The sequence below is a fragment of the Mycobacterium sp. DL440 genome (genome assembly GCF_011745145.1).
GTDB lineage: Bacteria > Actinomycetota > Actinomycetes > Mycobacteriales > Mycobacteriaceae > Mycobacterium.
The window spans coordinates 3,446,804-3,558,493 of record NZ_CP050191.1; the positions used below are offsets into that span (position 1 = coordinate 3,446,804).

Annotated in this window: 111 protein-coding genes and 1 tRNA gene (1 of these 112 running past the window's edge); 36 read left to right on the top strand and 76 right to left on the bottom strand. The window is 66.7% G+C overall.

Features of this window, described 5'->3' with window-relative positions; all coding sequences use genetic code 11:
• Window positions 1-321: 321 nt before the first annotated feature.
• Window positions 322-1,578, bottom strand: coding sequence for a UDP-N-acetylglucosamine 1-carboxyvinyltransferase (gene murA / locus HBE63_RS16580; RefSeq protein WP_166905711.1), 1,257 nt, complete (start codon window positions 1,576-1,578; stop codon window positions 322-324).
• A 97-nt stretch (window positions 1,579-1,675) separates the two neighbouring features.
• Between murA and HBE63_RS16585 the strand changes: the two genes are divergently transcribed.
• Window positions 1,676-2,248 carry a cob(I)yrinic acid a,c-diamide adenosyltransferase gene (locus tag HBE63_RS16585; protein ID WP_166905712.1) on the top strand — a complete coding sequence of 191 codons (573 nt, stop codon included), beginning with the start codon at window positions 1,676-1,678 and terminating at the stop codon, window positions 2,246-2,248.
• Here HBE63_RS16585 and HBE63_RS16590 read toward each other — a convergent pair.
• From HBE63_RS16590 to fadD1, 16 genes are all read right to left on the bottom strand, one after another.
• A complete protein-coding gene (locus tag HBE63_RS16590) occupies window positions 2,242-2,688 on the bottom strand; it encodes a DUF2550 domain-containing protein (protein ID WP_166905713.1) in 447 nt (148 codons plus the stop codon). The two genes, HBE63_RS16585 and HBE63_RS16590, sit on opposite strands and share 7 nt — an antisense overlap.
• 15 nt (window positions 2,689-2,703) lie before the next feature.
• Window positions 2,704-3,069 carry a F0F1 ATP synthase subunit epsilon gene (locus HBE63_RS16595; protein WP_166905714.1) on the bottom strand — a complete coding sequence of 122 codons (366 nt, stop codon included), beginning with the start codon at window positions 3,067-3,069 and terminating at the stop codon, window positions 2,704-2,706.
• 63 nt (window positions 3,070-3,132) lie between these two features.
• Window positions 3,133-4,560, bottom strand: a complete 1,428-nt coding sequence (gene atpD / locus HBE63_RS16600) for a F0F1 ATP synthase subunit beta (RefSeq protein ID WP_090428634.1) — start codon at window positions 4,558-4,560, stop codon at window positions 3,133-3,135.
• 41 nt (window positions 4,561-4,601) lie between these two features.
• Window positions 4,602-5,525: a F0F1 ATP synthase subunit gamma gene (locus HBE63_RS16605; RefSeq protein WP_166905715.1), complete on the bottom strand. Its 924-nt coding sequence runs from the start codon at window positions 5,523-5,525 to the stop codon at window positions 4,602-4,604.
• A gap of 7 nt (window positions 5,526-5,532) precedes the next feature.
• Entirely contained in the window at window positions 5,533-7,182 is a 1,650-nt protein-coding gene (gene atpA / locus HBE63_RS16610) for a F0F1 ATP synthase subunit alpha (protein ID WP_166905716.1), read from the bottom strand.
• A 46-nt stretch (window positions 7,183-7,228) separates the two neighbouring features.
• Window positions 7,229-8,566 carry a F0F1 ATP synthase subunit B/delta gene (locus HBE63_RS16615; protein WP_166905717.1) on the bottom strand — a complete coding sequence of 446 codons (1,338 nt, stop codon included), beginning with the start codon at window positions 8,564-8,566 and terminating at the stop codon, window positions 7,229-7,231.
• Complete coding sequence (locus HBE63_RS16620) at window positions 8,567-9,082, bottom strand: F0F1 ATP synthase subunit B (protein ID WP_166905718.1); 516 nt, start codon at window positions 9,080-9,082, stop codon at window positions 8,567-8,569.
• Window positions 9,083-9,091: 9 nt separating this feature from the next.
• Window positions 9,092-9,352, bottom strand: a complete 261-nt coding sequence (locus HBE63_RS16625; RefSeq protein WP_003888102.1) for a F0F1 ATP synthase subunit C — start codon at window positions 9,350-9,352, stop codon at window positions 9,092-9,094.
• A gap of 80 nt (window positions 9,353-9,432) precedes the next feature.
• Complete coding sequence (atpB, locus tag HBE63_RS16630) at window positions 9,433-10,218, bottom strand: F0F1 ATP synthase subunit A (protein ID WP_166905719.1); 786 nt, start codon at window positions 10,216-10,218, stop codon at window positions 9,433-9,435.
• A gap of 10 nt (window positions 10,219-10,228) precedes the next feature.
• Window positions 10,229-10,672 carry an ATP synthase subunit I gene (locus HBE63_RS16635; RefSeq protein WP_166905720.1) on the bottom strand — a complete coding sequence of 148 codons (444 nt, stop codon included), beginning with the start codon at window positions 10,670-10,672 and terminating at the stop codon, window positions 10,229-10,231.
• A 266-nt stretch (window positions 10,673-10,938) separates the two neighbouring features.
• On the bottom strand, window positions 10,939-12,183 hold the full coding sequence (locus HBE63_RS16640) for a glycosyltransferase family 4 protein (protein ID WP_371815036.1): 1,245 nt from the start codon (window positions 12,181-12,183) through the stop codon (window positions 10,939-10,941).
• Between the two features lie 10 nt (window positions 12,184-12,193).
• Window positions 12,194-12,856: an L-threonylcarbamoyladenylate synthase gene (locus HBE63_RS16645; RefSeq protein WP_166905721.1), complete on the bottom strand. Its 663-nt coding sequence runs from the start codon at window positions 12,854-12,856 to the stop codon at window positions 12,194-12,196.
• 30 nt (window positions 12,857-12,886) lie between these two features.
• Window positions 12,887-13,744 carry a peptide chain release factor N(5)-glutamine methyltransferase gene (gene prmC / locus HBE63_RS16650; protein WP_166905722.1) on the bottom strand — a complete coding sequence of 286 codons (858 nt, stop codon included), beginning with the start codon at window positions 13,742-13,744 and terminating at the stop codon, window positions 12,887-12,889.
• A complete protein-coding gene (gene prfA, locus HBE63_RS16655) occupies window positions 13,741-14,841 on the bottom strand; it encodes a peptide chain release factor 1 (protein ID WP_166905723.1) in 1,101 nt (366 codons plus the stop codon). Before prfA ends, prmC begins: the two co-directional genes overlap by 4 nt.
• A gap of 84 nt (window positions 14,842-14,925) precedes the next feature.
• Window positions 14,926-15,168, bottom strand: coding sequence for a 50S ribosomal protein L31 (gene rpmE / locus HBE63_RS16660; protein ID WP_029108203.1), 243 nt, complete (start codon window positions 15,166-15,168; stop codon window positions 14,926-14,928).
• 143 nt (window positions 15,169-15,311) lie between these two features.
• Entirely contained in the window at window positions 15,312-16,865 is a 1,554-nt protein-coding gene (gene fadD1 / locus HBE63_RS16665) for a fatty-acid--CoA ligase FadD1 (RefSeq protein ID WP_166905724.1), read from the bottom strand.
• A gap of 92 nt (window positions 16,866-16,957) precedes the next feature.
• On the opposite strand from fadD1, the gene HBE63_RS16670 reads away from it, so the two are divergent.
• Complete coding sequence (locus HBE63_RS16670) at window positions 16,958-17,611, top strand: TetR/AcrR family transcriptional regulator (protein ID WP_166905725.1); 654 nt, start codon at window positions 16,958-16,960, stop codon at window positions 17,609-17,611.
• 61 nt (window positions 17,612-17,672) lie between these two features.
• Here HBE63_RS16670 and rho read toward each other — a convergent pair whose 3' ends face one another.
• The 6 genes from rho to argS all read right to left on the bottom strand — a co-directional run bounded on the left by rho (window position 17,673) and on the right by argS (window position 26,512).
• A complete protein-coding gene (gene rho / locus HBE63_RS16675) occupies window positions 17,673-19,763 on the bottom strand; it encodes a transcription termination factor Rho (RefSeq protein ID WP_166905726.1) in 2,091 nt (696 codons plus the stop codon).
• A gap of 312 nt (window positions 19,764-20,075) precedes the next feature.
• The gene (gene thrB, locus HBE63_RS16680) at window positions 20,076-21,023 is read right to left on the bottom strand and encodes a homoserine kinase (protein WP_166905727.1); all 948 of its coding nucleotides are present in this window, start codon (window positions 21,021-21,023) and stop codon (window positions 20,076-20,078) included.
• Window positions 21,024-21,028: 5 nt separating this feature from the next.
• On the bottom strand, window positions 21,029-22,129 hold the full coding sequence (gene thrC, locus HBE63_RS16685) for a threonine synthase (RefSeq protein WP_166905728.1): 1,101 nt from the start codon (window positions 22,127-22,129) through the stop codon (window positions 21,029-21,031).
• The gene (locus HBE63_RS16690; RefSeq protein WP_166905729.1) at window positions 22,126-23,445 is read right to left on the bottom strand and encodes a homoserine dehydrogenase; all 1,320 of its coding nucleotides are present in this window, start codon (window positions 23,443-23,445) and stop codon (window positions 22,126-22,128) included. The genes thrC and HBE63_RS16690 overlap by 4 nt, the downstream gene beginning before the upstream one ends.
• Window positions 23,442-24,782, bottom strand: coding sequence for a diaminopimelate decarboxylase (lysA, locus tag HBE63_RS16695; protein ID WP_208301466.1), 1,341 nt, complete (start codon window positions 24,780-24,782; stop codon window positions 23,442-23,444). The genes HBE63_RS16690 and lysA overlap by 4 nt, the downstream gene beginning before the upstream one ends.
• An 80-nt stretch (window positions 24,783-24,862) precedes the next feature.
• Window positions 24,863-26,512 carry an arginine--tRNA ligase gene (gene argS / locus HBE63_RS16700; protein WP_166905731.1) on the bottom strand — a complete coding sequence of 550 codons (1,650 nt, stop codon included), beginning with the start codon at window positions 26,510-26,512 and terminating at the stop codon, window positions 24,863-24,865.
• Between the two features lie 105 nt (window positions 26,513-26,617).
• On the opposite strand from argS, the gene HBE63_RS16705 reads away from it, so the two are divergent.
• Window positions 26,618-26,690, top strand: a tRNA-Arg gene (locus HBE63_RS16705).
• 40 nt (window positions 26,691-26,730) lie between these two features.
• Here HBE63_RS16705 and HBE63_RS16710 read toward each other — a convergent pair.
• A complete protein-coding gene (locus HBE63_RS16710) occupies window positions 26,731-26,904 on the bottom strand; it encodes a hypothetical protein (RefSeq protein WP_166905732.1) in 174 nt (57 codons plus the stop codon).
• A 173-nt stretch (window positions 26,905-27,077) separates the two neighbouring features.
• Here HBE63_RS16710 and HBE63_RS16715 point away from each other — a divergent pair, with 173 nt between their 5' ends.
• Both HBE63_RS16715 and HBE63_RS16720 read left to right on the top strand, forming a co-directional pair.
• The gene (locus HBE63_RS16715; protein ID WP_208301144.1) at window positions 27,078-28,235 is read left to right on the top strand and encodes an acyl-CoA dehydrogenase family protein; all 1,158 of its coding nucleotides are present in this window, start codon (window positions 27,078-27,080) and stop codon (window positions 28,233-28,235) included.
• A gap of 41 nt (window positions 28,236-28,276) precedes the next feature.
• On the top strand, window positions 28,277-28,954 hold the full coding sequence (locus HBE63_RS16720) for a GntR family transcriptional regulator (protein ID WP_371814767.1): 678 nt from the start codon (window positions 28,277-28,279) through the stop codon (window positions 28,952-28,954).
• Between the two features lie 164 nt (window positions 28,955-29,118).
• Here HBE63_RS16720 and HBE63_RS16725 read toward each other — a convergent pair whose 3' ends face one another.
• The 6 genes from HBE63_RS16725 to HBE63_RS16750 form a co-directional block, all read right to left on the bottom strand.
• Complete coding sequence (locus tag HBE63_RS16725) at window positions 29,119-29,856, bottom strand: ABC transporter ATP-binding protein (protein ID WP_166905733.1); 738 nt, start codon at window positions 29,854-29,856, stop codon at window positions 29,119-29,121.
• Window positions 29,832-30,710, bottom strand: a complete 879-nt coding sequence (locus HBE63_RS16730) for an ABC transporter permease (protein ID WP_166905734.1) — start codon at window positions 30,708-30,710, stop codon at window positions 29,832-29,834. The genes HBE63_RS16725 and HBE63_RS16730 overlap by 25 nt, the downstream gene beginning before the upstream one ends.
• A complete protein-coding gene (locus HBE63_RS16735; RefSeq protein WP_243858094.1) occupies window positions 30,707-31,765 on the bottom strand; it encodes an ABC transporter substrate-binding protein in 1,059 nt (352 codons plus the stop codon). Before HBE63_RS16735 ends, HBE63_RS16730 begins: the two co-directional genes overlap by 4 nt.
• Window positions 31,766-31,778: 13 nt before the next feature.
• On the bottom strand, window positions 31,779-33,134 hold the full coding sequence (locus HBE63_RS16740) for an LLM class flavin-dependent oxidoreductase (RefSeq protein ID WP_166905735.1): 1,356 nt from the start codon (window positions 33,132-33,134) through the stop codon (window positions 31,779-31,781).
• Between the two features lie 155 nt (window positions 33,135-33,289).
• On the bottom strand, window positions 33,290-33,661 hold the full coding sequence (locus tag HBE63_RS16745; RefSeq protein WP_166905736.1) for a hypothetical protein: 372 nt from the start codon (window positions 33,659-33,661) through the stop codon (window positions 33,290-33,292).
• 393 nt (window positions 33,662-34,054) lie between these two features.
• Window positions 34,055-34,936, bottom strand: coding sequence for an LLM class flavin-dependent oxidoreductase (locus HBE63_RS16750; protein WP_166909888.1), 882 nt, complete (start codon window positions 34,934-34,936; stop codon window positions 34,055-34,057).
• A 42-nt stretch (window positions 34,937-34,978) separates the two neighbouring features.
• Between HBE63_RS16750 and HBE63_RS16755 the strand changes: the two genes are divergently transcribed.
• Window positions 34,979-35,401, top strand: a complete 423-nt coding sequence (locus HBE63_RS16755; RefSeq protein ID WP_371814768.1) for a VOC family protein — start codon at window positions 34,979-34,981, stop codon at window positions 35,399-35,401.
• Between the two features lie 3 nt (window positions 35,402-35,404).
• On the opposite strand, the gene HBE63_RS16760 is transcribed toward HBE63_RS16755, so the two are convergent.
• Complete coding sequence (locus HBE63_RS16760) at window positions 35,405-35,830, bottom strand: DoxX family protein (protein WP_166905738.1); 426 nt, start codon at window positions 35,828-35,830, stop codon at window positions 35,405-35,407.
• Window positions 35,831-35,993: 163 nt separating this feature from the next.
• Here HBE63_RS16760 and HBE63_RS16765 point away from each other — a divergent pair, with 163 nt between their 5' ends.
• Genes HBE63_RS16765 through HBE63_RS16775 form a run of 3 tightly spaced genes read left to right on the top strand, consistent with a single transcriptional unit; the run spans window position 35,994 to window position 38,862 of the window.
• Entirely contained in the window at window positions 35,994-37,313 is a 1,320-nt protein-coding gene (locus HBE63_RS16765) for a sensor histidine kinase (protein WP_166905739.1), read from the top strand.
• Window positions 37,301-37,945 (top strand): response regulator transcription factor, encoded by a 645-nt coding sequence (locus HBE63_RS16770; protein WP_166905740.1) that lies wholly within the window; start codon window positions 37,301-37,303, stop codon window positions 37,943-37,945. Before HBE63_RS16765 ends, HBE63_RS16770 begins: the two co-directional genes overlap by 13 nt.
• Window positions 37,946-37,977: 32 nt before the next feature.
• Window positions 37,978-38,862 (top strand): DUF4097 family beta strand repeat-containing protein, encoded by an 885-nt coding sequence (locus tag HBE63_RS16775; RefSeq protein ID WP_166905741.1) that lies wholly within the window; start codon window positions 37,978-37,980, stop codon window positions 38,860-38,862.
• On the opposite strand, the gene HBE63_RS16780 is transcribed toward HBE63_RS16775, so the two are convergent.
• Both HBE63_RS16780 and HBE63_RS16785 read right to left on the bottom strand, forming a co-directional pair.
• Window positions 38,859-39,884 (bottom strand): nitronate monooxygenase, encoded by a 1,026-nt coding sequence (locus tag HBE63_RS16780; RefSeq protein ID WP_166905742.1) that lies wholly within the window; start codon window positions 39,882-39,884, stop codon window positions 38,859-38,861. The genes HBE63_RS16775 and HBE63_RS16780 overlap by 4 nt on opposite strands.
• Window positions 39,884-40,408, bottom strand: coding sequence for a GNAT family N-acetyltransferase (locus tag HBE63_RS16785; protein ID WP_166905743.1), 525 nt, complete (start codon window positions 40,406-40,408; stop codon window positions 39,884-39,886). The genes HBE63_RS16780 and HBE63_RS16785 overlap by 1 nt, the downstream gene beginning before the upstream one ends.
• Before the next feature lie 56 nt (window positions 40,409-40,464).
• On the opposite strand from HBE63_RS16785, the gene HBE63_RS16790 reads away from it, so the two are divergent.
• On the top strand, window positions 40,465-40,848 hold the full coding sequence (locus tag HBE63_RS16790) for a VOC family protein (RefSeq protein WP_166905744.1): 384 nt from the start codon (window positions 40,465-40,467) through the stop codon (window positions 40,846-40,848).
• On the opposite strand, the gene HBE63_RS16795 is transcribed toward HBE63_RS16790, so the two are convergent.
• Both HBE63_RS16795 and HBE63_RS16800 read right to left on the bottom strand, forming a co-directional pair.
• On the bottom strand, window positions 40,826-41,476 hold the full coding sequence (locus HBE63_RS16795) for a maleylpyruvate isomerase family mycothiol-dependent enzyme (protein ID WP_243858096.1): 651 nt from the start codon (window positions 41,474-41,476) through the stop codon (window positions 40,826-40,828). The genes HBE63_RS16790 and HBE63_RS16795 overlap by 23 nt on opposite strands.
• Complete coding sequence (locus HBE63_RS16800) at window positions 41,463-42,362, bottom strand: alpha/beta hydrolase (protein ID WP_243858098.1); 900 nt, start codon at window positions 42,360-42,362, stop codon at window positions 41,463-41,465. The genes HBE63_RS16795 and HBE63_RS16800 overlap by 14 nt, the downstream gene beginning before the upstream one ends.
• Before the next feature lie 82 nt (window positions 42,363-42,444).
• Between HBE63_RS16800 and HBE63_RS16805 the strand changes: the two genes are divergently transcribed.
• The gene (locus tag HBE63_RS16805; protein WP_166905746.1) at window positions 42,445-43,071 is read left to right on the top strand and encodes a TetR/AcrR family transcriptional regulator; all 627 of its coding nucleotides are present in this window, start codon (window positions 42,445-42,447) and stop codon (window positions 43,069-43,071) included.
• Here the strand turns inward: HBE63_RS16805 and HBE63_RS16810 are convergent.
• Entirely contained in the window at window positions 43,068-43,538 is a 471-nt protein-coding gene (locus tag HBE63_RS16810) for an RrF2 family transcriptional regulator (RefSeq protein ID WP_166905747.1), read from the bottom strand. The two genes, HBE63_RS16805 and HBE63_RS16810, sit on opposite strands and share 4 nt — an antisense overlap.
• A 74-nt stretch (window positions 43,539-43,612) precedes the next feature.
• Window positions 43,613-44,209, bottom strand: a complete 597-nt coding sequence (locus HBE63_RS16815) for a cysteine hydrolase family protein (RefSeq protein WP_166905748.1) — start codon at window positions 44,207-44,209, stop codon at window positions 43,613-43,615.
• Between the two features lie 109 nt (window positions 44,210-44,318).
• On the opposite strand from HBE63_RS16815, the gene HBE63_RS16820 reads away from it, so the two are divergent.
• Window positions 44,319-44,747 carry a hypothetical protein gene (locus tag HBE63_RS16820; protein ID WP_166905749.1) on the top strand — a complete coding sequence of 143 codons (429 nt, stop codon included), beginning with the start codon at window positions 44,319-44,321 and terminating at the stop codon, window positions 44,745-44,747.
• An 81-nt stretch (window positions 44,748-44,828) separates the two neighbouring features.
• Here the strand turns inward: HBE63_RS16820 and HBE63_RS16825 are convergent, their stop codons facing one another.
• From HBE63_RS16825 to HBE63_RS16845, 5 genes are all read right to left on the bottom strand, one after another.
• Window positions 44,829-45,566 carry a hypothetical protein gene (locus HBE63_RS16825; protein WP_166905750.1) on the bottom strand — a complete coding sequence of 246 codons (738 nt, stop codon included), beginning with the start codon at window positions 45,564-45,566 and terminating at the stop codon, window positions 44,829-44,831.
• Window positions 45,567-45,657: 91 nt separating this feature from the next.
• Window positions 45,658-46,401 carry a 3'(2'),5'-bisphosphate nucleotidase CysQ gene (locus HBE63_RS16830; RefSeq protein ID WP_166905751.1) on the bottom strand — a complete coding sequence of 248 codons (744 nt, stop codon included), beginning with the start codon at window positions 46,399-46,401 and terminating at the stop codon, window positions 45,658-45,660.
• The gene (gene cysC, locus HBE63_RS16835; protein WP_166905752.1) at window positions 46,398-48,242 is read right to left on the bottom strand and encodes an adenylyl-sulfate kinase; all 1,845 of its coding nucleotides are present in this window, start codon (window positions 48,240-48,242) and stop codon (window positions 46,398-46,400) included. The genes HBE63_RS16830 and cysC overlap by 4 nt, the downstream gene beginning before the upstream one ends.
• The gene (cysD, locus tag HBE63_RS16840) at window positions 48,242-49,174 is read right to left on the bottom strand and encodes a sulfate adenylyltransferase subunit CysD (RefSeq protein WP_166905753.1); all 933 of its coding nucleotides are present in this window, start codon (window positions 49,172-49,174) and stop codon (window positions 48,242-48,244) included. The genes cysC and cysD overlap by 1 nt, the downstream gene beginning before the upstream one ends.
• 93 nt (window positions 49,175-49,267) lie before the next feature.
• Window positions 49,268-50,602, bottom strand: a complete 1,335-nt coding sequence (locus HBE63_RS16845) for an MFS transporter (protein ID WP_166909892.1) — start codon at window positions 50,600-50,602, stop codon at window positions 49,268-49,270.
• Window positions 50,603-50,685: 83 nt separating this feature from the next.
• Here HBE63_RS16845 and HBE63_RS16850 point away from each other — a divergent pair, with 83 nt between their 5' ends.
• Window positions 50,686-51,099: a PaaI family thioesterase gene (locus HBE63_RS16850; protein WP_166905754.1), complete on the top strand. Its 414-nt coding sequence runs from the start codon at window positions 50,686-50,688 to the stop codon at window positions 51,097-51,099.
• Between the two features lie 51 nt (window positions 51,100-51,150).
• Here the strand turns inward: HBE63_RS16850 and HBE63_RS16855 are convergent, their stop codons facing one another.
• From HBE63_RS16855 to HBE63_RS16880, 6 genes are all read right to left on the bottom strand, one after another.
• Entirely contained in the window at window positions 51,151-51,642 is a 492-nt protein-coding gene (locus tag HBE63_RS16855) for a carbonic anhydrase (RefSeq protein ID WP_166905755.1), read from the bottom strand.
• Between the two features lie 120 nt (window positions 51,643-51,762).
• On the bottom strand, window positions 51,763-53,703 hold the full coding sequence (locus HBE63_RS16860) for a glycosyltransferase family 39 protein (RefSeq protein WP_166905756.1): 1,941 nt from the start codon (window positions 53,701-53,703) through the stop codon (window positions 51,763-51,765).
• Window positions 53,700-54,986: a bifunctional glycosyltransferase family 2/GtrA family protein gene (locus tag HBE63_RS16865; RefSeq protein ID WP_166905757.1), complete on the bottom strand. Its 1,287-nt coding sequence runs from the start codon at window positions 54,984-54,986 to the stop codon at window positions 53,700-53,702. The genes HBE63_RS16860 and HBE63_RS16865 overlap by 4 nt, the downstream gene beginning before the upstream one ends.
• A gap of 55 nt (window positions 54,987-55,041) precedes the next feature.
• Window positions 55,042-56,910 (bottom strand): glycosyltransferase family 39 protein, encoded by a 1,869-nt coding sequence (locus HBE63_RS16870; protein WP_166905758.1) that lies wholly within the window; start codon window positions 56,908-56,910, stop codon window positions 55,042-55,044.
• A 22-nt stretch (window positions 56,911-56,932) separates the two neighbouring features.
• Window positions 56,933-58,531, bottom strand: a complete 1,599-nt coding sequence (locus HBE63_RS16875; protein WP_166905759.1) for a cell wall metabolism sensor histidine kinase WalK — start codon at window positions 58,529-58,531, stop codon at window positions 56,933-56,935.
• Complete coding sequence (locus tag HBE63_RS16880; protein ID WP_166909894.1) at window positions 58,509-59,213, bottom strand: response regulator transcription factor; 705 nt, start codon at window positions 59,211-59,213, stop codon at window positions 58,509-58,511. Before HBE63_RS16880 ends, HBE63_RS16875 begins: the two co-directional genes overlap by 23 nt.
• Window positions 59,214-59,391: 178 nt before the next feature.
• Between HBE63_RS16880 and HBE63_RS16885 the strand changes: the two genes are divergently transcribed.
• Window positions 59,392-59,802 (top strand): hypothetical protein, encoded by a 411-nt coding sequence (locus HBE63_RS16885; RefSeq protein ID WP_166905760.1) that lies wholly within the window; start codon window positions 59,392-59,394, stop codon window positions 59,800-59,802.
• Here HBE63_RS16885 and HBE63_RS16890 read toward each other — a convergent pair.
• The 3 genes from HBE63_RS16890 to HBE63_RS16900 all read right to left on the bottom strand — a co-directional run bounded on the left by HBE63_RS16890 (window position 59,799) and on the right by HBE63_RS16900 (window position 60,671).
• Window positions 59,799-60,038 (bottom strand): hypothetical protein, encoded by a 240-nt coding sequence (locus HBE63_RS16890; RefSeq protein WP_243858100.1) that lies wholly within the window; start codon window positions 60,036-60,038, stop codon window positions 59,799-59,801. The two genes, HBE63_RS16885 and HBE63_RS16890, sit on opposite strands and share 4 nt — an antisense overlap.
• 75 nt (window positions 60,039-60,113) lie before the next feature.
• Entirely contained in the window at window positions 60,114-60,383 is a 270-nt protein-coding gene (locus HBE63_RS16895) for a hypothetical protein (protein WP_166905761.1), read from the bottom strand.
• 60 nt (window positions 60,384-60,443) lie between these two features.
• Window positions 60,444-60,671 (bottom strand): hypothetical protein, encoded by a 228-nt coding sequence (locus tag HBE63_RS16900; protein WP_243858101.1) that lies wholly within the window; start codon window positions 60,669-60,671, stop codon window positions 60,444-60,446.
• A gap of 192 nt (window positions 60,672-60,863) precedes the next feature.
• On the opposite strand from HBE63_RS16900, the gene HBE63_RS16905 reads away from it, so the two are divergent.
• The 4 genes from HBE63_RS16905 to HBE63_RS16920 are packed head-to-tail and all read left to right on the top strand — an operon-like array spanning window position 60,864 to window position 66,351.
• Window positions 60,864-61,841 carry an ABC transporter permease gene (locus HBE63_RS16905; protein ID WP_166905763.1) on the top strand — a complete coding sequence of 326 codons (978 nt, stop codon included), beginning with the start codon at window positions 60,864-60,866 and terminating at the stop codon, window positions 61,839-61,841.
• Window positions 61,838-62,776: an ABC transporter permease gene (locus tag HBE63_RS16910; RefSeq protein WP_243858103.1), complete on the top strand. Its 939-nt coding sequence runs from the start codon at window positions 61,838-61,840 to the stop codon at window positions 62,774-62,776. The genes HBE63_RS16905 and HBE63_RS16910 overlap by 4 nt, the downstream gene beginning before the upstream one ends.
• Window positions 62,773-64,617 (top strand): ABC transporter ATP-binding protein, encoded by a 1,845-nt coding sequence (locus HBE63_RS16915; RefSeq protein WP_166905764.1) that lies wholly within the window; start codon window positions 62,773-62,775, stop codon window positions 64,615-64,617. The genes HBE63_RS16910 and HBE63_RS16915 overlap by 4 nt, the downstream gene beginning before the upstream one ends.
• 42 nt (window positions 64,618-64,659) lie before the next feature.
• Window positions 64,660-66,351 carry an ABC transporter family substrate-binding protein gene (locus HBE63_RS16920; RefSeq protein WP_166905765.1) on the top strand — a complete coding sequence of 564 codons (1,692 nt, stop codon included), beginning with the start codon at window positions 64,660-64,662 and terminating at the stop codon, window positions 66,349-66,351.
• On the opposite strand, the gene HBE63_RS16925 is transcribed toward HBE63_RS16920, so the two are convergent.
• Genes HBE63_RS16925 through HBE63_RS16945 form a run of 5 tightly spaced genes read right to left on the bottom strand, consistent with a single transcriptional unit; the run spans window position 66,344 to window position 69,928 of the window.
• A complete protein-coding gene (locus HBE63_RS16925; RefSeq protein WP_166905766.1) occupies window positions 66,344-67,594 on the bottom strand; it encodes an alpha/beta fold hydrolase in 1,251 nt (416 codons plus the stop codon). The genes HBE63_RS16920 and HBE63_RS16925 overlap by 8 nt on opposite strands.
• A gap of 25 nt (window positions 67,595-67,619) precedes the next feature.
• Window positions 67,620-67,886: a cytochrome C oxidase subunit IV family protein gene (locus tag HBE63_RS16930; RefSeq protein WP_166905767.1), complete on the bottom strand. Its 267-nt coding sequence runs from the start codon at window positions 67,884-67,886 to the stop codon at window positions 67,620-67,622.
• Window positions 67,887-67,888: 2 nt separating this feature from the next.
• Window positions 67,889-68,407 (bottom strand): cytochrome c oxidase subunit 3, encoded by a 519-nt coding sequence (locus tag HBE63_RS16935; RefSeq protein WP_243858748.1) that lies wholly within the window; start codon window positions 68,405-68,407, stop codon window positions 67,889-67,891.
• Between the two features lie 46 nt (window positions 68,408-68,453).
• Entirely contained in the window at window positions 68,454-69,125 is a 672-nt protein-coding gene (locus tag HBE63_RS16940; protein ID WP_243858749.1) for a hypothetical protein, read from the bottom strand.
• Window positions 69,126-69,169: 44 nt separating this feature from the next.
• Window positions 69,170-69,928: a hypothetical protein gene (locus tag HBE63_RS16945; RefSeq protein ID WP_166905770.1), complete on the bottom strand. Its 759-nt coding sequence runs from the start codon at window positions 69,926-69,928 to the stop codon at window positions 69,170-69,172.
• 121 nt (window positions 69,929-70,049) lie between these two features.
• On the opposite strand from HBE63_RS16945, the gene HBE63_RS16950 reads away from it, so the two are divergent.
• Window positions 70,050-70,661, top strand: a complete 612-nt coding sequence (locus HBE63_RS16950) for a TetR/AcrR family transcriptional regulator (RefSeq protein ID WP_166905771.1) — start codon at window positions 70,050-70,052, stop codon at window positions 70,659-70,661.
• 56 nt (window positions 70,662-70,717) lie between these two features.
• Window positions 70,718-71,938 carry an acyl-CoA dehydrogenase family protein gene (locus HBE63_RS16955; protein WP_166905772.1) on the top strand — a complete coding sequence of 407 codons (1,221 nt, stop codon included), beginning with the start codon at window positions 70,718-70,720 and terminating at the stop codon, window positions 71,936-71,938.
• Here the strand turns inward: HBE63_RS16955 and HBE63_RS16960 are convergent.
• On the bottom strand, window positions 71,929-72,855 hold the full coding sequence (locus tag HBE63_RS16960) for a LysR family transcriptional regulator (RefSeq protein WP_243858105.1): 927 nt from the start codon (window positions 72,853-72,855) through the stop codon (window positions 71,929-71,931). The genes HBE63_RS16955 and HBE63_RS16960 overlap by 10 nt on opposite strands.
• Before the next feature lie 67 nt (window positions 72,856-72,922).
• Between HBE63_RS16960 and HBE63_RS16965 the strand changes: the two genes are divergently transcribed.
• Window positions 72,923-73,582, top strand: coding sequence for an O-methyltransferase (locus HBE63_RS16965; protein WP_166905773.1), 660 nt, complete (start codon window positions 72,923-72,925; stop codon window positions 73,580-73,582).
• A 3-nt stretch (window positions 73,583-73,585) separates the two neighbouring features.
• Here HBE63_RS16965 and HBE63_RS16970 read toward each other — a convergent pair whose 3' ends face one another.
• From HBE63_RS16970 to HBE63_RS16980, 3 genes are read right to left on the bottom strand one after another with little or no spacing between them, the layout of a single operon-like run.
• Complete coding sequence (locus HBE63_RS16970) at window positions 73,586-75,082, bottom strand: GMC family oxidoreductase (RefSeq protein WP_166905774.1); 1,497 nt, start codon at window positions 75,080-75,082, stop codon at window positions 73,586-73,588.
• A 37-nt stretch (window positions 75,083-75,119) separates the two neighbouring features.
• Window positions 75,120-77,762, bottom strand: a complete 2,643-nt coding sequence (locus HBE63_RS16975) for an AAA family ATPase (RefSeq protein WP_166905775.1) — start codon at window positions 77,760-77,762, stop codon at window positions 75,120-75,122.
• The gene (locus tag HBE63_RS16980) at window positions 77,759-78,916 is read right to left on the bottom strand and encodes an exonuclease SbcCD subunit D (RefSeq protein ID WP_166905776.1); all 1,158 of its coding nucleotides are present in this window, start codon (window positions 78,914-78,916) and stop codon (window positions 77,759-77,761) included. Before HBE63_RS16980 ends, HBE63_RS16975 begins: the two co-directional genes overlap by 4 nt.
• A gap of 96 nt (window positions 78,917-79,012) precedes the next feature.
• Here HBE63_RS16980 and HBE63_RS16985 point away from each other — a divergent pair, with 96 nt between their 5' ends.
• Window positions 79,013-79,525 (top strand): histidine phosphatase family protein, encoded by a 513-nt coding sequence (locus HBE63_RS16985; protein WP_208301145.1) that lies wholly within the window; start codon window positions 79,013-79,015, stop codon window positions 79,523-79,525.
• Here HBE63_RS16985 and HBE63_RS16990 read toward each other — a convergent pair.
• Together HBE63_RS16990 and HBE63_RS16995 are read right to left on the bottom strand one after the other, a co-directional pair.
• Window positions 79,522-80,049: a DUF3558 domain-containing protein gene (locus tag HBE63_RS16990; RefSeq protein ID WP_371815037.1), complete on the bottom strand. Its 528-nt coding sequence runs from the start codon at window positions 80,047-80,049 to the stop codon at window positions 79,522-79,524. The genes HBE63_RS16985 and HBE63_RS16990 overlap by 4 nt on opposite strands.
• A 26-nt stretch (window positions 80,050-80,075) precedes the next feature.
• On the bottom strand, window positions 80,076-80,669 hold the full coding sequence (locus HBE63_RS16995; RefSeq protein ID WP_371814769.1) for a DUF3558 domain-containing protein: 594 nt from the start codon (window positions 80,667-80,669) through the stop codon (window positions 80,076-80,078).
• A gap of 116 nt (window positions 80,670-80,785) precedes the next feature.
• On the opposite strand from HBE63_RS16995, the gene HBE63_RS17000 reads away from it, so the two are divergent.
• Complete coding sequence (locus tag HBE63_RS17000; RefSeq protein WP_166905779.1) at window positions 80,786-82,531, top strand: ABC transporter ATP-binding protein; 1,746 nt, start codon at window positions 80,786-80,788, stop codon at window positions 82,529-82,531.
• Window positions 82,528-84,420, top strand: coding sequence for an ABC transporter ATP-binding protein (locus HBE63_RS17005; protein ID WP_166905780.1), 1,893 nt, complete (start codon window positions 82,528-82,530; stop codon window positions 84,418-84,420). Before HBE63_RS17000 ends, HBE63_RS17005 begins: the two co-directional genes overlap by 4 nt.
• 14 nt (window positions 84,421-84,434) lie before the next feature.
• Here the strand turns inward: HBE63_RS17005 and HBE63_RS17010 are convergent, their stop codons facing one another.
• Together HBE63_RS17010 and HBE63_RS17015 are read right to left on the bottom strand one after the other, a co-directional pair.
• Window positions 84,435-84,974: a hypothetical protein gene (locus HBE63_RS17010; protein WP_166905781.1), complete on the bottom strand. Its 540-nt coding sequence runs from the start codon at window positions 84,972-84,974 to the stop codon at window positions 84,435-84,437.
• Between the two features lie 77 nt (window positions 84,975-85,051).
• The gene (locus tag HBE63_RS17015; RefSeq protein WP_166905782.1) at window positions 85,052-85,255 is read right to left on the bottom strand and encodes a hypothetical protein; all 204 of its coding nucleotides are present in this window, start codon (window positions 85,253-85,255) and stop codon (window positions 85,052-85,054) included.
• 134 nt (window positions 85,256-85,389) lie between these two features.
• On the opposite strand from HBE63_RS17015, the gene HBE63_RS17020 reads away from it, so the two are divergent.
• Window positions 85,390-86,265: an AIM24 family protein gene (locus HBE63_RS17020; protein ID WP_166905783.1), complete on the top strand. Its 876-nt coding sequence runs from the start codon at window positions 85,390-85,392 to the stop codon at window positions 86,263-86,265.
• Here HBE63_RS17020 and HBE63_RS17025 read toward each other — a convergent pair.
• From HBE63_RS17025 to HBE63_RS17050, 6 genes are all read right to left on the bottom strand, one after another.
• The gene (locus HBE63_RS17025) at window positions 86,246-87,505 is read right to left on the bottom strand and encodes an MFS transporter (protein ID WP_166905784.1); all 1,260 of its coding nucleotides are present in this window, start codon (window positions 87,503-87,505) and stop codon (window positions 86,246-86,248) included. The genes HBE63_RS17020 and HBE63_RS17025 overlap by 20 nt on opposite strands.
• Window positions 87,502-88,590 carry a PLP-dependent cysteine synthase family protein gene (locus HBE63_RS17030; protein WP_166905785.1) on the bottom strand — a complete coding sequence of 363 codons (1,089 nt, stop codon included), beginning with the start codon at window positions 88,588-88,590 and terminating at the stop codon, window positions 87,502-87,504. Before HBE63_RS17030 ends, HBE63_RS17025 begins: the two co-directional genes overlap by 4 nt.
• Window positions 88,591-88,661: 71 nt before the next feature.
• Complete coding sequence (locus HBE63_RS17035; RefSeq protein ID WP_166905786.1) at window positions 88,662-89,045, bottom strand: hypothetical protein; 384 nt, start codon at window positions 89,043-89,045, stop codon at window positions 88,662-88,664.
• Window positions 89,042-91,216 (bottom strand): cation-translocating P-type ATPase, encoded by a 2,175-nt coding sequence (locus HBE63_RS17040; RefSeq protein ID WP_208301469.1) that lies wholly within the window; start codon window positions 91,214-91,216, stop codon window positions 89,042-89,044. The genes HBE63_RS17035 and HBE63_RS17040 overlap by 4 nt, the downstream gene beginning before the upstream one ends.
• Before the next feature lie 38 nt (window positions 91,217-91,254).
• Window positions 91,255-92,070, bottom strand: a complete 816-nt coding sequence (locus HBE63_RS17045) for a hypothetical protein (RefSeq protein ID WP_166905788.1) — start codon at window positions 92,068-92,070, stop codon at window positions 91,255-91,257.
• 14 nt (window positions 92,071-92,084) lie between these two features.
• On the bottom strand, window positions 92,085-92,291 hold the full coding sequence (locus HBE63_RS17050; RefSeq protein WP_166905789.1) for a heavy-metal-associated domain-containing protein: 207 nt from the start codon (window positions 92,289-92,291) through the stop codon (window positions 92,085-92,087).
• Window positions 92,292-92,391: 100 nt separating this feature from the next.
• Here HBE63_RS17050 and HBE63_RS17055 point away from each other — a divergent pair, with 100 nt between their 5' ends.
• The gene (locus HBE63_RS17055; protein WP_166905790.1) at window positions 92,392-93,108 is read left to right on the top strand and encodes a response regulator transcription factor; all 717 of its coding nucleotides are present in this window, start codon (window positions 92,392-92,394) and stop codon (window positions 93,106-93,108) included.
• The gene (locus HBE63_RS17060; protein WP_166905791.1) at window positions 93,105-94,208 is read left to right on the top strand and encodes an ATP-binding protein; all 1,104 of its coding nucleotides are present in this window, start codon (window positions 93,105-93,107) and stop codon (window positions 94,206-94,208) included. The genes HBE63_RS17055 and HBE63_RS17060 overlap by 4 nt, the downstream gene beginning before the upstream one ends.
• Here the strand turns inward: HBE63_RS17060 and HBE63_RS17065 are convergent.
• The 3 genes from HBE63_RS17065 to HBE63_RS17075 form a co-directional block, all read right to left on the bottom strand.
• Complete coding sequence (locus HBE63_RS17065; protein WP_208301146.1) at window positions 94,205-94,846, bottom strand: DUF305 domain-containing protein; 642 nt, start codon at window positions 94,844-94,846, stop codon at window positions 94,205-94,207. The two genes, HBE63_RS17060 and HBE63_RS17065, sit on opposite strands and share 4 nt — an antisense overlap.
• 63 nt (window positions 94,847-94,909) lie before the next feature.
• Window positions 94,910-96,007, bottom strand: a complete 1,098-nt coding sequence (locus tag HBE63_RS17070) for an adenylate/guanylate cyclase domain-containing protein (RefSeq protein WP_166905792.1) — start codon at window positions 96,005-96,007, stop codon at window positions 94,910-94,912.
• The gene (locus tag HBE63_RS17075) at window positions 96,007-97,290 is read right to left on the bottom strand and encodes a GAF domain-containing protein (RefSeq protein WP_208301147.1); all 1,284 of its coding nucleotides are present in this window, start codon (window positions 97,288-97,290) and stop codon (window positions 96,007-96,009) included. The genes HBE63_RS17070 and HBE63_RS17075 overlap by 1 nt, the downstream gene beginning before the upstream one ends.
• Before the next feature lie 144 nt (window positions 97,291-97,434).
• Here HBE63_RS17075 and HBE63_RS17080 point away from each other — a divergent pair, with 144 nt between their 5' ends.
• The 4 genes from HBE63_RS17080 to HBE63_RS17095 all read left to right on the top strand — a co-directional run bounded on the left by HBE63_RS17080 (window position 97,435) and on the right by HBE63_RS17095 (window position 105,201).
• Window positions 97,435-99,264 carry an NAD(P)/FAD-dependent oxidoreductase gene (locus HBE63_RS17080; RefSeq protein ID WP_166905794.1) on the top strand — a complete coding sequence of 610 codons (1,830 nt, stop codon included), beginning with the start codon at window positions 97,435-97,437 and terminating at the stop codon, window positions 99,262-99,264.
• An 80-nt stretch (window positions 99,265-99,344) separates the two neighbouring features.
• Window positions 99,345-99,833 (top strand): DNA-deoxyinosine glycosylase, encoded by a 489-nt coding sequence (locus HBE63_RS17085; protein ID WP_166905795.1) that lies wholly within the window; start codon window positions 99,345-99,347, stop codon window positions 99,831-99,833.
• A 167-nt stretch (window positions 99,834-100,000) separates the two neighbouring features.
• Window positions 100,001-103,168 (top strand): AAA family ATPase, encoded by a 3,168-nt coding sequence (locus HBE63_RS17090; RefSeq protein WP_166905796.1) that lies wholly within the window; start codon window positions 100,001-100,003, stop codon window positions 103,166-103,168.
• Between the two features lie 431 nt (window positions 103,169-103,599).
• Window positions 103,600-105,201, top strand: a complete 1,602-nt coding sequence (locus HBE63_RS17095) for an HNH endonuclease signature motif containing protein (RefSeq protein WP_166905797.1) — start codon at window positions 103,600-103,602, stop codon at window positions 105,199-105,201.
• 98 nt (window positions 105,202-105,299) lie between these two features.
• Here the strand turns inward: HBE63_RS17095 and HBE63_RS17100 are convergent, their stop codons facing one another.
• Complete coding sequence (locus HBE63_RS17100; RefSeq protein WP_208301470.1) at window positions 105,300-106,049, bottom strand: helix-turn-helix domain-containing protein; 750 nt, start codon at window positions 106,047-106,049, stop codon at window positions 105,300-105,302.
• A gap of 51 nt (window positions 106,050-106,100) precedes the next feature.
• Here HBE63_RS17100 and HBE63_RS17105 point away from each other — a divergent pair, with 51 nt between their 5' ends.
• The 3 genes from HBE63_RS17105 to HBE63_RS17115 are packed head-to-tail and all read left to right on the top strand — an operon-like array spanning window position 106,101 to window position 107,478.
• Window positions 106,101-106,571, top strand: coding sequence for a glyoxalase/bleomycin resistance/extradiol dioxygenase family protein (locus tag HBE63_RS17105; RefSeq protein ID WP_166905799.1), 471 nt, complete (start codon window positions 106,101-106,103; stop codon window positions 106,569-106,571).
• A 9-nt stretch (window positions 106,572-106,580) separates the two neighbouring features.
• On the top strand, window positions 106,581-107,018 hold the full coding sequence (locus tag HBE63_RS17110) for an HIT family protein (RefSeq protein WP_166905800.1): 438 nt from the start codon (window positions 106,581-106,583) through the stop codon (window positions 107,016-107,018).
• A gap of 10 nt (window positions 107,019-107,028) precedes the next feature.
• Window positions 107,029-107,478 carry a nitroreductase family deazaflavin-dependent oxidoreductase gene (locus tag HBE63_RS17115; RefSeq protein WP_166909906.1) on the top strand — a complete coding sequence of 150 codons (450 nt, stop codon included), beginning with the start codon at window positions 107,029-107,031 and terminating at the stop codon, window positions 107,476-107,478.
• A gap of 4 nt (window positions 107,479-107,482) precedes the next feature.
• Here HBE63_RS17115 and HBE63_RS17120 read toward each other — a convergent pair whose 3' ends face one another.
• Together HBE63_RS17120 and HBE63_RS17125 are read right to left on the bottom strand one after the other, a co-directional pair.
• Window positions 107,483-108,532 carry an LLM class flavin-dependent oxidoreductase gene (locus HBE63_RS17120; RefSeq protein WP_166905801.1) on the bottom strand — a complete coding sequence of 350 codons (1,050 nt, stop codon included), beginning with the start codon at window positions 108,530-108,532 and terminating at the stop codon, window positions 107,483-107,485.
• Window positions 108,533-108,545: 13 nt separating this feature from the next.
• Window positions 108,546-109,400 (bottom strand): uracil-DNA glycosylase, encoded by an 855-nt coding sequence (locus HBE63_RS17125; RefSeq protein WP_371815038.1) that lies wholly within the window; start codon window positions 109,398-109,400, stop codon window positions 108,546-108,548.
• Between the two features lie 71 nt (window positions 109,401-109,471).
• Between HBE63_RS17125 and HBE63_RS17130 the strand changes: the two genes are divergently transcribed.
• Window positions 109,472-110,701: an MFS transporter gene (locus tag HBE63_RS17130; RefSeq protein WP_166905803.1), complete on the top strand. Its 1,230-nt coding sequence runs from the start codon at window positions 109,472-109,474 to the stop codon at window positions 110,699-110,701.
• 17 nt (window positions 110,702-110,718) lie between these two features.
• A protein-coding gene (locus HBE63_RS17135) for an FAD-binding oxidoreductase (RefSeq protein ID WP_166909908.1) crosses the window boundary here: on the top strand, window positions 110,719-111,690 show its 5' portion. Its footprint extends 375 nt past the window's final position; only the first 972 of its 1,347 coding nucleotides appear in the window; it begins with the start codon at window positions 110,719-110,721; the stop codon falls past the right edge of the window.

Here is a 111,690-nt window from a genome sequence, read left to right on the forward strand (position 1 = left end):
CAACAAACAAAAACCACCAAACACACTATTGAGTTCTCAAACAACAGACTTTTTATTCTTTGTCACCCTGTTTTGGGGCAACCCCACCAGCTTAATCGGAATCTTGCCAGCGAGTCAAGTTGCTCATTTTGGCTTATTTCATCCGGTCTGAGGCAACCTTGCCAGCTTAGTAAGATCTCCGCTGGCTTGTCAAGTCGCTCCGGTCCGGGGTGTTTCACCCGCTCCGCGGCGACTTCAAAAGATTAGCCCGAGCCAGGGTCCAAGGTCAAATCGGCTGGTCAGCGCGATTTCGAGGTGGACGGACCAGCTCGAACGTGCTGGCTACGACCCTACTCTTTCGATCTCCGCTCCGAGGCTCAACAGGTTTTCCACGAACAACGGGTAACCGCGATCGATGTGGAACACGTCGTGCACCTCGGTCTCGCCATCCGCGACCAAGCCGGCGAGGACCAGGCCGGCACCGGCGCGGATATCCGACGACCACACCGGCGCGCTCGAAAGCTGCGGAATCCCCCGCACCACCGCGTGGTGTCCGTCGGTCCGAGCGTCCGCTCCCAGCCGGATCATCTCCTCGACAAACCGGAACCTGGCTTCGAACACGTTCTCGGTGATCATTGACGTCCCGTCGGCTACCGCCGCCAGCCCGATCGCCATCGGTTGCAGGTCGGTCGGGAAACCGGGGAACGGCAGCGTCGCCACGTTCACCGCCTTGGGACGCTCGTACTGAACCACCCGAAATCCGTCATCGTTCTGGGTCACGGTCGCGCCGGCGTCGTGCAACTTGTGCAGTACCAGCTGCAGGTGTTGCGGGTCCACGCCCGTCACCGAGATGTCTCCGCGCGTCATCGCCGCGGCTATCCCCCACGTGGCTGCCACGATCCGGTCACCGATCACCCGGTGTTGTGTGGGATAGAGCCGGTCGACACCGGTGATCGTCAGCGTCGACGTCCCCGCACCGCTGACCTTGGCGCCCATCTGGTTGAGCATCGCGCAGATGTCGACGATGTCGGGTTCGCGCGCAGCGTTGTGGATCGTGGTGACACCTTCGGCGAGCACCGCCGCCATCAGGATGTTCTCCGTCGCCCCCACTGACGGGAACTCCAGCTGGATCTCGGCACCCCGCAGACGATCGGCCTCGGCCACCACACAGCCGTGCTCGATATTGCAGGTCGCCCCCAACTGCCGTAGCCCGGCCTGGTGCATGTCGAGCGGCCGCGACCCGATCGCGTCACCGCCGGGAAGCGCAACCTTGGCCTTCTTGCAGCGTCCGACGAGAGGTCCCAGCACGCATACCGAGGCGCGGAACTGGCGGACCGCCGCGAAATCGGCGTCGTACTTGGGTTCGTCGGGCGACGTGATCCGCACAGTGTCACCGTCCAACTCGACAGTGGCGCCCAACCCCCGCAGCACCTCGGCCATCAGCGGCACGTCGAGGATGTCGGGGCAATTGGTGATCGTGCTCGTGCCCTCGGCCAGCAACGAGGCGGCCATCAGTTTCAGCACACTGTTCTTCGCGCCACCGACAGCAACTTCGCCTGATAACCGGTTTCCGCCGGTCACCAAGAATCGCTCGCTCACGCCGGTTAGTGTAGACAGCCTGCCGTCGAGTTTCCGCCTGCTCGGACAGATCCGTCGAGCCCGGCGGGCTTGTCCTCAAGCCCGGTACGGTTCAGCTATGGCGGTTCATCTCACCCGTATCTATACCCGCACCGGCGACGACGGCACGACCGGGCTGAGTGACTTCAGCAGGGTTTCCAAGAATGATTCGAGGTTGGCGGCCTACGCCGACTGTGACGAAGCCAACGCGGCCATCGGCGTCGCCGTAGCCCTGGGCGGACCCGATCAGCAAATCCTGGCGACACTACGCCAGATTCAGAACGACCTGTTCGACGCGGGAGCGGATCTGTCCACTCCTCTGGTCGAGAACCCCGAGCACCCGCCATTGCGGATCTCCCAGGCCTATATCGACCGCCTGGAGAAGTGGTGCGACGAGTTCAATGAGTCGCTGCCCGCACTGAACTCGTTCATCCTTCCCGGGGGAACTCCGCTGTCGGCACTCCTGCATGTCGCCCGGACTGTGGCTCGCCGCGCCGAGCGGTCGGCCTGGATTGCCGTGGACGAGCACGGGGACTCGGTCAGCGTTCTGCCGGCGAAGTACCTCAACCGGCTGTCGGATCTGTTGTTCATCCTGTCGCGGGTCGCGAACCCGGAGGGAGATGTCCTCTGGAAGCCTGGCCAGGCTCAGTAATTCCGGCGCCGAGCTCGCGGCGAGGGCCGCGACTCGTGCCATGACGTGAACGCCGTCAGCGCTCCCCGGTCCAAGGCGATCTCATAGCCTTGCCGGCGTTCGGGGCTGATGTCGCGCAGTTCGAGAATCACGATCTGATCGGTCATGATGTCGAACTCGTCGCCACGCGGAGGGCGGCGCGACACCACTTCCAGCCCCCGCCGGCTCAATCGCCGATCAGGCCACCACCGCATGCTGGACAGCCGGTAGAACCCGGCCTCCCCACCGCGGTAGCGCATCACTCCATGGCGCCAGCCGTGGCCGCCGTCGGCGGGATAATCGCGCAGGATGGCCGCTGTTCCGCCGACCTGTCGCAACTTCCACAATCGGTAGCTCAGGGCACCGACCGCCAGCAGCAGAACGCAGACGAGCGCGACCATGCCGATCATGGGCGCGCTCATCCGTCGTCTCTGTCGTCAGTCGATCTGGCCGACGGCGCGCAGCCGCGCCCGACCCCATGCCGCTGTCCGCTCGTCGTCGGACTCAGCATCCCGCTTGGCGGAGTCAGCGTCGATCTCGGATTCGAACTGAGCGTTCTCCACCAGGATCCGGACCGTCTCCTCGGTCACCGACAGGAAGCCGCCGTCGACGGCGATCCGTAGATCGTCCTCGCCTTCACGCTCGACCCGCACCATGGCGTCATCGACGAGCTCCGCGACCAACGGAATGTGCCGCGGCAGGATGCCGATCTCACCAGCGGTGGTCCGGGTGAAGACGAACGTAGCGGTGCCGGACCAGAGCTCACGCTCGACGGCAACGATCTCGACGTTCAAATCAGCCATGTCACACCACCTCTCGAATAGGAACGCTCAGCTCAACCCATTGGTTCTTCGCGCAAGCGCTCATCACAGCTTGGCGCCGAGGCTTTCGGCCTTCTTCGCCAGATCGTCCAGACCGCCGATGAGGAAGAACGCCTGCTCGGGCAGGTGATCGAACTCGCCCTTGGCCAGCTTGTCGAAGGCCTCGATGGTCTCCTTGAGCGGCACGGTCGAACCCGGCTGGCCGGTGAACTGCTCGGCCGCCATCATGTTCTGGCTCAGGAAGCGCTCGATCTTACGGGCGCGGTACACCAGCACCTTGTCCTCTTCCGACAGCTCGTCGATACCGAGGATGGCGATGATGTCCTGAAGGTCCTTGTAGCGCTGCAGGATGCGGATGACTTCCTGGGCGACGCGGTAGTGCTCGTCGCCGACGACGCTGGGGTGCAGGATCGTCGAGGACGAAGCCAGCGGGTCCACAGCGGGGAAGATGCCCTTGGAGAACACCGCACGCGAGAGCTCGGTGGTGGCGTCCAGGTGGGCGAAGGTGGTGGCCGGTGCCGGGTCGGTGTAGTCGTCGGCGGGCACGTATACGGCCTGCATCGAGGTGATCGAGCGACCACGCGTCGAGGTGATGCGCTCCTGCAGCTCACCCATCTCGTCGGCCAGCGTCGGCTGGTAACCCACGGCCGAAGGCATACGACCCAACAGGGTCGAAACCTCGGAACCGGCCTGGGTGAACCGGAAGATGTTGTCGATGAAGAGCAGCACGTCCTGGTTCTGCTCGTCGCGGAAGTACTCGGCCATGGTCAGGGCCGACAGGGCGACGCGCATACGGGTGCCTGGCGGCTCGTCCATCTGGCCGAACACCAAGGCGGTGTCCTTGAGGACGTTGGCGTCGGCGAGCTCGACCCACAGGTCGTTGCCCTCACGGGTGCGCTCACCCACGCCGGCGAACACCGAGGTGCCACCGAAGTTGCGGGCGATGCGGTTGATCATCTCCTGGATCAGAACGGTCTTGCCGACACCGGCACCACCGAACAGGGCGATCTTGCCACCACGCACGTACGGCGTGAGCAGGTCGACGACCTTCAGTCCGGTCTCCAGCATCTCGGTGCGGGGCTCCAGGTCGGCGAATGCCGGCGGCTTGCGGTGGATCGACCAGTGATCGAAGTCCTTGCCGTAGCCGGGCTCGTCGAGGCAATCGCCGAGGGCGTTGAACACGTGGCCCTTGACGCCATCGCCGACCGGCACCGAGATCGAGGCGCCGGTGTCGCGGACGTCGGTGCCACGCACCAGGCCATCGGTGGGCTGCATGGAGATGCAGCGCACCAAGCTGTCGCCGAGGTGCTGGGCAACCTCGAGCGTCAGGGTCTTGGCGAGCGCACCGTAGGTGATGTCGGCGTGCAGCGCGTTGAACAGTTCAGGCACGGCACCGCGCGGGAACTCAATATCCACCACCGGGCCGGTGATACGGACTACGCGGCCCGCGGTCTTTTCTGCAGTAGCAGTCATTCTCTCTTCGCTTTCCTACGAGGCTTTCGTCTTTGGTCCGGCTAGCGCGCGTCGGCCAGCGCGTTCGCGCCGCCCACGATCTCGCTGATTTCCTGGGTGATCTGCGCCTGACGTTCGCGGTTGGCCGCCAGCGTGAGTGCCTTGATCAGATCGTCGGCGTTGTCGGTGGCCGACTTCATGGCGCGCCGGCGCGAAGCCGACTCCGAGGCCGCCGCCTCCAGCAGCGCCGCGTACACGCGGGTGGCTATATAACGAGGGAGTAGCGCATCAAAAAGATCCTCGGCATTCGGCTCGAACGAGTAGAGCGTGTGCGGACCGGTTTCCACCTCACCGACGTACTCGACGACCAGCGGCGCAATCCGATGCGCCACGGCGGTCTGCGAGAGCATCGACCGGAACTCGGTAGAGACGATGTGCAGTTCGTCGACGCCCAGAATGCCGTCGGCCCCCGCATCATCGCCGTCATCGTCAGCGCCGGACATGAACGCCGTCACCAGGGTGTCGGCGATCTCCTTGGCGTTGGTGTACTCCGGACGCTCCGAGAAGCCGGTCCAGGACTCGACGACGGTGCGCTGACGGAAGCTGTAGTAGCCCAAGGCCTTTCGGCCGACGACGTAGAGCACCGGGGTCTTGCCCTCGTCCCGCAGCAGCGAGAACAGTTCTTCGGCCCGGCGCAGCACGTTGGCGTTGTAACCGCCGCAGAGACCGCGGTCCGAGGACACCACGAGCACACCGGCCCGTTTGGGGTTCTCCCGCTGAACGAGCAACGGGTGATCCAGGGCGCTGGCACCCGCAAGCTCGGTGAGCATGTTGGTGATCTCGGTGGAGTAGGGCCGGGCCGCATCAACCCGGGCCTGTGCCTTGGCGATCCGCGATGTGGCGATCAGCTCCTGTGCCTTCGTGATCTTCTTGATCGACGAGGCGGAGCGGATGCGCCCGCGAAGCTCGCGAAGTGTGGCTGCCATTGGTTACCTAGGCCTTCTTCGGTGCCGGCTTGCGAACCTTGACCGATTCCTTCTCCAGGTCCGCGGGGTCGAGTGCGTCGGCATCGGCCTCCTTCACGACCACGGAGCTGCCGTCGGTGGCGGCGAAGCCCTTCTTGAACTCGTTGATGACCGAGACCAACTTCTCCTCGTTCTCCTCGGAGAGCTTCTTGGTCTCCTTGATGCCCTTGAGGATGTCGGAGTGGCTGGCCTTGACATGCTCCAGCAGCTCGTCGACGAAGCGCGTGACGTCCTCGGCCGGAACCGAATCCAGGTGACCCTGGGTACCGAGGAAGATCGAGACGACCTGATCCTCGACCGCCAGCGGGCTGTACTGCGCCTGCTTGAGCAGCTCGACCAGGCGGACACCACGGTCCAGCTGAGCCTTGGAGGCCGCGTCCAGATCCGAGGCGAAGGCCGCGAAGGCCTCCAGCTCGCGGTACTGCGACAGATCCAAGCGGAGACTTCCTGCTACTTCCTTCATCGCCTTGATCTGAGCGGCGCCACCGACGCGGGACACCGACACACCGACGTTGACGGCCGGTCGCACACCCTGGTTGAACAGGTCGGACTCCAGGAAGCACTGACCGTCGGTGATCGAGATGACGTTGGTCGGGATGAACGCCGAGATGTCGTTGGCCTTGGTCTCGATGATCGGCAGACCCGTCATCGAACCACCACCGAGTTCATCGGACAGCTTGGCGCAACGCTCCAGCAGCCGGGAGTGAAGGTAGAAGACGTCGCCGGGGAATGCCTCGCGGCCCGGCGGGCGGCGCAGCAACAGCGAGATGGCGCGGTAGGCGTCGGCCTGCTTGGAGAGGTCGTCGAAGACGATCAGCACATGCTTGCCGTCGTACATCCAGTGCTGGCCGATGGCCGAGCCGGTGTACGGCGCCAGCCACTTGAAGCCGGCCGGATCGGAGGCGGGGGCCGCGACGATGGTGGTGTACTCCATCGCGCCGCCCTCTTCCAGCGCCCGCTTCACGCTGGCGATGGTGGTGCCCTTCTGGCCGATGGCGACGTACACGCAGCGCACCTGCTGCTTGGGGTCGCCGGTCTCCCAGGCCTCACGCTGGTTGAGGATGGTGTCGACGCAGACCGCGGTCTTGCCGGTCTTGCGGTCACCGATGATCAGCTGGCGCTGGCCACGGCCGATCGGGGTCATGGCGTCGATGGCCTTGATACCGGTCTGCAGCGGCTCGGACACGCCCTGGCGCTGCACCACCGACGGGGCCTGCAGCTCGAGTGCGCGCCGGGTCTCGGACTCGATGTCGCCCTGGCCGTCGATCGGCTGACCGAGCGGGTTGACGACGCGACCGAGGAACGCGTCGCCGACCGGCACCGAGAGCACCTCGCCGGTGCGCTTGACCTGCTGGCCCTCTTCGATCTTCTCGAACTCACCCAGGATGACGGCGCCGACGCTGTGCTCGTCGAGGTTGAGCGCCACACCCAACACACCGCCCGGGAACTCGAGGAGCTCCTGGGTCATGACCGAGGGCAGGCCCTCGACGTGAGCGATGCCGTCGCCGGCGTCGACGACGGTGCCGATCTCTTCACGCTCGGTGTCGGCGGAAAACGAGGATACGTAGTCCTCGATGGCACCTTCGATATCAGCAGCCGAGATTGTCAACTCTGCCATGGTTTTTCGTCTTCCTACCTTGTTCTTGGGTGGTTCGTGGTTCGGGTTAGTCCGGCAGCTGGCTGGCCGCTGCGGCCAATCGGGACGAGATCGAGCCGTCGATCACTTCGTCACCGACGGTGATCGACAGGCCACCGAGCAGTTCCGGGTCGACATGCAACTGCACTGACACCGGGTGTCCGTAGATGCGGGTGAGCACCTCCGACAGCCGGGTCCGCTGGGCATCGGTCAGGTCAGCCGCGGCGGTCACGTGAGCGACCACTTCACCGCGACGGGCGACTGCGAGCTCGGCCAGGTCAATGACGGCCTCGTCGGCACGCTCACCGCGCAGCAGTCCCACAGTCTGGGCCAGCAGCGCCGCTGCCGTCCCGTTTCCACTCGCGTTACCGCCGAGAACCTTGTCCAGCAAGGCGACTCGACCGTCAACCGGGGTGGTGTAGTCACTCAGCAAGGCCGAGAGTTTGGGCTCGGCGTCGAGCAGGCGACCGAACCGGAACAGTTGGTCCTCCACTTCGTCCACCTCACCGGCGGTCTCGGCGCGCTTGAGCAGGGCCAGACGTGCGGTGTGTTCAATGGCGTCGACCAGGTTCGATTCGGTCGACCAGCGCTGCGAGACGGCAGTCCGCAGCACGTCCAGTGTGGTGTTGCCGACCTTGCCAGACAGCAGACGGTCGACCAGTTCGGCCTTGGCGGCAGTCTCGTCGGCCGGCTGGGCCAGGTGCCGGTTCAGCGTCGACTCCGACAGCAGCAGCTTGGCGACCGAGGTCAGCTCCTCAGCCAGCGTGGTCAGCCCATCGGCGTCCAGACCGCCCGCGACAGAGTCGAACTTTCCAACCACGGCAGCCAGCGACTCGCGACTCGCCGCACGCAGCTTCGCCGTGGCGGCGGTGTCGATCACCACTGCCGACGGCGCCATCTGGTCGAGCTCGGCGAGAAACCGGTCGACCGTGGCGGCCTGCGCGGCCGGGTCGGCGACATGTGCCCGCACCAGAGCGTCGGCCTTGGCCACCGACTCTGATCCGAGACCAGTCCGCAGCTGACGGATGAGCTGCTGGCGCATCAGCTGTACCTGCTGAACACCCTGCGCCTTGATCCGCTCGGCATCCGTGCCGGCCTGCTCGGCCAGCTGAGCGGCGATCCGCTCGGAGTCATGCGAGGCCTCGTCGGTCACCTTGGTCGATTCAGCCTTGGCGTCCGCGAGTGCCTTGGCGTGCATCTCATCGGCATCGGCGAGCTTCTTCGCCGCATCCGCACTCTCGGCGAGCGCGACCCGCACGGCATCCTGCTGCTTCTGCATCAGGCTCCGCACCGGCGGCACCACCCACTTGATGATGATGTAGGCGATGACGGCAAAGCCGATCAGCTGCCCGATAAATATCGACATCTACTGCGTCCCACCTGATTTCACGTCGATGCCCAAAATTCGGTCGGCCAGGATCTGCGAGAGCCCGTCCACCGACGACTCCAGACCCGACCGCACTCCGGCACCCTGGGCAGCAAGCTGCTCATCGGCCTGGCTCACGGCTTCGGCCACTTCGGTGTTGGCTTCGGCACGCTTGGCATCGACCACTTCGCGGCCCGCTGCGCGGGCCTCGTCACGGATTGCAGATGCCTGGGTACGCGCCCCGGCCATCGCCTCGTCATAGTCGGCCTGTGCCGCGGCCACCTGTTCGGCTGACTTCCGATTGTCGGCGGTGGTCTTGGCCAGCATCGCTTCGCGCTCTGCCAGCACCTTGCCGACCGGTGGCACAACCCATTTCGCGATCACACCGAGCGTGATCAGGAAAATGATCAGCACGGCGAAGAAGGTGCCGTTGGGAACCAGGAAGTTGCTCTGGCCCCCACCGCCTTCTTCCGCTGCCTGGCTTGCAGCCAGGATCGTTGCGCTCAGTTCACCCATGCTGATGGACTACTGCAGGCCCGGAGTGGCGAAGACGAACAGCGCCATGAAGGCCAGGTTGATGAAGTACGCGGCCTCCACCAGACCGACGGTGATGAAGAACGGGGTGAAGAGCCGGCCCTGGGCCTCGGGCTGCCGGGCGATGCCGGAGATCAGCGCGTTACCCGCGATACCGTCACCGATACCAGCGCCGATGGCGCCGCCACCCATGATCAAACCGCCACCGATCAGCGCGCCGGCCGTGATGAGGGCGTTGGGGTCGAGTTCCATTCCTTTTATCCTCCTTGATAACTGGTGGCTGTGCCGCCAGAGGTTCGTGTTGTGCAGTTGTAGAGATTTAGTGGATCAGCTCAGTGCGCATGGCCGTCTTCGTGGTCCAGCTCCATCGACTGGCTGAAGTACAGGATCGTCAACAGCGAGAAGATGAATGCCTGGATCAGGCCGACGAACAGGTCGAAGGTCTTCCAGATCGCGTTCGGCGCCCACTGGATGTACCAGGGGAACATCGCGATCAGCGCAACCAGGATGCCGCCGGCGAAGATGTTGCCGAAAAGTCGGAGGGCCAGCGAGATCGGCTTGGCGATCTCTTCGACGATGTTGATCGGCGCCAGGAACGCGACGTGGCCCTTGATCACCTTGACCGGGTGCCCGATGATGCCACGACGCCAGATACCGGCGGCGTGGTAGGCGAGGAACACGAACAGGGCCAGGGCCAGCACGAAGTTGATGTCGGAGGCCGGCGGCTTGTACCACTCGGCGGCGGCGCCGTCCGCTCCTCCGTACTGCAGCGGCAGCACCGCCAGCCAGTTGGAGATCAGGATGAAGACGAAGATCGTCACCGACAGCGGCAGCACGAAGGGGGCGACCTTCATACCGATCGAGCCCTCGATCTGCTGACGCATCTGGATGGTCAACGCCTCCCAGAACAGCTGCACACCGCCCGGCACGCCGGTCGAGGTGACCTTGGCCCGCAGGACGAACGCCAGGGCGATCACGATCACCGCGGTGACCGCGGTGGCCAGGATGGTGTCACCGTTGAACGTCATCCCGAACAGCTCGAACACCATCGTGTGGTGGCCGACGTGGATGGCGGCGCCACCCTCTTCGGCAGCGAGCACGGTCGTCGTCTGAGTCATATAGGTCAGCTCAACCCTTCGATTCCGTATCCAAGACATCCAGGCCGTTAGAGCGGATCTTCCGCAGCACGGGGATGCTGGTGCTCATCACCAGCAGGGCCTGGAAAATCGCCAACCCGAACAGCACCGCGATGCCGCTGGGCTTGAAGACAAACGCGATGGCGAGTGCGATCGCGGTGATGATCAGCAGCCGCGTCGCGGAGTTCACGGCCATTTTCTTCTTGAGCGGGTGGTCCTCGGCCGTGATCGATTCGACGGCGCGACGCACCAGCAAGGCGTTGACCAAACCGAGGACCAGGCCGACACCGAAGAAGACTCCGAAGAAGATGTGCCCGGTGAATCCGGCGGCCAATACGGCCAGCGCGGTCAGTACTACGCAAACAATCAGGAGACGCAGCGGCCGGAAGGCCACCGATGGGAACACCAACGGCGCGTTCTGCGCTGGTGTCGTCACCGCTTCACCCCAATCCCGCCGTTACGGAAAGCTGTCCCCTCGGATGCGCCGGCGACGTATACCGCCTGGCAAAACCCTGTGCGTGCCCGACGAGAATATCGGAGGGCAACGGGCGGGCTGAAATCACCCACGGGGTAGCTCCCTTTGTCGGTCGTTGATCGGCACCTGACGGTTCGTCGAACCGATGGGCCGGGCCGGCAACCCGCGAGGTTTTTCGGGTTCTGGCAGCACGGTACCACATGGTAGGCACCCTAAAACGGGGCCTACTACTTTTTGTCGTACTCCCCTTCGTGCTCGTCGGCGGACCCTTCATTTCCGCGTTGCAACAGCGGTATCAGCGTCACCACGATCGCCACCAGAATGGCCGCCGCGACCACCGCTCCGGTGTAGCGCGGATCGAAGAAAATGGTCGCCGCAGCACCGAAGGCGATAATGCCAACCCATAGGTAGATCAGCAGGACCGCTCGGCGATGTGAGTGCCCGATCTGCAGCAGCCGATGGTGCAGATGCATCTTGTCGGGGCTGAGCGGACTCCGGCCGGCCCGGGTCCGCCGCACGATGGCCAGCAACGTATCCAGGGCAGGCACCAGCATCACGGCGATCACCAGTAGGAACGGCGACATCAGCGCGAAAACGTCGCGGGCACCGTAGGCGTTCTGCGAGATCGGCCCGGCGGCCGTGGTCGACGCCGCACCCAACATCAGGCCGATCAGCATCGAACCGGAGTCGCCCATGAAGATCTTGGCCCGGTGAAAATTGTGCGGCAGGAAGCCCAGACAGGCGCCGGCCAGAACCACCGAGATCACCGCGGGCGGGTAGAACAGCACGTCGCCACCGTGATCGCGCAACAGCCCGACCGAGAAGATGCAGATCGCCAGCGCCGTGATCAGCCCCAGGCCGGCGGCCAGACCGTCCAGCCCATCGACGAAGTTCATCGCGTTGACGATCGACACCGTCAGCGCGAGCGTCAACAGGATCGACGACACCTGGTCGAGCACGATGGTGCCCACTCCCCCGATCGGGATGTAGAGCACGCTCCAGGCCACACCCATGGTGACCAGCACGCTGGCCGCGGTGATCTGCCCGGCGAACTTGGTCAGGGCGTCCAGGCCCCAACGGTCGTCGATCAACCCGATGGCCATGATCAGCCCGCCCGCCACCACCACTGCCGGCATACCGGTGGAGTAGACGAAACCCCGGGTGAGTGCGGGCAGTTGGGAGGCCAGCAGCACCGCAGCGGCCACCCCGATGTACATCGCCAACCCGCCCATCCGCGGTATCGGTTGTACGTGGACATCACGTTCGCGCGGATAGGCGACGGCTCCGATCCGGATGGCGAGCACGCGCACCCAGCCGGTGGCGAAATACGTGATGATGGCGGCGGTCAGCCCGACAAGCGCGAGTTCACGCAGCGGAACACCGGCGCCCCGGTCCGACAGAGCGAGAAGCCCGGAATTGACCGCGGGAAGCACTGCGTCACCGGCCGACATCACCGATGAACCGTACTGCAGCAAGCTGAGATCACTCCGTAGGTGTTGTTGTGAGCGTGGACGTTTCCACGCCCACGACCCTGGCGATGTCCGCCGCGCTGATCGGGCCGGTCCGCAGGATGCGGGGGTGGACGCCGGTGAGGTCGACGATCGTGGACGCGGCCTGTTGTTCGGCCGGCCCACCGTCGAGATAGACCTCGACCTTGTCGCCGAGTTGCTCGTGGGCCGCAGCTGCGGTCGTCGCGGCCGGCTGGCCCGAGACGTTCGCACTGGACTGGGCCATCGGGCCGACTTCCCGCAGCAGCTCGATGGCCACCGGGTGCATCGGCATCCGGAGCATGACGCTGCCGTTGGCGTCCCCTAGGTCCCACTGCAGTGACGGCGCTTGTGTGACCACCAAGCTCAGCGCACCCGGCCAGAATGCGCGGATCAATTCGCGAGCAGCCGGCGGCACCGAATAGACCAGACCGTCGATGGTGTTCCACGAACCGACGAACACACCGACCGGCATGTTGCGGCCACGCCCCTTGGCGGCGAGCAGACTGCCGACGGCCTCCCGATCGAAGGCATCCGCCCCGATCCCGTAGACGGTGTCGGTCGGCATCACCACCAGCCGGCCGCCCTTGACCGCGCTGATCGCCGAGGCGATACCGGTCGCACGCTGCTCGGCATCGGTGCAATCGAAGATGGTCATGTCGGCTCCCCGGTCGGTGCGCGCATCAATTCAGCTTCTCCCAATCCGGGTCGCCGTCACAAAGCGGGGTCGTCCGGCCAGGTCACGGCGTGCGGTGACCTCGGTGAAGTGCCCGTCACGGACGAAGGCCCCGGCCGACAGCTCGGAGGTGGTGTCGTCGTGCTCGACGGCGCAGGACGCACCGGCGCGCAACCACCGGGCGGCGAGGGTGACGATCGGCCGGATCACCGACATGCCGTCGGGTCCGCCGAACAACGCAGGCGCGGGATCATGTTCGGCCACTTCGGGTTCCAGGACCGCGGCCTCGGGGATGTACGGCGGATTGGACACCAGCAGGTCCACCTGGTCATCGAGTTCGGGCAGCAGACCGGGCGTGGTGACATCGGCGGCCAGGACCTCGACGCGCGTCCCCGCGGCGTTGCGGCGCGCGAACTCCAGGGCCGCGGGTGAGTTCTCGACGGCCAGCACGCGCGCATCGGGCCACTGCGCAGCCAGCGCCAGCGCCAGCGCACCCGAGCCCGTGCAGAGATCGACGATCAGTGGTTGATGCGAAGGACGTTGGCCTGGACCTGTTTTCAAGGCCCACTCGAGCAGCGCCTCGGTCTCCGGCCGCGGTATGAACACACCGGGACCGACCGTGAGCGTCAGCGGACCGAACGGTGCGGTGCCGGTCAGATGTTGCAGGGGAATCCGGCGGGACCGGGCGGCGACGAGTTCGTCGTAGGTCTGTTCGAACTGCTCACCGGCGTCGTCGAGAAACGCCAGTCGCCCACGATCGACACCCGCCACGTGCGCGGCCAGCAGCTCGGCGTCGATGCGCGGGGAGGCGACGCCGGCGGCGGCCAGCCGTGCCGTTGCGGCCTCGATCGCCTGCCGCACGGGGGTCATGACCTCGCCGGTGTGGCGGCTGAGGTCTCCTGCTGTAGCCGGGCCTGCTTGTCAGCGGCGCCCAGCGCGTCGAGCAGCGCGTCCATGTCTCCGTCGAGCACCTGGTCGAGGTTGTGCGCCTTGAAGTTGATGCGGTGATCCGCGATCCGGTTCTCGGGGAAGTTGTAGGTGCGGATCCGTTCGCTGCGGTCGACGGTGCGGATCTGGCTGGCTCGGTCGGCCGATGCGTCGGCCGACGCCTGCTCCTCGGCCAGGGCCTGCAGCCGAGCGGCGAGCACCACCATGGCCCTGGCCTTGTTCTGCAGCTGAGAACGCTCGTTCTGGCAGGTCACGACGATGCCGGTGGGCAAGTGCGTGATGCGAACCGCCGAGTCGGTGGTGTTGACTCCCTGGCCGCCCTTGCCTGAACTGCGGTAGACGTCGATGCGCAGGTCGGATTCGTCGATCTGCACCTGCTCGACGTCGTCTGGTTCGGGGTATACGAGCACCCCAGCCGCCGACGTATGCACGCGACCCTGCGATTCGGTGACCGGCACGCGCTGCACGCGGTGGACACCACCCTCGAACTTCATCCGCGACCACACGCCGTCGGCAGAATCGCCCTTGCCGGCGATGGTGATGGTGGCGTCCTTGTATCCGCCAAGGTCTGACCAGGTCTCGTCGAGCACGGTGACGGTCCAGCCGTGGCGCTCGGCGTACCGGATGTACATGCGGGCCAGATCGGCAGCGAACAGCGCCGATTCCTCCCCACCTTCCCCGGACTTGACCTCGAGCACGATGTCATCGGCATCGTGGGGATCCCGCGGGGCCAGCTGATCGGTGAGTTGCGCATCAAGTTCGGCGACCTTGGCGGTCAGCTCGTCCACCTCGTCAGCGAAGCTGGCGTCGTCGGCGGCGAGCTCACGAGCCGCCTCCAGGTCGCCGCGCGCGGCTTCGAGCTTTCGGTAGGTGCCGACGACGGGTGAGATCTGGGCGAAGCGCCGGCCCACCTTGCGGGCGGCTGACGCATCGGCATGCAGGTTGGGGTCGGCGAGTTGGCGCTCCAGGTCCGCGTGTTCGGCCAACAGCGCCTCGATCGCGGGAGCAATGTCTGTCACGTCAGCCTCCTCGACATGGGTCCGGAAACGAGAACAGCGCCCGGATCTGACGCATATGCGACAGATCGGGCGCCGTTGACGTAGCTACTTGTCGGCTGCGGCAGCCTGATCACCGGCAGGCTTGCGCTTGCCGTACCGCTTCTCGAAGCGGGCCACGCGGCCGCCGCTGTCGAGGATCTTCTGCTTGCCGGTGTAGAACGGGTGGCACTGCGAGCAGACCTCGACCACGATCTGGCCGCTCTGCTTGGTGCTGCGGGTGCTGAAGGTATTGCCGCAACCACAGTGCACCGTGGTCTCGACATACTCAGGATGAATGCCTGTTTTCATGGGTTCCTCTTCAATCGTTGGCCCGGGTCGCCCGCAATTCGGATGGACGTGAACCGGGACCGAGGGTCGGCGGTCCATTATGCCAGGTCAACCGCCAACCTCCTAAACGCGGCATGACCGGGGACTATTCCCCAGGCTAATCGTCAGAGAGCCGCGTAGACCGTGCCGTCGCGCTTCCACAGCACCCGGCCGGCCGGATCGGTACCGAGGACGACCAGTTCACGCTTGAGAATCTTGTTCGTCGCTGTGCTGGGCAGGTCGTCGGCGATCCAGACGTAGCGTGGCCAGGATTTCGGTGACAGATCCTGCTGCTGCGCCAGGAATACGCTGAACTCGTCGGGCGTCAATTCCTGACCGTCGCGCAGCACGACGGCGGCCATCACCTGGTCACCGACGAACTCGTCGGGCACCGGATAGACCGCAACCCGGCTGATCACCGGCTGCCGCAACAGGATTCGTTCGATCGGCGCCGCGGTGATGTTCTCGCCATCCACCCTCATCCAGTCCGCGGTACGCCCGGCGAGGTAGATCCAGCCATCGGCATCGCGGTAGGCCAGATCGCCCGACCAGTACATGCCGTGGCGCAGCCGTTCATCGGTCGCACCCTGGTCGTTGTGATAGCCGCGGAACATCCCGCTGCCGTTGGTGTTGACCAGCTCGCCTGTGGCGGCCTCGGCGTTGATCAGGGCCCCGGTGTCATCGAATTGTGCAGCCGGGCATTCCTCGAGGGTCTCCGGGGCGTAGATCGCCACGCCCGGGAAGCCCTGGCCGACACTGCCGGCGGGGGTGCCCTCGGAACGGGTGATGATGATCGCCAGTTCCGTCGAGCCGAATCCGTCCCACACGCTGCACCCGAACCGGCGGCTGAATTCGTCGATGTCGCGGTCGGCGGCCTCGTTGCCGAACGCCACACGCAGGGTGTTGTCGTGGTCGTCGGGTTGCTCGGCGGTGGCCAGGATGTAGGCCAGTGGCTTGCCGACGTAGTTCATGTACGTCGCGCCGTAACGGCGGATGTCCGGGAGGAACCCGGATGCGGAGAACTGTGCCGGCGCCATGGCCGCGCCCGAGCTGAGCGCCACGCCCCATCCGGCGTACACCCCGTTCGAGTGGAAGAGCGGCATGGCCAGGTAGCAGGTGTCCGCCTCGGTCAGGTCGTAGCGCTGCACCAGCGCGGCCGCCGAGAACAACACGATGGAATGCGCCACCTGAACGGCCTTGGGCTCGCCACTGGTGCCCGAGGTGAAGATCATCATGAAGGTGTCGTCGGGCCCGACCTCGCGGTGCGGGGTGAGTTCCTGCGGTGACCAGGTGGTGTCCGATACGTCGATGACGGTGACGCCCGGCAGGTCGAGACCGTCGAGCAGTCGCCGATGGTGTTCATCGACCAGGACGACCTGGCATTCGACCCGGGCGATGTCGCGGGCCAGCGCATCGCCCCGACGGGTGTTGTTGATGCCGCATAGCACGTAGCCGCCGAGCCCCGCTGCCGCCAGCGCGGTCAGCATGTCGGGCGTGTTGCCCAAAAGGGTGCCGACATGCAGCGGACGCAGCGCGTCGGCCGCCCCGATCAGGGTCGCAGCCTGGGCCTTCGCCTCGGCGATATGCTCACGCCAGGTCCAGCTCCGGTCGCCGTACTTGATGGCGACCGCCTCGCTCCCTTCGCGTTCCCGGAGCAACTGCTGCAGCGTTTCGGCCATCGGAATGATCCCCAAGCTCGGTGAAGAGTGAACAGATTAGAAAAACTGTCTACCATGGATGTGGCGCGACACGAAGCACCCTTGGCAGAATCATGTACCTAACGCCCCGCAACCGCCCCGAAGTTCAGGAGACGCCACAGTTGACCAGCACCACGGCACCCCGCAGCGTGCGAGATCGACTGATCGACGCTGCCGAGGAATGCCTGCGAACCAAGGGCATTCGTGCGACCACCGTCTCGGAGGTCGCCGAGGCCGCCGGAGTGTCCCGCGGGTGGCTCTACCGCCATTTCCCGGACAAGGTGACGCTGCTGGGCGCAGTGATCGTGCGACTCAATGACACGTTCTGGTCGGAAGCCCAGGCCATGCTCGAGCAGATCGAGGGCCTGGATCGCCAGATCGCCTGGGGTGTCGGCAACGGGCTGCGAGCCTATGACGATCCGGGCGCGGTGTTGATGAAACTCCGGACCGACGAGCCCGAGGAATTCGCGGCCTGTGCGGGCGCCGGCGTGCAGGGCATGATCCCGGACCTCGCCGAGTTCTGGTCGCCCTATCTGGCGGCCGCCCGCGACCGTGGCGAGGTCCGCGCCGACATCGACGTCCCCGAAGCATCGGAATGGGTTGCCCGCGTGTTGATCTCATTGGCGACAGTCCCGGGGAACACCCTGAATCCCAGTGACGGGGACGCGGTCCTCGCCCAGGTTCGGCGCTATTTGATGCCCGGGTTGCGCCCGGAGACAACTTCCTGACAGCACGCAAAAGGCCCCCGCGGACGGGGGCCTTGCGCGTCGCGATCCGGTCAGGCCGGGGTTAGTCGACGTCCATCGAGCCCGGAGTGGTCTTGGAGACCTGCACCAGGAACTCGTAGTTGGTCTTGGTCTTGCGCAGCTGGCTCATCAGCAGGTCGATGGCCTGATGCGAATCCAGTCCGGACAGCACGCGGCGCAGCTTGTGCACGATCGCGAACTCGTCCGGGCTGAGCAGCAGCTCGTCCTTGCGGGTACCCGACGGGTTGACGTCGACCGCGGGGAACACCCGGCGCTCGGCGATCTTGCGGTCGAGCTTGAGCTCGGCGTTGCCGGTGCCCTTGAACTCTTCGAAGATCACGGTGTCACCGGTGGAGCCGGTCTCGACCATTGCCGTGGCGATGATGGTCAACGAGCCACCGTGTTCGATGTTGCGCGCTGCACCGAGGAAACGCTTCGGCGGGTACAGCGCGGTGGAGTCCACACCACCGGACAGGATGCGGCCCGACGCCGGGGACGCGTTGTTGTACGCACGTCCCAGACGGGTGATCGAGTCCAGCAACACCACGACGTCCTTGCCCTGCTCGACCAGGCGCTTGGCCCGCTCGATCGCGAGCTCGGCCGCCTGGGTGTGGTCTGACGGCGGGCGGTCGAAGGTCGAGGCGATGACCTCGCCCTTCACCGAACGCTGCATGTCGGTGACCTCTTCCGGGCGCTCGTCGACGAGCACCACCATGAGGTGGCATTCCGGGTTGTTGCGGGTGATCGCGTTGGCGATGTCCTGCATGATCGTGGTCTTACCGGCCTTGGGCGGCGACACGATCAGGGCACGCTGTCCCTTGCCGATCGGCATGATCAGGTCGATCACGCGGGTGGTCAGCCGCTCGGGAGTGGTCTCCAGACGCAGCCGCTGGTTCGGGTACAGCGGGGTCAGCTTGGTGAAATCGGGCCGGTTCTTGGCCGCTTCCACCGGACCGCCGTTGACACTGTCCAGGCGCACCAGCGGGTTGAACTTCTGCCGCGGGTTCTGGCCTCCACCGCCCTCGCCCTCGCGGGCCACCCGGACCGCACCGGTGACGGCGTCACCACGGCGCAGACCGTTCTTGCGGACCATGTTCATCGACACGTACACGTCGTTCGGCCCGGCCAGGTAGCCCGAGGTGCGGACGAATGCGTAGTTGTCCAGGACATCGAGGATGCCGGCCACCGGTTGGACGACGTCGTCCTCGCGCAGTTCGGTGTCGTTGCCGCCCTCGGTGCCGCGCTCGCCACGACGGCGACGGTCGCGGTCGCGGAACCGGCGGCCGCGGCGGCCCTGACGGCCGTCCCCGTCCCCATCGTCATCGGCGTTGGAAGAGGCGTTGCCGCCCCGGTTCTGCTGGTTGTCCTGCTGATCGGACTGCTCGCGACCCTGACCCTTGTCCTGCTTCTGGTCGCGGTCCTGCTTCTGGTCGCGGTCCTGCTTGTTGTCGCGGTCCTGCTTGTTGTCGCGCTTGTCCTCGGCCTTGTTGGCAGAGTCGGACTGCTCGCGCTTGTCGCGCCGATCCTGCCGGTCGCGCTTGTCCTGCCTGGCAGGCTTTTCCTGCTGCTCGGCAGCGGGCGCGGCGTCCTTGGTGCTGGCATCAGGTGCGGCGCTGGCATCAGCTGCGGAATCAGCCTTCACCTCAGCCTCGGCGGATGTGTTGCCGGTGTCACCACCAGCGTCTTTACCAGCGTCGTCCTTGACGGCGTCGGCGGCCGGAGAACCGGCCTGACGCGTCGATCCGCGGCGCTCACGGCGACGGGTCGCCGGTTGCTCGGCAGTCTCGGCACCAGCGTCCGACTGGACGTCGACGGGGGCCTGCTTGGCCTCGGTGGTGGCACTGCTGGATTCACTACGGTGCGCGCGAATAGCTGCGATCAGCTCACTCTTGCGCAAACCGGACGCGCCTTCAACGCCGATTTCCTTGGCCAGCGCTCGCAGCTCAGGCAGCACCATGGTCGACAGCGCCGCGGGCCGGGCGCTCGAAGCGCGCCGCGCGGTGTCGGATCCGGGCGCAGAGGCAGCAGCCGGCGCCGCATTGTCAGCGGTCGCAGCGCTTTCAGATGTCACGGCGTTCGGCGAATCTCCGGTGCCATTGGCATTGTCAGCCGTGAAGAGGTCCGTATCTGTCACGGATTTCCTTTCTTTCCCTCGCTCATCAGGTCGTGCGAGGGTTCCCCAAAGGTCGATGCGCGTTCAGCTGAACCGCTGAGCGCGTAGCTCACACCGTCGCCTGCGCAACGGCGATCGCCAGGATCCGCCGATATTCGGCGAATCGTCAGTCCACGAGTAGAACACAAGAAGATTGGGTGGTCGTCCTGGTGTCGACGCAGGCAGAGACGCTGCGAGTGCTGGACGAAAGCGAGAATAACTCGCTTTGGTGAAGTAATCAAGCAACGTCAACACCGGGCGTGTAGCGCTCGGCTCTCCTTGTGTCGCACATCGTCAGTTCCTGGCGGCCACACCCGACGTCCAGCGGACGCCCGCTCCGACCGACATTTCCTTGACGCTGAACCCTTTGGCGGTGCCGTAATCCACGGCCTCACCAGGTAGTCCTACCTGCGAACTCAGTCCCAGAACCGTAGGTCCGGCCCCGGACAGCACTGCTGCAATACCACAACGCCGGAGCAGCTGGAGGTATTCCGCCGAGGCCGGCATCGCCGCCTCGCGTTGTGGTTGATGCAACACATCCTGCGTGGCGGTCATCAACAGATCGGGCCGCTCGGTCAGTGCCACCACCAGTAGGGCGGCCCGGCTGAGGTTGAAGCGGGCATCGACGTGGCTGACCTGCTCGGGCAGCACGGCCCGGGTCTCGGCGGTAGACGACCGCTGCTGCGGGACCGCGGGGAACAGGCGGATATCCGGATGCACCCGCACCGGCACCGCGCGGTACCTCGGTCGACCGTCGTCATCGGTTTCGGTCCAGGACACCACCGCCCCGCCCAGCACGGCCGCTGCCGCGTTGTCCGGGTGGCCTTCGAACTCACTGGACAGCTGGATCAGCTGATCCTCAGTCACGGTATCCGAACCCGCTTGCGCCACAAGGCCATTGACTACCGCCAAACCACCGACCACGGCAGCGGCCGATGATCCGAGCCCACGCGAATGTGGAATCTCGTTGCGGCAGCGCACGATCAGACCGGCGGCACGGTGGCCCGTGGCCTGCAACCCGGCCTCGATGGCGCGAACCACAAGATGCGTCGCGTCCAGCGGAACTTGACCCGCACCCTCGCCTTCAACCTCCAGCTGAAGGCCGGATTCGGTTGTCTCGACGATGATTTCGTCGTACAGGCTGAGCGCCAACCCCAGACTGTCGAAGCCTGGTCCGAGGTTGGCACTCGAGGCTGCGACGACAGCAGTGGCCGTGAGCCCGGCGGGCAGGGTCTGATTCACCAGGCTCAGACCAGTCCGAGTTTGGCGACGACGGCGACCGGATCGACGGGCACCGGGGTGACGGTGGGCATGTCCTTGAGCGCAGTGTCGGGATCCTTGAGGCCGTTGCCGGTGACGGTGCAGACCACTGTCGAGCCACGCTTGACCCAGCCGTCCTCGATCGACTTGAGCAGACCTGCCACGCTGGCCGCCGACGCCGGCTCGACGAACACGCCTTCGTTACGGGCGATCAGGTGATACGCCGCGAGGATCTCCTCATCCGTGGCGGCCAGGAAGCGGCCCTTGGACTGCTGCTGAGCCTCGACCGCACCGGACCACGACGCCGGCGAACCGATCCGGATGGCGGTGGCGATGGTCTCGGGCTCCTTGACCGGCTCACCCAACACCAGCGGGGCAGCTCCGGCGGCTTGGGTGCCGAGCATCCGCGGAAGCCGGTCCGACAGGCCGTCGCGGTGATACTCGGTGTAACCCTTCCAGTACGCGGTGATGTTGCCCGCGTTGCCCACCGGCAACGCATGGACGTCGGGGGCGGTGCCCAGTGCGTCGACAATCTCGAACGCGGCGGTCTTCTGCCCCTCGATGCGGTACGGGTTGACCGAGTTCACCAGCGCGATGGTCGGGAAATCCGCGGTGATCTTGCGGGCCAATTCGAGGCAGTCGTCGAAGTTGCCGTCGACCTGGATGATCTTGGCGCCGTACATGACGGCCTGCGCGAGCTTGCCCATGGCGATCTTGCCCTGCGGGATCAGCACGGCACAGGTGATACCGGCCTGAGCGGCGTAGGCCGCTGCCGAGGCCGAGGTGTTACCGGTGGAGGCGCACAGCACGGCCTCCTGTCCACGGGCCAGCGCCTCGGTGACCGCCACCGTCATGCCGCGGTCCTTGAAAGACCCGGTCGGGTTGAGTCCCTCGACCTTGAGATGCACTGTGCAGCCGGTGAGTTCGCTCAGCCGCTTGGCATGGATGAGCGGCGTGCCGCCCTCGAGCAAGGTGATCGGCGTCCAGTTCTCGCCGACCGGGAGGCGATCTCGGTAGGCCTCGATCAATCCCGGCCAGGGTCGGTGCACCGGCCCTGCACTGGTCTTTCCTTGCGTCCCGGGGTTCATGCGTTCGTTCCTTCCATACGCAGCACGCTGTTGATGGTCTGCACCACATCGAGATCGGCCAGTGCCTCGACGGTCTCCGAGAGCGCGGCATCGGTGGCCTGGTGGGTGACCACCACGATGCGGGCACCACTCGGCTGCCCGCCCTCGTCGAGCATGCCCTCCTGGCGCACCTCGGCGATGCCGACCTCGCGCTTGGCGAATTCGGCTGCCACCGCGGACAACACACCGGGACGATCGGAGACGTTCATGTTCACGTAGTAGCGGGTGGGGATGAAGCCGATCGGAGCGATCGGCAGCTTGGCGTACTTGGATTCCCGCGGACCACGGCCGCCCTGGACCCGGTTGCGCGCGGCCATCACAACGTCACCCATCACGGCCGACGCGGTCGGCACTCCCCCGGCGCCCTGGCCGTAGAACATCAGCCGGCCGGCCGCCTCGGCCTCGACCACCACCGCGTTGAAGGCGCCGTTGACCGCGGCCAGCGGGTGCGTCAACGGCACCAGCGCCGGATAGACGCGGGCCGAAACCCGTTGCTTGCCTTCATCGCTGGTGATCCGCTCGCAGATCGCCAGCAGTTTGATGGTGCAGCCCAGCGCTCGGGCCGACTCGAAGTCGGCGGCGCTCACCTTGGTGATGCCTTCGCGATAGACGTCGTCGGCAGTGACCCGGGTATGAAAAGCAATCGAGGCGAGAATCGCGGCCTTGGCCGCGGCGTCGTAGCCCTCGACGTCGGCGGTGGGATCAGCCTCGGCATAGCCCAACGCGCTGGCATCGGCCAGCGCCGAGGTGTAATCGGCTCCGGTGCTGTCCATCTCGGACAGGATGTAATTGGTGGTGCCGTTGACGATGCCGGCCACCCGCAGCACCGAATCACCGGCCAGTGACTGGGTCAGCGGACGGATGACGGGGATCGCACCAGCGACCGCGGCCTCGAAATACAGGTCGACGCGCGCCTTTTCGGCGGCCTGCGCCAGTTCGCCGGTGGACTGTGCCATCAGCGCCTTGTTGGCGGTGACCACTGACTTGCCCTGCTCGAGGGCGGCCAGGATGGCCTTGCGGGCCGGCTTCACCGGGCCCATCAACTCCACCACGATGTCCACGTCGTCGCGCGACACCAGCTCGACGATGTCGTCGGTGAGCAGATCCTCCGGCACGCCACGGTCACCGGAGACCTTGCGCACTCCGATGCCGCGCACCTCGAGCGGGGCGCCGATGCGGGCGGCGAGATCGGTGGCGCTCTCGTTGATGATGCGCACCACTTCGCTGCCGACGTTGCCCAGCCCCAGTACCGCTACGCCGATGGGCTTCTCACTCATTGACCACTCACCTCCAGGCTCAAAAGATCGTCGACGGTCTCCCGACGGAGCACCAACCGTGCCTTGCCGTCCTTCACGGCCACCACAGCAGGTCGGCACAACAGGTTGTACCGGCTCGACATCGAGTAGCAGTAGGCACCGGTGGCGGCAACGGCCAGCAAGTCACCGGGCCCGATGTCGTCGGAGACCCAGGTGTCGCGGACCACGATGTCGCCGGTCTCGCAGTGCTTTCCGACGATGCGCGCCAGCGTCGCGGGCGCGTCGCTGGTGCGGGACACCAGGCGGGCGTCGTACTCGGCGTCATACAGCGCCGGGCGGATGTTGTCGCTCATCCCGCCGTCGACGCTCACGTAGCGTCGCTGCGCAGTGGAGCTGATCGCCACGTCCTTGACGGTGCCGACCTCGTACAGCGTGATGGTCCCCGGCCCGGCAATGGCGCGGCCCGGTTCCACCACGAGCTTCGGTGTCGGCAGTCCCACCGCCTCGGACTCGCTGTGCACGATGGCCTTGAGCTTGTCGGCCAGTTCCTTCATCGGCGGCGGGTCGTCGGACGGGACGTACGAGATCCCCAGTCCCCCACCGAGGTCGATGACCGACATCTGCGATGTCTTCTCGACACCGAATTCGGACACGACGTCACGCAGCAGGCCGATCACACGGTGGGCGGCCACCTCGAAGCCGGCCACGTCGAAGATCTGACTACCGACATGGCAATGCAGGCCGACCAGCCGCAGGTTGTCGGTGACGAACACCTTGCGCACCGCATCCATCGCCGCGCCGCTTGCCAGCGACAGCCCGAACTTCTGGTCCTCGTGGGCGGTGGAGATGAACTCGTGGGTGTGCGCCTCGACACCGGGCGTCACCCGCACCAGCACATCCTGGACCACGCCGGCCGCCCCGGCGATGGCGTCCAGACGCTCGATCTCGATCTCGGAGTCCAGCACGATATGCCCGACCCCGGCCTTGACCGCAGCAGTGAGCTCGACGACGGATTTGTTGTTCCCGTGCACCGTGATTCGTTCCGGCGGGAAATCCGCGCGCAGTGCCACCGCCAGCTCACCGCCAGTCGCCACGTCGAGCGAGAGACCTTCGGCATTGACCCAGCGGGCGATCTCGGTGCAGAGGAACGCCTTGGACGCATAGTGGACGTGCTCACCGCCGCCGAAGGCTGCGGCGATGTCGCGGCAACGGGACCGGAAGTCGTCCTCGTCGATCACGAACAACGGGGTGTCGTAGTCGGCCGCCAACTCGGTGACCGGCACTCCGGCTATCGACACCACACCGTCGTCGCCGCGAACCAGGTTGCGCGGCCACACGTTCGGGGCCAGCAGCAGGATCTCTTCTGGAGACTGAGGTTTGGCGGGGGCGCCCGGGTGGTGGACCTCTTCGGCGTGCCGGGGGCCGGCGGGGTGCGCGTTCACATGCGCTCCGGGGCACTGACGCCGAGGATGGCCAGACCGTTGGCGATCACCTGGCGGGTGGCCTCACACAGCGCGAGCCGCGCCGAATTCAGGTCGCCCGGTTCTTCATCGCCCTGCGGCAGCACGCGGCAGGCGTCGTAGAACCGGTGATAGTCGCCGGCCAGGTCTTCCAGGTACCGGCACACGCGGTGCGGTTCACGTAGTGCCGCAGCGGCTTTGAGCACACGCGGGAACTCACCCAGGTTGCGGATCAGGATGCCCTCTTTGTCGTGGGTCAGCAGATCCAGGTGTGCGGCATCGGCGGCGACCCCGAGATCGGCGGCGTTGCGGGCCAGCGCCGACAGCCGGGCGTGCGCGTATTGCACGTAGTAGACCGGGTTTTCGCTGGACGCGCTGGACCAGAGCGCCAGATCGATGTCGATCGGCGTGTCCACCGAGGACCGGATGAGCGAATACCGCGCGGCGTCGACGCCGATGGCCTCGACCAGATCGTCGAGGGTGATGACAGTGCCGGCACGCTTGCTCATCCGGACCGGCTGGCCGTCGCGGACCAGGTTGACCATCTGGCCGATCAGCACCTCGACGGTGGCCGGGTCCTCCCCCAGTGCGGCCGCAACGGCCTTGAGCCGGGCGATGTAGCCGTGGTGGTCCGCGCCGAGCATGTAGATGCACAGGTCGAACCCGCGTTCGCGCTTGTCCAGGTAATAGGCGATGTCCCCGGCGATATAAGCCGGGTTGCCGTCGCTCTTGATGACGACGCGGTCCTTGTCGTCACCGAATTCGGTGGTGCGCAACCAGGTTGCGCCGTCCTTCTCGTAGATACTGCCGGTCTCACGCAGCTTGGCGATGGCCTGCTCGACGCGGCCGGAGGTGTGCATCGAGTCTTCGTGGGTGTAGACGTCGAACTCGGTGCCGAACTCGTGCAGCGACTCCTTGATGTGGGTGAACATCAGGTCCACACCGATCTCGCGGAAGGCTTCCTGCTGTTCGTCGGCGGGCAGGCTCATCGCATCGGGCCGCTTGGCCAGCACGGACGCGGCGATGTCGTTGATGTAGGTACCCGCGTACCCGTCCTCCGGGGCCGGCTCCCCCTTGGCCGCGGCGACCAACGAGCGGGCGAAGCGGTCGATCTGGCCGCCGTGGTCGTTGAAGTAGTACTCGCGGGTGACGTCGGCGCCTTGAGTCGACAGCAGCCGTCCCAGCGCATCGCCCACGGCGGCCCAGCGGGTGCCGCCGATGTGGATGGGCCCGGTCGGGTTGGCCGAGACGAATTCGAGGTTGACCTTCTCGGCGAGTTCGGTCGAGTTGCCGTAGCCCGCGCCCGCGGTAAGCACGTTGGTGACGATGACGCCCTGCGCAGAGGCCTCGATACGCAGGTTGACGAAGCCGGGTCCGGCGACCTCAGCGGAGGCGATGCCGTCGGCCGCGGCCAGGGCGGTGGCCAGCCAGCCCGCCAGCTCGCGCGGATTGATCCCGACCTTCTTACCGAGCTGCAGCGCGAGGTTGGTCGCATAGTCGCCGTGCTCAAGGTTGCGCGGGCGCTCGACCGTGACGGTGTCGGGCAACGCGGCGGTGTCCAGGTCATGTTCGGTCAGCACTGCGGCGGCAGTAGCCTTGAGCAGCTCTGCAAGGTCAGCGGGGGTCACGAGGGTCCATCCTATGGTCTGGGGTCCCCGCGCCCCGAATCCGTATTCGCTCTTCCATGCGCTACGCTATGCAAGCCCAATCGGCGCAGCTGAACTCCAGCCCGCGCCCCCGTAGCTCAGGGGATAGAGCGTCTGCCTCCGGAGCAGAAGGCCGCAGGTTCGAATCCTGCCGGGGGCACCCACACAAAATACCAGTTTACCTGCGTTAACAGCCCGAATCACGGCTGTTGATTCCTCTTCGCCCAGGCCCATGCGGTCAGCCGCCAATCGCCTTCGATTTCGCGCAGCGCGATCGTGAAGACGGCACCCGTCTGCGTGACCTTCTGACCTTTCAGATCGAACGTCATCATCGCCGGAACGACGACGTATGCGGACTCGTCGGTGACGTTCACATGCCGTGGCTCGTCGAGCGTGATCCGATAACCCGACGCGCCCAGCTGCTCGCCCTCGGCCAGGACGTCGCGCCACCAGTCCTGAGTGGCGGTCCGCCGCCATTAGACCGTTCGGCTCAGACACGCGCAATCTCTATAGAATATTTTCTATAGAGCGCTACGGAAGGAAGCCAGTGATCACCTTGTCCGCCGAAGAGCAGGCCATCGTCGAAACCGTCCGCGACTTCGTCGACAAGCAGGTGCGTCCCGTCGTCCGCGAACTCGAACATGCCAACACCTACCCCGAAGAACTCATCGAGGCAATGAAGGAGATGGGTATCTTCGGGCTGGCGATCCCGGAACCGTATGGCTTCGCCGCGGTTTCGATGCCGTGCTATGCCCAGGTCACCGAAGAGCTCGCCCGCGGGTGGATGAGCCTGGCCGGCGCAATGGGCGGGCACACCGTGGTGTCAAAGCTGTTGTTGCAGTTCGGCACTGAGGAGCAAAAAGGCAAGTACCTGCCCCGGATGGCCACCGGCGAGCTTCGGGCCACGATGGCACTCACCGAACCCGGCGGCGGCTCCGATCTGCAGGCCATGCGCACCGTCGCAACGAAAGACGAGTCGGGCTACGTGATCAACGGGTCGAAGACCTGGATCAGCAATGCCCGCAAGGCCGGCCTCGTCGCGCTGTTGTGTAAGACCGACCCGGCCGCCTCCCCCGCCCACAAGGGTGTGTCGATCCTGTTGGTGGAGAAGGTCCCCGGTTTCACGGTGTCCAAGGACCTCCCGAAGCTGGGATACAAGGGCGTCGAGAGCTGTGAGATCAATTTTGTTGACTGCCACGTGGATTCGGACGCGCTGCTGGGCGGCGTGGAGGGACGTGGCTTCGCGCAGATGATGAAGGGACTCGAGGTCGGCCGGATCCAGGTCGCCGCCCGGGCGACCGGGGTAGCCCGCGCCGCGTTCGACGACGCGCTGCAGTATGCCCAGGACCGGGAGAGCTTCGGGGTTCCGATCTGGAAGCATCAGTCGGTCGGCAACATGCTCGCCGACATGGGCACCAAGCTCTACGCCGCGCGCAGCCTCCTGCTCGATGCCGCCGAGCGCATCGACGGCGGCGGGCGTTGCGACATGGAGGCCGGGATGGCCAAGCTGTTCGCCTCCGAGACCGCGATGGAGATCGCGCTGAGCGCCGTGCGCATCCACGGCGGCTACGGCTACTCCACCGAGTACGACGTCGAACGCTATTTCCGCGACGCACCGCTGATGATCGTCGGCGAGGGCACCAACGAGATCCAGCGCGGCGTGATCGCCAAGCAACTCGTCAAGCGCGGCGGACTCGACATCTGAGGCCCGCTGACATGACCGGAAACTCGAAGAGACGGACGCCGATGCGGTTGTCCGACATCGCCTCGGCCCACGTGCGCGAGCTCATCGTCTCGGGGCAGCTGCATTCCGGCGAGTTCATTCGCCCGGAGACCGTCGCTGACGAACTCGGCATCAGCGCCACCCCGGCACGCGAAGGTCTGCTGCAGCTTCAGACCGAGGGCTTTCTGTCCGTCGAGCCTCGACGCGGCTTCATGGTGACCGCGCTGTCGAGCGACGACATCCGCGACATCTACGACGCTCAGGCACTGTTGGGCGGTGAACTCACCGCCCGCGCCGCCGCCACGATCACGCCGGCGACAGTCGACGAACTCGAGCGGATCCAGGACGCGCTCGAACGTGCCGCTGCGGCCGGAGATTTCGACGAAGAGGAACGCCTCAACCATCAGTTCCACGCCCTGATCTACCGGCTGAGCGGTTCCCGCAAGATGCGCTGGCTGATCAAAACGACGCTGGCCTATGCGCCCCGCAAGTTCTTCGCCGCGGTGGAAGGGTGGCCCGAGGCCTCGGCCCAGGATCACCGCGCCGTCATCGAGCACCTGCGAGCAGGAGATCCCGATCAGGCCCGCGCCGCGATGTCCCGACATATCCGCAATGCCGGTGCGCTACTCGCCGATCACCATGGCAAACACGTCTCCACACGTCGAACAGATCTTGAATCGGTTGTTCGCGCCCGCAAATAAGCCTTCAGCAAACTCCAAACAAGGTATACAGTGGCTCCATCGCGTCGGTATTCGAACAGGTGACGCGGGAGTGGTGGTGGTGATCAGGGGGAGGAACCCTCCAATACCGCCCACGTATCAGTGGTGATCCGTCAACAGCGGGTCACCACTGATCTGTGTACGGGCTACTCCGCCTCCCCCACCCCGAGCGCAGCGAGCAGCGCCTCGCGATGCGCGACGAACTCCGGGTTGCGGTACGTGCGGGCCTCCGGAGTCTGGAAATCCAGGTGGCGATCCACGACGAACGTTCCGCCGTCGAGGACGAGAACCCGGTCGGCCAGGGTGACCGCCTCGTCGACATCGTGGGTCACCAGCAGTACCCCGGGTTCGTATTTCGCGCACAGCTCTTTGAGCAGGTGGTGCATGCGCACCCGCGTCAGGGCGTCGAGGGCCCCGAAGGGCTCATCCGCCAGCAATAGCGCGGGATTGCGCACCAGTGAGCGGGCCAAGGCCACGCGTTGCTGCTCGCCGCCGGACAGCTCGTACGGCCAAGCCTGCTCGCGCCCGGCCAGGCCGACATCGTCGAGCACAGCGCTGGCCTGTTGCCTGACCTCGCGGCCGGACAAACCGAGCGCAACGTTGTCGAGCACCCGCGCCCACGGCAGCAGCCGGGAATCCTGGAACACCACCGACACATCGCGGGCGACGTACAGGTCCCCTGTTCCGGCTACCCCGTGGTCCAACCCGGCCAGAGCGCGCAGCAGCGTGCTCTTACCAGAGCCGCTGCGGCCGAGCAGGGCCACGAATTCGCCCTTGCGGATCGTCAGGTCCACCGCATCGAGAATCGTTGTGCCACCGAATGAACGGCTGAGCTCACGGACGACAGCGACTTCTTCGGTCAGGTTCCCAGCGCGCGCCGCCACGACAAGGCTCTCCTCTCCACGGCCCTGACCGCATAGTCCCCGGTGAGCCCGAACACCGCGTAGACCAGCAGTCCGACCACCACGACGTCGAGCTGCCCGTACAGCCGGGCCTGGGTCATCAGATAGCCGATGCCGCTGGTCGCATTGACCTGTTCGACGACCACCAGCGCGGTCCACGAGATGGTGACCGCGAGCCGCAGCCCGGTGAAGAACCCGGGTAGGGCACCCGGGATGGCCACCTTGCGGATGAACTGACTGCGCGACAGCCCAACGGTTTCAGCCAGTTCGACGTGCCGCAGGTCGACACCCTTGAGCTGCGCGGTGGTGTTGATGTAGACGGGGATCAGCACGCTGGTGGCGATGATGATGATCTTCATGGTGTCGCCGATGCCGAACCAGATGATCGCCAGCGGGATGATGGCGAGAGTCGGCACCGCGCGCTTGACCTGGACCGGCCCGTCGACGATGGCCTCCCCGATGCGGCTCAGCCCCGAGATGAGCGAAAGCGCCAGGCCCAGTGTCACACCGATGGCCAGCGAGATCGACGCCAGTTTGAGTGACGCCAGAATATTCGTCGGCAACCGGCCGTCCGACCACATCTCGCCGGCGGTGCGCAGGATGTCCAGCGGCGGCGGCAGGGTGCGCGGATCGAGGATGCCGAGTTGCGAGGTGACGATCCAGACGGCCAGTAGCAACAGCGGTCCGATCGCGAGCGACGCGGGGATCGCCCGGCCCGGCCCCAACCGTCGCCGCCGTTGTGCTCCCGATCGGCGTTCCAGGTGCGGATAGTCCTGGCGTTCGACGGCCTCCGCTTCCGCCGTCGCCGAAGAGGGTGCCGTCTGGACGGTGGTCACTGGTTGCCTGCCGATGTCGCGTTGAGATCAGCGAAGCGGGGATCGAATTCGTCCCTGGCGTGCAACGTCTTTCCTGGGAACGCGCCGGCCTGCTGAAGCAGGTCGATCGTCTCCTGCTGGGTGTTGATCAGCTCATCGGTGAATCCCGGCACCGAGGAGCGTCCGTCGGCTGCCGCGATCGCCTTGGCATCCTCCGGGCCGACCTTCTGGTCTTTGATCAGATACTCGTCGATCCAGGTCTGCTTGTGGTCGTTGAGCCACTGCTCGGCGCGGTACCACGCAATGACGAACTCACGGATGGCCGCGGCGCGTCCCGGATCGGACAGCGCTTCCAGGCTGGCGTAGACGTAATACAGACCGGGATAAGCGCCTGGGGCATTGGGGATTTCGATGCTCCCCTCCCCCTTGGTGGAGGTGAGGTAGCGGACACGGTCCGGTTGCTTGAGCACCGCGGCGTTGACCTGGTCGGCACGCAGGCCGTCGGCGAACTCGGCCAGGCCCAGATTGACCGGCTGCACGTCCTTGATGCTCAGGCCCACGGACTTGAGATTGCGCAGCACGACCGCCTGTTGCGCCGTGCCCTCGTTGATCGCGATCTTCTTGCCCGCCAGGTCTTTCAGCGTCGAGATGCCCGACCCGGGCGAGGTGGCCAGCACCAGCCCGTTCCCGTCGTATTTCACGGCACCGACGATCGGCACCCCGGCGTCCGAATAGTGCGCGAGGATGGGCGGCACATCGCCGACCCGGCCCAATTGTGCGTTGCCGGAACGGATTGCCTCCAGGCGCAGCGGTCCGCTGCTGAAGTTGGCGTAGGTGACGTCGGCGCTGAGCCGGTCCTGCTCGCCCGAGAGTTTGAACAGTGTCTTGAGCCGGTTCGCGTCATCAGCCACCACCAGGCTGGTGCCCTTCGGAACCGCCACCGGAATCGGTGCGTCGGCCGACAGGCCGCCGGCACCCGACGCACCGGATCCGGACGACTGGCAGGCGGCTACCACGCTTGCAACGAGGCCGGCGGCCAGAATCACCCGGGTCACGCGGGTCAACGGATTACGCATATCAAGTTCCCTGTCAGCTCGCCGCCGACACGGCAGCGTCCGTGTCGGTACTGAATCGGTTGGCCGGCCGGTCCAAACCGAGGTGGTCACGGAGTGTGGTGCCGGTGTATTCCTCACGGAAGATGCCGCGGCGCTGCAACTCTGGAACCACCTGGTCGACGAAATCGGTCAGTGACGACGGCAACGCCGGCGGGATGAGGTTGAATCCGTCGGCCCCACCGGTGGTGAACCATTCCTCGATGGTGTCGGCAACCTGTTCGGGAGTGCCGGCGAACAACCGGTGCCCGCGGCCGCTGCTGAGCCGCAGCAGCAACTCACGGACGGTGAGGTTCTCGGTTTCCACCAGACGCTTCACCAGGGCGAGTCGGCTCTTGATGAACGTGTCGCCCGGATCCTCGGACGGGAAGCTCAGTTTCCGTTCGAGATCGTCCTTGGTCACCGTGAAGCCGACGATGGCGCTCAGCTGATCCAGCCCGTAATCAGGCACCGTGAGGTCCTCGAATTCGCGCTGACGCTGGTGGGCCTCAGCTTCGGTGCCGCCGATGATCGCCGACAATCCGGGCAGGACGTGCACCTGGTCGGGGTTGCGACCATGGCGGCGGACGCGCGCCTTGACGTCGCGGTAGAAGTCTCTGGCCTCCTCCAGCGTGGGCTGTGCGGTGAAGATGGCCTCGGCGTACCTGGCGGCGAGATCCTTACCGGGCTCGGATGATCCGGCCTGGAACAGCACCGGGTGCCCTTGCGGAGAGCGCGGCACTTCCAGCGGCCCCGCCACGTCGAAGTACGGCCCGGAATGGTTGATGGCATGGATCTTGGCCGGATCCACGAAGCGCGGCGCCACCTTGTCGCCGACGATGGCGTCGTCGTCCCAGCTGTCCCACAACTTCAACGCGACCTGAAGAAACTCATCGGCACGCCGGTAGCGCTCTGCGGGGTCCGGGTGACTCGGCACCCCGAAGTTGGCCGCGGCCGACGCGTTGGCCGTCGTCACCACGTTCCAGCCGGCTCGACCCCGGCTCACATGGTCCAGTGTGGCAAATCGCCGCGCCAGGCCGTACGGGTCGTTGTACGTGGTGGATGCCGTCGCGATCAGCCCGACGCTCGTGGTGGCCCCGGCCAGCGCGGCGACCAAGGTGACCGGATCCAGAGCGTCGAACGGGCGAAACTCGGTCTGGTCCTTGAGCACTGGGTGATCGGCAAAGAAAACCGCGTCGAGCTTTCCGCGCTCGGCGATGCGGGCCAGTTCGATGTAGTGAGCGATGTCGGTGATGCCGGCCAGATCGGTTTCGGGAAGGCGCCACGCCGCTTCGTGCTGGCCGATATTGCGCAGAAATGCGTTGAGGTGCAACTGCCGTGCGGGCGCAGCCATGGCGACGAGCTCCTTTGGACGGTGAACGGGCTGCATCCATTTCAGGGGCCAAGGTGTGCTGCGAGAACAGTTAAGATCAGCGAAATTCCAGCTAACACGCAGACAGCACACGAGCGTGGGGGCTCGTGTGCTGTCTGCGGGTGCTTCGGTGGGGTTTAGCCCAGGCCGGTCCACTTCTTCAGAACCTTGCCCGGGAAGCCGCCCCACTTCTCGGCGGTCTTGCCGGGGAAGGTCGCCCACTTCTCGGCCGTCTTACCCGGGAAACCGCCCCACTTCTCGGCCGTCTCGCCGGGGAACTTCGTCCATTTGTCGACGATGGGGCTCTCCGGCAGATCGACCCCACCGGTGAGCGCACTCTTGGCGGCGTCGGTGACGGCATCGGTGACCGACGAGGACACGCGGTCGCACGGCGAGCACCCGACGGTGCTGTTGCCCTTGGAATCGGCCGAGGCCGGCGCGGACAGCGCCACGGCGGCGCCGAGTGCCCCAGCCGCCAGGGTCGTGGCGATCAAGCTCTTCTGGATCATGAGTTCCCCAACTGTCGTATCCGCCGCCGTCTGACGACGACGTGGATTAATACGCTAGTGCCAGAATCCCGCGAGCGCCGATCGCGGACGCACCGTTGACATCGTTTGCTGTAGCTGGCCTCACGCCGGATTGCCCTTCGCTGTACCCGACAACGCCTCTAGCTCACGGCACCCCACCCGAACAACCGGTAACCGATAGGTGAACAACAGCGCAACCGCACGTCTTTGTGCCTGATGAGCAGGAATTCTTGCGGAAACCCTGGCAGCTGTCGCCAGGCCGTTCCCGAGCCTGACAACGCCGGGAACCTCGCCGCAGAACAGAGATCCAGGCGACGCCGACGCCTATTCCATGATCTTGCTCACGTTTTGCTGAAATAGCGTGGGCGGAGGATTTCAGGCGAGGACTTTGGCCACCTCGGCCACCCGGCGCAGCTGGTCGATGTCGGAGCTGGTCGGGATCAGATGTACCTCGTCGGTGCCGATGTCCTCGAACTTGCCGAGCACCTCGACCAATTCCTCTTCGGTACCGGCCCAGCCCGTCATGGGAGCCATGGCGTCGACGTATTCAGCCGGGATCCAGTTCATATACCGGCGCAGGTGCCGGTGTACCTGCGCGCGGGCCTCCTCGGGTCTACCGAGCGCGAACCAGAATGAGGTGGCCAGGTGCGGCTTGGGTTTGCCGGCCGCGGCCCACGCGGTCCGGGCGACGTCGAACAACTCGGCTTGGCGGGCCAGATCCAGATCCAAGGTTGTGCCGGCCACGCCGTCGGCCCAGACCGCGGCGTCCCGGATGGTCTTGGGCCCGATCGAGCCGATCTGCAGTGGCGGCCCACCGCTCTGAACCGGTGGCGGCCCGACTGGAAGCACCGAGTCGGTGACCCGCTCGCCGGCCCACACCCGCTTCATCACCGCGACCCGCTCGGCCATTCCCCGCCGGGTCTGGGACGCCGGGTCGGCGCCGACCGCGTGATAGTCCTCGTGGCGACCGCCGACACCAATGCCCACGGTCAACCGCCCGCCGCTGAGCAGATCACCGGTGGCCAGGCCCTTGGCCAGCATCACCGGATTGTGCAGCTGCGGCACCACAACGGTGGTGACCAGCCGCACCCGGTCGGTCCAGGCCGCCAGCGCGCCCAGCAGGGTCAGGCTGTCGGGATTGTCGAAGGCGATGCGCTCGCCCCAGCACAGCGACGAGAACGGGCCTCCGTCGATGACGTGCGCCCAAGACCGCAGCGTCGTCGCATCCAACTGAGGTTCCATGACCGGCATCGTCATACCCACGCGCACGCACGGATTCTGTCACGTCGGGGTGGCAGCATGAACCCCATGGCCATCACCACGTCCTCGGTCGCGCATGTGCGGCTCACGGTCACCGATATCGAACGGTCCCGGCAGTTCTACGAGAGCGTTTTCGGCTGGCCGGTTCTGATCGAATTGCCGCAGGACGCCGACGTCACCACCCGCGCCCGGCTGAGTTTTCTGTCCGGCGGGGTCATCTACGACGCCGGGGCAACGCTGATCGGCCTGCGTCCGGTCGGGCGCGACGCGTTCGACGAGAACCGAACGGGGCTGGACCACTTGGCTTTCCGGCTCACGAGCCCCGCGGAGCTGAACGACGCCGCGCTCCACCTCGACGATCTGAACATCGCGCACGAGCCCGTCAAGGACATCGGCCCCTCCTACATCCTGGAGTTCCGCGACCCCGACAACATCGCGTTGGAGCTCACCGCGCCCAAGTAGGTTTCAACGACGCAGGCCGGCAACCCTGAGCAACTCGGGGCGTCGGAGCACCATTCCGATCCACATCAGCACACCGAGGTAGACCGCGAACAGGGTGTGACTGAACAGCGGTGCTTCGATGCGCATGTTCGCGGTGACAGCGCCGCCGAGGTAGGCCGTGATGCCCACCGCGCCGAGCACCGCCGTGCGCGGGACGACGAAGACAACCACGCACGCCGCCAGGACGATCCCCATCACCAGGGCCTGCCCACTGGGAAAGCCGAGGGTGGCAGTTCCATCCTTCACCTGCTGCGGAAGGGTGAACTTGCCGAACACATCGAATACGAGAAAGGCGCCGACGAGCACGCTGATCCCGATTCCGATCTTGTGGCTCAGCGACGTGCCGTCACGGCCTGGGGCATGGGTGTCGGGTGAAGACAGGGCGGTCATGGGTTGCTCCTACCGGTGTGTCCTGGTGTGGCGAAAGGGTGACAGCGGGTAGACCGGTCCGCCTGACGAAACTCATCGCCGAAGGGTGGGGGGTGGTTATCCCCCAGCGGGATCTCGGGAAAACGCTGTGTCGCCGGGCCGCACAACTTCGTAGGTTGAAGGCATGGTCGCAATGAGCGAAACCGGATCGCCGGTCCTGCCCGCACCTCCCCAGCCGTCGTCTGAGCCCGTTTGGAAATCGCGCAATATCGGCGTCGTGCCGACCGCGTCGATGATCACCGGTGCCGCCGTCGCGCTCGTGTGGTTCTGGATTCCGTTGTCCATCATGGTCATCGGGGTCTCCTCAATTCCGTCGGTGATCGGATTCCTGCTCGCCGGGGTGGTGTTCATCTACCTGATGCGCGGCGTGGAGCGGTTCGAGCGGATCCGCAGTGAGGCCGTGTTCGGTTTCGGAATCGGTATCCCACCCCGTCGACTGTCACCGCACACGGGCTTCCAGGGCTGGGCGCATCAGCTGTGGCTGGACGTCGGCAGTACCCGGTTTTGGAAAGGTGTCTGCCACCACTACCTGCGGATGACCTACGACATGCTCGCCACCGGCCTCGCATTCGCGTTGCTGACCTTCGCCTTCCTGGGCCCGGCCGCGGCCGTCGCCATCCGTCACAGCGACAACGATGCCGGCCTGGTGTTCCTCTCCCCCCCGATCGCGTGGCTGCTGGCGATCGTCGCCGTCATCGCCGCGGTGGTCATCCTGATACTCGCCCCGGCCGTGGACGCCGCGATCGATCGATGGCTGCTGTCGCCGTCGCCCACCGCCGCCCTGGAATATCAGGTGAGTGCGCTGGCCGATGCCCGGCAGGGCGCGGTGTCCTCTGCGCAGACCGAACGGCACCGCATCGAGCGGGACCTGCACGACAGCGTGCAGCCCCGACTGGTGTCGCTGGCGATGACGATCGGGCTGGCGCAGACAAAGATGGATTCGGACCAGCCCGCCGCCAAGGCGCTGATCGCCGAGGCTCACGACGACGCCAAGGCCGCACTCGTCGAACTGCGCAACGTGGTGCGCGGCATCGCGCCGACGATCCTGTCGGACCGAGGCCTTGACGCAGCACTGTCCTCGGTGGTGCAGCGCGCCGAAACCTCCGGGGTACCAACCACATTGCACATCGAGCTGCCCCGCAGGCTGCCCGATGAAGTGGAATCGGTTGCCTACTTCGTGGTGGCCGAGGCGTTGACCAACATCGCCAAGCACGCCAACGCTTCCCAGGCGGTGGTCACCGTGCGCCTGGATGACACCGCCAACGTGCTGTACGTCTCGGTGTTCGACGACGGCCAGGGCGGCGCCGTCATCGACGCCGGCGAGAACGCCACCGGCCTCCGCGGACTCGACGAACGCGTCCGGGCCGCCGGCGGGTCCTTCGCTGTGTCCAGTCCCACCACGGGTCCGACGATCGTGACGGCGGTGCTGCCATGCGCATCGTGATCGCCGAGGACTCGGCGCTGCTGCGGGCCGGTATCGAGCGGATCCTGGCCGACGCCGGGCACGAGGTGGTGGCCGGCGTGCCCGACGCCACCAACCTGCTGCGGCTCGTCAACGAGTATCACCCCGACCTGGCCATCCTCGATGTCCGGATGCCGCCAACGTTCACCGACGAGGGCATCCGGGCCGCAGCCCTGCTGCGCAGCCAGAACCCGGAGTCCCCCGTGCTGGTGCTCTCGCACTACGTCGAGGAACGTTACGCGGCCGATCTGATCGCCTCGGACACAAAAGGATTCGGCTACCTGTTGAAGGACCGGGTGGCCGATGTGCCGGCATTTCTCGACGCGGTCGAGGTGGTGGGTGGCGGCGGCACGGTGCTCGATCCGGAGGTGGTGTCACAGATCCTGGTCCGTTCGGCCCGACACAGTGTCCTCGACCAGCTGACCCCGCGTGAACGCGACGTCCTGCAACTCATGGCAGAGGGCAGGACGAACTCGGCCATCGCGGCCGCACTGCACATCTCGGTCGGCTCGGCCGAGAAGCACATCGCCTCGATCTTCACGAAATTCGACCTCGCTCCCGACGAGAGCGAGAACCGCCGCGTGCTCGCGGTGCTGCATTACCTCGAGACCTAGACCGAACATCCCCGCCGGGAAGGACTTTCATCGTGACCACCATCGCCCCTCCGCCACCGGTCAACCTGCCGCCCCAGCTGAACCCTGGCGGACGCACCGCGTTCCGTCTCGCCCTGATCGCCGCAGCGACGCTGCTCGTAGCCGGTTCGGTGGCATCGCTGGGTTTCGCGGCATGGGCCGTGAGCAACGTCCGCGTCGTCACCGATCACGAGGCCCTGCCGGGCACGATGCGATCGTTGGTGATCGACACCGCACGCATCCCCATCGCCATCCGGATCATCGCGGACCGCGAAACCCGGGACGCCGCCGCCGACCTGCGCCTGGTGAACACCACCCGCAGCGGTGAACACCGACTGCAGGTCACCACCGACGGCTACGAGACCCGGATCGCGGTAGAGGGCAACCCTTCCCGTGTCCTGGAGTGGGCCCGGGGCGGCGAGATCACCGTCGCCATACCACCCGAGCAGGCCCGTCGGCTGACAGTGCGCACCGAGCAGGAGATCGGCACGGTGATCGCACAGGCGGACCTGGACCAGTTGATCGCCCGCACCACAGACGGTCCGATCATCCTGCGGGGTGCTGCCCGCCGCGTCGAGGCCCACACCGTGAACGGCGAGATCTTCTCCCGCTCCCCCATCGCGGTCACCGAACAGTTCAACGCCACCACATCTGACGGTGACATCGCCGTCGACTTCCGCGACACCGCGCCGCGGCGGGTCGATGCCGTGAGCCGCAACGGTGATGTGACCATCGGACTGCCCGGGCGCGGACCGTATCTGGTGCACGCCCAGTCCGGATCCTCGACCCAGGTGCGGGTGCCCGAGACGACCGTGCCCGACAGCGCCGCCGCCGAGGTCACAGTGCGCTCCGATGACGGCGACGTCGTCGTCGAGGATGTCGGCCTCGGGCAGCGCTAGCGGTCCGCAGTCAACCCGTCGATGATCTCGGCCACCGATCCCGAGCGAGCCCGGCGCCACCCGGTGCCGGCCCACACATTGGTGGCCTGCGGATCTCCCGCCGCCACCGAGGCCTTGCGCACCGGGCTGGTCAGGTAGTGGATCTCGGGGTAGCCCAACGGGGCCTGCCCATCGTGCTCGGTGATGAAGCGGTTACGCAGCCCTCGCGCATAGCGACCGGAAAATGCGCGCGTCACAACAGTTTCGGTGAACTCTGGACTCTGCAGCGCGGCTCGGTGCACGGGGCTGCTGCCGGATTCATCGGCCAGCAGGAACGCCGTGCCGAGCTGGGCAGCCACCGCACCGGCGGCCAGGACGCCCGCAACATCGTCGGCACTGATCAACCCGCCGGCCGCCGCAACCGGGATGTCCACCGCCGCCAGCACGTCGGCCAGCAGGTGATCCAGTGACTGCGATGCCGGCGAGGCGCCCGGATCGAACGTGCCGCGGTGCCCACCCGCTCCCGGTCCCTGAACCGCAAGGGCATCGACGCCGCGCCGCACTGCCAGCCAGGCTTCGTCCAGCGTCGTCACCGTACCGACGGTGCCGATCCCGGCACCCCGCAACCGGGCGATCTCGGGCTCGCTGGGCAATCCGAACGTGAACGAGACCACCTCGGGCCGCAGGTCCAGCACCGCGTCCAACTTGGCGGCCCACGCGTCGTCGTCGTACCTCGGCTCACCGAGTGCCACCCCGTAGCGCTGCGCCCAACCGGCCAGCACGTCGGCATAGGCCCGGACCTGTTCCGGTGTGCCCGCACTGGGCTGGGGCGCAAAAAGATTCACCCCGAGGGGTTCGGAGGTCAATCGGCGCGCCGCGGTGACTCTTTCGGCGAGCGCGTCGGCGGTCAGATAACCGGCCGCCAGGAACCCGAGCCCGCCGGCATTGCTGCCGGCCGCAGCCAATTCCGGCGTCGAGGGCCCACCTGCCATCGGCGCCACGATCACCGGACGCCGCAGCCCGCGAATATCGAATGGGCCCATCACCGCACCGCCTTCCCGAACAACAGCACGTCCTGTGGTTCGTCACTGATATTGGGAAACATCGAGTACCGCGCGAGCCTTCCTTCCAGTGACAGACCACACCGGCGCAGCACCCCGGCCGAACCGGCATTGTCGACATGGCAATAGGCCGCGATCCGATACACGGTGGGATCCGGTTGTAGGTCGGCCAACATCAACGAAACCGCTTCCGACATCAGGCCACGTCCCCACCACTGCCGGGCCAGGCAGTAGCCCAGCTCCACCGAGTACGGCTCAGGTCGTCGCCGGGCACACAGGCCGGCCACCTCACCGTCGACTTCGACCAGCCAGGTCTGCTCGTCACCGACGTTGAACAACGTCGTGATGACCCGGCGCGTTTCGGCCGCCCCGGAATGCGGACGCCAGGACAGAAACTTCGTCACCTCGGGATCGGAAGCGATCCGGGTGTACAGCGCTTCGGCGTCCTCGACGACCGGTGGCCGCAGCCGCACCTGTGGCCCGGCCAGAATCTGGGTGTGGGGCATGGTCCCCATCCTGCACCGTTGCCGGGGGTGCCAGTCCAACGGTTTACTGGACTGATATGGCCATCACCTTCAACCACACCATCGTCGCCGCCAAGGATCGGCGGGTCTCAGCCGAGTTCTTCACCGAGTTGTTCGGCCTGCCCGGCCCCCAGGAGTTCGGTCCGTTTCTCGCCGTGACGATCAATCACGGAGTCAGCCTCGATTACGCCCAGATGGGTCCCGACGAAGAGATTCGGCCGCAGCACTACGCATTCCTGGTGTCCGAGGACGAGTTCGACTCGATCTACGGCAAGATCCGCGACCGCGACATGCAGCACTGGGCCGATCCACATGGTCAGCACCCGGGCGAGATCAACCACAACGACGGCGGCCGCGGGGTGTACTTCCAGGACCCGTCCGGGCATTACCTGGAGATCATCACCCGCCCGTACGGCGGCTGAGGACCCGTTCCGACAGCAGGCCTACGCCCCCACCGGTCAACCGCGGCAGCATCGCCGGGCGGCTGCCCAGCACCGACACCAGTTCGGCGGCACGGCCCTCGACGAGCGGCCCGTCGTTCCCGTGCGTCCAGTCCGCATCGGTGGCGACCAGGCTCAGCCCCCGGCTGTTGCGGTAGGCGGGCACGAACGGATTCGGCAGTCTCACCTGAGTGTTCAGCACCGCGACGAGTACCTCGGCCGGGATCTGCGGCTCACGGCCGAGAGCGTAGAGAATGTCGAGTTCGTGGGTGACGTGGTCACCGGTGAGGAGCCGTCGCGGGAAGTACCGGCCGGTGCCGGCGGGGTGGACGGTATAGCGGCGGAAGTCGTGCAGCAGTTCGTCTGGGGCGTGTCGCGCTGCAAGCATTGCCGCCATGGCGGTGTTGGCGGGGTCGAATCCGCGACGTCGGAGTATCTGTCGACCAAAGACACCGATGCCACTGCTGAGGCCAATCACCAAATGCGCGAGCACTTCGTGGTTCGTCCATTCAGCGCACAGGCTCGGGGCCGCCCATTCGTCAGGACTCAATGTCGCGGCAACCCGGTCGAAACGGGTGCCGTTGTCCCGTAGCACCTTATTCGCCGACACCGAGATGCTCCTTGAGAAATCCGGTCTGGTCGACGAGCACCTGGCTCACCAAAGGGGGGTGGTAGATCGCGAAGTGATCGGAATCGTAATGGCGGGCAACGCCTCTGGTTGCGCGAGCGGCCGCCATTGCGGCATAGCGCGGCGACATCAGGTTCTCGTGGTCACACACGCACACCAGCATCGGCGTCCGCACCCGGCGGGCGTGCCGCAGTGCCGAGATGGCCACCAGGCCGAGGGCATCGGCCGCCGCGATCCGATTGTCGAATCCGGCCCCGGGCGGGACGGTGGAGTTCCACCCCGCCTCCGCACCCGGAGCATTCACCAGGGCGAAGCCGCCCGGCGGACCGACGACGGGCACGTACCGCCTGCCTCGACGAGCCGCGGCCCGCACAACATCCTCGACAATCGCCGGGGTCAACCGCAGCGCGCCGAGTAGACCGAGGCTGCGCGCTGCGCCGGGCCCGTGCACGATCGGGCACTGCACAACGGCGGCGGCGAGGTCGACCCGCTCGGCGGCCACCCGAACCACGTTCATCGCACCGAGGCTCGTCCCCCACAGTCCGAGCCGACGGGAATCGACCTCGTCGCGCTGCCCCAGACACTCGATGGCCGCATGCAGGTCCCGACACTGCCTTCGTATCGAAATATGCTGCCGTGGAGCACCATCGGACATTCCAGTATGGCGATAGTCGAACGATAGGACGGCGATCCCGGCAGTGGCGAAATGCTGCTCATACTGCGCGAGCATCATGTCGTGGGTCGCCCCGAGTCCATGGGCCAACACGATCCCCGGATGCGGGCCCGGCCCGTCCGGCAAGGTCAACCACGCTGCGCACCACTCCCCGGCAGATTCGAATCTGATCCGGGCCGTGACCAAGGCATCCACGATCTCAACCTCCAAATATAGGAACGTTGTACGTATGACGTAGACTGCATTACGTACGACGTACTTATCAAGGGAGGTGGATATGCGAGCCCGCTTCACCGTCGACGAAATCGCCTCGGCTGCACTGGCAATCGTCGATGCCTCCGGACCGGCCGCGCTGAGCATGCGGGCGCTGGCCACGGCGCTGGGCACCGGCCCGATGACGATGTACAACTACGTTGCGGACAAAGAGGCCCTCGAAGAATTGGTCGTCTCCGCCGTCATCGCCGAGATCACCGTGCCCACGCCCACCGACGACTGGCAGTACGACACGCACACGATCGCCACCGCGATGTGGCGAGGCGTACGCGCGCATCCGGCTGCCATCCCCCTGGTGCTGGTTCGCCGGATGTCCTCAGCCACCGGATTCGCGATCGCCGATGCACTGGTCGGCGCGCTGGGCCGGGCCGGATTGTCCGATGTCGACCACCTCTCCGCATTCCATGCGGTGATGGGCCTGGTCACCGGCTCTGCGCAGGCCGAACTCGCCGGCCCGTTGACCGGCGGGGCGCCCGAAGCTGCGACCCGGATCGGCTCGGTCGCCGGCACCGATTACCCACACATCGAGGCGCTTTCACGGGTGGCGGCTCGAAAATCGGTCGCCGAGGATTTCGACGGCGGCTTGCGGATGCTGATCGACGGCATCGCGCTCCGCGGCCGCGAACGCTAACGGTGGCCGCGCTCGTGTTCCTGACCGCGGTACTCGTTGGCCAGCGTGTCCACGTGGGCGGGCAGCGCGCCGGCCGCCACGTCGGCCAGGCTGGTCTCCTCCAGGACCGAACGCATACTGGCCCGCAGCGCACGCCAGACATCGGTCAGCGCCGCCGTCGGGCCGGAGTACGGCAGATCCCCCAGACCGATGTCGCGCACGCTGGCGAGCGGTCCGTCGATACAACGCAGCACGTCGGCGATGCTGATCTCGCGGGCCGGCCGCGCCAGTTCGTAGCCGCCGTCACGGCCTCGATGGCTGCGGACCAGGCGATCAGTACGCAGGGCGGTCAGGATGTCGACGAGGAACTGCGCCGGGATGCCTTGCGCCTTGGCCAGGTCGTCGGTCTTGACCAGCTCGCCGTCGTCGACCGTGGCGAGCTGGACCATGGCGCGGACGGCATACTCCGCCTTCGCCGACATCCGCATGCTCAGGATTGTGCCAGCTCACTCATCGCCCGCACCGATGCGGCAAGCGGTGTCGCCGGTACGGGGTCTCCTGCCTAATCCGGGATACCGGCCGCATCCGGGACGACGACGGCGAACAGATCCGACATCGCGGCCAGGCTCGCCGACTGCATGACCGCAGCAGGCACCGGCGCGCTGTCGGGCCCGGCGAGCGTGCGGGTGGCGGTGGCAGCGCCCACCACGGCCGGGGCGTATCCGAGGTTGAAGGCGCCGCGCGCGGTGGAGTTGACGCACATGTGCGTCATGAATCCGGCCAGCAGCAGGTTCGACGCGCCCAGGCCCTTCAACCGGTCGTCCAGATCGGTCTGCACGAACGAGTTGGGGAACTGCTTGACCACCACGGGTTCTCCCTCGCGCGGGGCCACCGCTGCGACGATCGCGCCGCTCTCACCCTCGATGTCATACAGCGAACCTGGACCGTCGGAGTGCTGGATGTGGATGATCGGGATACCTGCGCTGCGCGCCCGTTCGAGTAGTTGCGCCGTCTGCTCCAGCGCGGCCTGTACCCCTTCGAGCTCCATGATCCCCTGGGTGTAGGTGTTCTGGCAGTCGATCAGGACCAGCGTGGAATCGGCGAGGCGGGCCGGTGCGGCAGGCAGGCTGGCCAGTTCGCGCAATGTGGGGCGGCTCATTTCGGTGAGCGTAGTGGCCCGCCACCGCGCTTAGGCTGCATTGGTGGCACTACGAGACTGGTCGGCGGCGAAGGTCAGGCTGGTCATGTTGGCATGCGCGGCGCCGGTGATGCTGATCATGGTGGTGGTCGGCTACGCCGACGGGCCGAGTGAGAAAACCCCGAGTGCGGACTGCCAACGCGCCGATCAGATCGCGCACCAATGGGTAAAGGTCGTGCCGGGTGTCCTCCAGGGGATGGGAGTCGGCGAAGTCGACCCGAACCTGGCGCGAGATGCCGGCGAGGCGGCCACCGCAGTCCGGGACGAAGCTGCTTCGATCGAAGATCGGGACCTGAAGCGAAAAGCGCTGACGTTCGCCGATGCGCTGCACCGGATCAGCCAGGGCAATCCCAGAACACCGCCGAACGGATGGCCCGACAAAAACTTCGTCGGCGGCTTCCAGGACGGAACCGCCGCACTCCACGAATTGAAGCTCGCCTGTCCGAATGTTGGTACCGATAAGCTCCCCGCCGACATGCCGACCAGGCCGCCGACATAGGCGAAATGGCCGAAGCCCGTTGCGGCATAGACTGTTTCATTGACTCCACCCGAGCACTACCCACCCGAGAAGACAATCGGATCACCACTCCACCAGCCGCGTTTCGTAGGCGTCCAGGCCCGCCAACAACGCCGGGCTGTCGCAGTAGTCGCGACGAGCCTGCGCGATGAACTCCGCATTCTCTTCGTGGTCCCGCTGGCTGCCCATGTCGGTCGGATAGCGCTGATCGGGATCCCCAGGTGGGGCCCAACGGAGTCCGTGGCTGCGCACGAAGGCGTTGACCGCGGCCAGTTCACGCAGCTGCGACTCGATGTCGGTCAGCTGGCTGCCGTAGATCTCCCGCGGCAGCGCTGCGTCGCCGAACGCTGCCGCAATCGATGCTTCCTCCGAACCAGCCGCGGCAATAGCATCCCAGATCGGTTGCGCTATCAGGGCGAAGACGAGGGCGTCGCCATCCAGAACGGCCAGCGGCAGGATCGTGAAGCGTTCCTCGGCGCAACTCAACGACCAGGAGTTCTCGATGAGGTCGATCAGCGCATCGAGGTTGAAGTCGTCGTTGAACACGACGAGATCTTCCTGCGGGTGAATCCTGGCCGTGAATCGTCCACTGCGGCTCTGACGCGCGAAGTACTCATAGACCAGCTTCGAGTTTCGGTCCTCTCGGATGCCGTCGATCGTGCCGTAACCGTCGTACTCACCCGAGAGTCCCAGCGTGATGGGCTCGTAACCCGTCGGGGTGCACCGCAGGATGACCGCGGTGGCACCGACGAAATCGACGCTGACACCGGTCAGGATGCATCTGCAGTCGTAGAAACCCATGGCCGAATCTTGACACGGCTGGGGACGGATCCTGCGCACCACTTTTGCATCGAAAGCGAAGCAGAACTCGGGTGCAGGACTATCCCGTGGACTATCCCGCGGTCACCGCCAGTACCCGCTCGGCCAGTTCGGGCCGGCACACGATCAGGTCGGGCAGCGTCGGATCGGCCGAGTTGTAGACCAACCGCGAGCCGTCGATGCGCGAGGTGTGCAGGCCGGCCGCGCGGGCCACCGCGACGGGCGCGGCCGAATCCCACTCGTACTGACCACCGGCATGCACGTACACATCGGCGATCCCCCGGATCACCGCGGCAACTTTGGCTCCCGCCGAACCCATTTCCACCAGGGTTCCGCCGAGTGCCTCCTTCACCGCCAGCGCCACCGCGGGCGGGCGGGTGCGCGACACCACGACCCGCGGGGGGCCGTCGAAGGGAGGCGGTGCGGCCGTCTCGGGCGTGGACAGCGTGGTGTTCTGCGCGGGCAAGGCAACTGCCCCCGCCACGAGTTCGCCTGCGCTCCACAGCGCCACGTGCACGGCCCAATCGTCGCGGCCGAGTTCGGAGAACTCCCTGGTGCCGTCGAGAGGGTCGACGATCCAGACCCGATCGGCACTCAGCCGGGCCGGGTCGGCCCGTTGATCGGCCGTGGCCTCCTCCGACAGCACCGAGTCACCGGGACGCTGTGCCGCCAACTCAGCCATCAGAAACTCGTGAGCCTGCTTGTCCCCGGCCGCCTTTCGATCGGCAGCCGGGGCATCGGCAAAGTCGGCGCGGACATCAAGCAGCAGATCCCCGGCTCGGGTGGCCAACCGCGCGGCCAGCTCGTGATCGTTCACGAGAGTGATTCCAGCAGCTCGATCACCTGTTGGGCCAGCTCGTCGGTACTGAGGTCCGGCGTGAGCCGCAGATCCGGGTTCTTCGGCCGCTGGTACGGGCTGTCGATACCGGTGAAGTGGGTGATCTCACCGGCACGCGCCTTGGCGTACAGGCCCTTGGGGTCGCGCCGTTCGCAGTCCTCCAGCGGGGTGTCGCAGAACACCTCGTAGAAATCGAGACCCGCATCGGTGGCGACCTTGCGCGCGAGTGCGCGGTGCTCCGCCAGTGGGCTGATCGCGGGGACCAGCACAACCTGGCCGGAGTCGGCCAGAATGGCCGCGATGTGGGCCAGCCGGCGCTGGTTCTCGGCCCGGTCGGCCATCGAGAAGCCCAGGTCCGCGTTCAGCCCGTGGCGCAGGTTGTCACCGTCCAGAACGTATGCCGGAACACCCTTTTCGAGCAGCTTCTGCTCGACGAGCACCGCCACCGAGGACTTACCCGACCCGGACAGACCGGTGAACCACACGGTGCGGCCCTTCGACAGCCGATCCTCGGCGGTACACAGCGACTCGTGCCGAACCGTGTTGGGGCTCGCAACGTCGTGGCGCGTCTCACGCAACACCATTCCGGCGCCCACGGTGCCGTTGGTGGTGGGATCGATCAGGATGAACGATCCGGTGGCGGCATTGCGGCTGTATTCATCGAGCAGCAGCGGCGCCTGGGTGCGCAGCGAGACACGGCCCAGCTCATTGAGTTTGAGCGCGGTCGCGGACTTGTCCCGGTGCAAGGTGTTGACATCCAGGCGGTAGTCCAGCCCGGTCACCTTGGCCCTGGTGGTGCGGGTGGTGTGCTTGACCAGGTATTCACGGCCGGGCTCCAGTGACGATCCGTCGGCCATCCAGCACACCGTGGCGTCGAACTCCTGGGCGACCCGAGGCTGGTTGTTGGGCCGGGCGATCATGTCGCCGCGGGAGATGTCGATGTCGTCGGACAGGCTGATCGACACCGCCATCGGCGGGAAGGCCTCGTCGACCACACCGCTCGGGCCGTCGATCTGGGTGATGCGCGTGGGCTTTCCGGCCGGCAGCACAATCACGTCGTCCCCGGGACGCAGTACACCGCTGGCCACCGTGCCGGCGTAGCTGCGGTGGTCGGCGTGCTCGTGGGTCTGCGGCCGGATGACGTACTGCACCGGGAAGCGCACGTCGACGAGGTTGCGGTCACCGGCGATGTAGACGTCTTCCAGGTGACTCAGCAGCGACGGGCCCTCGTACCAGGGCGTCACATCGGATTTGGTCACCACGTTGTCACCGTTGAGCGCCGACATCGGGATGGTCGTCACGTCGTGCACGTCCAACCGGGCGGCGAACGCATGGAACTCGTCGCGGATCGCCTCGAAACGTTCCTGGTCCCAGTCGATCAGGTCCATCTTGTTCACGGCCAGCACGATGTGCTGGATGCCCAGCAGCGACGCCAGGAACGCGTGGCGGCGCGACTGCTCGAGCAGTCCGTGGCGGGCGTCGACCAGCACGATGACCAGTTGTGCGGTGGAGGCCCCGGTCACCATGTTGCGGGTGTACTGGATGTGCCCCGGGGTGTCGGCGATGATGAATTTCCGCTTGGCCGTGGCGAAGTAGCGGTAGGCGACATCGATCGTGATGCCCTGCTCCCGCTCGGCGCGCAGGCCGTCGGTGACCAGTGCCAGATCGGTGTAGTCGTGGCCGCGTTCCTTGGAAGTCCGCTCGACGGCGGCCAGCTGATCCTCCATGACCGCCTTGGAGTCGAACAACAGCCGGCCGATCAGGGTGGACTTGCCGTCGTCGACGGAACCCGCGGTGGCGATGCGAAGAAGCGTCGACATCAGAAATAGCCCTCTCGCTTGCGATCTTCCATTCCGGCCTCGGAGATCCGGTCATCGGCGCGGGTGGCGCCACGCTCGGTGAGCCGGGACACCGCGGTTTCGGCGATGACCTCCGAAACCGTTGCGGCCGTGGACTCCACACATCCAGTACAGGTGACGTCGCCGACGGTGCGGAACCGGACGGTCTTCTCGATCACCGGTTCGTCCTTGCGGGGCTGCAGGAACTTGTGCACCGCGAGCAGCATGCCGTCGCGCTCGAACACCGTGCGCTGGTGCGCGTAGTAGATGGACGGCAGCTTGATCTTCTCGGCGCCGATGTAGGACCAGATGTCGAACTCGGTCCAGTTGGAGATCGGGAAGGCACGGATGTGCTCGCCCTTGTTGTGCCGCCCGTTGTAGAGATTCCACAGCTCCGGCCGCTGCACCTTGGGGTCCCACTGGCCGAACTCGTCGCGGAAGGAGAACACGCGCTCCTTGGCACGGGCCTTCTCCTCGTCGCGCCGGGCACCGCCGAACGCGGCGTCGAACTTGTTCTCCCGGATACCGCGCAGCAGCGTGACCGTCTGGATCGGGTTGCGCGACGGGATGGTCTCCACCACGCGACCGGCGTCGATGTCGTCCTGCACCTTGGCGACGACCAGGCGCGCACCGTAGTGCTCGACGAGCTCGTCGCGGGCCTCGTAGACCTCGTCGAAGTTGTGACCCGTGTCGACGTGCATGACCGGGAACGGCAGCCGGCCCGGCGCGAACGCCTTGACTGCCAGGTGCAGCATGACGATCGAGTCTTTACCCCCGGAGAACAGCAGCACGGGCTTCTCGAACTCGGCGGCGACCTCGCGGATGATATGGATGGCCTCGGCCTCCAGCGACCGGAGGTGGCTCAGCTCATAATTACCTGAGCGGGCGGCTTCGGTTTTCTGTGCGGCGGTCATCACTTCCCCATTAAGTTGGTAGGAATGGCCAGAATTGCAAGCATGGCCAGGAATCTAGCTGTCCTGTCCCGCGGTGTCAACGACGCGCAACCGTCAGGCCCGATGCCCGCTGACGTGGGCACCGGCCTCTCGCGGCAGTCGCACCGTCGCGACCATGGTCAGCGCCAGCAACACGCCCAGGATCAGGTAAGTCAGCGAATACGAGCTCCACTGACTGAGCAGCAGCGCCGCCACCGCGATGCCGAGCCCGGCCGCCAGCTCCTGCACCGAGGCATTGAGCGTGTTGGCGTGCGTCAGATGCTCCCCGTCGACGTCCGAGAACGCCAGACTGTTGTAGGCGGTGAAGCCGATGGACCGTAGTGCCCCGCTCAGATAGAGGACGACTGCCATCGCCGCCAGCGGCAACCCCGGCCGCAGCGCGGCCAGCAGGCCGAAACATGCGACCGAAGCCAGCCCGTTGACCAAGAGCACGGTCCGGATGCCGAACCGGCGCATCAACGGTGTGGTCACCGGCTTGATGGTCAGATTCCCGGCGAACAGCGCGGCCACCATGACGCCCGCCGCCAGCGGCGTCCAGCCAAACTCCAGCTGGAACTGCAGCGGCAGCAGGAACGGCACCGCCGTGATCACCAGGCGGTACAGCGACCCCGCCACCACCGTGATCCGCAGCGTATGCACCCGCAGCACCCGCAACTGCACCAGCGGGGCCGACGCGGTGAGCAGTCGCCACACCGCGCCGACGAGCAGCAGGACCGCCGCGGCACCGCACCCGGTGACCAGTCCCCAGTCGGTCCCCGAGACCCGGACATTCTCCAGTGCGATCAGTGCCGCAGCAATCCCTGAACCGAGCGCCAGCAATCCCGGCCAATCCAGCGATCGGACCGTGGGCTGCGGCTCACCGCGGACCAGTTTGACCGCGAGAACGATTCCGATCACGCCGATCGGAATGTTGACCGCGAAGATCCACCGCCAGCTGCCCAGCGTCGCGATCGCCCCGCCCAGTACCGGCGCCAGCACCGGCGCGGTCAGGGCCGGCCAGGTCAGTAGTGCGATGGCCCGGACGAGGTCGGACTTGCCGCTGTGCCGCAACACGGCCAGCCGGCCGACCGGCACCATCATGGCGCCACCGACGCCCTGCAGGATCCGCATCAGCACCAGCATCGGCAGCGACATGCTCGCCGCACACCCGAGCGAGGCCAGCGTGAACACCGCGATCGCCCCGATGAACACCCGGCGCGTACCGAACCTGTCGGCCAACCATCCGCTGACCGGGATCAGCACCGCCACGGTGACCAGATAGGCCGAGATCGCCACGTTGACGTCGATGGCCTCGACGCCGAACGACGAGGCGATCAGCGGGATGGCCGGCGCGATGATCGTGGCATCCAAGATTTCCATGAACAGCGCACCGGCCACCAGCAGCGCCATACCCCTTGGGAACGACGGATTCACGGTGCGCTTACCCCGCAGGTAATTGAGACGCTGACCGCGGGCGACAGACACTGGCAGCCATGAGTATCCAGACCGGCCCGGCCGTGATGGCGCAGTTTCTGCCCCAGTCGCCCTTTGTGACCAAACTCGGGATCGTCGCCGAGACACTGGAAAGCCCCGAAGTCCGGCTGCGGCTGCCGTGGGACCCCTCGAACATCACGATCGCCGACATGGTGCACGGCGGTGCGATCGCGGCGTTGGCCGATGTCACGGTGATGGCCGCGGCCTGGGCCCGGGCCGAGGTTCCGGATTCGCTTCGCGGAGTGACGGTCTCGATGTCGATCAGCTATCTGGCACCGGCACGGGCCACCGATCTGATCAGCCTCGGGCGGGTGCTGCGCCAGGGCAGGTCCCTGGTGAACTGTGACGTCGATATCGTCACACCCGACGGCGAGGCGGTGGCCAAGGCCCTCGGGACGTACAAGGTGGGGTGAGCGGGCACCGAGAGTCAGGTGTGGTGGTCGCGACGCACTGACGAGGCATCCTCACAGCGTGACCTCGTTGAGCTTGCCGGTGGCGACGTCGAAGATGAAGCCGCGCAACGATTCATGCTTGGTGACGAACGGGCTGGCCTCGATGCGGCGCAACGACTGACGCACGTCCTCGGCCAGGTCGACGAAGGACTCGGCGGCCCAGTTCGGCTTGATTCCGGTGTCGTCCTGGATCTGCTGTTTGAACCCGTCATCGGTGAAGGTCAGCATGCCGCAATCGGTGTGGTGGATCAGGATGATCTCCTTGGTCCCCAGCAGCCGTTGGCTGATCGCAAGCGACCGGATCTCGTCGTCGGTGATGACACCGCCGGCATTGCGGATCACGTGCGCCTCACCGTCCCCCAAGCCGAGGATCCGGTAGACGTCCAGCCTGGCGTCCATGCACGCGACCACCGCAACGTGCTTGCTGGGCGGCAACGGCAACGGCCCGGAAAAGGTCGTGGCATAGACCTCGTTGTTGGCCAGGTACTGGTCGGTGACAGACATGAATCGACGCTAACCCGAGCCGTCACCCAGGGCCAGAGGCAGAATCAGGCTGAGCCGATGGGGTGCCCAGGCGGCGGCCGTCCTGCCGGGGGGATATGGACGGCCGCCGCGGTCTGGGCGTCAGGCGACAGGCGCCGACAGGTCGTAGACCGGGACCTCACCGACCACGCTCTTGGTGAAGTGTTCTTTCACCCAGGTGGTGATCTCCCCCGAGCTGCCCCCGGGGTCGCGCGGCGGTCCACCTCGACCTCCCTCGGGTCGATCAAGGAAGTAACGGACCTGGCCGTCGGCGACATACTGCTGGAACTGCGCGAGTGTGGGCGAGTCGTCGCTGCCGGTGAATCCGCCGATTGCCATCAACGACTCCCCCGTCTTGAGTTCGAGATCGCTGACCAGCATCGAGCCCACGCTCGCTGCGGCCCAACGACCGTCTGCACCCGCGATCAGCTCGGCCAGCGCCGGATCGTCGGCGCGCCCGAAGCCCCCGGGCCCGCCCGGACCGCCGCCCGGCCCACCGAACCCCATGTCGCGGTTGGGGCCCGAGGTGGCCATCGGCCCACCGCCGTGAACCTTGGCCACCGTCTCGATGGTGTAGGCCGCGGTCGCGGCGAGTCCGAAGACCATGGCCGCCAGCGCCACAGCGGCCGGCAGCTTGCCCGGCCGCTGGGCGACGAAGGCCATGGCAATCGCGGTCAACACTGAGCCGATCAACACGATCCAGCGCAACGCCGGCAACCAGTCCGGAGTCCGGTTCAGTAGTACGAATGCCCACACCCCGGTACCGGCCAGCATGGCGGCCAGAACCACGCGAGCCGCGAGTCGTGCACGCACACGCCATAATTCGACGACGGATATGCCCACCACTGCGGCGACCCCGGGCGCCAGCGCCACGGTGTAATAGGGGTGGATGATCCCGTCCATGAAGCTGAACACCACCGCGGTGACCAGCATCCAGCCACCCCACATCAGCAGACCGGCCCGCGGGCTCGCCGTCCGCGCCGTGCGCCGGGTCAGCCACAGCGCGGCGACCAGTCCGAGCAGCGCGGCAGGCAACAGCCACGAGGCTTCAGTGCCCATCGACATTCCGAACATCCGGCCGATGCCCGGGTCACCGCCGAACATCAGGTTGGCACCACCGCCGGGCCCGTGACCGAACCCGGGACCGGGCCCGCCCGGGCCGGAACCGTGGCCGGGCCCTGGGCCCTCCTGGCCCAGGATGCGTTGCAGCCCGTTGTAGCCGAATGCCAGTTGCAACAGGCTGTTGTCTGTCGATCCGGCGATGTAGGGCCGCGAGTCCGCCGGCCACAGCGCCACCAGCGCGATGTACCAGCCTGACGAGACGATCATCGTCGCCGCACCGATCAGCAGGGTGCCCAATCGTTTCCACACGCCGACCACCGGCGCGGCGACGAGGAACATCAGGGCCAGCCCGGGCACGACCAGGAAGGCCTGCAGCATCTTGGTCAGGAAGGCGAAACCGAGTGCACACCCCGCCAATGCCACCCATCCCGCGCTGGCCCTCGCCGACACCGGACCGACCGCACGGACCATGAAGTAGGCCGCCAGCACCAACAGCAGCACCAGCAGTGCATCGGGATTGTTGTAGCGGAACATCGAGGCCGCCACCGGTGTCAGTGCCAATGCAGTACCGGCGATCAGGCCGGCGCCGGGGCCGCTGGTGCGCCGCACGGTGGCATAGAGCAGTGCCACCGCACCCACACCCATCAACGCCTGCGGCAGCAACATGGTGAACTCGTTGAAGCCGAACAGCCGGCCCGACAACCCCATCGCCCACATCGCGGCCGGCGGTTTGTCCACTGTGATGGCATTGCCGGCATCCAGCGATCCGAACAGCCAGGCCTTCCAGGACTGGGTGCCGGCCTGGGCGGCGGCGGCGTAGTAGCTGTTGGCCCACCCCGAGGAACCGAGCCCCCAGAGGTAGAGCACCGCTGTGCCGACCAGCAGAGCCCAGTAGGAGGGGCGAATCCAGCGCGGTGTCAACGCATTCGGTGATTCCGCAGACTTCGTGGCGATGTCGGGTGCCGCGTCGACGATGGTCATAGTCCTGTCCCTCGATTCGGCCCGGTGGCCCGCCGCGTCCGCGAAGGATGGAATACCCACCCGCGCAACAGGACGAAACGCACCACGGTGGCCAGCAGATTGGCTGCCACCAACACCGCGAGTTCGACGCCGCGGTGCGGTACGGGCGCCACGACGTGCAGCAGCCCGAGTGATCCGCTGGTGATGGTCAGCGCGATCCCGAACACCGTAAGGCCCTCGAGGTGATGGCGGGTGGCGTTGCCCGACCCGGCGATCCCGAAGGTGAATCGACGGTTGGCTGCAGTGTTTCCGATCGCGGTCACCAACAGGGCGATCAGGTTGGCCGCTTGTGCGCCGACACCGGCCCGCATCGCGGTGAACAACAACAGGTAGGCGAGCGTGGAGACCACACCGACCGCGCCGAAGCGGACCACCTGACGCAATAGCGACCCTGGGGCGGCCGACTTCCGCGATGACCCGAGCTGCGCAGCAATCGTGTTCACCGGAATCGAGCCGTTGGCGAACCCACGCAGCAACCGGCCGATGCCCTTGAGGTCGGCGGCGGCGGTGGCGACGATGTCCACCCGGCTGTCCGGATCGTCCACCCAGTCCACCGGAACCTCGTGAATGCGCAGCCCGCTGCGTTCGGCCAGCACCAGCAGCTCGGTGTCGAAGAACCACCCGGTGTCGGCAACATGGGGCAGCAACCGGCGGGCGACATCGGCCCGAATCGCCTTGAAACCACACTGTGCATCCGAGAACCTCGCCGCCAGAGCCGATTTCAGGATCAGGTTATAGCAGCGCGAGATGAACTCGCGCTTGGCGCCGCGGACCACCCGTGAGCCGCGGCCCAGCCGGGTGCCGATGGCCAGATCGGAGTGGCCGGAGATCAGCGGTGCCACCAACGGCGCAAGCGCGGCCAGGTCGGTGGACAGATCGACGTCCATGTAGGCGAGCACCGGTGCGTCCGAGGTCGACCACACCGCGCGCAGTGCCCGTCCGCGCCCCTTCTCCTCCAGCCGGACCACCCGCACGCCATCGAGTTCGGCGGCCAGTTCGGCGGCGATCCGTGGGGTTTCGTCGATGCTGGCGTTGTCGGCGATGGTGATGCGGACCGGCACCGCGAAGTTCTCGGCGAGATACCGGTGCAGCCGGCGCACCGAATGGGCGAGTACGGCCTGCTCGTTGTACACCGGCACGACGATGTCGAGCACCGGAACTCCGGCCTCTCGGGCGGCGAGTGTGGCGTTGGGCCGCGACGCGAACTGAAAACGCTGCTCGGGTTCTTCGACCAAAGTTGTCATGAGTTCATCGTTCTCCGCAGGCTTGTGATCCGGGTGGGGCGAAGCTATGCGCCGGCTATGTGTTCGTCGCACGCTGAGTCAGGTCGTAGATGGTGACGCCGTCGACGGTGACCGGGTTGTAGTGGGCCTGGACCCATTCCGCGATCTTGGTGGCCGCTTGACTGCCGCTGGGGGTGTGCCCGCCGAACCCGCCGGCCATGATGCGGGATCGGATGAAGTAGTGGACGGCGCCGTCATCGACGAGGCGCTGGAACTCCTGAAGCGTGGGCGCGGGATCGGTGCCGTTGAAGCCCCCGACCGCCATCACCGGTGCGCGGGTGGCCAATTGATAACCCGCGGCATTCGACGAACCCACCACGGCCGCCGCCCACTGGTAGCGGTCGGCATCGGCTGCCAGCGTCGCGGTCACCGTCGGCCCGGGTTCGGGGGCCGCGAACATCCCCCCGAATCCGCCACCACCGCGTGATGGACCGACGGACGGTATCGCCCCAGTGTGCGCGCTGGCCGCGGTGGCGATCGAATACGCGGCCGGACCGGCCAGGCAGGCCGCGGCCGCCAGCATCGCCGTCACCCGCACCATCGGGCGCTGCAACCGCCCCACCACGAGCAACAGTGCCGCGGCTCCCACGCCGACCACTGCCACCGCAGCCCGCAGCCACAGATACGCATCGCCGTTGCGGGCCAAGAGCACCGCGGCCAGGATCGCGGTCACCAGCACCGCACCCGACATTGCCGTGGCGGAGCGGATGTCGGCACGGTGCCCCCATAGCAGCGTGGCGCCGATGCCGATGACCGCACCGATGGCGGGGGCCAGCGCCACGGTGTAGTAGGGATGGACGATGCCGTTCATGAAGCTGAACACCACGCCGGTAACCAAAAGCCAACCGCCCCACAGGAGGAGAGCGGCGCGGGTCGGGTCCGTGCGGGCGGCCCGGCGGGTCAGGTAGAGGCCGGCCAACAGACAGATCAGCGCCGCGGGCAGCAGCCAGCCGATGTCGGCGCCCATCTGCGATCCGAACAACCGGCCCGGCCCGACATCGAAGTTGAGGTTGCCCAGGCCACCGGTTTCGTCGCCGGTGAGCCGGCCCAAACCGTTGTAGCCCAAGGCCAATTCGACGATGCTGTCGTGCTGCGAACCACCGATGTAGGGCCGCGACGAGGCCGGCCAAAGCTCCACCAACACCAGATACCAGCCACCGCTGACGACCATGGCGGCCCCGGCGGTGACGACGTCGAGCACACGCCGGCCCAGCGGGCGGTCCCCCGCGATCAGCGCCGCTGCGGCGAAGGCGGGCAGCACCAGGAACACCTGCAGCATCTTGGCCAGGAAACCGAAGCCGAGCGCAACCCCTGCTCCGACGAACCACCACCGGCTGGCGTCCTTTTCGATTCCGCGCTGCACGCAGTACGCCGCCACCACGAGCAGCAGCACCAGAAGCGCATCGGGATTGTTGAACCGGAAGATCAACGCGGCCACCGGCGTCAGCGCCAGCACCGTGCCGGCCAACAGCCCGGCCCACGGTCCGGCCGCCCGGCGCACCGTCGCGTAGAGCACCGCGACCGCACCGACCCCCATCAGCGCCTGCGGCACCAGCACGCTCCACGAACTCAGCCCGAACAGGCGCACCGAGAGGTCGGTGATCCACAATGCCGCGGGAGTCTTGTCGACGGTGATGGCGTTGCCGGCGTCGCTGGACCCGAACAGCATCGCGGTCCAGTTCTCGGCGCCGGCCTGTGCGGCGGCCGAGTAGAAGGCGTTCGCCCACCCGCTGCGCGACAGGTTCCACAGATAGAGCACCGCGGTGCCGGCCAGGAGCACCGCGAACGCGATGCGGTGCGCGATCGGTGTCGGGCGGCGGGGCCTGGAGGAATCGGGCGTTGCCACCTGCACCTCGGCAGCGGGAAGCGCGGCAACAAGGGTCACGTCCCCATCGTTGCCGCGGCCGCTAGGTGCCCGATTGGTCCGTCCTGTGCGTGCCCTGTGAGCTCTCGCCCGGCAGCCGCACCACGAACTCGGTCGACCCCGCTGTACTGCTCACCTCGATGATGCCGCCGTGCGCCTTGACCACCGCGGCCACGATCGCCAAGCCCAACCCGGTGCTGCCCCCGCGCCGCGAACGCGACGAGTCGCCGCGGGCAAACCGTTCGAACACGTCGGGCAGCAGTGTCGCCGGGATGCCGGGACCGTCGTCTGCGACGGCCAGCAGCACCGCACCGGCGTCGGGCTTCAGCGACACCGTGACCGAGGTACCGGGAGGGGTGTGCGTGCGTGCGTTGGCCAGCAGATTCGCCAGCACCTGATGCAGCCTGGCCTCATCGCCTTCGACCACCACCGGGTTCTCTGGCAGGTCCAGCGACCACTGATGGTCCGGGCCGGCGATGTGGGCGTCGCTCATTGAGTCGACGATCAGCCGGGACAGATCGACGCTGTCGCGTTCCAGCGGCCGGCCGGCGTCGAGGCGCGCCAGCAACAGCATGTCCTCGACCAGCTGCGTCATCCGCGTCGTCTCGGACTCCACCCGGTTCATGGCATGGGCCACGTCGGCGGGCAGGTCATCGCGCTTGCGCTGGGCCAGCTCGGTGTAGCCCCTGATCGCCGCCAGTGGCGTCCTCAATTCGTGACTGGCATCGGCGACGAACTGGCGCACCCGGGTCTCACTGGCGTGCCGGACCGACAGCGCGCTGGCGATGCGGTCGAGCATCCGGTTCAGCGAGGTCCCGAGTTGGCCGACTTCCGTGTGGGCGCTGGCCGGGTCGACCGGCACGATCGGCGTGGGCAACTCGACCTCGCCGCGGTCGAGCTCAAGATCGGCCACGCGACGCGCGGCCGCCGAAACGCGTGACAGCGGGGCCAATTGGCGCCGGATGATCAGGGTGCCTGCGGTCGTCGCGGCGATCAGCGCGATCACCGCCAGCACACAGAACATCCCGAGCACCCACAACAGGGTGTCGTCGACGACGGCGGTCGGCAGCCCGGTCACGATGGTCTGCGGGCCGCCGTGGCGCGGATGCAGGCCGATCAGCCGGTAGCGGCCCAGCCCGTCGAGGTCGACGGTTTCGGGATCCCGGGTTGCCGGGATCTCGGACAGCTGGACCGCCGCCGCCGCGCTGATCTCGACCCGGTCCCCCTCAGCGGTGATCACCCCCGCGTCCACCGGCCGGTTCGGCGCCACTACGGCCCCGACGGTGCGTGCGGCCTGCCCCGGTGCGTTGAGGAATCCGGGACCCGGGCCGTCCTCGGGGTCGAAGGGTACGCGGTGATGACGGTGCATCCCCGGCGGCGGCGGGGTTCCCGGTGGCGGGGGCGGCAATTCGAAGATGGCTGCCGATCGCCGGCCGCCCTCGATCAGCTGATCGTCGAGCTGGTTCATCAGAAACCGTTGCAGCGCAAACTCTGTCGCCACCCCGATGGTCGCGCACACCACGGCCAGCAGGACCACCTGGGTGACCACCAACCGGGCGCGCAGCGACCAGGTCCGCGGTGACCACCACCGGGTGGCGCTCGTCGGCCCGGCCGTCACCTCAGCGCGCGGGCCGGAGGACATAACCCGCACCGCGCAGTGTGTGGATCATCGGGTCGCGTCCGCTGTCGATCTTCTTGCGGAGATACGAGACGTAGAGTTCGACGATGTTGGACCGGCCCCCGAAGTCGTAACTCCAGACACGATCCAGGATCTGGGCCTTGCTCAACACCCGCTTGGCGTTGCGCATCATGAACCGCAGAAGCTCGAACTCGGTGGCGGTCAGTGTGATCGGGTCACCTGCGCGGGTCACCTCATGACTATCCTCGTCGAGCACGAGATCGCCGACGACGATCTTGGCGCCGCCGTCTTCACTGGTCACCCCGGTACGCCGGAGCAGCGCCCGCAACCGCAGCACCACTTCCTCGAGGCTGAACGGCTTGGTGACGTAGTCGTCGCCGCCGGCGGTGAGGCCGGCAATGCGGTCCTCCACCGAATCCTTGGCGGTCAGCAGCAGCAGCGGCAGGCCGGGAATCTGTTCGCGGAGTCGGCGCAGGACGTCCAGACCACTCATATCGGGCAGCATCACGTCGAGGACGACCACATCGGGTGGGTTCTCCCGGGCCGCGGCGATCGCGCTCGCACCATCGCCTGCCGTGGCAATGTCCCAGCCCTCGTAGCGCAGCGCCATCGACACCAGTTCGGCTAGTACGGGCTCGTCGTCGACCACCAGGACCTGGATCGGTTTGCCATCGGCGCGGCGCATGACGGCGCGCCCGGACTCGGAATCGGTGCCATTGGTCGTCGTGCTCACCCGCTCATTATTCGCCCGCTCGTTAGGCCCAGACTGAGCGCTATCTATGCGCCCGCTGTGAAGAAATGCCATATCGGGGGCTGAGCCCGCACACAGCCGACGCACAGACAGCACCGGCAACGTGGACCGCATGAGCATCCGAACCACAGTCGCCGCAGCAGGCATCGCGGCGGTTATTGCGGGACTCGGCGGCGCGGCGGTGTATGCCGCCACCGATACGCAGGGCCCGGGCGGCGGGCCGGGAATGGATGGGCGGCACTCCGGCCGGCCCGATCCCGCCACGATCCACAGCGAGGCAGTCCTGGCCGACGGCGGCGGCTACCGTACGGCGCTCACCCAGACCGGCACGATCACCGAGCTGAGCGCAACCTCGGTCACCGTGCGCAGCGACGACGGATTCACCCAGGCCTACGCCCTGCCGGACGCCGCCAGGCCCCGGTTCGGGGTCAACGACCGGGTCCTCATCCAGGCCACCGCCACCGGGCGGGCACCGGCGGACAAGCCAACCGTCACCAGCATCGGCGAGGCGCGCGCCCGTTAACCGTTGCCGTACCCATCGGGCAGCTCCACTTTCACCGTCGGCTTCGCGAAAGAGGTCTCGAGTTCGGTGGGGGCCGTTGACTTCGTCGCGGTTTCACCGACATTGACCGCCGGAACCGCTCGACTGCTCGGCGCCTCGGCCACCATGGCGCCGAATGCGCCCATCACTGCCAGTGCGATCGCTCCGACGCCGGCCATCGCGTACTTGGTCCGCTTGCTGCGGTCGTCTCCTGTCACCCGGACCTGCCTACCGGGGCCCGCGGGTCAGGTAAACCACCCGCCGTATGCACCGGCTGGCGAGATCAGTCGAGATCAGTGTGGTGTGGCAAACCCCGGTGGCGTGGTCGCCGAGACCGTCGGCGAGGCCTTCGACGTCTCCGGGGCGGTCGGTGGAATCGTCGGAGTGACCGTGTTTCCAGTGGTGACAGCCGGCGGTTCGACCCGCTGTTGCGCTCCGATGAGGCCATCACCCAACCCCACCCCGACCACCGCCGTGGCTAACCCGCTGATCGCTCCGATCCCGGCGGCGATCAATTTGAGATTTCGCTGATTGTTTCCCTTCGCGCTACCCAATGCGCTCACCTCCGCAGCGACGTATAGCCGCTGCGGCCGGAGGTGAAACCACAACGCCTCACCCGGCGGTCAATGCGTGACGGCGAACCCGGACGGCGGCGTGTAGCCCCTCATCGCAGGCACGGCCATCGACACCTCCGGCGCGGTCGGAGGCGTCGTCTCCGTGCTGGTCTGGCCGACGTTCATGTGGGATCCGGAAGCCAGGGGCTGTGCACCCATCCCCAGGTGAACGTCCGAGACCGCTCCGAACACGCCCAGCCCCACCACTGCCGCACCACCGGCGACTGCAGCGACCACTTTCACCTTATTCAGTCCGCTGACCTTCATGTATTTCAGTGAACGCCTGATTTCTATATCGAAGCTGTGAGCCCACTACCAGTTACCCACCGAGCACGGGCGCGCCGAACGCACACATTGCTGCGGTGACCGGATTCCGGTTCCCTGCTGCTCTACCCTGTCTGGCATGCAGCCGTGGGCAGGGACGACCGGATGACGCGCTTTCTGGCGCGCCGGCTGCTCAACTACATCGTGTTGCTGGCCCTGGCATCGTTCCTGACGTTCACGCTGACGTCGCTGAACTTCAAACCCCTCGACAGCCTCGAGCAGCGCAATCCGCGGCCGCCGCAGTCCGCGATCGACGCCAAAGCCGCCGAACTCGGACTGGACCAGCCCATTCCGCTGCGCTACGCGAATTGGGCCGCCAACGCAGTCCGCGGCGACTTCGGCACCACGGTGACCGGCCAACCGGTGGCCGACGAGTTGTGGCGACGCATCGGCGTGACCCTGCGGTTGCTCGTCATCGGCGCGATATCGGGCGCCGTCATCGGTGTGGTGGTCGGGGCCTGGGGTGCGATCCGCCAGTACCGACTGTCCGATCGCGTCATCACGGTGTTGTCCCTGTTGGTGATCAGCACGCCATCGTTCGTGATCGCCAACATGCTGATCCTGGCCGCGCTCAACGTGAACTCGATTCTGGGCGTTCAGATTTTCGAGTACACCGGCGAAACCGCGCCGGTGCCCGTCGGCGGCGCCTGGGACCAGTTCGTCGACCGACTGCAGCACCTCGTGCTGCCGACGTTCACGCTGGCGTTGATGGCCATCGCCGGCTACAGCCGGTACCAGCGCAACGCGATGCTCGACGTGCTCGGCCAGGACTTCATCCGCACCGCGCGGGCCAAAGGGCTGACCCGGCGTCGCGCCCTGTTCAAGCACGGGCTGCGGACCGCACTCATTCCGATGGCCACCCTGTTCGCCTACGGTGTGGCCGGATTGGTGACCGGTTCGGTGTTCGTCGAGAAGATCTTCGGCTGGCACGGCATGGGCGAATGGGTGGTGCAGGGCATCGCCACGCAGGACACCAACATCATCGCGGCCATCACGGTGTTCACCGGCACCGTGATCCTGGTCGCCGGCCTGCTCTCCGACGTCATCTACGCGATGCTCGACCCGAGGGTGAGAGTCACATGACCCAGACCTCCGCTCCTACCGGTGACGCCGCCGCCGCCCGCTCGGGTCTGCACACCGAGCAATTCGCCACCCGGCGCACCCTGGTGTTCCGCCGGTTCCTGCGCAACTGGCCCGCCGTGGTTTCGCTGGCACTGCTCGTGATCATGTTCGTGGCCTGCTACGCGCTGCCATCGGTGCTGCCCTACAGCTATTCGGACCTCGACTATTACGCGCTGCAAGAGCCGCCGTCGACCGACCACTGGTTCGGCACAAACGCGCTCGGGCAGGACATCTTCGCCCAAACCCTGCGCGGCATGCAGAAATCCATGCTGATCGGCCTCTGCGTGGCGTTCATCTCGACCGTCATCGCCGCCACGGTCGGCTCGGTCGCCGGATACTTCGGCGGCTGGCGCGATCGCACGCTCATGTGGATCGTCGACGTACTGCTGGTGGTACCCAGCTTCATCCTCATCGCGATCGTCACGCCGCGGTTGAGCCAGTCCGATCGGGTGTTCTGGCTGATCGTGCTGCTCTCGGCGTTCAGCTGGATGATCAGCTCCCGCATCGTGCGCGGCATGACCCTGAGCCTGCGGGAGCGCGAATTCGTGTTGGCCGCCCGCTATATGGGTGTCAGCAGCCGGCGCATCATCGTGCGCCACATCCTGCCCAACGTGGCATCCATCCTGATCATCGACACCGCGCTCAACGTCGGCGTGGCCATCCTGTCCGAAACCGGTTTGAGCTACCTGGGATTCGGCATCCAGGCGCCCGACGTATCGCTGGGTACCCTGATCGCCGACGGCACCAAATCCGCCACCACGTTCCCCTGGGTTTTCCTGTTCCCCGCCGGGGTGCTGGTACTGATCATCCTGTGCGCCAACCTGATCGGTGACGGCCTGCGCGACGCCCTCGACCCGGGCAGCGGCCGGCTGCGCCGCAAGAAAGCACGCCGATGACCCGACTACTCGAAGTATCCGACCTGACGGTGGACTTCCCCACCGACGCCGACGCGGTACACGCGGTGCGGGGCCTGAACTTTCACGTCGACGCGGGTGAGGTGGTCGCGCTCGTCGGCGAATCCGGCGCCGGGAAATCGGCCAGTGCCATGGCAGTGGTCGGGTTGCTGCCCGAATTCGCCGAGATCTCCGGATCGGTGCGGCTACGCGGTGAGGAACTGGTCGGATTGTCCGACGCGCAAATGTCACAAGTCCGCGGTAACACCATCGGCACGGTGTTCCAGGACCCGATGTCAGCCCTCACCCCGGTCTACACCGTGGGCGATCAGATCGCCGAGGCCCTCACTGTTCACCACCGCGACCTGGGCCGGCGCGCAGCCCGCACCCGGGCCGTCGAACTGCTGGAGCTGGTCGGCATCGCCCAACCGGAACAACGCGCCCGATCCTTCCCGCACGAGTTGTCCGGCGGCGAGCGCCAACGCGTGGTGATCGCCATCGCCATTGCCAACGACCCCGACCTGCTGATCTGCGACGAACCCACCACGGCCCTCGACGTCACGGTGCAGGCCCAGATCCTCGACGTGCTCAAGACCGCGCGCGACGTCACCGGCGCCGGCGTGCTGATCATCACCCACGATCTCGGGGTGGTGGCCGAATTCGCCGACCGGGCCCTGGTGATGTACGCCGGCAGGGCCGTCGAGGACGCTCCGGTGGCCCAGCTGTACGAGAAGGCCCGGATGCCCTACACCGTCGGCCTGCTCGGCTCGGTGCCGCGGCTGGATGCCCCGCAGGGCACCCGCCTGGTGCCCATCCCCGGTGCACCGCCGTCGCTCACCACGACGCCGCACGGTTGCCCGTTCGCCCCGCGCTGCCCGCTGGCCATCGACGCGTGCGAGGCCGCCGAACCCGAACTCATCGAGTTGGCGCCGGATCACCACGCTGCCTGCATCCGCACCGATCAGGTCAGCGGACGCAGTGCCGCCGAGATCTATCAGGTACCCAGCCCCGCCGGCACCACCGCTGAGAAACCTTCCGGCGACACCGATGTGGTGCTGCGGGTGCGCGAGCTGACCAAGACCTACAAGCTCACCAAAGGCGTGGTGCTACGCAGGCAGGTCGGTGAGGTCCGCGCGGTCGACAACGTCAGCTTCGACTTGCGCAGCGGGCGCACCCTCGGCATCGTCGGCGAGTCCGGATCAGGGAAATCCACCACCCTGCACCAGATCCTGAATCTGTCTGCACCGCAATCGGGTTCGATAGAAGTGCTCGGCTCCGACGTGGCCACCCTGAGCCGGAAGACGCGCCGCACCCTGCGCACCGACCTTCAAGTGGTGTTCCAGGATCCGGTGGCATCACTGGACCCGCGGCTGCCGGTGTCAGATGTGTTGGCAGAGCCGTTGACCGCCAATGGTTTCGACAAACCGCGGATCGACGGACGGGTCACCGAGCTGCTCGAGTTGGTGGGCCTGCGCCGCGCGGACGCAGGCCGCTACCCGGCCGAATTCTCGGGCGGGCAGAAGCAGCGCATCGGGATCGCCCGCGCCCTGGCCTTACAGCCCAAGATCATCGCGCTCGACGAACCCGTCTCCGCGCTGGACGTCTCCATCCAGGCCGGGATCATCAACCTGCTGCTGGACCTGCAGGACCAGTTCGGCCTGGCCTATCTGTTCGTCTCCCACGATCTGTCGGTGGTCAGGCACCTCGCCCACGATGTCGCGGTGATGTACCAGGGCGCGGTCGTCGAACAGGGCTCCGGCGATGAGGTGCTCGCCAACCCACAGCACGCCTACACGCGCAAGTTGCTGGCCGCCGTGCCACAGCCCAGACCCGCCACCAGTTAGGTATTGCCGCATCCTCGGGTTGCTACATCTAGCATCGGTGGGGTGTACGGGTTCAAGGGATTCAAGCTCCAGCGCATCGCCATCATCGGAGCGGTCACCGCACTAGCCCTGGCCGGGTGTTCAGGCGGTGACCGGGAAACCCCGTCGCCAGGCGGAAACGCTGAGGTCGGCACGACCAACGACATCAATCCGCAGGACGTTGCGAACCTGCGCCAGGGCGGCAACCTGCGCCTTGCCCTGACCGAGTTCCCGTCGAACTTCAACCCGCTGCACCTCGACGGGAACACCGGCGACGTCGGGTCGCTCACCAGGCCCACGATGCCCCGCGCCTTCGTGATCGCGGCCGACGGATCGGCGACGGTGAACACCGACTACTTCACCAACGTCGAACTGACGGGCACCAACCCGCAGGTGGTCACCTACACGATCAACCCCAAGGCCGTGTGGTCCGACGGCACGCCGATCACCTGGGAGGACATCAAGTCCCAGGTCGAGGCCAACAGCGGAAAAGACCCTGCGTTCGTCATCGCCGCCCCCAACGGTTGCGAGCGGGTGGGGTCGGTGACCCGCGGCGTGGACGACCGACAGGCCGTGATGACCTTCGCCAAACCGTACGCCGACTGGAAGGGTATCTTCGCCGGCAACGGCCGGCTGCTGCCCAAGAGCATGACCGCCACGCCTGAGGCCTTCAACAAGGCTCAACTCACCGCGCCCGGACCGTCGGCCGGACCGTTCATGGTGTCCAACATCGACCGGGGTGCACAGCGGATCACGTTGAGCCGCAACCCGAAATGGTGGGGTACCCCGCCGCTGCTGGACACGATCACCTATCTGGTGCTCGATGACGCCGCACGCATCCCGGCGCTGCAGAACAACACGATCGACGCGACCGGCACCGCGTCGCTCGACGAACTGACCATCGCGCGTAAGACCGCGGGGATCAGCATTCGACGGGCGCCGTCGGCCAGCTGGTACCACCTGACCTTCAACGGCGCGCCCGGCTCGATCCTGGCCGATCCGGCGCTGCGCAGCGCCGTCGCCAAGGGTATCGATCGGCAGGCGATCGCCAACATCACCCAGCGGGGTCTCACCGACAATCCGGTGCCGCTGAACAACCACATCTTCGTGGCCGGTCAGCAGGGTTACCGGGACAACGCTGCGTCGGTGGCCTTCGACCCCGACAAGGCCAGGGCCGAACTCGACGCGCTGGGCTGGAAAGTGCCTGAGGGACGGCAGTTCCGGGAGAAGGACGGCAAGGAACTCGTCATCCGCAATGTGTTCTACGACGCGGGCAGCACCCGGCAGGTGGCCCAAATCGCACAGAATATGCTCGGCCAGATCGGGGTGAACCTGAAGCTCGACACCAAGCCGGGCACCGGGTTCTTCACCAACTACATCATCAAGGGTGACTTCGACATAGCTCAGTTCGCGTTCCTCGGCGACGCTTTCCCGCTGAGCTCGCTGACCCAGATCTACGCGCAGGACGGGGCCAGTAACTTCGGCAAGATCGGCAGCCCGGAGATCGACGCCAAGATCGAGCAGACGCTGGAGGAGCTGGACCCGGCCAAGGCACTGGCCCTGGCCAACGAGCTGGACACGATGCTCTTCGAGGAGGCGTTCAGCCTCCCGCTGTTCCAGTCACCCGGAAACGTCGCAGTGCGCAGCAGCCTGGCCAATTTCGGGGCCCCCGGGCTGGCCGACACCGACTACACCAAGGTCGGTTTCGTCAAGTAGGCCGTTCCCGCGTTTTGGCGGTGGGCATCGCGGTCTCCACCACGGTGGCCGCCGCGATGGCCGACACCGCCACCCGGATCACGGGACGCGCAGGCAGGGCGTCCAACTCGGCGGCGGTGGCCGAAAGTTGTTCGGCCACACCGTCACGTACCGCACGGATCACCGCGAACGCAGCACGTTCGCGGGTGTCGATCACGCTGTGTACCACCGTCGGCATCCGAACCAGCACCGCCCCGGGGACCAGCGCCGCGATCCGCTCGGCAACCGCCGGCGGCGTGGTCAGATCCCGGCCACCGGACAGCACAACAGTGGGCCAGTGAAAGTCCGGTAACTCAGCGAGCAGGTCGAAAGGCTCGGCCTCGAACGGTTCGTAGAACTTCGCACTGCCGATCATGTCGGCCATCTCCAGCGCGGGATCCAGCGGCAGGCCATCGGGTACCCCGGCGTAGTTCAACTCGCGGAAGGCGATCCGCCCGACGAGGTCTACCTCGTTGCGGTACGGCGCTTTTCGCGTTGAGAGCCGGCTCAGGCGGGCCAGCCCCGACCACACCACGGTGCGCCCGCGCAGCAACAGGTCGAGTTGGCGGTCCAGCAGGGCGGCGCCGCCGAACCCGTACAGCAGGCCGGCCAGTTCTCCTCCTCTGGTGGCCAGTGCCCCGTCGGCCACCAGACGTCGGACCTTGGGTGCCAGGTCCGCGGTCTCCGGAACCGTGCCCTCCCACAGCAGACCGCGAATGGCACTGCGCATGGCTTCGATATCGGCGGTGGACAGCAGTGGCGAGTCCAGCACCATCGCCGCGACCCGGTCCGGATGCCGCACCCCGAAGCCAGCGGCGATGTAGCTGCCGTACGAGGTGCCGTATAGCACCGCCTCGTGCACGCCCGCGTCGTCGAGCGCCGCGGCGACGTCGTCGACCACCTGCTCGACGGTGATGGCCTCCGGCGGCAGATCCGCACCCGCATCGGTGTGCCGCGACATCCCGACACCGCGGTGCTCGATCATGATGACGTCGAATCCGGCGGCGATCGCACGCCTGCGCAACGAGCGGTACGGCTGGATCGATGCCACCCCGGGGCCGCCCGGGACGATCACCACCGGGTGCGCCGATTTGCGCCCGGCCCGCACGTAGAACAGGTCGAACTGCTCGTCAGAACCCGGACTGACCGAGCGTCGCACCGCCCGTACCCCCGGTAGCGCAGCCAGCTTGTCGTGCACCCGCCTGCGCTTGGCGCTCATCGTCATTGCGCTCCATTGTGCCGCGCAACGCTCAGATGAGATAGATGGCGAAAATCGCCCCGAACAGCACCACCAGCCAGCCGTCGGTGGCGAGTTTGAGCCACTTCGGTGCCGTCCGGACCTCCATGAACTGCCGGATGATCAAACGGGACTTGATCAGCGTCAACACGAGCACTAGCGCGGTGATCGGCACACTCGCCCGCAACGCGTCCGAATACTGCGCCGGTGCCAACCACCAGGATCCGACGGTGATGGCGACCAGCACGAGCCAGGTCTGAGTCACAGCCTTGTCGGTCATCGTCACCTCACCACGTACAGCAGGCCGAAGATGATCACCCAGAGCAGGTCCACCATGTGCCAGTAGACCGCGCTCGCCTCCACGACCGACGCGCGGCGGCGGGACGGATTGCGCAGCTCACGCACGATCACGCCCAACACGACGAGCCCGATCAGGACGTGGATCAGGTGCACACCTGTCAGCACGTAGTAGAACGAGTAGAACATCTCCGAGTTGGTGTGCCCGTTGCGGATCTTGACCACCCATTCATAACCCTTGCAGGCCATGAACATCAGGCCGCCGACACCGCCGGCGTAGGTGAGTCGGATTGCCGTTTCATGGCGGCCGGCACGGGCCGCCAGGACCGCACGAGCCACCAACCAGGAACTGGTCAGCAGGATCACGGTGTTGACGACACCGATCGTGATGTCGAGATGCTGTTGGGCACGCAGGAACTCGTCCGGATGCATGGTCCGGTAGATCATGAAGACGATGAAGTAGCCACCGAAGATGACCAGATCACCGAGCACCATCACCCACATGTGCCCGTCGCCGGGCAGGTGCTCCGACGACGCGCAGGGCCGTGAATCAGTTTGCGTCACTGCATTTTTCCTCACGATCGAGGGCCTGTCGGAGCAGCACGATCAGGGCAGATAACCAGACCGAGAAGACCACCACCGCCCACCAGAAGGCGATCGACCCGTTCCAGGCGAACGGCCCGGACTGGAACAGAAACATCTGGGTGGCGATCACCTCGGTGATGATCTGCCAGATGGTCACATAGGCGAACCATGCCGGGAAGATGTTGTTCTTGTCGTAGAGGATGGCGATCGCAAACACCAGATACGCCGCCGTGAAACAGCCCAACGAGCCGTTGTAGGACAGCATTCCGAGGTCATAGAGCAGGCTGATCAGTTCCGGGTCGCGGTCGGTCCGGAATGCCGCGGCGAGAAAACACACCGACACCAACAGGAACCCCGGCAGTGCGCCGACCCCCATGCCACCGATGTAGCCGTAGGCGAACACCGACCCCACTGACATGCGCTTGATCTGGTACGCAACCAGCCCGTTGGTCATCGCCGCGCCACCGAGCAGGATCAGCAGTAGGCAGAAGCCGATCTTGATGGTCAGCCCGTGTTCGGTGAAAAACGCCACTTTGTCGACCGCGGTGACGTCGGGGCGCGGCGGCGGCGTCACCCGGGTGAGGATGCAGATGATGACGCCGAAGACCCCGTACCACAGCGGAAAGAACCAGGTCATCAGACGCACGTCGGGTCTGCCCGGCGGCGCCTCGGTCAGGACGGTCACGCCTGCACCCGTCCCTCTACGACGCCCTCTGACACGGCCTGGCTGATCACCGCGCGGCGCAGCACGAAGAACATCACCACGACGAAGACTGCGAATGCACCGTTGCGCAACCAGAAGGCCAGCACGCCGTCCCAGGCCAGCGGTCCGGTGTGGAACACCGCCGCGCCCGCAGCCGGAATCATCGCCACCGCCGTGGCCAGCGAGTAGTGCCCCACCCAGCGGGGAAATACCGGGGCAGGCCCGTTGTCGAAGTAGACCGCCACCGCCAGCAGCGCGAATTGCGACACCACCATGCCGACCGGCGCGATGAACACGATCCAGGCCAGATCGTTGAGCAGCATGATCAGTTCCGGGTTACGGTCCGGACGAAACGCGGCCACCAGGAACAGAATGTTGGACAACGCGAAGATCGTGGCACCGCTGACCACCGCGGTGAGATAGCAGTAGGCGAACACATGGGTCTGGCCCTTCATGCGCTTCATCTGGACGACGATCACCATGAAGAACGGCAGGATCAGGATTCCGCACAGATTGAAGGTCACCTGGCTGAATCGGATCCACGCGGTGTGGTCGGCGTAGAACTCGGCGACCTGCTGCGCGTCCCAGGTCGGTGACATCGGCGGCCAGAAACCAGGGAACGCCAGCAGTGCCACCAGCAGCACGGCCCCGACGGCCGGCCCGGTCCACAGGCTCACCCACTGGGCCTTGATATTTCCGGCTTTCGGCAGGTCTTGAACCTGCTCCAGGATCTGCATCCGTACCTCCAAAACTGACTCCAGTCAGAACTGTGTTCTCCCGAAACCGTAATGGCAGCCACGTCATAAGGAAAGACCCATACTGAGTACAGTCAGTTATCTATTGCCGTAGCATCGAGCCGTGCTCAAGGCCACCGCCCGTAGCCGCAAAGGCTTGCAGACGCGGGAACGGTTGCTGGGCGCAGCGATCTCCGAGTTCAAACGCGACGGAATGGCAGCCGCCGATACGGCCGCGATCGCGTCGGCCGCCGGTGTCGCCCACGGCACCTTCTTCTTCCACTTCCCCACCAAAGAACACGTCCTGCTGGAATTGGAGCAGCGCGAGCAGCAGAGGATGGCCGGCGACCTGGCCCGGCTTTTCTCCGGACCGCACGGCGTCCGGGACACCCTGGGCGAAGCCGTGCGGATGCTGGAGACGCTCGAACGGCGCCTTGGCGGCCGGCTGTTCAAAGACTTTCTGGCCCTGCACTTTTCCACCACCCGCCCCCCGTCGGAGGAATGGACGCACCATCCGGCGATCGTCGCGGTGATCGAGGAGTTACAACGGGCTCAGGGGCGCGGTGAGATCCCGGCCGAAGTGGACGTGATGCACAACGGCGTGTCATTTCTGGTCGGCCTCTACGCGCTGCTGATCACCATCCCCGATGCCGCCGAAGTGCGGGCCCCGGTGATCGCCGAGTACTTGACCACGTACCTGTACGGCCTGCGGGTCCTGCCTGAGGTTCGGTCTTAGGTTCGGGCTGATCCAAACGCGTGCCCACCGGTAGCCGGTGCGGATACAACGGTGCCATGACCACCGTCGAGAACGTGAGCCGTGTTTTGCCCGGCACACCGGAATGGGCTGACCTGCTGGCCTCGATCGCAGCAGGGGCCAAGGACCGCGACCTGAACGACGAGAACCCCTTCGATCAGGTCGCCGCCCTCAAACGGGCCGGGTTCGGCACCCTCAGGCTGCCCGAGCCCCTCGGTGGCGCCGGGTTCACCGTGCCGCAGCTGTTCTCCGCGGTGATCGACGTGGCCAAAGCCGATCCCATTGTGGCCCATATCTTCCGGACCCACTTCTGGTTCACCGAGGAGCGGCTGCGCAGTGCCGACGACCCGGAGTCCAGGCGCTGGCTGGGCAAGATCGCCGAAGGCAAGATCTTCGGTAATGCATTCAGCGAGAAGGGCTCATTGGCTGTGGGCAGCCTGGTGTTCAACACCCGGTTGCTGGCCGACGAGGCGAACCCGGGTGCCTTCCGGCTGAGCGGAGAGAAGTACTACAGCACCGGCACCCTGTTCTCGGACTACCTGACCGTCACTGCCACCACCGACCACGACTCGGTGGCCAGCGTTCTGGTCCCCACCAACCGTGACGGAGTACGGCTCGTCGACGATTGGGACGGTTTCGGTCAGCGCCGCACCGGTACCGGCACCACGACATTCACCGACGTCACGGTCGCAGCCGACGAGATCCTCACCGATACCCCGTACGACGCCGAACCGGTGCCGACCGTGCAGTACGCCGCGCTGCAGTTGTTCATCCACGCGGTGGTCGCCGGCATTCTGGCCAACGTCGTAGACGACGGTGTGGCGCTGCTGCGCTCACGCGAGCGCAACTTCAGCCACGCCGTCACTGAGCGGCCCACCGACGATCCGCTGCTGCAACGCCAACTCGGTGTACTGGCCAGCACGGCCTACGTGGCGCGGGCCGCCGTGCTGGACGCGGCGGCGGCGATTGGCGCTGCCACGGATTCTGCCGTCGACGGCGTTCCCGACGCGCACCTGACCGCGGAAGCTCAACTCAAGGTCGCGAAAGTCAAGGTTCACTTGGACGACGTCGCCCCCGAAGCCGCCACCCGGCTGCTGGAACTCGGCGGAGCGAGCGCGGCCTCCCGGCAGCGCAACCTGGACCGGCATTGGCGCAACATCCGCACCATCACCCTGCACAACCCGGTGGCCTACAAAGCGCGGGTGATCGGCCAGAACCTGTTGCACGGCACGCCCATCCCGGCCAACGCCTACTTCTGACCCCTGGGCGATTTGTGCATGGCGGCGCGCACGCAATCCCGTAACCAGCGGTGCGCGCCGTCGGCGTGGTAGCGCGGATGCCAGGCCATGCTGAGCACCAGTGGTGGCAGATCCAGCGGGATGTCGAACGTCCGCAGCCCGAAGGTGTCGATGGCATGCTGCCCGATGCCGACCGGCAGCATGCCCACCAGGTCACTGTCCTTGATCAGGAACAGCCCGCCCGCCGGATTGGGCGCGCAGACCACCACGCGGCGATGCAACCCGCGCTCGGCGAGCAGATCGTCGACAGGCCCGCGCAACCTGCCGCGCCGGGAGAACACCACATGCTCGGCAGCGGCAAACCGCTTGAGCGTGACACGTTTTCCCAGCAGTTCGTGCCCCGCGCGCACAACCCCGACAAGCCGGTCGTCAACCACGTGCTCGAGGTGTGTCTCCGGCTCGGTGCGCCGGATCTGACCGATCTCGATATCGACGCTACCGTCGCGCAGCGACTGCGTGTCTTCGTGGCTCTCCCCCACGAACCGCACGGTGACCCCGGGTGCTTGCGCCCGGATCTGTGCCAACAACCGCGAGCCGATCGTGCTGAACAGACCCTCGCCAAGCTGGACCGCGAACGTGCGCTGCAGCGTCGCGGGCTCAGGGACATCCGGTGGGATGAACACGGCCCTGGCCTGCACTACGACATCGTGCACCGTGCCCTGCATCGCCAATGCGCGTGGTGTGGGAACCATTTCACGACCTGCCCGCACAAGCACCGGATCCCCTAGTATCCGCCGCAGCCGCGCCAGCGTCCGGCTCATCGCCGGAGCCGAGGTGTGCAGGCGCTGCGCCGCACCGCCGACACTGCGTTCGTCGAGCAACGCGTCGAGGGCGAGCAGCAGGTTGAGGTCGAGGTTCGGCTCCATTTTCAATTCCATTTCGGACAACTATTGATTACCAAACATGCACTGGAACGCAATCCACAACGAGAATACCGTGGACTGCATGACAAACACTCTGACCAGCGCTTCGGTAGCCACTGTGCTGCAACACCTTCTGACCGCCGAGCAGGAGAACGACCCGGCCGTGTTCGCCACGGTCGGCGGCTATCCGGTCGACACCGACGCCTCGCAGCGCGCAGACATGTTCAAGGACGTGTACATGTCAGTGTCCGAGGCCGGTGGGCAATTGCTCTATCTCCTGGCCCGCGCGACCGGAGCACGCAACGTCGTGGAGTACGGGACGTCGTTCGGCGTGTCGACCCTCTATCTCGCGAGCGCTGTACGCGACAATGGCGGCGGAACGGTGGTCGGCACCGAGCTGCAGCCCGAGAAAGCCGCTGCCGCACAACGAAACTTCACCGACGCCGGACTGGCCGACGTGATCGACCTGCGCGTCGGCGACGCGCGCGAGACCCTGGCCGACGTCGCGGGGCCGGTAGATCTCGTACTGCTCGACGGCTGGCCGGAACTGGCACTGCCCGTCCTCAAAGTGCTCGAACCCCATCTGAGGCCGGGCACGTTGATTTTGGTCGACGACATCAACCTGGATTTCGGCCACGACGTGCACGCCGCACTGCTGAGCTACCTCGCCGAATCCGACCACTATCTGTCCGTCACCCTGCCTATCGGTGACGGCATCCAGGCGTGCGTGCGACTGACCTGACGGTCAGCCCGCGATCAGATCGGCGGCCTTTTCCCCGACCAGCACGCTGGGCGCGTGGGTGTGGCCGCGGATGAGCGTCGGCATCACGGACGCGTCGGCGACCCGCAACGCCTCGATTCCCCGGACCCGTAGCTGCGGGTCGACCACGCTGCCCTCGTCGCTGCCCATGCGGCAGGTGCCGACGGGGTGATAGAGCGTGTGTGACACCGAGTTCAGTGCGTGCGTGAGGGTTTCGTCGTTCAGTGTGGACGCGTTCAGCGGACGGGCCACTTTGCCGATCACGTTCCGCAGTGCCGGGGCCTGGGCGATCTCGGCGGTGATCCGCAGGCCGGCCATCAATGCGGTGCGGTCGACCTCGTCGCTCAGGTAGCGAGGGTCGATGATCGGTTTGTCCATCGGGTCGGCCGACCGCAACGTGATGGTGCCGTGGCTGCGTGGCTTGAGCAGGATGGGGCCCATCACAATGGCGTGGCCGTACGGGTCGCCGATACCCTCGTCGAAGAAGGGCGCCGGAGCAAAGATCAGCTCCAGGTCCGGAAGATCCAATTCGGGCCTGCTGCGGACGAACCCGTACGCTTCACCGACGTTCGAGGTCAGCATGCCCCGGCGCCGGGCCAGATAGTTGATGAGCTCGAGTGGCTTCTCGGCGGCGAAGAGGCTGTCATCGCCGACATCGAATCCCAACGGAACCACCAGGTGGTCAAGCAGGTTGGCGCCCACGCCAGGCGCGTCCCGGATCACTTCGATGCCGTGGCCGGCCAGCTGGCCCCGGTCGCCGATGCCCGACAGCATCAGCAGTTGCGGGGAATTGATCGCACCCCCGCACAGGATGACCTCGCGGCGGGCCGTCACCACGTCCCGAACCCCGCCCTTCTCGAATTCGACCCCGACGGCGCGGTTTCCGGCGAAGACGATCCGCCTCACGGTGGCCTCGGTGAGCAGGTTGAGGTTCCGCCGCCGGAGGACCGGCTTGAGAAAGGCGTCCGCGGTGCTCCACCGGACGCCGCGACGCTGGGTCACCCTGGTCTCGCAGAACCCCTCGTGCCCGCATTCCCTGGCCGCGGCCAACCAGGCTGCCGTCGAACTGCGTGGGCTGCGCTGCGCCTCGATCATCAGCGGCCCGGCCTCGATGCGCTTCAGGTACTTTTCCAGGCCGGCGTAGTTCCAGTCCGCACCGGCGTGCTCGCCCCACTCGTCGTAGTCGGCGGGGAAACCCGGTACCCACATCATCGCGTTCATCGACGATGAGCCGCCGAGGGTCTTGCCACGCGGCCAATAGATCTGGCGGCCATCGAGTTCCGGCTGCGGCTCGGTCAGGTAGTCCCAGTCGACCTCGCTGCGGAACAGCTTCGAGAACGCCGCCGGGATATGGATGAACTTGTCGCGGTCGCGCGGCCCGGCCTCGAGCGCCAGCACCGAGGCATCCGATCGTGCACTCAGCCGGTTCGCCAGTACCGCGCCTGCCGAGCCGGTCCCCACCACGATGTAGTCAGCCTCCACGTGGCGGAGTGTATTGGCACGGTGCAGCCAGGCGCGACTAATTCGATGTGGTGGTCAGCTCGATGTGGTGCGCGCCGCCGACGGCGGCGTAGCGCTCCGGGCTGCAGGTCAACACGATGACCTGCCCGTCCCCACCGACCGCGTCGAACACCGCACCCATCTTGGTCAGGCGCTCCGGATCGGTGAAGCCGAGCGCGTCGTCGATGATGACGGGCACGCTGTCCTCCTTGGCCACCATCGCGGCACCGGCCAGCCGCGCGACGATCGCCAACTGCTCTTTGGCACCGCCCGACAGCGATTCGTACGGCACCGTGCGCCCGGACAGCGTGCGGGTCCGGATGTTGAGGTCGCTGTCGACGTCGACCTCGAAATCCTCACCGAAGACGAGCCGGCCCAACCGCTGCACCTCAAGGCGGAACGGATCAGCGTAGCGCTGACGGGTGGCGTCGCGGTGGCGCGCCATCACTGACCGCAACGTCTCGGCGGCACGGGCCCGGCGGTGCACCCGGAGGTACTCGGCGTGGGCGTGCTCGCGCTCGGTCTCGGCGGCATCGAGATGCCCCTTGCGTCCCTGGGTGCCGTACACCTTGAGTTGTGCCGTCAGCTCCCGCAGCCCGTCAGCCGCTTCCCTGTGGCGAGTATCCAGCACCTCGGCGCACCGGACTGCCTCATCGAGCGCGGACTTCACCGAATTCGGTGCGGTGGCAGATAATTCGGTGCGTAGATCGGCCATGCGGCCCGCGGTGGAAGTGGCCTCCTCGTCGGTGGTCTGGGCCTTGACCGCCAACTCGTCGTCACCGGCCTGCGTGCGCTGGACCTCCAACCGGCCGCCGGCCACCGTCAACTCGGCCTGCGCCGTGGTGAGCTTGTCGCGCAGCACGCTCAGGCGGGTCGACTTCTCCGTCAGCTTCTGGGCGGCCGCGGCGATCAACATACGGCTGGTCTCACTGTCGGCCACCGCTTGGCGGTGCACCGCCACCGCAGTGTCGAGTTCGCTTCGGGCGGAGACGATATCGGTGGGCCCGGCCAGCTCGAACAACCCGGCCTCATCAGGCTGCCCGGCACGCAGTTGCGCCAGCCGGGCCCGCAGATCCGCCAACTGGTCATCGCCGGTGAGCGCGTCGACAGTGGCGCGCAAGCGATCCCGGTTGCCGAGCAGTTCCCGGCGCCGGCCATCGAGGGCCCGCGCGGCATCGACGCCGTCGACTCCGGCGGCGGTCAACGCGGCAGTCAGTGCGTTCTGCGCCTCGTCGAGACGGGCCTGAGTCTGCGCGGCCGGGGTTCCCGGCACCACGCGCACCGTGAGTACCCCGGGCACGTCGATCTCGGTGTCGGCGGTGGTGTTGACCGACCACGGTTGGCCCGCCTCCAAAGACACCTGCACCTCGTCGACCCGGACATCGCGGTCAGCGACTGCCACGAGTTCGATGCGCGCCGAGGCCAGTTCAGCCTGCCCGGCGGCGCGTTCCACCGCGACCGCCGCCGCTTCGATCACCCGCATCCCCGCGGCGTCGAGCACGATCCCGTCCAGTTCGCGGTTGACCCCGTCGAGATCACGCACGCCGGCGTCGATCCTGGTCAGCCGGGCGGCCAAGCGGTCAGCTTCGTCCCGGTCGGCCATCCGCGTCAGGGTGGCGCGGGCGGTCTCCACCCGGGTTTCGTGCTCCTGCGCTGCCATCCGAGCCTGTTCGGCCACGGCCTCGGCAGCCTCGTGAACCTCACGGGCCGTGGTGGATTCACCGTCGGCCAGATTGAGCGCAGCCTGCAGCTCGGTGATGGTGGCGGCCCGCTCGTCGAGGTCGGCGCGTAGCCGTCGGCGTTCGGTGAGCGCGGCGGCGGCCGCGACCTGCGTCGCCCGGGCGGCCTCGGCCACCACCTCGGCCTCCTTGAGCCGTTGCATCAACGCGGCAACCGCCTCGGCCGCCTTACGGGCCGTGGTCAGACTCGCCTGGGCCGCTTCACGTTCACCGGCCAGTCCGGTGACCTCGACGCTGAGTTCGGCATGCCGGCGCACCGCGTCCTCGACCTCGGCCACCGCAGCGGCGCATTGCGCCACCTCGCCCTCGGCGGCCGCCAGTCGCTTCGTCACCGCCGCCCACTCGCCGGTGGGCCGCCCGGTGGCCGTGAAGTAGCGCAGATACTCCGCGTCGATGCGCTCGATCAGCAGCGGCTCGTCCCCTGAGAGCGCGACCGCCTCACCGGCGGCCACGTCCAGGGCCCGAGCCAACGCGTCCGAGCCGGACAGGTCGACCGGCGCGGTCGAGCTGGACTGCAAGACCCGTTGGGCCTGCCACAGGCTGGTGTCCACGGTCTCGGCGAGCATGGTCAGCACCCGCTCGTGCGCCTCGTCCCCGCTGAGCTGCTCGCGCACCGGTGCCAGCACCGTCAGCTGGGTCTCGGCGCGCTTGTGAAAGCGCTTGCGATACATGAAACGGTAAGGGCCCGTGGATATTTCGGCCATCACCTCAGCTCCGACGTCGGCGTGAGTCGGCTTGACCTGCTTGACTTCCTTCTTGCCCGAGCGGTCCTTGGCCTCGAGCAACAGATCCAGCGCCTCGATCATCGAGGACTTGCCGATCTCATTGGCACCACTGACCACCACCACACCGTGATCGGGGAACTCGATCTCGCGGTGGGTGACGCCGCGGTAGTTGGTCAGGACCAGGCGGTGCAGTTTCATGCCGCACCCCTGTCCACCAGACGCAGCAACAAGCCGAGCGCCGCCCGCGCATCGTCGGCTCCGGCCCCGTCGGTACGGGCGGTGGCCACCAACTCGTCCACGGCAGCCGCCGCGAATCCGCCGATGCCCAGGTCGTCGAATTCGCCGTCGGCGGGCAGTACCGCGATCTCGGTGTGCCGCTCCCACTCCGTGAGGGCTGCGAACAACCGGGCGTACCTGTCGAGGCAGGTGTCGAGCGCAGCCTTGTCCGTCACGGTCAGTGAGCCCGTCAACGCCAGGCGGACCACGGTGCGTTCCTTGTCCGCCAACAGATCCAGATTGAGATCCAGATCGGCCACGTCGCGGTCGGTATCCACCTCACGGCGCAGTGTGATGAAGCGCCAACGGCCCACCCGCTGCGAATCCACCCGCACCGGGCGGTGTGCATCGGTCTCGTCGATCTCGACCATCAGGACATACCCCGGATCGGATTCGATGTCGTCATAGTTGGTCACCTCGGGTGAACCCGAATACCACACCCGGCCGGTCGACCCGACCTCGGTGCGGGAGTGCTTGTCCCCCAACGCCACATAGTGCACCGCACCGCGCGCCAACGCGTCCTCGACGGCGGCCAGCCGGATCAGCGACGGCTTGTCCTTGTCCGGATCGAGGATGTCGACCCCGCCGTGGCCCACCACCACCCGAGTGGTCCCGTCGGCGGGCAGATCGGCCAACACGTCACCCACCAGGTCGGAGGTGGGCGCCTTGGACCGCCACGGAGCGGCAACGATCTGCAGCCCCGGCCGCACCTCGTGCACACCCGCGCGATCGAGGACCACGACGTTGTCCGGGCATTCCGCGGTGAACAGCGCGCTGGTGTAGACCGAGGCGGCGTCCAGCGGATCGTGGTTGCCCGGCAACAGATACACCGGCACCCCGATGCCACGCATGGCCTCAAGCGACAGGCTGACCTCGCGCGGAGCCAACTGGTTGTGCTCGAAGACGTCACCGGACACCACGACGAACTCCGCACCCGAGGCCGCGGCCACCGGGCCGAGGGCCGCGACCGCCTCCCGGCGCGCGGCCGAATAACGGGGCTGGGCCTCACCGTCACCGGTACTGAGGAAGTGACGGGTCATGCCGAGCTGCCAGTCGGCGGTGTGCAGAAAACGCATCGGCCCTGTCCCCTCTGTCTCCGTAAGCAAAGCGAGTGTAAAACCGGGTGCCGACAAGTCCCGGGACCTGCAGCGGCATGGCCTAACCTGGTTGGAATGATCAGTCCGATCAGAACCCTGCTGCTGATGCGCCACGCCAAGTCGGACTACCCCGACGGTGTCGCCGACCACGACCGCCCACTCGCGGCGCGGGGAATCAGGGAGGCCGGGCTGGCCGGAGACTGGATCCGGGCCAACTTCGCCGAGGTGGATGCGGTGCTGTGCTCGACGGCGACACGAACCCGTCAGACCTTGGAACGCACCGGCATCGAGGCGCCGGTGCAGTACGCCGAACGCATCTACGACGCCAGGCCGGGCACCGTCATCGACGAGATCAACGGTGTCTCGTCACGTTTCGGCACCGACCCGTCGACGGTTCTGGTGATCGGGCACGAGCCGGCCATGTCCGCCGTCGCACTCGGCCTGGCGGACGGCTCCAACCGGACTGCGGCGGAGAGCATTTCACTGAAGTTCCCGACCTCGGCGATCGCCGTGCTGCGCACCAACGGCCCCTGGGACGAGCTCGCGCTCGGCGGCGCGACACTCGTGCGCTTCCACGTACCCCGTTAGGAGTTGGTGGCCAGCGTCAGTTCCATGAGCTTGATGGCCATCGGGCAGGCATCGATCCCCGGCGCCTGCGGGTTGACCCACCAGCCGACCACGCCGGCCGCATCGCTGGCCACGCCGCATGCCCCGTTGAGCCCGCTGGGCCTCATGATGATCGAATCCACACCGGCGATCCGACGCTGTTCGATGGCGTACTGCAGCTTCTCGGCGGTCTGACGCTCGTTGTCCAGGCTGCCCTGCTCGTACCAGAACCGGGTGATGTCGACCAGGCCGGCCGGGTTGGCCGCCTGCCACCGGCACACCGCGCCGACGAACGTGCTCTGGATGTCCAGCGGGTCGGCACCCACCGTCTTGGCCAAGATGTCCGTGGTCAGGACATCACATTCCTTGAGCAGGTTGGGATAGGTCTTCTCGGACTTGTTGTTGCTCGGACCGCCACTGGACCCCTCCTTGGCGGCGGTGCCGTCCACGGTGCGGGAGCAACCGGTGAGCCCGACGAATACCGCCAGCACAGCGAGCACAGCCATGAGGCCCCTGATGGCACGCTGCATGCTCATTTGGAATTCACAATCGACTGGCGGGTCAGCTCCTTGGCCACCTCGCACGGATCAGGGTAGGGCTTCCGGTCGAAACTCACGGACCACTCGATGAAATCGTCGTCGAACTGGATGCCGATCTCACACAAGTTGACGTCGCCGGCCTTGAGCGGGTTCTCCCCGACCGCGATGAAACCGCCGTGACCCTCGATGTTGATGTCCTCCACGCTGGTCCGCGACAGTTCCTCGGTCTTGCGTTCCCGCCCGATCGGGCTGCCCCGGAACCAGGTGAACGAGAAGTGCGGGCCCAGGATGCTGCCGCCCTGCAACCACTGGCAGCCCGAGGAATTGGTCGCGGTGTTGACCAGTCCCTGAACTTGGGTCAACTCCGTCACCGCCTGATCGCTCACGCCGCCGCAATGCGGAAAGTGCGGGCCGTGGTTACCCGTGCCACCGGCACTCGGCGCCTCGGTCTGCGGAACCTGCGGGGCCGCGGGTTCGTCGGTCGAGCACCCGGCGAACACCGGGACCATTGCCGCAGCCAATACCGCCAAGGCTCTGGCATTGCGGAGTAGTGGCTTGGTGGCCGTGCGGACCGTCACGCCATGCACTGTAGCTGTAACACCTATGCCCTACACCGACATACCAACTGACCTGGACTTTCACCGACCCGGACACGGCGGCGGTTGCACACGACCGTCAACGGGCGGTGTGCAAGAGTAGCCAGATGCTCTGGGCGCTGCTGCGACAGTACGTGCGGCCGTACCGGCGGCTGCTTGCCATCGTCGCGGCACTGCAGGTGATCAGCACCCTGGCGTCGCTCTACCTGCCGACGGTCAACGCCGCCATCATCGACGACGGGGTGGCCAAGGGCGATACCCGGCGCATCGTCGAACTCGGCGCGGTGATGCTCGGTGTGACCGGTCTGCAGGTGGCATGCGCGATCGGAGCGGTGTTCTTCGGATCCCGCGCGGCCATGAGTTTCGGCCGCGATCTGCGCTCGTCGATCTTCCACCACGTCACCACATTCTCGGCCGAGGAGACCGCCCGCTTCGGCGCCCCATCGCTGCTGACCCGCACCACCAACGACGTCGGCCAGGTTCAGCAGCTGCTCCAGATGACCGCCACCATCCTGATCACCGCCCCGATCATGTCGATCGGCGGAATCCTGATGGCGCTGCACCAGGACGCCGGACTGTCGTGGCTGCTGCTGGTCAGTGTTCCGGTGCTCGGACTGGCGAACTACTGGATCATCACCCACCTGATGCCGATCTTCCGTCGCATGCAGCGGCTGATCGACGGCATCAACCGGGTGATGCGCGATCAACTGTCCGGCATCCGGGTGATCCGGGCCTTTGCGCGCGAACCGGTCGAGCAACGCCGCTTCGCCGACGCCAACCAGGCCCTGTCGGCCACCGCGCTGGAAGCCGGGCAGTGGCAGGCGCTGATGCTGCCGGCCACCACCCTGGTGATCAACATCTCCAGCGTTGCGCTGATCTGGTTCGGCGGGTTGCGCATCGACTCCGGCCACATGCAGGTGGGCTCGCTGATCGCGTTCCTGGCGTACTTCATGCAGATCCTGATGGCCGTGTTGATGGCGGCGGTCCTGGCGGTGATGTTCCCGCGCGCATCGGTCTGCGCCGAGCGCATCAGCGGTGTGCTGGGCACCCGGCCTCAGATCACCAGCCCCCCTGACCCACTCCGGCCGGTTTCCGTGGCTGGCGAGATCGTCTTCGACAACGCGTCATTCAGCTATCCCGGCGCCGATCGCCCGGTGCTGCAGCAGATCTCGCTGCGCGTCGGGCGCGGGACAACCACCGCCGTGGTCGGGTCCACCGGATCCGGCAAATCCACCCTGCTGGCCTTGATCTGCCGTTTCTACGATGTCACCGCGGGCGCGGTACGCGTCGACGGGGCGGACGTCCGTGAACTCGACCTCGAACAGCTGTGGTCCTCGATCGGCCTGGTCCCCCAGCGGGGCTACCTGTTCTCCGGGACCATCGCCGAAAACCTGCGCTACGGGGCTGCGCCCGGGCAGGAACTCACCGACGACCAGATGTGGGACGCACTGCGGATCGCGTCGGCCGACGACTTCGTGGCGGCCCACCCCGACGGGCTCGACCGCCCGGTGGCCCAGGGCGGCATCAACTTCTCCGGTGGGCAGCGCCAACGGCTCGCGATCGCGCGCGCCGTGATCCGCAGGCCCGCGATCTACCTGTTCGACGACGCGCTGTCGGCACTCGACGTACACACCGACGCCCGGGTGCGCTCCGCCTTGCGCGAGGTGTCGGCCGACGCCACCGTGGTGATCGTGTCGCAACGGATCTCGACCGTGATCGGGGCCGACCAGGTGGTCGTCGTCGAGGACGGCCGCATCGTCGGCATCGGCACCCACGAGTCATTGCTCGCCGACTGCCCCGCCTATGCCGAGTTCGCCGCATCACAGGCGGTCACCGCCGGGGGCCCGCGGTGACCGGGGCCGTGCTGCGCCGCAGCGGCACACCCGCCGCGCCGGTCGAACGCACCCGGGACTTCCGCGGGTCGGCCATGCGCCTGCTCAAACGCCTGGTGCCGCAACGCGGCCTGGCCATCTCGGTGGTGTTGCTCGGGATCGGCGGTATCGCGATCGGCGTGACCGGCCCACGAATTCTCGGTCACGCCACCGATCTGCTGTTCAACGGTGTGATCGGGCGCGAATTGCCCGCGGGGCTGACCAAGGAGCAGGCCGTCGCGGCGGCCCGGGCCCGCGGCGACACCACCTTCGCCGACCTACTGTCCGGGATGAACGTCGTTCCCGGCCACGGGGTGGACTTCGCGGCGGTGGCCCGCACCCTGGCCCTGGCGCTCGGCCTGTATGTGCTTGCCGCGGTACTGGTCTGGGCGCAGGCCCGGTTGCTCAACGTCGCGGTGCAACGCACCATGGTGGCGCTGCGCGCCGACGTCGAGGACAAACTGCACCGACTTCCGCTGTCCTACTTCGATTCCCGTCAGCGCGGCGAAGTGCTCAGCCGGGTCACCAACGACATCGACAACATCCAGGGCTCGGTGTCGATGACCATCAGCCAACTGTTGACCGCGATGTTGACGGTGTTCGCGGTGCTGGTGATGATGCTGACCATCTCGCCGCTGCTGGCGCTGCTGACCGTCGTCACCGTGCCGGTGTCACTGTGGGTGATCCGCTGGATCACCCGTCGCTCTCAACCGTTGTTCGTGGCACAGTGGCGCAATACCGGTCGGCTGTCGGCCCACATCGAAGAGACCTACAGCGGTTTCACCATCGTCAAGACCTTCGGTCACCGGGAGGCCGCCCAGCAGCGCTTCGACGAACTGAACGACGAGGTCTACCGATCCAGCATCGGGGCGCAGTTCTTCTCGGGACTGGTCGGCCCGGCGACGACGTTCATCGGCAACCTCAGTTATGTGGCCGTTGCGGTGGTGGGCGGTCTGCAGGTGGCAAGCGGACAGATCACCCTCGGCAGCATCCAGGCGTTCATCCAGTACGTGCGGCAGTTCAACCAGCCGCTGGGCCAATTGGCCGGGATGTACAACACCCTGCAGTCCGGGGTCGCCAGTGCCGAACGGGTCTTCGAGCTGCTCGACACCGAAGAACAGTCCCCTGAGCCGGCCGCGGCACTGGAAATCCGCAGCGGCCGGGTTGAATTCGACCGGGTGAACTTCAGCTATCTCCCCGGCACGCCGGTGATCGAGGACCTCTCCCTGCTTGCCGAGCCCGGCAGCACCGTGGCGATCGTCGGACCGACCGGGGCGGGCAAGACCACGTGCGTGAACCTGCTGATGCGGTTCTACGACGTCGATTCCGGCCGGATCCTCATCGACGGTGTGGACATCTCGACGGTCAGCCGGCAGTCGCTTCGGTCCTCGGTCGGCATGGTGTTGCAGGACACTTGGCTGTTCGGCGGCACCATCTACGACAACATCGCCTACGGCCGGCCGGATGCCTCCGAGGACGAGGTGATCGAGGCGGCCAGGGCGGCGTACGTGGACCGGTTCGTGCACACCCTGCCCGACGGGTACGCCACCCGTGTCGACGACGACGGCGGCGCCATCAGCTCCGGCGAGAAGCAGTTGATCACGATCGCCCGCGCGGTGCTGGCCCGGCCAAAGGTGCTGGTGCTCGACGAGGCCACCAGCGCGGTGGACACCCGCACCGAACTGCTGATCCAGCAGGCAATGGCCGAATTGCGCCGCGACCGGACGAGTTTCATCATCGCCCACCGACTTTCGACGATCCGGGACGCCGACCTGATCCTGGTGATGGACGCCGGCCGGATCATCGAACGCGGTACCCACGAAGAACTCATGTCACGCCATGGGCGGTACTGGGAGATGACCCAGGTTTAGTTCGTCGGCGTGCGTTAGGCGCCGGGGCCTTCGGCACGCAGATCGTCGACCGCTTTCATAGCGTCACGCAGCTTGTCCAGCCACTCCTCGGTGTGCTCACCGACCAGGCGTACCGACCACGCCAGCGCGTCTGAACGGGACCGTGCCACACCGGCGTCGACCAGGGTGTCGAGCACCTGACGTTCGGGCTGCTTGAGCCGGGTCATCACCGGTACCGCGATGTGCGTGAACAGGATTCGCTCTGGCTCTGCGTCGCCGGTACTGATCTCGACGCCCCACGAGACCTTTCGGTCGAACCTGTTCTGCGCCTCGTCCGCGATTCGCATGCGTTCGCCGCGCGTCTCCTCCCGGAACCGCGATGCGCGCCCGGAGGCACGGGCTTTGGTCTCGACTTCTGGATTGTCTGCGGCATCGGGGAGCCGGCCGATGACGGTGATCTCCTCACGGTCGACGACCACGGTGGGATCGCCCGTGAACCAGGTGTCGGGCAGTCGGCCCGCGAACCACTCGGCGGCCTCATCCGCGGACCGGCGATGGTGCTGATGTTTGTTCATGATTACATGATTACACTGTTACATCGCAGATGGGACGGCGTTCACCACCGGCGAACGCAGATTTTCTGCTTTCCGGGCTAGTTGCGCTTGAGCAGCAGTGCGGCGCCGCCGGCCAGCACCAGGGCGACCAGCAGGAGCCCGGCCCAGCCCGGGCCGGCGATCCACCAGACGGCACCCAGCAGAATGATCGCCGGCGACACCGCGAACAGCACCATGCCGGGGTGCTGCTTCAAGACCGCGAGCGCACCCTGGGCGCGGAGCGGGTCGATTTCCTTTGCCATGTCACCAGAATGCCAGGGCTACGTCGCGTTCGTAGCACTGTGGCGGCGCCGAGGCGAAAATTCCGCCACCTGGTTACACACACGACCCTCTGTAGCCTGGTGGCGAATTCTCCTCCACCCCGACGATTCGAGGGATGACTGTGAACGGAACCCCGCAACCCGGTTGGCTGCCCGATCCCGAAGGCCGCTACGAATACCGGTGGTGGGACGGACAATCCTGGACCGATCAGGTATCCCATCAGGGCCAGGCCGGCCGGGCGCCGATGGGCGCAGCGCCGCGGCAGCCGCAGCCCCAGCAGGCACAGGTGCAGCAGGCGCAGGCTCAACCCCAGGGCGACGGGTTCTCCGGTATCAGCGGGGATCTCGTCGACGGGCGGTTCAGTGAGAAAGAGGCGACCCCGATCGCCAACCAGAACCAGAAGATGCTGCGAGTGCGCCTCGGCGAACCGTTCATGGCCCGACAGGGCTCGATGGTCGCCTACCAGGGCAACGTCGACTTTGCCTTCGAAGGCGGCGGCGCATCGAAGTTCATCAAGAAGGCCCTCACCGGCGAAGGACTGCCGCTGATGCGCTGCCAGGGCTCCGGCGATGTCTTCCTGGCCGACCAGGGTTTCGATGTCCACCTGCTGCAGCTGTCCAACTCGGGTCTGTCGATCAGCGGCAAGAATGTCCTGGCCTTCTCTTCGAGCCTGGACTGGAACATCGAACGGGTCCGTGGCGGCAGCATCGCCACCGGCGGCCTGTTCAACACCACCCTGCGCGGCACGGGGTGGGTGGCGCTGACCACCGACGGCCCGCCCGTGGTGCTCGACGCTGCCGAGGCCCCGACCTTCGCCGACACCAATGCGGTGGTGGCCTGGTCGGCACACCTGCAGACTCAGCTCAAGACAAGCTTCAAGGCGGGTGCGCTGATCGGCCGGGGCTCCGGTGAGGCCGTGCAGGTCTCGTTCCACGGCAACGGTTTTGTGATCGTGCAGCCCTCGGAGGGCGTCACCGTTCCGATGCAGTGAGCGACGTGGGCGCCAGCTTCCCGCCGTCCCTCGTCAACGCGTAGAGCGCCGCCGCGGACACCAGCCCGATCGCTGTGAGGCCCAGCCACACCAGCTCGGCGAGGCCCGCGGCGCGCGCGGCGCCGATCAGCGAACCGGTGGCCAGGTTGCCCAGCAGGATCCCGACGCCGACAACGGTGTTGTAGAACCCGTAGTGGGTGGCGACCAGCCGATCGCCCGACAGCGCCACGACGGTGTCCATCTCGAACGGGAACACCGCAGCCGAGCCCAGCGCCAGCAGCGCCGACGAAGCGAGCAGTGCCGACACCGCGGCGGCGGTGCCGAACCGGCCGCCGTCAGGCACCACTGCCAGCGGGACGAAGGCCGCCGCCAGTACCAGCAGACCGACCACCAGGCTGCGCCGCGGCCCCCAGCGGTCGGCGAACCACCTGGTGATGCGCAGTTGGCCACCCACTGCGATCAGACCCGACACCACGAATATCGCTGCTACCAACGCAGTTTCGTTCCCGGGCCGCAGCTCCGCCGCCTGGAGCGGCAACGCCAGGTACACCTGGAAGGACAGTACGTAGGAACCGATCATCGCCACCGCGAACAATACGAACCCACGGTTGGCGATGACGCTGCGCCAGTCCTCGAGCACCGAACTCCGCTGCTCGACCGGTTCGGCACGGTGCCGCGGTAGGGCCAGCAGCTGAGCCACGGTGAGCACCGCGAACACTCCGGCCGCGACGGCGGCGGTCACCCGGAAATCGAAGGCCAGCAGCGCCAGTCCGGCCAGCGGACCCAACAGGATTCCGGCCTGGTAGAACACGTTGAAGGTGGCGAAGGCCTCGACCCGCCGATCACCGGCGTCGGCGGCCAGATACGCCCGCACCGCGGGGTTGAACAGGGCTCCGGCGAAACCTGTTGCCGCCGAGGCGATGAGCATCGCCGGCAACGAGTCCGCCACCACGAGCAGCCCGAACCCCGCGGTGCGCAACAGACACCCGGCGACGATCAGCGGTTTGTACCCCAGCCGGTCGGCCAGAGTGCCGCCGACGATGAACATGCCCTGCTGCGAGAAGTTCCGCACGCCCAGCACCAGACCCACCGCCCACGCGGCCAGGCCCAACGGCCCGGCCAGATAGCCGGCCAGATATGGCATCAGCATGTAGAACCCCAGGTTGATGCCGAACTGATTGACCATCAACAGCCGACTCGGCAGGTCGAAACTGCGGAACTGTGCGATGAGCCCGCTCATCCGGCGACCGCCGTCGGGTCGGCGACCGTCTCGCAGCGGGTCCAGGACTGCACCACACGATCGCCGGGGTCCTCGATCGTCTCGGGTTCGTCGGCCGGCTGATGATCGAGCAGACCGAGCTCACGGCAGTAGTCGTCGTTGTACACCGTGTCGAAGTACCGCTGCGGCCCGTCGGGAAACACCGCGGCAATCGTGGTGCCCGACGGATGGTTTCGGGCCGCCCAGCCTGCCACCAGGCCGACCGCCCCGACGCTCCATCCCCCACTGGCGTAGTACGTCGACGCCAGCGTCCGGGCGGCCCACACCGCATCAGCCGGCGCGACCCAGTGGACCTCGTCGAACGCGCCGTAGTCCACATTGCGCGGATAGATGCTCGAGCCGAGGCCCCGCATGACGCGGGTCGCGGCAGGCTGACCGAAGATGGTCGACCCGATCGTGTCCACCCCGATCAGGCGCAGGTCCGGGTTGAGTTCCCGCAACACCCGCGCCACACCGGCCGAATGCCCGCCCGTACCGACCGAGCAGACCAGCACGTCGACCCGGCCGATCTGGGCGTTCAGCTCCAACGCGAGCGGCCGGTAGGCCTCAACGTTGTCCGGGTTGTTGTATTGGTCCGGGTACCAGGAAGTGTCGTCGGCCGCGAGCAGTTCGGCCACCCGGTCCCGTCGGGCCTGCTGCCAGCCCCCGGTGGGATGCGGCTCGGTCACCGTCGAAACCTCGGCACCGTAGGCGGTCAGCATGCGCTCGATGATGGGCTCGAGACCCGGATCGGTCACCAGGGTCACCGGATGGTGATAGATCGTTCCCGCGAAGGCAAGGCCCAGCCCCAATGTGCCACTGGTTGATTCGATGATGCGGCCACCGGGTTTCAGGTCACCTCGAGCGCGGGCCTGCTCCACCATATGCATGGCGGGCCGGTCCTTCATGCCGCCTGGGTTGAAACCTTCGAGTTTGGCCCAGAATCCGCGCCCGGCATCGGCGAACGGAGTGGACACCCACAGGGTGGGAGTGTGGCCGACCATGGTGTTGGGCCCACGGTTTCGGCGCAGAATGTGGAAAGAACGGGTGGACAGGGCATGGTTCATGGATTCGTCGATTCTGTATCGGACCGCGCAGAGCGCGGCGACTGACCTGGACAGCGTCGAGACGCTGTCTGTCAGCGGCGCGCGATACAGATCCGGAGCAGAAGTGCTTGCCCGGCGAGTGGGATCCGATGACGGTCAGGTGGTCCCCGCTGCGCCCGAACGGCGGTACACCCGCACAGCACCGCGCAGCCGACGATGAGAACGACCACCGAGAGGGCTGCCACCGCGAGGGAGTTCCTCGGTAGTACAGCGGCGGTGAATCCGTCCGGCAGGTGCGAAGCGGCATCGTCTCCGATATGAGGATGATCGAGCATCAGCCCACTGCTGTCGACACCGATTGCCGCAGCGACCGGGTGCGGCGGATGCGCCGGGTGATCGTGATCGGTGATCTGGACCAGCCCGGCAAACGCGGCCGCCCACAGGACGATCGCCATCAGGGCTGCGAGCCACTTCATCGGAAACGTCTCAGCCGCAGGCTGTTGCTGACCACGAACACCGAGGAGAACGCCATCGCCGCACCGGCCAGCATGGGGTTGAGGAGACCGGCCGCCGCCAGCGGCAACGCGGCGACGTTGTAGGCGAACGCCCAGAACAGATTCCCCTTGATGGTGGCCAACGTGCGCCGGGACAGCCGGATGGCATCGGCGGCGGCCCGCAGGTCACCACGCACCAGGGTCAGGTCACTGGCCTCGATCGCCACATCGGTGCCGGTGCCCATGGCCAGGCCGAGGTCTGCCTGGGCCAGCGCTGCGGCGTCGTTTACGCCGTCGCCGACCATGGCCACCACCCGGCCCTCGTCCTGCAACCGTTTGATGACATCGACCTTGTCCTGCGGCAGCACGTCGGCGTACACCTCTTGCACGCCAACCTGTTCGGCGATCGCGTGCGCTGCCGCCTCGTTGTCGCCTGTCAGCATGATCGGCTCCAGACCGAGGGCGCGTAGTTGCCCGATCGCCTCTTTCGAGGTGGGCTTCACCGCGTCGGCCACCACCAGCACGGCGCGCGCCTGGCCGTCCCACCCCACGGCAATGGCCGTGCGACCCTGGCTCTGCGCCTCGCGCATCGCAGTGTCCAGGTTCGGCGGCAACCGCTGTCCCCAGTCGGCGAGCAGTTGACGTCGCCCGACCACGAGGGCGTGGCCGTCGACGACACCCTGTACCCCGAGGCCCGCCACGTTGGCGAAACCCTCCACCGCCGGTAGCTCCCCGAGCTTGTCCCGGGCGCCGTTGGCGATGGCCCGGGCGATCGGATGCTCGGAACCGTCCTCGACCGCCCCGGCCAACCGCAGCACCTCGGTGGGATCCTCACCGGGCGCGGCGAGCACGTCGAGCAGCGTCATCACTCCGGTGGTCACCGTCCCGGTCTTGTCCAGCACCACGGTGTCCACACGGCGGGTGGACTCGAGCACCTCGGGCCCCTTGATCAGGATGCCTAGCTGGGCACCGCGGCCGGTGCCGACCAGCAGCGCGGTCGGGGTAGCCAGGCCCAGTGCGCACGGGCAGGCGATGATCAGCACCGCCACCGCGGCGGTGAAGGCCGCAGCCACCGATCCGCCGGTCCCCAACCAGAAACCGAGTGTTCCCACCGCCAGCGCGATGACGATCGGCACGAAGACCGCGGACACCTTGTCCGCCAGGCGTTGTGCCTGTGCCTTGCCGGATTGCGCGTCCTCGACCAGCTGGGCCATCTGGGCCAGCTGGGTGTCGGATCCGATTCGCTTGGCCCGCACCACGAGCCGGCCGCCCACATTGACCGTGGCACCGACCACCTGATCGCCGGGACCGACTTCGACCGGGACCGATTCACCGGTGAGCATCGAGGCGTCCACCGCCGACGAACCCTCGACCACCTCACCATCGGTGGCGATCTTCTCGCCGGGCCGGATCACGAACTCGTCACCCACGGCCAGTGACTCGATGGGAATGCGTTGTTCCACACCATCTCTGAGGACCGCGACGTCCTTCGCGCCGAGCTCGAGCAATACGCGCAACGCGGCCCCGGCGCGCCGCTTGGAGCGTGCCTCGAAGTACCGTCCGGCCAGGATGAAGGTGGTGACGCCCGCGGCGACCTCCAGGTAGATGTTGCCGGTGCCGTCGGTCTGCGAGATGGACAGCGAGAAAGGATGCGTCATGCCCGGCACCCCGGCGGTACCCCAGAACAGGGCATACAGCGACCAGCCGAACGCCGCGATGGTGCCCATCGAGATGAGCGTGTCCATGGTGGCGGTGCCGTGTCGCAGATTTGTCCAGGTGGCCCGGTGGAACGGCAATGCGCCCCACACCACGACGGGTGCGGCCAGGGTCAGCGAGAGCCACTGCCAGTTGGTGAACTGCAGCGCGGGGATCATCGCCATGGCCACGACCGGGATGGTCAGTACGGCTGAGACGATCAGCCGGTTGCGCAACGCGGCGGTTGGATCGTCCTCGGCATGGCTCTCGCCCGACTCGGTGGCGGGCAGTTGTGCTGTGTAGCCCGCGGTTTCGACGGCCTCGATCAGCTGCTCGGGCGTGACTTCGCCCGCGACGTCGACGGTGGCCTTTTCGGTGGCGAAGTTCACCGTGGCGCTGACGCCGTCCAGGTGGTTGAGCTTGCGCTCGATGCGTCCAGCGCATGAGGCGCACGTCATTCCGCCGATCTCCAGTACGACGTGTCCGGTGGCGGCACTCACGCTGCCCCCTCGACAGTGAACTCGGCGGTGCGCACCGTGTCGCGGTGCTTGAAATCCAGGAACAGCCGGTACTCGCCGGTGCTGGGAAGTGTGGCGTGGAACGCGATCTGCGGCCCCGGCGCGGTGGCTGGGTCGGCCGCATCGCTCATCGGATGGACGTGCAGGTAAGTCAGGTCCGACGCGCGCACTGCGACCAGATGCCCGTAGGCACCCAGGTAGGGCTGCAGGTCGGTGACCGGCTTGCCGTCCCGGCTGACCGTCAGTGTCAGCGCCGAGGGCTGCCCGGCCTTGGCGACCCCGGCGAGGGTGACCGTATACCCGTCGACGGTGGCGATGTCGGCCGGCGCGGGCAGCGGTTGCGGCCGGTACCTACCGGCGACGGTCAGGTCCGCGCCGAGGGTGACCGCATGCCCGTCACCCGGCACGAAGTCGGCGAACACCCGGTAGTCCCCGGGCTGGGCCAGATCCAGCGGAACAGTCCACGTGCCCGATTCGTCGAGCACCGGATGCACATGTTGATAGTCGGCGAGGTCGCGCCGCACCACGATCAGATGCAGCAGCTTTTCGTGACTCTCGACGTACTCGGTCACCGGTGCTCCTGCGCCGTCGACGATCCGGAACCGCAGTGGCACCGCGGTACCGGACGGCAGCGCGGCCTCATCGAGTCGAAGCGTGTACGCCGCGGTGTGACCGGAGTCGTGACCGGCGGCCGGGGCGCTGCTCGGCGTGATCGCCGAGCCGATCCCGAACGACACGGCGAACACCACGACGAGTCCGACGACGAACCCGGCGAGCTTCTGCGGCGCACTCATGATCGACTGTGGTTTCAGCCTGCGACGGCGTAGCCGGCCTCGGCGACCGCGTCGCTGATGGCGGACGGATCCAGCTGGTTGTCGCTGCCGATGGTCACCAACCCGGTCGACAGATCGACCTCGACGGTGTGCACACCGGGGATGCCGCCGACCTCTTCACGCACCGACGTGACGCAGTGCCCGCAGGTCATGCCGGTGACGGTGACGGTGTGGGTACTCATGCAATTTCCTCCTGAACCAGCTTCGTTGTCGATTCATACTATACCCCCCTAGGGTATTAATTCCACATGTCCCCCCGGTCGGCTCCTGCACTATGGGCTCATGGAGCAGACGCCGGGCGGCTACCGGGCCCTTGTGGTCGACGACGAGGCCCCGTTGGCCGAGGTCGTCGCGAGCTACCTCACCCGCGAACAATTCGAGGTCACCATCGCTCACGAGGGATCCGAAGCGCTGCGCCTGTCCCGCGAGGTCGACCCCGACGTGGTCATCCTCGACCTCGGCCTGCCCGGCATCGACGGCGTAGAAGTCTGTCGACAATTGCGCACGTTCTCCGACGCCTACGTGGTGATGCTGACCGCCCGCGACACCGAGATGGACACCATCATCGGCCTGTCGGTGGGCGCCGACGACTACATGACCAAACCGTTCAGCCCGCGGGAACTGGTGGCCAGGATCCGGGCCATGCTGCGCCGGCCCCGCGTCGCCTCGCCCGGGGCGGCCGACGGCCGGGTGTTCGGGGCGTTGCGCATCGACGTCGACGGTCGCCAGGTGTTCCTCGACGACGAACCGGTCATGCTGACGCGCACCGAATTCGATGTACTCAGCGCCCTCTCGGCTCGACCCGGCGTGGCGCTGAGCCGCCGCCAGCTCCTCGAATCCGTGTGGGAAACCACCTATGTCGGTAACGAACACCTTGTCGACGTCCATATCGGTCACCTCCGCCGCAAACTCGGCGACGACCCGGCCGATCCGCTGTACGTGATCACGGTGCGCGGCGTCGGATACCGCATGGGTACCGGGCAGGAGGGCCAGCGATGACCGTCGGCCTGCGTACTCGGCTGCTGTCGGCCCAGGCCCTGGTACTGGTCGCGGGTGCCGGCACCACCGGCTTGGTGGCCGCCATCGTCGGACCGCCGCTTTTCCGCGAACATCTCCACCGCGCAGGGGTTTCCGGCGACTCGGCCGAACAGATGCACGCCGAAGAAGCCTACGTCTACGCCACGGTGATCTCGATCGCGGTCGCGTCCTGCGTCGCGATCCTGGCCGCCCTGATCGTCACCTGGTACGTCGGCAGGCGCCTGCAGCGGTCGTTGACCGAGGTGGCCCAGGCCGCGACTGCCATTGCCGACGGCCACTACGACTCGCGGGTGCCGCCGGCCCATCTCGGCAATGAATTCGACTCCCTGGCGAGTTCTTTCAACCAGATGGCCGGGCGTCTGGAGGCCGTCGAAGCCGGCCGCCGCAGGCTGTTCAGCGATCTTGCGCATGAGATCCGAACTCCGGTTTCGGTATTGGAGGCCTACTTCGAGGCCATCGAGGACGGCGTGAGAACCCTTGACCCCGAGACCGTCTCGATGCTGCGCCAGCAGACCCACCGGCTGGTCCTGTTCGCCGGCGACGCGGCCGCCTTGGCCAAGGCCGAGGAGAACCCGGCCACGATCATTCCGGTACCGGTGGCGGCGCACACCGTGCTGGCCTCCGCCGCCGCCGCGGCCCAGGACCGGTTCGACGACAAGGGCGTCGCGCTGGCTTGGCGGGCAGCCGTGGACCTGCCGGCGCTCTGGGCCGATCCCCACCGGCTCGCTCAGATCCTGGGCAACCTGCTCGACAACGCACTGCGGCACACCCCGGCCGGCGGGCAGGTGACGATCAGTGCCGCCACCGGCGTCGAGAGCGGCACCGTCACACTGACAGTGACCGATACCGGCGAGGGCATCCCTGCCGAACACCTGCCCCATGTCTTCGAACGGTTCTACCGGGCCGACACCGCACGTGACCGTGACCACGGCGGATCAGGCATCGGGCTGGCGATCGTCAAGGCCCTGGTCGAGGGGCACCGCGGGCGGATCGAGGTGGCCAGCCCGGCGACCGGCTCGGGCGCCGGGACCACCTTCACGATCACCCTGCCGACCAGCTAGAGCGAACCCAGGATCTGGTGCATGGTGTCGATCTCCTGCTGCTGCGTTTTCACGATGGTGCGGGCCATCTCGACCGCAGCGGGATATTGACCGTCCTTGATCTCATCCTGAGCCATGGTGATCGCACCCTCATGGTGAGCGATCATGTGCGTCAGGTACAGCTTGGCCGCCTCGGCGCCCTGGGCGTTGCGCAGCGCGGTCATATCGGCCTCCGACACCATGCCCTGCATGGCGGGCATGTCGCCGTGGCCCATATCGCCATGACCCTGCTGCGGCATCGGCGGCATCGGCGGGTTGCCCCACAGCTTCAGCCAGCCCTGCATCTGCGCGATCTCCGGGGCCTGAGCACCCTTGATCTGGGTGGCCAGCTCGGTCACCCGCGCATCGATGCCCGGCTTGGCCAGCAGCACGTCGCTCATCTCGACGGCCTGTTGATGGTGCGGAATCATGTGCTGGGCGAACATCACATCGGCGTCGTTGTGAGCCGAGTTGTCCGCTTGGCCCGGGGCCTGCGGGGTCGCCGCCGCGGAGGTGGCGGTCGTCGCATCGGCGGACCCGTCGGTCGAGGGGTTGCTACAGCCGGCCACCAGCGCCGCTGCGACCACCGCACCGGCACTCAGCATCATCAGTTTCGTCATCCCTCAAGCGTCCCCATGCTCGATGTGGCTGCCCTAGTCGTTCGATGAAGATTCGATAAAGCTCTACGGAATCCGGGCCCGGAACAGCTTGACGTCATTCTTGACTCCCTTGAGATGGCGGGCCCCGGCGAACGACCAGCCGAACCGGCCCGCCTCACCGACCGCTGTCCGGGTGGACTCCGCCACCAGCACCGTCCCGGGCCGCGCCGCCCCGGTGACCCGGCTGGCCAGATTCACCGAACCACCGAACCAGTCACCGGCCCGGCTCACTGCCGGCCCGGTCGCCAGCCCGACCCGCAACCGCGGGAACTCCTCGTCGGTTTCGGTGACCGCCACCAGCTGCAGGACCGCATCCAGAAGCGCCGCCGCGTCGGCACTGACGAGCATCACCGCATCGCCGATCGTCTTGATCAATCGAACCGGGCCGACCGCCACCTCACGTGCCGCATCGGCCAGCCGATTCGCCAGCCGCTCCAGGTCTTCGGGCTGCACCACCTCGCCGAGCCGGGTGAACCCGACGATGTCGGCGAACGCAATGGTGACCAGCCGCGCGCCGGGCAGCTGAACGCCCTCGGCCCGCTCGGAGGCACTCACGGCCTCGGTCTCCAACGAATGACGAAGCTGAACGAACAGCATGTCGCGGATCATCGGGCCGATCAGCGGCGCTGCCTCGGCCACGAGCGCCTCGGTCGCCTTGGCGGTTTCCAGTTCTGTCGCCCCCGGCGTCAACACTGCCGCCAGCGCAGCATGGCGCATCACCTCGGCCGCCCGGCCGAGCCCTTCGGAGAGCACCCGGGTGATCAACACCATCTGATCCGGGGCGATGCCGAGCTCCAGGAAACGCTCCGCGAAGGCCACCGCCTCGGCATCGGCCCGCAACAGCACCGCGGCATCAGGGTCCTCGACGGTCGCCAGCCCCATCGCCCGTTGCAGGCGCTGCGCCAGCTCGACGTCCAGTCCCGTCTGCTCACTGATCTCGCGGGTCGACACATACGTGCCGTCGTCCCCGGCCACCCGGCGCGAGGCCAGCAGCATCGGGGTGACGGCCTGGCGGATCTGGTCGGCGGTGATACCACGGGCCAGCAGCCATTCGACCAGCTCGGCGCGCTGTGCACCGGCCTCACCGTCGAGTCCGTCCAGGAGTGTGGGGTCCGCCGTCATCAGGCCAAGGTATACCCGCGCGCCGCGTGAACCGCCGGAGCCGTCGATGAGGTCAGCAGCATCGACATGTCCTGCGGGTAACGGACATCCACGATCACCGAATCCCCGAACCGGTAGGGCTTGCCCACCACCAGGCCGACGAACTGTTTACGCAGGCGCGACATTTCGGCGCGCACGGTCACCACTCGAGATCGGTCACCGTAGAGGTCCTCGGCGAGTTCCGGTGCCGACCGACCCTGCTCGCTGGTAGCCAACACCAGCAGGATCTCGGCGTGACGGCTGGAGATGCTGCGTCGCCAGTTGCCGAACTGGCCCGCCATCTCCAGTGATGGTTCCCCGTCGCGCAGGTCGAGGATGACCTTCGAGGGGGCCGCGGATTCCGCGTCGTCGGCCACTCGGACCAGCCACCCGCACGGCAACGACTCCACATCGCACATACCCAGCGGCGGGATCCACACTCGACCAGGTAACCCGTTCTCGGGCAACAGGATCCGATTATGCATCGGCAATGAGGCCACCGCCGCCACCCAGCCCTCCGCATCGACCGCCAGCGCCGGGCCGTCCACCCTGACCAAAATCGGGGCCGCCACGGTGCGCAGCTGGTTCAACGTCCGGTCATGCGCTTCCCGGAGCTGGGATTCGGCCAGCCGCGCCACCAGGTCGACCAGCGCCACCGTCGTCGGATGCACCGTCGGCGCCGGGCCGGACACGTCGACCACGCCGATCACCTGCCCGGTGCGCGGATCTCGGATCGGGGCACCGGCGCACGTCCACGGGTGGTGGCTACGCAGGAAATGCTCGGCCGAGAAGATCTGCACCGCGCGATGGGAGACCAGAGCGGTGCCGATGCCGTTGGTGCCCACGGCGTTCTCACTCCACGACGCGCCTTCGATGAAGCCCAGACGGTCGGCCAGCCCGAGCACCCTCGGCGAACCGGAGCGCCACAGCACCCGACCGCGGGCATCGGCGATGACCAGGATGTTGTCACCCTCTTCGATCACCGATTCGAGCCCGCGGGTGACATCGTCGAGCACCGACATCAGCCCCGACTGTTGCCTGAGCAAGTCCAATCCGGCGGTCTCTACGCGGGGCGGAATGTGACGGTCAGGGTTGATCCCCTTGGCCCGCAATCTGTTCCAGGAATCTTCGATCACCGAACGCGGGCGCGCCGGGGCCCGGTCACCTGACATGGTCGCGTCATACACGGCAGACAACAGCATCGCGTAACGCCGCGGGTCCTCACCGGATGAGACCGCGGGCTCGGGTACCGAAGAACCAGCCATCATCGCCGATTGTGCTCCACATCACAACTCCACGCCACGCCGACCTACCGATAGACCCAGGTCTTTTCGCAGGCAAATGCCCGGCAGGCTGCAACCCCGTGCAACCCTTGTCGCAGCCCTTGACTGCCGTGTGGGCTGGGCCACATGACACAGACCACCGCCGCACCGCTGACCAGACTGTCGCCGCAGGAACGGGTCGACGCCTGGCTGGCCGATTTCGAGGCCGCACTGGCTGACCGGGACATCGAACGCGTCGTCGCGAAGTTCGCCACCGACAGCTTCTGGCGGGATCTGGTCGCGTTCACCTGGAACCTCAAGACTGTCGAGGGCCGCGACGGCATCGCCTACATGCTCTTCTCGTGTCTGCACGACACCGATCCGTCCGGCTTTCGAACCACCGAACCGCCGACCGAGGACTTCGACGGCGAGCACGTCGTCACCTCGGCATTCATCGAGTTCGAGACCGCGGCGGGCAGCGGCAAGGGACACCTGCGGCTCCGTGACGAGCTGGGCTGGACCCTGCTGACCACACTGCAGGAGCTCAAGGGTCACGAGGAACGCAAGGGCGCGAACCGGCCGTTGGGCGCAACGCACGGCTCAGATCCCGACACCCGATCGTGGTCCGAGAAGCGTCTCGACGAGGAACTGACCCTGGGCTACTCCCAACAGCCCTACACCCTGGTGATCGGTGGCGGACAGGGCGGCATCGCCCTCGGCGCCCGGCTGCGACAACTAGGGGTGCCGGCCATCGTCGTCGACCAACACGAACGACCCGGCGACCAGTGGCGCAAACGCTACAAGTCGCTGTGCCTGCACGATCCGGTCTGGTACGACCACCTGCCGTACCTGCCGTTCCCGGCGAACTGGCCGGTGTTCGCACCGAAGGACAAGGTCGGCGACTGGCTGGAGTTCTACACCCGGGTCATGGAAGTGCCCTACTGGAGCTCGACGACCTGTCTGTCCGCGGTCTATGACGAAGACGAACAGCGGTGGACCGTCGAGGTGAACCGCAATGGCGAGGCGGTGACACTGCGGCCGGTGCAGCTGGTGCTGGCGACGGGCATGTCGGGCAAGCCCAGCATCCCCACGCTGCCGGGCCAGGACGTGTTCCGTGGCGAGCGGCACCATTCGAGCCATCACCCGGGTCCGGACCGCTACGTGGGCAAGCGCGTCGTCGTGATCGGCGCCAACAATTCCGCGCATGACATCTGTAAGGCGTTGTACGAGAACGACGTCGACGTCACGATGATCCAGCGATCCTCAACACACATCGTGAAGTCGGACTCCCTGATGGAGCTGGGCCTGGGCGACCTGTACTCGGAACGCGCGGTGGCCGCCGGAATGACCACCGAGAAGGCCGATCTGACCTTCGCGTCCCTGCCGTACGCCATCATGGCCGACTTTCAACGGCCCATCTACGACGCAATCCGCCAGCGCGACAAGGACTTCTACGCGCGGCTGGAAGCCGCCGGATTCGACCTGGACTTCGGCGACGACAATTCCGGCCTGTTCATGAAATACCTGCGCCGCGGCTCGGGCTACTACATCGACGTCGGTGCCTGTGAGCTGGTCGCCGATGGCAGCATCAAGCTCGCGCACGGTGAGGTCGACCGGCTGACGGAGGACTCGGTGATCCTCGCCGACGGCACCGAATTACCCGCCGATGTGGTGGTGTACGCCACCGGGTTCGGCTCGATGAACGGCTGGGCAGCAGATTTGATCAGCCAGGAAGTCGCCGACCGGATCGGCAAGGTGTGGGGCCTGGGCTCGGGAACCACCAAGGACCCCGGCCCGTGGGAGGGCGAACAACGCAACATGTGGAAGCCCACCCAACAACCCAACCTGTGGCTCCACGGCGGCAATCTGCACCAATCCCGGCACTATTCGCTGTATCTGGCGTTGCAGCTCAAGGCTCGCTATGAGGGCCTGGCAACGCCGGTGTACGGACTGCAGGAGGTCCATCACCTGAGCTGACGACCTACGACATGGCGCCCCGAACGTGAATCCCCCACGCCGTTCGGGGCGCCCGCGTGGGTGCGCGGTATACATCGAGGGTGACCGAGCTGCTGCACGGGCTGGACCCCATCGTCGGCGCGGCGCCCCGGGTGCTGATCCTGGGCAACATGCCGAGCGTGATGTCGCTGACCTCGGGTCAGTACTACGGTAATCCGCGCAACGCGTTCTGGCGGATCACCGGGTCGCTTTTCGGATTCGGCGCCGATGAGCCCTATGCGCAGCGGGTGGCTGTACTGTGCGCGCACCGCGTCGCGGTATGGGACGTGCTCCGATCCTGCCGACGGGAGGGCAGCCTGGACTCCGCCGTCGAGCGGGACAGCATGGTGCCCAATGACTTTGCGGCTTTCTTCGCCTTTCATCCCACGCTCGAGCGGTTGGTGTTCAACGGGGCCGCCGCCGAGGCGAACTACCGGCGTCTGGTCGGCACTCCCTCATTGCCCAGTGTGCGGGCCCCCTCGACCAGCCCCGCGCAGACCATGCGCTACGAGGACAAACTGGAGGCCTGGCGGGAGGCGCTGGACGCTTAGGCCGGTCAGGCCAGCCGCTCGAGCTCCTCGACGCGTCGGCGCAGATCATTGCTCGATTCGTCGTTGCCGCGGAAAAGGTCCATCGTGGCAGTGTGACAACCCCGCCATTTCGGCGTTGCTGCGTTCTATTCTCGATGCAGCAGGTTCTCCGATGGCGGGGGCTTCGAATGACGGAAACTGCGACGTGCCGCGCGTGCGGCACCGAGCCGCGGGCAGGCGCCCGATACTGCGACGCGTGCGGCGCGCCCGTCGCATCGACTCCGGGCGCCGAATACAAGCAGGTCACCGTGTTGTTCGCCGATGTCGTGCGGTCCATGGACATCGCAGCGACCCTGGGCGCCGAACGGCTCCGCGAGATCATGAGCGATCTGTTCAACCACTCCGCGGCCGTGGTGCGCCGATACGGCGGCACCGTCGACAAATTCACGGGTGACGGCATCATGGCCATCTTCGGGGCACCGGTTGCATTGGAAGACCACGCTTTTCGCTCCTGCCTGGCTGCGCTCGAGATCCAGCAGCAGACCGCCGGTCTGGCGGTGCAGGTAAAGGCCCGCGACGGCCTGGACCTGCAGTTGCGGATCGGCTTGAGTTCGGGTCAGGTCATCACCGGCGAAGTCGGCACCGACGCGATGAGCTATACCGCGATCGGTGAGCACGTGGGCATGGCGCAACGGATGGAATCGGTCGCCCCGCCCGGCGGGGTGATGCTCACCGAGTCGACCGCGCACCTGGTCGAGGACACCATGATGCTGGGTGAGCCTGAGATGGTGCAGGTCAAGGGTGCCGATCACCCGATCCGGGCGCGCCGGCTTCTGGAGCTCAACTCCGCACACAACCTGCTCAATGTCGGCGAATCGTCCCTGGTCGGCCGAGGCTGGGAACTGTCCGCCGTCGAGGGCATCCTGGAGCGCTCCATCCAAGGGCACGGCAGCATCGTCCTGCTGGCGGGCGGGCCCGGCATCGGCAAGAGCCGACTGGTCAGCGAACTCGCAGCCAAGGCGGCTGCGCGAGGTGTGCCGGTGCACTCCACATTCTGCGAGTCCCACACCAGCGAAATCCCATTTCATGCCATCGCCGGTCTGCTGCGGGCGGGATTCGGCGTAGCAGACCTGGACCGAGAGGCGGCTCGCGAGAAGGTCCGCGACCAGGTTCCCGACGACACCGCGGAGAGCTTAGACCTGCTCGACGACCTACTCGGTATCGCCGACCCTGACGTGATTCTGCCGGCCATCGATCCCGACGCTCGGCGCCGCCGGCTCACCACCCTGGTCAATGCGGCATCGCTGGCGCGGAGCACACCGACGGTCTACGTCGTCGAGGATGCCCACTGGATCGACGGCGTCAGCGAGTCGATGTTGTCGGACTTCCTGTCGGTGACACCGCAGACTCCTTCCCTGGTCGTGATCACCTACCGACCCGAATACCACGGCGCCTTGAGTCACGTTCACGGTGCTCAGACGATAGTGCTTGCGCCACTGAATGATTCGGAGACCTCAACCCTGATCACCGAGCTGCTGGGGACCGGTGACGGGGTTGCCGACCTGACCGGCACCATCGCCGGCCGGGCCGCCGGGAACCCGTTCTTCGCCCTCGAAATCGTGCGCGACCTGGCCGAACGCGGCCTACTCCGGGGCGAACGCGGCGCCTACGTGCTGTCCGACGGGCAGGGCCGGGTCACTGTGCCGGCCACGCTGCAGGCCACCATCGCTGCCCGGATCGACCGGCTGGATCCGGCCGCCAAGCGGACGCTGAGCGCCGCCGCGGTGATCGGGTCCCGGTTCAGTGCGGGTTTGTTGGCCTGCCTGGATACCGAGCCGGTATTCGAGGATCTGATCGAAGCGGAGCTGATCGATCAGGTGCAGTACACGCCGCACGCGGAGTACGCATTCCATCACCCGATGGTGCGGACCGTCGCTTACGAGTCACAGCTCAAGTCCGATCGCGCTGAACTGCATCGGCGCCTGGCCGACACCATTGCAGAGCGCGAACTCGAACTGGCCGACGAGAACGCTGCGCTGATCGCCGAACACCTGGAAGCCGCCGGCGACCTGCATGCTGCATACACCTGGCACATGCGCTCCGGAGCATGGACGAACACCCGGGATACCGCCGCAGCCCAGGTGTGCTGGGAGCGTGCCCGTCAGATCGCCGACTTGTTGCCCACTGACGACCCCGACCGACCGGCGATGCGGATAGCTCCGCGCACCCTGGTGTGCGGCAATGGTTTCCGCAGCAATGTGAAAGTTTCCGGCGCCCGGTTCGAGGAACTGCAGGAGCTGTGCGAGGCCGCCGGGGACAAAGCCTCACTGGCCATCGGCATGGCCGGGCTTACCGGCGAACTGATGCTGCAGGGGCGGGTGCGTGACGCGTCGCGGCAGGTTTCCGAGCACATGACGCTGATCGAGTCCATCGGCGATCCCGCACTCACCGTCGGTTTGTCGGCCACCCCGATCTCGCTCAAGATCGAGAGCGGCGAGATGGGCGAGGTGCTGCGCTGGTCGCAGATGGCGATCGATCTGGCCGACGGCGACACCACCAAGGGCAACTTCATCATCGGCTCGCCGCTGGCGGCGGCCTTCGCAGCGCGCAGCATTGCCAAATGGTCCCTAGGCCTTGAGGGTTGGCGCGCTGACCTCGATCATGCACTCGCCCTGGCACGCAACACCGACAGGTTCACGCACGCACTCGTCATCACCTGGACGTACTTCACCACGGTCTCCTGCGGAATCCTGCTCGCCAGTGATGATGCGCTGCGCGACATCGACGGGGCGCTGCAGATCACTGAAGGGGCCGGCGACGACATCGCGCTCGGCCTGGCCCGAGTCACCATGGGATACGCCTTGCTGAACCGAGATTTACCGGCGGACCGCGAGCGTGGGCTGTCCATCCTCGGTCAAGTTCGGCAGATGTGCGTGAGTGGACGGTTCTACATGTCCGAGCTGATCGGCATCGATGTGTACACCGCGCGCGAACGGGCCAAGCGCGGCGACCGGGCCGGGGCCATCCGGGTGCTGCGCGAAGCGATCGACGACCTGATTCACAGCGGACAGCTTCCGTACAACATCTTGGCGACCGGAATCCTCGCGGAGACCCTGCTGGACCGCGGCGCGCAGGGCGATGTGGCCGAGGCCGAGGCGGCGATCACCAGACTGGCGGCGACCCCAGCCGAGGACGGCCTGGTCATTCGCGACATCACACTGTTGCGGACGAATGCGCTCATCGCGCGCGCCAAGGGTGACGACGCGAGCTACCGCGAATTCCGGGAACGGTATCGGGATCTGGCCACCCGACTCGGCTTCGAGGGGCATATGGCCTTGGCCGCGGCCATGGCCTGAGTTGGCCTGTTCGGCACCGGCCGGATCCACCGAAACCGCGCTTGCGTCGTACTTGTTATCTCTCAGGACATCGGTGACCGGCCCGCACCGGCACCCAAAGATCTTCTCGCCGGCACCTACCTCCAAAGACTCAGCACCGCCGGAACATTCACCCTCGCCGGGGTCCACTACAAGGTCGACGGCCAGCGAGGCCTAGAGCAGATCCTGGTCGTCACCGGCGGCGACAAGATCACCGTGGCTGACCTCGACGGCGAGGTCCTCATCGAGGACACTCGACCTACACCCGGAGTGAGATACGTCGGCAATGGGCAACCCCCCGACCGCCGCCCCAAGGACAATGAAACGTCACCGATGTCCTGGTGCGGAACTGTCACCGATGTCTTGATACATAACAGCTGCGCGTGTCGCCCGGTGGTGGCATAATCGAACGTATGTTCGACACTGATTCCGATGTGGACCTGATCGACAAGATCAGTGCCGGGGCGCGGGCGGAATCGGCGGCGATCGCAGGCCGCCTGGCCGCGATCGGCGCGCTGGACAGTCTGCGCGAACAGGAGTTGGCCGAGTCGATTTTCTGGCGGACCGATCCGTTCGAGGAAGTGGCCGCCGAAATCTCGGCTGCCCTGCGGATCAGCCGAAACCGGGCCGGCACCCAGGTTCATCACGCCCGGGTGTTGCGGGACAAACTGCCGATGGTGGCGGCGCGGTTCGCGGCCGGGGACATCGATTACCGGGTGGTGCGCACCCTGATCGCCCGCACCGGCATCGTCGATCCCGCGGTCTGGGCCGGGTTGGATGCCGAACTGGCCGCCCGCGCACACCGCTGGATGCGGTTCTCAGACCGACAGTTGCGAGACCGGGTGGATCAGTGGATCGCCAAACTCGACCCGAACGGGGTGCGGGTACCCCCGGAGGTGGACGAGGAACGGTTCGTTCAGGTCGAACCGAGCAGCCCCGGTATGGCTTCGATCTGGGCCAACGTTCACGCTGAGGACGGGGTGGCCCTGAGCCAACGATTGGACGCGGTGGCCAACACGGTGTGTGTCAACGATCCGCGGACCCTCGAGCAGCGCCGCGCCGATGCGGTGGGACCACTGGCCCGGCTGGAATCCCAGCTGCCGTGCCGGTGTCGTCGCGACGATTGCCCGGCCGCCCAGATGCGGGCGGCCGCTGATGCCGCGATGGTCCATGTGCTGGCCAACGAGTCCACCCTGGACGGCAGCTCGGATGATCCGGGATACCTGCCCGGCCATGGAATCCTGCCCGCCGAGTCGGTGCGCAACCTGGCCGCCACCGCCAGACGCAAGCCGGTGGTGGTGCCCACCGAACCCACCGAACCCACCGATCCGGCCGGGGCGACCACACCCGGCAAGTCCACTTCCAACGGAGCCACCGAACCGACTCAGCCCCGTGAACCGGCCAAACCCGGTGAGCCGAGCGGGGCAGCCGAGCCGGGCCAGCCGAGCGAACCGAGCGAACCAGGCGAGTCGGTTGATGCGGCTGATGGATCTGAGCCCCAGTACCGGCCCTCGGTGGCGCTCTCGGAGTTCATCCGCTGGCGCGACCTGACCTGTCGCTTCCCCGGTTGTGACGCCCCGGTGGCACGCTGCGATATCGACCACACCGCACCCTGGCCCGCGGGCCCCACACATCCGTCGAACACCAAACTATTTTGCCGTGCACATCACTTGGTCAAAACGTTCTGCCCCGGCTGGAGCGATCGCCAATTACCCGACGGCACCATTGAATTCACCGCACCCACCGGACACACCTATGTCACCGAACCGCACGGGGCCGGAATGTTCCCCACCCTGGCCACCCCGACCGGGGACCTGAACCTCCCCGAACCGCAAGCCCCGCACCCTGATCGGGGCGCCAAGATGCCGACCCGCCGCCAAACCCGCGAACAAGACCGCCAAGACCGCATCGCCGAAGAACGACGGCTGCGCGCCGAACTCAACAACGACCTCGACGTCGAATACCAATACCAAATCTGGCTCGCCGAAGAATACGGACCACCCCCACCCTTCTGAGGCAGGCGGGTGGGCATCAACCTTCGGCGAATTCCTTGAACCGCTGCAGGCGAATTGGCCACGTCTGGCATTGACGCCATCGCCACCGGCGGAGCCGACTACTGTTCGGCAGCCTCGATATGTGCGTTCTGAACGGCGTACTCCCCCGGTGTGCTGCCCAGCATGGACCGGAAGTCGTTGATGAAATGGGCCTGGTCATACCAGCCGAGTCGCACTGCAAGATCGGCGAAATCGACGCCGGGCACGGTCTCGATCTCCAGGGCCGCCTGCTGCAGCCGATATCGGCACAGCACCCACTTGACCGTCACCCCGACATAGCGTCGGAACACCCGTTGCGTCGTGCGGGTACTCCACGGTGAGAGCGCCATGACCTGCTCCACCCGATGTAGTGTCGCGTCGTCACGCATCCGGTCGATCAACGGGCAGAGCGAGCGGTAGGTCGGGTCGTCCAGAACCGGTGCGCCCAACAGCTCGTCGTCCACCTGCACCACGCGGCCGGTCAGCGCGGCAGCGTCCCCGCCAAAACGGGCCACGAAGCCGCCCGGCCGAAATCGAGCCCCCACCACACCGCCCCGGCCGCTGATCGTGATGCGGAAAACCTCGGGCACCACCCCGTGCAGCAACGTGCTCGGCAATCGATGGCCATGGCGCACAACATCATCGCCCCACTCACGGGTGAGATGCACGGCAGGGAAGGTGATCACTGTGCTCTCGAATGGACCTGTCTCGCGCCGGTCCCAGGTCACCGACCAGTAGTGCTCGATGAAGCTCGCGTCCTCCCCTGACGGCGCCCACCGGTGGAGGTCGAATGCCGAAGCGCTGCCTGCACGGCCCACCACGCCGCGCATTGGCGCGTTTTTACAAGCGGCCACGGACCACAGCCTACGAAACTGACGGATATGAGTGTCACACCGATTCCAGAGGGCTACACCAGCCTGACTCCGTTCATCTGCGTCGACGGCGCTGCCGAGGCCATCACCTTCTACCAGAATGTGTTCGGCGCCACGGTCATCGAGCGGATGGACGGCACTGACGGCACCGTCTCGCACGCCGAGCTGGATTTCGGCAACGGTCGGCTGCAACTCGGCGATCCGCAGGAAGCGTTTCAGATCGCCGCTCCCCGGCCAGGCGGCCCGGCAACGTATTCGATTGGGCTGTACTGCCCCGACGTCGACGACGTGGTGGCCCGCGCGGAGAAAGCCGGGGCGACCATTCGCGAGTCCCCACAGACCTTTGTCACCGGCGACCGGTTCGCGTCCGTCCTCGACCCGTTCGGTCTGCGCTGGACCGTGATGACCCGCGTCGAGAACTTCACGCCGGCCGAACGTGAACGCCGCGTCGCTGAATGGGCCGCCACCGCCGGCGGCTAACGTGGCGGGATGTCTTGCGTGTTCTGCGCCATCGTCGCAGGCGTTGCCCCCGCCATCCGCATCTACGAGGACGACGATTACCTGGGCATCCTCGACATCAGGCCGTTCACCCGCGGACACACGCTGGTGATCCCGAAGCGACACAGCGTCGACCTGACGGACACGCCGCCGGCGAGCGTAGCCGCGATGGCCGGCATCGGGCAGCGCATCGCGCGTGCGGCCCGGCAATCCGGGCTGCACGCCGATGGCAACAACATCGTCATCAACGACGGCAAGGCCGCCTTTCAGAGCGTGTTCCACATCCATCTACACGTGGTGCCGCGCCGCACCGGCGACAAGTTGTCGTTCGCCAAGGGCATGGTGCTGCGCCGTGATCCGGACCGCGAGGAATCGGGACGCCTGTTACGTGCAGCGCTGGCGCAGCTCGACGAATCCGCGCAGGATTGACCGCATGAGCATGCCCTGGTGGGAGCGCTACATCGGCCTCCCGATGCTGTTGTTGCACGACAAGATCTACAAGGCCACCAACGGCCGGATCGGGCACACGATCCCCGGTGGCCCGTCGACACTGATCCTGCATACCGTCGGCGCCAAAACCGGTCAGCATCGCGCGAATTCGCTGGCCTATGCGAAGGACGGCGCCGACTACCTCGTGGTGGCGTCAAAAGGTGGCGAGCCCACGTCTCCCGGCTGGTACCACAACCTGAAAGCAAAACCGCAGGTCGAGATCAACGTCGGCCCCAAGCGACTGGGCGTGACGGCCAAGCCGGTACTGCCGGGCGATCCCGACTACCTGCGGCTGTGGGAGATCGTGAACGACATGAAGGGCAACAAGGATCGCTACAAGGGGTACCAAAAGCGGACATCACGTCCGATTCCCGTGGTCGTGCTGGCGCCTGAGAACTGAGCCCCTAGAACAGTTCCTTGGCCAGCAGTTCCAAGGTGGTGTCGCGCGCCGTCGCGGTAGCCGGATCGGCGCCGCGGCGGGCCGAGGCCACGGGGTTGATCATGACCTCGTCGACGTCGAATTCTTCGGCCAGGGCCCGGACCTGCTCGGCCGCTTCGGTGGGCGAACCAACCACGGCACGCGCAAGCCCGGACGCCACGACGGCCTGTGCTTGCGGAGTGAGAGTGGTCGCCTCGGCATCCTCGACCAGGTCGAGGGCGCCGAGTGGCTGGCCGGTGCGCAGCCGGCCCATCATCTGCAGCTGGGGCAGGAGTAACGCCGTGGCCTCCTCGGTGGTCTCGGCCACCGAGGCGTTCACGGTCAGGAAGGTCACCGGCTCGGACGCCAGGTCGCTGGGCTGGAATTCGTCGCGGTAGACGGCCAGCGCCTCGGCAGTGCCCTGGCCGGAGAAATGATGGGCGAACACGTACGGCAACCCCTTGGCCGCGGCCAGATGCGCCGAGTACATCGACGAGCCGAGCAGCCACATCCGCGGTTCGCTGACCGCGGCCGGCGTCGCCTTGAGCACGTAGTTCTCCCGCATCAGGTCGCGGGGCAACGGCACCCGCACGCCGCGGGCACCCATCAGCGCAACCACATCGTCGAGGTACTGCGGGAACGCCTCGATATCGCGATCGTCGCGCCCGGCGGCACCGCGCAGGGCCAGCGAGGTGACCGGATCGGAACCCGGGGCACGGCCGATACCGAGGTCGATGCGGCCGGGGTAGGCGGCCTCCAGCAGCGCGAACTGCTCAGCCACCGCCAGCGGCGCATGGTTGGGCAGCATCACCCCGCCCGAACCCAGCCGCAGCTGCGTCGTCTGCGCGGCGAGATGCGCGATCAGCACCGGCGGACTGGTGGCGGCCACCGCGGGCATGTTGTGATGCTCGGCGAGCCAGTAGCGGGTGTATCCGAGCCGGTCAGCGGTCTGCGCCAGGTGAGCCGTTGCCGTCAGGGCATCGGCAGTGGACTGGTCGGTACGTACCGGGACGAGGTCGAGGACAGAAAGCCGCATGACAGCGTCAACGTCATGAGCCGTCCGGTTCGTTCCCGCCCGGCTCGGCCACCAGGTGCTTGGCGGTGGTGAAGACGTCGTCCAGCATGGCAGGCGTGAGCCGGCCGGTGAAGGTGTTCTGCTGGCTGGGGTGAAAGCAGCCCAACAGCGTGACCGGGCCGAACGCCGAGGTCAGCGTCACCGTCGCACCGTGGCCGAACTTGGGCGCCGGTTTGACGTTCGAGCCGATCAACTCCAGTGCGGCTCGCCACGCGAACCCACCCAACGCGATGACCACTCGCACCGACGGTCCCACCAACCGCCATTCGGCCTGCAGCCAGGGCGCACAGGTGGCCCGCTCGGCCGGGGTGGGCGCATTGGCCGGCGGTGCGCAGCGCACCGCGGCGGCCATCCGGGTGTCGATCAGCTGCATGCCGTCGGCGGCGTCGACGCACACCGCCTGGTTCGCCAGCCCGGCCCGGTACAACGCGGCGAACAGGAAATCCCCGGACCGGTCCCCGGTGAACACCCGTCCGGTGCGATTGGCGCCGTGGGCGGCCGGAGCCAGCCCGACGATGAAGATGCCCGGACTCTCCGCACCGAACCCCGTTGCCGGCCGACCCCAATATGGTTGATCGGCAAAGGATTTCCGTTTGGCCACCGCCACCTCTTCACGCCAGGTGACCAGCCGCGGGCAGGCCCGGCACACCGAGACCAGCGCGTCCAGCTCCGGGACAGTGGGCACCCGGGCGGCCAGCCGCCGCACCTGCGCGGCGGTCTTGGCCACCGGGGTCGACGCATCGGCCGGATCACCGGGCCAGCCCGAGCCTGGCGGCACCGGCGAGGTGAACAGGACCCCGGTCCTTGGATGTTGAAGTTGTGGGATCAACACGGGTCCACTGTGCCGGAAATTCCGTCGCGGCAGGGGCGGGCACGCTGTTAGATTCGCCGCGATACCCCATGACGAACACCGAGCGCGGCCCCCTGCGGCTGATCCTGTTCGCCGCGTTGATGGCCGGCGCAGGCAACGGCATCACGATTGTCGCGTTCCCGTGGCTGGTGTTGCAACGCAACGGATCCGCGCTCGACGCATCGATTGTCGCGATGGCCGGGACACTGCCGCTGTTGGTCGCCACGCTGATCGCCGGGGCCGCGGTCGATTATCTGGGCCGGCGACGGGTCTCGATGATCTCGGATCTGCTGTCGGCCCTGTCGGTCGCCGCGGTTCCGATGCTGGCCCTGATATTCGGGGTGGACGCGGTCAATGTCGCGGTGCTCGCGGGCCTGGCCGCGCTCGGTGCCTTCTTCGATCCGGCCGGGATGACCGCACGCGAAACCATGCTGCCCGAGGCCGCCGGCCGGGCCGGCTGGACTCTGGATCACGCGAACAGCGTGTACGAGGCGGTGTTCAACCTGGCCTACATCGTCGGGCCCGGCATCGGCGGCCTGCTGATCGCCAGCCTCGGCGGGATCAACACCATGTGGGTGACGGCCGGGCTGTTCTGCTGCTCGATCCTGGCCATCTCGGTGCTGCGGCTGGAAGGAGCGGGCACCCCGGACCGCACGATGCTGACCGAAGGTGTGCTCGCGGGCATCGTCGAAGGGCTGCGATTCGTCTGGCACACACCGGTATTGCGCACCCTGGCGATCGTCGACCTGGTGGCCACCGGGCTGTACATGCCGATGGAATCCGTCTTGTTCCCGAAGTACTTCACCGACCGCAACGAGCCCACCGAGCTGGGCTGGGTGTTGATGGCGCTGAGCATCGGCGGACTGCTCGGTGCGCTCGGTTACGCCGTGCTGTCCAGATACATGAGCCGACGGGCCGCCATGCTGACCGCGGTGATCACGTTGGGGGTGGCGATGACGGTGATCGCGTTCCTGCCGCCGCTTCCGCTGATCCTGGTGCTGTGCGCGATCGTCGGGTTCGTCTACGGGCCGATCGCGCCCATCTACAACTACGTCATGCAGACCACCGCACCGCAGCACCTGCGCGGCCGGGTGGTCGGGGTGATGGGGTCACTGGCCTACGCTGCGGGCCCGCTGGGTCTGATCCTGGCCGGGCCGCTGGCCGACGCCGCCGGCCTGCACGCGACGTTCCTGGCCCTGGCCCTGCCGATGCTGCTGCTCGGCCTGGTCGCGGTGTTCCTGCCGGCGCTGCGTGCGCTGGACCTAGCATCGAAGCCGTGAATGCCGCCGCATTGCCGATGCTGATCAGCGAACTCCCCGAAGGTGTCGTCGTCACCGACCCCGACATCCTGGCCTCCTACCGCCAGGACCGGGCCGCCGATCCGGCGGCGGGCACCCCTCTGGCCGTGGTCCGGCCCAACCGCACCGAGGAAGTCCAGACCGTGCTGCGCTGGGCCGGCGAGCACCAGGTGGCCGTGGTACCCCGCGGCGCCGGGACCGGATTGTCCGGCGGCGCGACCGCCCTCGACGGCGGGATCGTGCTGTCCACCGAGAAGATGCGCGACATCACCGTCGACCCGATCACCCGTACCGCAGTCGTGCAGCCCGGCCTGCTCAATGCAGAGGTGAAGAAAGCCGTTGCCGCACAAGGACTCTGGTACCCACCCGACCCGTCTTCGTTTGAGATCTGCAGCATCGGCGGCAATGTCGCCACCAACGCGGGCGGGCTGTGCTGCGTCAAGTACGGCGTGACCACGGACTACGTGCTCGGCCTGCAGGTGGTGCTGGCCGACGGCACCGCGGTGCGGCTGGGCGGCCCACGGCTGAAAGACGTTGCGGGACTGAGCCTCACCAAGCTGTTCGTCGGTAGCGAGGGAACCCTGGGCGTGGTCACCGAGGCGACGCTCCGGTTGCTGCCGCCGCAACACACCCCGTGCACCGTGGTGGCCACCTTCGATTCCGTGGAAGCCGCCTCGAACTCGGTCGTGAAAATCACCGGCAAGATCCGGCCGTCCATGCTGGAGTTCATGGACGCGGTGGCGATCAACGCCGTCGAAGACAAGCTCAAGATGGGCCTGGACCGCAACGCCGCGGCGATGATGGTGGCGGCCTCCGACGATCGAGGCGCCGCCGGTGCCGACGATGTTGCCTTCATGGCCGAGGTGTTCACCGAATGCGGGGCCACCGAGGTGTTCTCCACCTCCGACGCCGAGGAGGGCGAGGCGTTCGTGGCGGCCCGCCGCTTCGCCATCCCGGCCGTGGAGGCCAAG

What these genes read in the sequence shown, in the direction of transcription:
- HBE63_RS16585 (WP_166905712.1), top strand. Translation starts at nt 1,676, where the DNA reads ATGGCGGTTCATCTCACCCGTATCTATACCCGCACCGGCGACGACGGC.
- HBE63_RS16590 (WP_166905713.1), bottom strand. Translation starts at nt 2,688, where the DNA reads ATGAGCGCGCCCATGATCGGCATGGTCGCGCTCGTCTGCGTTCTGCTG.
- HBE63_RS16595 (WP_166905714.1), bottom strand. Translation starts at nt 3,069, where the DNA reads ATGGCTGATTTGAACGTCGAGATCGTTGCCGTCGAGCGTGAGCTCTGG.
- atpD (WP_090428634.1), bottom strand. Translation starts at nt 4,560, where the DNA reads ATGACTGCTACTGCAGAAAAGACCGCGGGCCGCGTAGTCCGTATCACC.
- HBE63_RS16605 (WP_166905715.1), bottom strand. Translation starts at nt 5,525, where the DNA reads ATGGCAGCCACACTTCGCGAGCTTCGCGGGCGCATCCGCTCCGCCTCG.
- atpA (WP_166905716.1), bottom strand. Translation starts at nt 7,182, where the DNA reads ATGGCAGAGTTGACAATCTCGGCTGCTGATATCGAAGGTGCCATCGAG.
- HBE63_RS16615 (WP_166905717.1), bottom strand. Translation starts at nt 8,566, where the DNA reads ATGTCGATATTTATCGGGCAGCTGATCGGCTTTGCCGTCATCGCCTAC.
- HBE63_RS16620 (WP_166905718.1), bottom strand. Translation starts at nt 9,082, where the DNA reads ATGGGTGAACTGAGCGCAACGATCCTGGCTGCAAGCCAGGCAGCGGAA.
- HBE63_RS16625 (WP_003888102.1), bottom strand. Translation starts at nt 9,352, where the DNA reads ATGGAACTCGACCCCAACGCCCTCATCACGGCCGGCGCGCTGATCGGT.
- atpB (WP_166905719.1), bottom strand. Translation starts at nt 10,218, where the DNA reads ATGACTCAGACGACGACCGTGCTCGCTGCCGAAGAGGGTGGCGCCGCC.
- HBE63_RS16645 (WP_166905721.1), bottom strand. Translation starts at nt 12,856, where the DNA reads ATGACCATCTTCGATTGCACCGATGCCGAGCAGCGTGCGACCGGTATC.
- prmC (WP_166905722.1), bottom strand. Translation starts at nt 13,744, where the DNA reads ATGACCCCCGTGCGGCAGGCGATCGAGGCCGCAACGGCACGGCTGGCC.
- rpmE (WP_029108203.1), bottom strand. Translation starts at nt 15,168, where the DNA reads ATGAAAACAGGCATTCATCCTGAGTATGTCGAGACCACGGTGCACTGT.
- fadD1 (WP_166905724.1), bottom strand. Translation starts at nt 16,865, where the DNA reads ATGGCCGAAACGCTGCAGCAGTTGCTCCGGGAACGCGAAGGGAGCGAG.
- HBE63_RS16670 (WP_166905725.1), top strand. Translation starts at nt 16,958, where the DNA reads ATGTACCTAACGCCCCGCAACCGCCCCGAAGTTCAGGAGACGCCACAG.
- thrC (WP_166905728.1), bottom strand. Translation starts at nt 22,129, where the DNA reads ATGAACCCCGGGACGCAAGGAAAGACCAGTGCAGGGCCGGTGCACCGA.
- HBE63_RS16690 (WP_166905729.1), bottom strand. Translation starts at nt 23,445, where the DNA reads ATGAGTGAGAAGCCCATCGGCGTAGCGGTACTGGGGCTGGGCAACGTC.
- HBE63_RS16720 (WP_371814767.1), top strand. Translation starts at nt 28,277, where the DNA reads ATGCGGTTGTCCGACATCGCCTCGGCCCACGTGCGCGAGCTCATCGTC.
- HBE63_RS16735 (WP_243858094.1), bottom strand. Translation starts at nt 31,765, where the DNA reads ATGCGTAATCCGTTGACCCGCGTGACCCGGGTGATTCTGGCCGCCGGC.
- HBE63_RS16740 (WP_166905735.1), bottom strand. Translation starts at nt 33,134, where the DNA reads ATGGCTGCGCCCGCACGGCAGTTGCACCTCAACGCATTTCTGCGCAAT.
- HBE63_RS16745 (WP_166905736.1), bottom strand. Translation starts at nt 33,661, where the DNA reads ATGATCCAGAAGAGCTTGATCGCCACGACCCTGGCGGCTGGGGCACTC.
- HBE63_RS16750 (WP_166909888.1), bottom strand. Translation starts at nt 34,936, where the DNA reads ATGACGATGCCGGTCATGGAACCTCAGTTGGATGCGACGACGCTGCGG.
- HBE63_RS16755 (WP_371814768.1), top strand. Translation starts at nt 34,979, where the DNA reads ATGAACCCCATGGCCATCACCACGTCCTCGGTCGCGCATGTGCGGCTC.
- HBE63_RS16760 (WP_166905738.1), bottom strand. Translation starts at nt 35,830, where the DNA reads ATGACCGCCCTGTCTTCACCCGACACCCATGCCCCAGGCCGTGACGGC.
- HBE63_RS16765 (WP_166905739.1), top strand. Translation starts at nt 35,994, where the DNA reads ATGGTCGCAATGAGCGAAACCGGATCGCCGGTCCTGCCCGCACCTCCC.
- HBE63_RS16770 (WP_166905740.1), top strand. Translation starts at nt 37,301, where the DNA reads ATGCGCATCGTGATCGCCGAGGACTCGGCGCTGCTGCGGGCCGGTATC.
- HBE63_RS16780 (WP_166905742.1), bottom strand. Translation starts at nt 39,884, where the DNA reads ATGGGCCCATTCGATATTCGCGGGCTGCGGCGTCCGGTGATCGTGGCG.
- HBE63_RS16785 (WP_166905743.1), bottom strand. Translation starts at nt 40,408, where the DNA reads ATGCCCCACACCCAGATTCTGGCCGGGCCACAGGTGCGGCTGCGGCCA.
- HBE63_RS16790 (WP_166905744.1), top strand. Translation starts at nt 40,465, where the DNA reads ATGGCCATCACCTTCAACCACACCATCGTCGCCGCCAAGGATCGGCGG.
- HBE63_RS16805 (WP_166905746.1), top strand. Translation starts at nt 42,445, where the DNA reads ATGCGAGCCCGCTTCACCGTCGACGAAATCGCCTCGGCTGCACTGGCA.
- HBE63_RS16810 (WP_166905747.1), bottom strand. Translation starts at nt 43,538, where the DNA reads ATGCGGATGTCGGCGAAGGCGGAGTATGCCGTCCGCGCCATGGTCCAG.
- HBE63_RS16815 (WP_166905748.1), bottom strand. Translation starts at nt 44,209, where the DNA reads ATGAGCCGCCCCACATTGCGCGAACTGGCCAGCCTGCCTGCCGCACCG.
- HBE63_RS16820 (WP_166905749.1), top strand. Translation starts at nt 44,319, where the DNA reads ATGCTGATCATGGTGGTGGTCGGCTACGCCGACGGGCCGAGTGAGAAA.
- HBE63_RS16825 (WP_166905750.1), bottom strand. Translation starts at nt 45,566, where the DNA reads ATGGGTTTCTACGACTGCAGATGCATCCTGACCGGTGTCAGCGTCGAT.
- cysC (WP_166905752.1), bottom strand. Translation starts at nt 48,242, where the DNA reads ATGTCGACGCTTCTTCGCATCGCCACCGCGGGTTCCGTCGACGACGGC.
- cysD (WP_166905753.1), bottom strand. Translation starts at nt 49,174, where the DNA reads ATGACCGCCGCACAGAAAACCGAAGCCGCCCGCTCAGGTAATTATGAG.
- HBE63_RS16845 (WP_166909892.1), bottom strand. Translation starts at nt 50,602, where the DNA reads ATGGCGCTGCTGGTGGCCGGTGCGCTGTTCATGGAAATCTTGGATGCC.
- HBE63_RS16850 (WP_166905754.1), top strand. Translation starts at nt 50,686, where the DNA reads ATGAGTATCCAGACCGGCCCGGCCGTGATGGCGCAGTTTCTGCCCCAG.
- HBE63_RS16855 (WP_166905755.1), bottom strand. Translation starts at nt 51,642, where the DNA reads ATGTCTGTCACCGACCAGTACCTGGCCAACAACGAGGTCTATGCCACG.
- HBE63_RS16860 (WP_166905756.1), bottom strand. Translation starts at nt 53,703, where the DNA reads ATGACCATCGTCGACGCGGCACCCGACATCGCCACGAAGTCTGCGGAA.
- HBE63_RS16865 (WP_166905757.1), bottom strand. Translation starts at nt 54,986, where the DNA reads ATGACAACTTTGGTCGAAGAACCCGAGCAGCGTTTTCAGTTCGCGTCG.
- HBE63_RS16875 (WP_166905759.1), bottom strand. Translation starts at nt 58,531, where the DNA reads ATGTCCTCCGGCCCGCGCGCTGAGGTGACGGCCGGGCCGACGAGCGCC.
- HBE63_RS16880 (WP_166909894.1), bottom strand. Translation starts at nt 59,213, where the DNA reads ATGCGCCGCGCCGATGGCAAACCGATCCAGGTCCTGGTGGTCGACGAC.
- HBE63_RS16885 (WP_166905760.1), top strand. Translation starts at nt 59,392, where the DNA reads ATGAGCATCCGAACCACAGTCGCCGCAGCAGGCATCGCGGCGGTTATT.
- HBE63_RS16905 (WP_166905763.1), top strand. Translation starts at nt 60,864, where the DNA reads ATGACGCGCTTTCTGGCGCGCCGGCTGCTCAACTACATCGTGTTGCTG.
- HBE63_RS16910 (WP_243858103.1), top strand. Translation starts at nt 61,838, where the DNA reads ATGACCCAGACCTCCGCTCCTACCGGTGACGCCGCCGCCGCCCGCTCG.
- HBE63_RS16915 (WP_166905764.1), top strand. Translation starts at nt 62,773, where the DNA reads ATGACCCGACTACTCGAAGTATCCGACCTGACGGTGGACTTCCCCACC.
- HBE63_RS16925 (WP_166905766.1), bottom strand. Translation starts at nt 67,594, where the DNA reads ATGACGATGAGCGCCAAGCGCAGGCGGGTGCACGACAAGCTGGCTGCG.
- HBE63_RS16930 (WP_166905767.1), bottom strand. Translation starts at nt 67,886, where the DNA reads ATGACCGACAAGGCTGTGACTCAGACCTGGCTCGTGCTGGTCGCCATC.
- HBE63_RS16935 (WP_243858748.1), bottom strand. Translation starts at nt 68,407, where the DNA reads ATGTGGGTGATGGTGCTCGGTGATCTGGTCATCTTCGGTGGCTACTTC.
- HBE63_RS16940 (WP_243858749.1), bottom strand. Translation starts at nt 69,125, where the DNA reads ATGACCTGGTTCTTTCCGCTGTGGTACGGGGTCTTCGGCGTCATCATC.
- HBE63_RS16945 (WP_166905770.1), bottom strand. Translation starts at nt 69,928, where the DNA reads ATGCAGATCCTGGAGCAGGTTCAAGACCTGCCGAAAGCCGGAAATATC.
- HBE63_RS16955 (WP_166905772.1), top strand. Translation starts at nt 70,718, where the DNA reads ATGACCACCGTCGAGAACGTGAGCCGTGTTTTGCCCGGCACACCGGAA.
- HBE63_RS16960 (WP_243858105.1), bottom strand. Translation starts at nt 72,855, where the DNA reads ATGGAATTGAAAATGGAGCCGAACCTCGACCTCAACCTGCTGCTCGCC.
- HBE63_RS16965 (WP_166905773.1), top strand. Translation starts at nt 72,923, where the DNA reads ATGACAAACACTCTGACCAGCGCTTCGGTAGCCACTGTGCTGCAACAC.
- HBE63_RS16975 (WP_166905775.1), bottom strand. Translation starts at nt 77,762, where the DNA reads ATGAAACTGCACCGCCTGGTCCTGACCAACTACCGCGGCGTCACCCAC.
- HBE63_RS16980 (WP_166905776.1), bottom strand. Translation starts at nt 78,916, where the DNA reads ATGCGTTTTCTGCACACCGCCGACTGGCAGCTCGGCATGACCCGTCAC.
- HBE63_RS16985 (WP_208301145.1), top strand. Translation starts at nt 79,013, where the DNA reads ATGATCAGTCCGATCAGAACCCTGCTGCTGATGCGCCACGCCAAGTCG.
- HBE63_RS16990 (WP_371815037.1), bottom strand. Translation starts at nt 80,049, where the DNA reads ATGGCTGTGCTCGCTGTGCTGGCGGTATTCGTCGGGCTCACCGGTTGC.
- HBE63_RS17000 (WP_166905779.1), top strand. Translation starts at nt 80,786, where the DNA reads ATGCTCTGGGCGCTGCTGCGACAGTACGTGCGGCCGTACCGGCGGCTG.
- HBE63_RS17010 (WP_166905781.1), bottom strand. Translation starts at nt 84,974, where the DNA reads ATGAACAAACATCAGCACCATCGCCGGTCCGCGGATGAGGCCGCCGAG.
- HBE63_RS17015 (WP_166905782.1), bottom strand. Translation starts at nt 85,255, where the DNA reads ATGGCAAAGGAAATCGACCCGCTCCGCGCCCAGGGTGCGCTCGCGGTC.
- HBE63_RS17020 (WP_166905783.1), top strand. Translation starts at nt 85,390, where the DNA reads ATGACTGTGAACGGAACCCCGCAACCCGGTTGGCTGCCCGATCCCGAA.
- HBE63_RS17025 (WP_166905784.1), bottom strand. Translation starts at nt 87,505, where the DNA reads ATGAGCGGGCTCATCGCACAGTTCCGCAGTTTCGACCTGCCGAGTCGG.
- HBE63_RS17030 (WP_166905785.1), bottom strand. Translation starts at nt 88,590, where the DNA reads ATGAACCATGCCCTGTCCACCCGTTCTTTCCACATTCTGCGCCGAAAC.
- HBE63_RS17035 (WP_166905786.1), bottom strand. Translation starts at nt 89,045, where the DNA reads ATGAAGTGGCTCGCAGCCCTGATGGCGATCGTCCTGTGGGCGGCCGCG.
- HBE63_RS17040 (WP_208301469.1), bottom strand. Translation starts at nt 91,216, where the DNA reads ATGACGTGCGCCTCATGCGCTGGACGCATCGAGCGCAAGCTCAACCAC.
- HBE63_RS17045 (WP_166905788.1), bottom strand. Translation starts at nt 92,070, where the DNA reads ATGAGTGCGCCGCAGAAGCTCGCCGGGTTCGTCGTCGGACTCGTCGTG.
- HBE63_RS17050 (WP_166905789.1), bottom strand. Translation starts at nt 92,291, where the DNA reads ATGAGTACCCACACCGTCACCGTCACCGGCATGACCTGCGGGCACTGC.
- HBE63_RS17055 (WP_166905790.1), top strand. Translation starts at nt 92,392, where the DNA reads ATGGAGCAGACGCCGGGCGGCTACCGGGCCCTTGTGGTCGACGACGAG.
- HBE63_RS17060 (WP_166905791.1), top strand. Translation starts at nt 93,105, where the DNA reads ATGACCGTCGGCCTGCGTACTCGGCTGCTGTCGGCCCAGGCCCTGGTA.
- HBE63_RS17065 (WP_208301146.1), bottom strand. Translation starts at nt 94,846, where the DNA reads ATGACGAAACTGATGATGCTGAGTGCCGGTGCGGTGGTCGCAGCGGCG.
- HBE63_RS17070 (WP_166905792.1), bottom strand. Translation starts at nt 96,007, where the DNA reads ATGACGGCGGACCCCACACTCCTGGACGGACTCGACGGTGAGGCCGGT.
- HBE63_RS17075 (WP_208301147.1), bottom strand. Translation starts at nt 97,290, where the DNA reads ATGGCTGGTTCTTCGGTACCCGAGCCCGCGGTCTCATCCGGTGAGGAC.
- HBE63_RS17080 (WP_166905794.1), top strand. Translation starts at nt 97,435, where the DNA reads ATGACACAGACCACCGCCGCACCGCTGACCAGACTGTCGCCGCAGGAA.
- HBE63_RS17090 (WP_166905796.1), top strand. Translation starts at nt 100,001, where the DNA reads ATGACGGAAACTGCGACGTGCCGCGCGTGCGGCACCGAGCCGCGGGCA.
- HBE63_RS17095 (WP_166905797.1), top strand. Translation starts at nt 103,600, where the DNA reads ATGTTCGACACTGATTCCGATGTGGACCTGATCGACAAGATCAGTGCC.
- HBE63_RS17100 (WP_208301470.1), bottom strand. Translation starts at nt 106,049, where the DNA reads ATGCGCGGCGTGGTGGGCCGTGCAGGCAGCGCTTCGGCATTCGACCTC.
- HBE63_RS17105 (WP_166905799.1), top strand. Translation starts at nt 106,101, where the DNA reads ATGAGTGTCACACCGATTCCAGAGGGCTACACCAGCCTGACTCCGTTC.
- HBE63_RS17110 (WP_166905800.1), top strand. Translation starts at nt 106,581, where the DNA reads ATGTCTTGCGTGTTCTGCGCCATCGTCGCAGGCGTTGCCCCCGCCATC.
- HBE63_RS17115 (WP_166909906.1), top strand. Translation starts at nt 107,029, where the DNA reads ATGCCCTGGTGGGAGCGCTACATCGGCCTCCCGATGCTGTTGTTGCAC.
- HBE63_RS17120 (WP_166905801.1), bottom strand. Translation starts at nt 108,532, where the DNA reads ATGCGGCTTTCTGTCCTCGACCTCGTCCCGGTACGTACCGACCAGTCC.
- HBE63_RS17130 (WP_166905803.1), top strand. Translation starts at nt 109,472, where the DNA reads ATGACGAACACCGAGCGCGGCCCCCTGCGGCTGATCCTGTTCGCCGCG.